This window comes from Thalassospira australica, from assembly GCF_000763295.1.
Lineage (GTDB): Bacteria > Pseudomonadota > Alphaproteobacteria > Rhodospirillales > Thalassospiraceae > Thalassospira > Thalassospira australica.
Genome location: NZ_JRJE01000031.1, coordinates 401852 through 517194, shown reverse-complemented (window position 1 = coordinate 517194; position 115343 = coordinate 401852). Strand labels below are relative to the sequence as shown.

The window sequence follows — 115343 nt, the reverse complement described above, 5'->3', positions numbered from 1 at the left end:
GGGATATCGCCGAACAATCCAAGGACATCGTCAAATCCCTGATCAAAAAGCATGACATCAAATGCGATTGGAAGCCTGGCATCCTGCATGCGGATCATCGTGCGCGGTTTGTCCCCGAAACCCATGAATACACAGAAAAACTGCAATCGGAATACGGTTACAGCGATATCCGAAATGTTGATCGCGCCGAAATGCGAGAGATGCTCGGATCCGAGTTCTACCACGGTGGGTCGCTTGATATGGGGGCCGGGCATATTCATCCGTTGAACTTTGCCTTGGGCGTGGCGGATGCTGCCCGTGATGCCGGGGCACGGATTTTTGAAAATTCTGTTGTCACATCCTATGAAAACCATGCTGGCAAGGTCACGGTAAAAACCAGTGATGGTGCGGTTGTTAGCGCTAACAAGCTTATCCTTGGCTGCAATGGCTATCTTGATGGGCTTGAAGACCGTGTGGCAAAGCGTGTCATGCCGATCAACAATTTCATCATTGCCACCGAGCCACTTGGCGATGATCTGGCGCGCGAATTGATCCGGGATGATGTCGCGGTCGCGGACTCAAAGTTTGTGATCAACTATTACCGTCTAAGTGCGGATAAACGCATGTTGTTTGGCGGTGGGGAAACCTATGGCTATAATTTCCCCAAGGACATCAAATCATTCGTGTTCCCGCATATGCTTGAAGTTTATCCGCAGCTTAAAGATGTGAATATTGACTATGGCTGGGGCGGGACGCTTGCGATCACAATGAACCGGATGCCGTTTTTCAGAAAGATAGAAGACAACGTCTATACCGCCACCGGCTATTCCGGGCATGGCGTTGCCATGGCGACCCTGGCCGGGCAGATCATGGCTGATGCGGTGGCAGGCACCATGGAACGGTTTGATGTGATGGCCAACGTCAAGACCCCGGTGTTCCCGGGGGGCAAGATGCTGCGTTTCCCGATGTTGGTAGCTGCGATGCTGTGGTACTCAATCCGCGACAAGCTTTAAGACCGTCCGGTTTGTTTGCTGATCCCGGCTGAAATCGAAACCCGCGTCAGGTGCCTGTGTTTTCGTGCGCCTGTTCCTGTTCCTGTTCCTGTTCCGTCTCGCCGCGATGATCTGGCGTGGCCGTCATGGTCAGGCCCTGGTCAAAGGCGCCGCGTGCCGTCAGGCTGGCCTTGGTTTTTTGCCAGCTGACGGGGTTCAGGGTAAGTGTTGTGGCGTCGCTAAAGGACACCTCATAGCCGCGATTAAGGGCGGCCTGAATGGTTGTTTTGACGCAAAAATCGCCATCCAGACCAACAATGATCAGCTTGCCGACTTTTTGACGGTCCAGAACGCGATCAAGTTCGGGTTCGCTGAAGGCGTCTGCGCGTGATTTGACGATGTCGTGGTCGATGTCGCCATTGATCCGCATGTCAAGATCAAGGCCACCGGATGTCGGATTTCCGCGCCCTTCATTCAACAGGTTGACAAGAAACTTGATATACCAGCCCCGAAAGGTCTGACGGATGGATATGACGGGCGATCCATTGGCATTGGCGGTTTTCACCAAGCCATTAATCGCGTTAATCAGCTTGTCGACCATTTCTGGTGCATAGGCGTTCTTGCCCGTCGCAGTGGTGAAATCTTCTTGCAGGTCAATGATCAGAAGCGCGCTGTTGGGGCGTTCGGCAAGATTGATCTTTTCGCCCTGACTTGGTGTCAAATGACGTCGATGACCATAAATCGTATAGGCCACGACAGCCATCAGCAACAAGGCAACAAGAATGATCACTGACCACATGTAGGGGCACTCCGTTTCGTTGTTCTTGATTTTACGATCGTGTTTTTACGCAAACGGGACATGTCCCTTGGGCCAGGCTGCGGTTCAGAAAACCCTGATGGATTGCATGTCAGGGGCAAAATCGCCGTAGCTTGTTGGGTGTCGTGAATAGTATTTGGTGTTTTGGTCGCCCCCAAGTTCCCCATAACCCAATGAAATCGCAATCGGTTCAGATTGTCAATGCGACTACCATCAGGACAGGGCGCGGGGCGTTATGGCTGTTCTTGATAACGTTCGGAAGTCAGCTTGGTTCCCAACTGGAAACCGGATCGTAACGTTCCCCCTTTGACAGGATCACGCCGTTATGGGCGGCAATGCCGATCTCAAAGCTTGAAGCGATGCGAAGTGCGCGTTCCATGAAATGCTTTGCCGCCGGTTCGTCGCAATATTCCGAAAGAGTCTGGGCAAAAAGTTGCAGCCAGCGATCAAAATGATGGCGGGTGATTTCAAGCGGCAGGTGTTTTTGCATCGGGCGGCCATCATAATTGCCGGTCGCAAGGGCAACCGATGACCAGAATATTACCATGCGATCAAGATGGTGGTCCCAGTTTTCGATCTTTTCATCAAACACCGGTCCGAGCAGGTCGTCTTCACGCACCTTGGCATAAAAGCCATGCACAATGTTCTTGATCATGTCAGTGTCAATGCCGGTATCTTCCTTGATACGGCGCGTGGCGATTTCGCGGCGTTCCTTGATTTCGGCAAGGGTCGGCTGTTTTTCAGACATGGGTTTTGGCCTGTTGTACTGCGCTTGGATCAGAAACTATTTTAATCGACAAAGCAATTGTCGCACATGACATATGTCACTTTTGGCGATGGCGCAAACCGGTCAGGCAAAACGATCCTTCAGCTCATAATATCCATAGGCAGCTGAACGTGCGACACGGCGCAAAGCAGGCAGCGGGAATTTATCCATCGGCGTGCTAAGAACCGATCCCAGATCCTGCGCATCGCGAATGCCAAGCATACGTTCCGCCAGAAGCTTTCCGCCCTGGCTTGCCATGGCAATGCCGCTGCCATGCCAGGCAAGTGCCGTCCAGACATCATGATGACCGGGAACGCGCCCGATATAGGGACGCCAGCTTTGTGACAGGCAGACAAGTCCGTTCCAGTGATGGGTAAGTTCAACATCACGCCATGCCGGGAACATGCGGTTGAAATGACCCAAAAGGGTGCGTTTGCCTTCTGCAAAGGCCTTTGGGGTTGCGGTAATGCCGCCGCGCCCGCCAAACAGGAACCGATTGTCGGGAAGTTTGCGGAAATAATGGAGCAAGATGCGACTGTCAAAAGCCATAAGGTCGCTGGTCCAGCCCTGTTGAGCCAATTCATCATCCGTCATCGGGCGTGTGATAACAATGCCGGAGAAAACCGGCATCAAGCGTCCGCCAAGCCAGTCGGGCAGATTTTCCGAGCTATAGCCATTGGTAGCAATCACGATTTTCCCTGCCGTGATTTGGGTGTCACCAGAATGCAGGCGATATCCTTCGCCGTTTTCGACAAATCGGTCGATTTTTGCCTGTTCGAATATCCGAACACCGGCTCGCGTACATTGTTCATGCAGGCCAGCCAGATACTTCATCGGGTTCAGGCCAAAACCCGCTTTGGTGTGAAGTCCGCCAAAGGTGTCCGCCGCATGGAGGCCGCGTTCCTTAAGGGCATCCTTGTCCAAAAATTCGGTCTTGATGGTGGTGAAATGTGCCAGTTCGTCGGCCTCCTGCTGAAGGGCAGCAAGCCGGTTTGGTTTGTGGGCCAAGACAAGTTCGCCATCCGAATGACGGTCGGCGTCAATGTTCCAGTCGTGCAAACGTTGACCGACCAGATCGATGGCATCAAGCTGAATGCGGGCGAACTGTTTGACAGCGTCGTCACCGAACTTTTTGGCAAGAACGCTGTAATCCTTGCCGGTGCCCCCCAGGCAACAAAAGCCGCCATTGCGCCCCGATGCGCCCCAACCACTGCGTCCGGCATCAAATACCGCGACGTCAGCACCACTCTTTGCCAGCTCCAATGCTGCAGACAGCCCGCAATATCCCCCGCCGATAATCGCAACATCGGCTTTCAGGGTTCCGCTCACCGGTAGCCTATCACATGCAGGCAGGGGGGATGCGCTTTCAACCCAGTAACTGTCGGGCAGGCTGTCGGTTTGATAGGCGGCAGGCTGATAGATGCGCTTTAACATGACAGGTCTCTTTGGGCGAATGGGAGGACAGTCGGCAGGGCAGCTTGGGGGCGGGAAACAAAATACCCGGCAATGATATTTCATGCCGGGTCTTTCGTTAAGCGATTATAATCAAAGATATTCCGCCTGCGGTTACATTTTGCCGATTTTCTTGGCGGTCTCATCAAAGGCAGCGCGCGCACGTTTGACAAGCTCGTCGATTTCGTCATGGGTAATGCAAAGAGGCGGGGACAGAACCATGCGATCCCCACAGGCGCGCATGATCACACCATTGGCCACACAGGCATCACGGCACATGGTGCCGACCGTGCCCGGCTTGTCGAACATCTTGCGAGTTTTCTTGTCATCTACAAGCGGCATGCCGGCAATCAGGCCGACCGTTTCAACCGCTCCGACCAACGGGTGATCTTCAAGGGTTTTAAGCGCCTTGGCAAAATAAGGACCGATATCGTCCTTGACGCGGTCGACCATCTTTTCTTCACGCAGGATGCGAATGTTTTCAAGGGCCACTGCTGCGGCTGCCGGGTGACCGGAATAGGTAAAGCCATGGGTGAATTCACCGCATTCATTGATCAGAACATCCGCCACCCGGTCGCCAACCATGACGGCCGAGATCGGCAAATAGCCCGAAGACATGCCCTTGGCCATCGGCATCAGGTCGGGCTTGATGTCAAAGGTGTCACAGCCAAACCATTCGCCGGTCCGGCCAAAGCCACAAATGACTTCATCGGCAATCAGAAGAATGTCGTATTTTTTGCAGATGCGCTGAATTTCCGGCCAGTAGGTTGACGGCGGAATGATCACACCACCGGCCCCCTGGATTGGCTCGCCAATAAAGGCACCAACGCGGTCTGCACCAAGTTCTTCGATCTTTTCTTCAAGCTTGCGCGCCGCAATCAGTCCAAATTCCTCGGGGGTGTGATCGCCGCCTTCGCCGTACCAATAGGGTTGGTCAATATGTACGATGTCACGTACCAGCGCACCGCCCTGCGAATGCATGCCAGACATCCCGCCAAGCGATGCACCGGCAACGGTGGAGCCGTGATAGGCGTTCTTGCGGCTGATGATGTGGGTGCGTTCAGGTTTGCCCTTAAGGTTCCAGTACTGATGCACCATCCGGACAACCGTGTCGTTCGCTTCTGACCCGGAGTTGGCGTAAAAAACGTGGTTCAGGCCTTCGGGGGTGATTTCCGCAAGAACTTTTGAAAGCTCAATCGCGGGCGAATTCGCACATTGGAAGAAGTTGTTGTAATAGGGCAGTTCAAGCATCTGCTTGTAGGCTGCTTCGGCAAGTTCCTTGCGGCCATAACCGATGTTTACGCACCACAGACCCGCCATGCCATCGAGATAGCGATTGCCGTTGGAATCTTCGATAAAGACACCATCAGCACGTGTGATAACCCGGGTGCCACGGTTGTTCAGATCCGCCGTATCGGTAAACGGGTGAATGTGGTGGGCTTGGTCAATGTCCTGCCAATAGGCGGTTTTGTCGAAATTATTCATAACGTCTCCTGACAGCTATGCTGGTCTGCTTTGTGCGATATGTTGAACATCTGCGGCCAGTGTTCGTTTTTTCGAACACCATTGCAAGAGGATTTTTCGACAAATTTTTCTGCGGTTCAGAGGTGTTTTTCGTTATCCAGTCTTTCCTGCAGCCTGTTCCTTGATGTGGAGTGAATTTAATCGACTGTTTTTTCTGCACTGCAGGATTTGCACGATATATCGAACGAAGGGGCTTGACCGGGACATTCCGGCACGGCACCATGCGTTCAGGGATAACCCCCTTAATACAAGGCTTTTCCGGGAGTATAAGACGATGAACAAGTCGTTCGTCGAAGACAGTAGGGCAGAAGCCCAACGATTCTTTGAAGAAAACCCTGATGTCGAACTTGTCGAACTGTTGATCCCAGATATCAATGGCGTGTTTCGTGGCAAGCGAATCAGCAAACAGAAATTCCTCAAAAGCTTTCAGGAAGGCATCAATCTGCCGGGATCCGTATGTCTTGTAGACATCACGGGTGATAACCCGGAAGGAACAGGGCTCCTTTGGTCGAGCGGTGACCAGGACAATCTGGCAAAACCGATCCCGGGAACCTTGTGCCGTGTGCCCTACGGCGAACTGCCGCTCGCACAGGTGATGATGAGCCTGTATAACCTTGATGGTTCAAGGTTTTTTGCCGATCCGCGTAATGTGCTTCAGGGTGTTGTGGATCGTATGGCAGCCGATGGGTTCTATCCAACGGTCGCTCTTGAACTTGAATTCTATCTTGCCGATCAGAACGAACAAACAGCAGAACCGCTGCCACCCCAACCGCTTGGCGGGGGAATCGCATCTGATGGCGTGCAGGTTTATGGCCTGCAGCAGATTGAGGACTTTGAAAAGGTTCTTCATGACGCAGTTGCCGAACTTAACCGTCAGGGCATTCCGGCCGATACCATCGTTGCCGAAGCGGGTCCGGGTCAGTTCGAAATCAATCTTGGTCATGTAACCGACCCGATGTTGGCGGCAGATCATGCCATGCAGCTCAAGCGCGTGGTTAAAGGGATTGCCTGGGATCACGGGGTCACCGCGACCTTCATGGCAAAGCCCTATTCCGATCAGGCGGGTAATGGCCTGCATGTTCATGTGTCCCTGCGTGACAAGGATGGCAACAACGTGCTGTCACCGGTTGGTGACGAGGAAGTCTCAGACAATCTGCGCTTTGCGATTGGCGGTCTGCAGGAAAGCATGTTTGAAAGCATGGCGATCTTTGCACCGAACCCCAATTCGTTCCGCCGGTTCCAGAACAAGGCCTATGCGCCGATGTCACCCAACTGGGGTTTGAACAACCGGACCGTGGCCCTGCGTATTCCGGCGGGTAGCCCCAAGGCCGCACGCGTGGAACACCGTGTTTCGGGTGCCGATGCCAACCCGTATCTGGTGCTGGCCTGTGTACTTGCAGGCATGCATCACGGCATGAAAAACAAACTTGACCCGGGTGAGCCGACCACTGGCAACGGTTATGAGCAGCATGGCGGCAAGATCGTCCCGCGCAGCATGATTTCAGCCCTCGACCGGTTTGTCGAAGGTGACATCGTCAAGGAATATCTCGGCGAACGGTTTGTCGATGTGTTCGATGTCTGCCGGCGTGCGGAATATGATGAATTCTTCTCCGAGGTCACCCAGCTTGAATATCGCTGGTATCTCGACGCTGTGTGATCGCACAAAACCATAAAAAACCTTCGATGGGGAACTACGGGAATGTCGCAAAAGGTAGGAGATCGTCTGAAAGCGGTGCGCAACATGTATGGGTTGTCGCAGCGCGAACTGGCGCGTCGTGCCGGTGTTACAAACAGTACGATTTCGACAATTGAACAGAACCGGGTCAGCCCGTCTGTGGACAGCCTCGCCAAGGTGTTGGCAGGCATTCCCATGAGCCTGATCGATTTCTTCACCATCGACCTCGATAACGGTGAAGAAATCTTCTTTAAAAAAGAAGAGCTTGTCGAACTTGCCGACGGGACGATGTCGATGCGTCTTGTTGGCGCCTCGCGCAAGGATCGTAACCTGCGCGTGCTGCATGAAACCTATCCTGCGGGCGGGGATACCGGTGACAACCTGATTGTCCAGAAGGGCGAGGAAGCCGGTGTTGTCGTCCGTGGAAAGCTTGAGGTAACAGTTGGGGAACGGGTCAAGGTTCTTGGCCCCGGTGATGCCTATTACTTTAATGCGGAAATTCCCCATCGTTTTCGCAATGTCGGAGACGGTGAGTGCGAAGTCGTCAGTGCCGCAACGCCACCGTCATATTGATGACAGATCATGCAGTCATCATGCCTGCATGCACCCTTCAAACTTAAACAAGAACCAAACGCGCCATCCGTCAGGAGACTTGCGATGACCAATCCGATGAATTTTGAACAACTGACCGCACAGGCTGCGGCCCTTGATATCCGCAACAAGGCGTTCATCAACGGGGCCTATGTCGATGCCGCATCCGGCAAGACATTTGATTGCATCAGCCCGCGTGACGGATCGGTTCTGACCAAGGTTGCCGAATGCGATGTCGAAGACGTCAACCGTGCGGTCGCATCGGCACGTGCAGTGTTTGAAAAAGGAAGCTGGTCGGAAGCCGCGCCTGCAAAACGCAAGGCGATCATGCTGCATTTCGCGGATCTTCTTGAAAAGAATGCGAGCGAACTGGCACTGCTTGAAAGCCTTGATATGGGCAAGCCGATCACGCTTGCTGCGCGTGATGACATTCCGCTGTCTTACAAGTGCATCCGTTGGTACGCCGAGGCGATTGACAAGATTTATGATGAAATAGCGCCGTCTGGCACCAGTGAAATCGGCATGATCACCCGCGAGCCGCTTGGCGTTGTTGCCGCTGTGGTGCCGTGGAACTTCCCGCTGATGATGGCTGTCTGGAAACTTGGACCGGCCTTGGCGATGGGCAATTCGATCATCCTGAAACCGGCCGAGCAGTCCCCGTTGACCGCCTTGCGTGTTGCGGAAATCGCGGTCGAGGCCGGCATCCCCGAAGGCGTTCTGAACGTTGTTCCGGGCTTTGGCCCGACGGCCGGCAAGGCGCTTGGCATGCATGATGATGTTGATTGCGTGACCTTTACCGGGTCGGGTGAAGTCGGCAAGCTGTTCTTGCAGTATTCCGGGCTTTCAAACATGAAGCGCGTCTGGCTGGAATGCGGGGGCAAAAGCCCGAACATCGTTCTGGCCGATTGCCCGGATATGGATGCGGCCGCCGCCGCAGCAGCGGGTGGTATTTTCTATAATCAGGGTGAGGTCTGCACAGCTGGTTCGCGCCTGATTGTCGAAGAAAGCATCAAGGATGAATTCATCGAAAAGGTCATCGCTGCGGGTGCGAAAATGCAGCCGGGCGATCCGCTTGATCCGAAAAGCCAAATGGGCGCGATCGTCGATGAAAACCAGATGAATCGGGTTCTGGGCTATATCGAAAAAGGGTCCAGCGAAGGCGGCGTTTTGCGGACCGGTGGCAAGCGGGTTCGCAGCGAATCTGGCGGCTATTATGTCGAGCCGACCGTCTTTGATGGCATCAAGAACGACATGACGATTGCCAGGGAAGAAATCTTTGGCCCGGTTCTGTCGGTTATTTCGGTCAAGGATTGGAAAGAAGCGGTTCAAACGGCAAATGACACGCCATACGGTTTGGCGGCTGCTGTCTGGACGCGCGATATCAACAAAGCGCACATGACGGCAAAGAAATTGCGTTCTGGCCTTGTTTGGGTGAACTGCTGGGACGGTGGATCGATCACCATGCCGTTTGGTGGGTACAAGCAGTCCGGCACCGGGCGTGACCGTTCCTTGCATGCACTTGACAAGTATTGTGAGATCAAGTCGACGTGGATTGCACTGGGTAACGCCTGAAAAATAGCTTCCCGTTGACCGCTGTTGTGCAGAAGGTCCGGGATGGTTTGGGAAATGGAAGTGAGAAGGATCAAGATATGAGCAGTACTGGGGTCATTGATACCAAGGGCGGCGATAACGCCTTTACGGCAAAATCCGTGCATCAGAACACCAGCGAACCGATGTATTCCGGGGCGCTGTCTTTCATGCGGCGTCGCTATTCCCGTGACCTGAACGGGATTGATGTCGCGGTGACGGGTATTCCCTATGATCTGGCGACATCAAGCCGTCCGGGTACGCGTCTTGGCCCGCAAGGGGTGCGTCGGGCATCGACCAATTTGGCATGGGCGCCGCATTTCCCGTCCGGGCGTGATATCTTTGCCGAACTGGCCGTGATTGATTATGGCGACATGGTCATTGATCCGGGCCATCCGGAAAAACTTCCGGAAATGATCGAAGACCACGCACGTGACATCGTGCAGACAGGTACCAAGATGCTCACAATCGGTGGCGATCACTTTATCACCTATCCGGTGCTAAAGGCGCATGCCGAAAAATACGGTGATGGTATTTCTCTGATCCAGTTCGATGCCCATTCAGATACCTGGGAAGATGATGGTGATCGTATTGATCACGGCACCATGTTCTGGCATGCCGCCCAAAAGGGAATTGTGAACCCGTCAAAATCCATTCAGGTCGGTATTCGCACTCATAATGAATCGACGCATGGGTTCAATATCCTCTATGGCCCGGATGTTCAGGCGATGTCGATTGACGCCATTGTCGAAAAGATCAAGGCGACTGTGGGCGACAATCCGGCCTATATCACCTTTGACATTGACGGGCTTGATCCGTGCTATGCGCCGGGCACCGGCACACCGGTTCTGGGCGGTTTGACCAGCCATCAGGCGGTCTCGATCCTGCGCCGGCTGGCAGGCCACGTGAACCTGATCGGCAGTGACGTGGTCGAAGTTTCCCCGCCTTATGATGTTTCAGACATCACATCGCTTGCCGGTGCGACCATGGCGTGGGAAATGCTGAATATTCATGCTGTTAACCGCGCAAAGTGATCCGCGACTTCAGCACGAAATAGAACAGGGCCGGTATCATTTAACGATACCGGCCCTTGTTTTTTCATTTTCCTGTGCTCTGATAGGGGCCAGAAAAAGAAACGCAGACAGGAGACCAAGGAAATGAAACCAATCGCACTTTCGCGCCTGACCATTTGCGGCATTGATGAGCTGCCCACCCATCGCAGCCATGGTGTCACCCATGTCCTGTCCGTTCTTGATCCCGAACGTGAAGATCCCGGTATTTTTGGAAGTTATACTCCCCACGAACGCACGGTCTTGCGGTTCCATGACGTAATCGAAGACAAGGAAGGCCGTCCGGCCCCGACCAGGGCCGATGTTGAAGCAATCCTTGCATATGGCGATGCCCTGAAAGATACGATGGCAGGCCGTCGTGATGGTCATTTGCTGGTGCATTGTCACATGGGTGTATCGCGCTCGACTGCGGCGATGATTACCTTGATGGCGCAATGCGAACCTGATCGCGATGAAGACAGCATTTTCACCACTATTCGTGAAATGCGCCCGATTGCATGGCCGAATTCGGTCATGATCGGGTTTGCCGATGACCTTCTTGGCCGTCAGGGGCGCCTGACCGCGGCCCTGCAACGCCATTATGCCATTCAACTGGAACGTGATGCGATGTTTGAACGCTGGATGACAGAACTTGAGCGCATGCGCGAGGTTGATTTTGGTCGGGCGCTAGGCGCGCAAAAAGTGTGATGATACGGGCGATCATTAATAGGTCCTGACCCTAAGCGGGTTTTGGTTTGCACGGGAAATTGAATCGATTTAAAAGACGGTGGGTCCCACAGGCCATATATAACTGATCCGCCTTTGTTGCGGATATTCCGAACGGAGAAACGTCATGACAGCCAAAGCTGTTTGTCTTGGGGAACTGCTGATTGATTTTGTTCCGACGGTGACCGGCACCGGTCTTGCCGATGCGCCGGCCTTTGCCAAGGCCGCAGGCGGCGCACCGGGGAATGCGGCTGTGGGACTGCAACGTCTGGGGATCGAAACCGGCTTTATCGGCAAGCTTGGTGATGATGCCTTTGGTCATTTTCTGGTTGATACCCTTAAGGCCGACAATGTCGATACATCGGGCATTGTGCTTACCAAAGAAGCGCTGACCGGGCTTGCCTTCGTGTCGCTGCGTGCGGACGGGGAACGTGAATTTTCATTCTATCGCAGCCCGTCGGCCGACATGCTGTTAAGCCCCGCAGACCTTGATCAGGACATGCTGAAATCAACCGATCTATTCCATTACGGAACCCTTTGCATGATCGATGATGATCCGCGTGCCGCAACGCTTGAGGCGATAAAGATTGCGCGTGAAAACGGCGCGATCATTTCATGTGATCCGAACCTGCGCTTGCCGCTGTGGCCGAGCGCGGAAAAGGCCCGTGAAATCCTGCGTCTCGCGATCAGTCAGGCCGATGTCGTCAAGATGTCGGACGAGGAAATCACCTTTGTCTCGGGTAAGGATGACCTTGAAGAAGGCATCAAGGATCTTTGGTGTGACCAATGGCGTGCGATGATCGTGACCTATGGTCCCAAGGGATCACGTTATATCACACCGGACTTTGATGGGTTTGTTCCGTCCTTTGAAATCACCGCTGTTGATGCAACTGGGGCAGGGGATGGCTGCACGGCAGGCTTCCTGTCGCGCTTGCTAAAAGACCCGGATATTCTGGGGGCCGAGGATAAGCTTAAAGCCGCATGTCGCTTTGCCAATGCGGTGGGCGCGATCACGGCGACCAAGCGCGGCGCAATCAATGCACTGCCGACCGAGCACGAAGTCGAAGCCTTTCTTTCGGCACATTAAGTTGCGAATAACAAGGATGTTGCGGCATCAGGACCACAAGGCCGCAACATTCTGCAAACTGTCCCACATATGGTTTGAAACGCGTGTTAGCCTGTTGGCAATAGCACCGTATTGTTGTGAATGAATTTGAATGGGCCGAGGGTGGTATGGCAGCTGACAAGATGACGGCAAGCTGGGAAAAGCTTGATCAACTGGGCGTGGACGTTTCCGAAAAACTCATTCTGCGGCAGGCCTTTGCCGATGATCCCGCACGGTTTGAACGCTATAGTGCGGCGCTTAATGATCTGTTTGTTGATTATTCCAAAAACCTGATCACCGATGATGTCATGGCGGCATTGGTTGATCTGGCTAAGGCGGCCAATGTCGAAAGTTGGCGCGACCGGATGTTTGCCGGTGATAAAATCAATGTCACCGAAAACCGTGCGGTGTTGCATACAGCCCTTCGCAATCTCGACGGTGGCCCGGTCGAGGTCGACGGCAAAGACGTCATGCCCGCCGTCAAGGATGTGTTGGCGCGTCTCAAAGCATTCGCAAAACGGGTTCATTCCGGCGAATGGAAAGGCCATACCGGCAAGAAAATCACCGATGTCGTCAATATCGGTATTGGCGGGTCTGACCTTGGCCCGGTGATGGTCAATGAGGCGCTGCGTCCCTATCATATTGATGGCATTCGCTGCCATTTCGTGTCCAATGTTGATGGCGCGCATATTGTCGATACGCTGAAATTCCTTGATGCTGAAACCACACTTTTCATCATCGCATCCAAGACCTTTACCACCGACGAGACACTGACCAATGCCTATTCGGCACGTGACTGGCTTGTCGGGATGCTTAAGGACGAGGCGGCTGTTGCCAAGCACTTCGTCGCCGTTTCAACTGCCCTTGATAAGGTCGCGGCCTTTGGCATTGATACCGACAATGCGTTTGGTTTCTGGGACTGGGTCGGCGGGCGTTACAGCCTGTGGTCAGCAATTGGATTGCCGATCATTCTGGCGGTGGGTTATGACAAGTTCGAAGAATTGCTGCGCGGTGCGCAGTCGATGGACAACCATTTCAAAACCGCACCGATTGAAACCAACATTCCGATGATCCTTGGTCTGATCGGGGTGTGGTATCGCAATGTGCTGGGCGCATCAAGCCAGGCTATCCTGCCGTATGATCAGCATCTTTCGCGCTTGTCGGCCTATTTGCAGCAGGCCGATATGGAAAGCAACGGCAAATCGGTTACGCGTGATGGCCAACCGATTGCCTATGAAACCGGCCCGATCATCTGGGGGGAGCCTGGCACGAACGGCCAGCATGCCTTTTATCAGCTGATCCATCAGGGCACTGAACTGATCCCGGTTGATTTCATTATGGCGGCCAATGCGCTGCATCCGCTGTCCAATCATCATGACAAGCTGGTTTCAAATTGCTTGGCACAGGCAGAAGCACTGATGCGTGGCAAGACCGAGGCCGAAGTGCGCGAAGAATTGGCTAACAGTGATTTAAGCCCGGCCGAGATCGATGTGCTGGCACCGCAAAAGGTGTTTGATGGCAACAAGCCCAGCACCATGATCCTTTATAAGCAGCTTGATCCCTTTACCTTGGGGCGATTGGTGGCGATGTATGAACATAAAATCTTTGTTCAGGGCATCATCTGGAACGTCAATTCCTATGACCAGTGGGGCGTTGAACTTGGCAAACAGCTTGCCAAGGAACTGCTTCCGATGGTCGAAGGCAAGGAAGATGCCGGGGCACGTGATGCCTCCACTGCCGGTCTGATCAAGCGGTTGCATGCGTTGCGAGGCTAAGGTCGATTAATTTTGGGCATCCGGGGCATCCGGATTACCCGGGGCGATACGCAATCGATAGTGACCCGAAGGGCGGTGTTGGCCATGGCTGATGCCGCCCTTTTCAAATACCAGTTTTCTCTCGGCGCAAAGTTGATCTGCCACCTGATGCACGCGCGGCATCAGGCTTCGCCAGTGCGAGCCAAATGACTTGGCAATTTCGGACGGGCAAATCGTTTTGTCTGCCCCGCGCCGTGTCGCCAGAGTAATCATTCGTTGGCGCAGAACCGCATAGGTCGGCTGGCCTTCATCGTGCGGATCAAACATCATGACCGATGGCCCGGTATGTCGAAGCTTGCGGATTTCTGCCTTGCCGGCGGCACCGCTCAGAGCAATAGCGCACGGTGTCCCAGCAATCCTTCCATTTGCGCCGCCAGTTAAACGAACGCGCACAGATCACGCAGGTTTTCTCTGGCAGGTTTGTTTTGCTGTGGCGATGTCCGTTGGCATTTTTGGGCATTGTGATGCGATCAGTTTTTCAAATTATCCAAGCAGGGTTTCGATCATGGCATGTGCGGCAGTCTGCCCGCTTCGCCATGCGGCCTCGACCCGTGCGCCAAGGCACCAGTCACCAGCCGCGATCACGCGCCCGTTCATGCCGTTAAGGTGGCTTTTGCCAAGGGGCACTTCGGTGCGGGCATGGCGCCAGCGATGCGCTTGCACGGAATGCAGTTCGGGCAGTTTGATGCCGCTGGCATTGCGAAGAGCCGCCAGGAGCTTTTCAATCACCCGGTCCTTGTCTTCCTCCAGGTGCGCACGTGACCATTCCGGGCTGGCGTGCAGAACCCATGGGTCCGGGGTGCGACGATGGAAAATATCGTTGTTTTGGGCTGTGCGCGCAGCCCAGCTGATTTCGGGGCTTGGGTAAAGCATGGCATCAAACCCGGTCGGAAATGGTTTTTCGAATGCCACCATTACCGACCAACACGGGGCCATGACCACGTCGGAAATCGGGGTGTAGCGTGACGAAAGTGGCTGCAAAAGTTGAACCGTTTGAGGGGCAGGGGCGGTGACGATTACACCGTCAAACGGACCAAATGCACCATCCAGATCATCATGAAGCATGAAGCTTCGCTGATTGAGCGGTTCAATCCGGGTAATGCGATGCTGCTTTTGGATGGTAAACGGCAAAACAAGTGGGCGGATCAATTTGTTCATCTGTGGTGCGCCTTGATACCACTGTTCAACAGCCAGGTTCCCGACATGGCGCGCAATCGGCGATAAGCCTGCATCCGCCGTTGCGTCGGCGCGAGTGCCCCGATGCAGATTGGGGGTCCAGTTCCGGGCGGCGTTAAATTCCGTCGCTTCCTGAAGGAAGGCATCAAATCCCGGATCTCGGGCCGTTACATATTGTGCGCCGTGATTGAAATGTCCGAATTCCGTGCGCCGGGAAGCCAGACGACCACCAAGACCGCGACTTTTTTCAAACACGGTGACGTTCATGCCGATGCTGTGCAGGGTGCTGGCAGCCTTGAGCCCCGCCATTCCGGCACCAATCACGGCAATATTGACTTTCGACATCTTTGGCATCGGAGCACTCCTGTTCGCAGACACCCCATGGCGTCGTGGTTCTGTCATTTTGGTACGGGAAATTCACCCGGTTGGAGCAGCGCCTGCCATAAGAAAATTATGAAACTGTCACCACCGGGTCATCAAACCGTTACAGCAAACCAGCAGGCTGCACACTTTGTTGAAGGTTATTCCAAGGGGGAAAACATGCGTTCTTCACTGATGGCGAGTGCTGCTGTTTCATTGCTTCTGAGTGCCTGTGCTGGCACGTCGTCCGATCATGCCATGATGGCGGATGACGTCATCAATGCAGGCGCGCATCCGATCACGATTGTACCGATGGGCGAATATCGCACAGGGATGCTTGACGAAAGTGCCGCAGAAATCCCGGCGTTCGATCCGGTGACAAAACGCATTTTTGTTGTCAATGGCGCGGACAAGGTGATCGATATTCTTGATATGTCAAACCCGTCCGAGCTGACCAAGGTTGGCGTGATCGATCTGTCGAGCTGGGGCAAGGGGGGCAACAGTGTTGCCGTGATGAATGGTGTTGTCGCCGTGGTGGTTGAAAATGCCGACAAACAGTCACCGGGTCAGGCTGTTTTCTTTGATACCGAAGGCACCTTTATCTCGGCTGTCACCGTCGGTGCGCTGCCCGACATGATCAAGTTTTCACCCGATGGCAAATATGTTCTGGTCGCAAACGAGGGCGAACCGAATGATGCCTTCACCATTGATCCGGAAGGAAGCGTTTCGATCATCTCCATGACTGGTGGCGCAGACAACGTGTCGGATGATGATGTTCGCACGGTTGATTTCAATTTCCTGAATGGCGGTAAACTGCCTTATGGCATGCGCACCTCGAACCCGGGGAGCTCAAGCGTCGCACAGGATGTAGAACCGGAATATATCGCTGTCTCCAAGGACAGCAAAACCGCTTATGTCTCGCTGCAGGAAAACAACGCGGTTGCCATCATCGATATCGAAACTGCGACGGTCAAACGCATAGCTGGCCTTGGTTTCAAGGACCATTCGGTTCATGCCTTTGACGCCAGCGACAAGGACGGCAAGATCAATATTCGCACTTGGCCGGTGATGGGCATGTATATGCCCGACACCATTGATGTGATCAATATTGATGGCAAGGAGTGGGTTTTGATCGCCAACGAAGGCGATGCACGTGATTATGACGGCTATAGCGAGGAAACCCGCGTTGGCAAACTGACCCTTGATCCGGTGGCATACCCGACGGCAAGCACCCTGCAGAAGGATGAAAACCTTGGTCGCCTGAAAACCACAACCGCCCAGGGCGATATCGACTTTGATGGCGATGTGGATGTGATTTATAGCTATGGCGCGCGGTCGTTCTCGGTCCTGAACGCGGACGGCGAGATGGTCTTTGACAGCGGTGACGCATTCGAGCAGATCCTTGCAGCAGACTACGCCAATGTTTTCAATTCCTCGGATACGGAAAACTATAGCCGCGACAACCGTTCTGATGACAAGGGCCCGGAACCCGAAGGCATCGCCAGTGGTTATGTCAATGGTACACCTTATGCATTCGTCGGCCTGGAACGTCAGGGTGGCTTCATGGTCTACGACCTGACCAACCCGACCAACCCGCAGTTCGTAACATATCACAGCGATCGTCGTTTCTCGGGCAATCCGGAAAACGATACTGCCGGTGAACTGGCGCCAGAAGGTCTGCAATTTGTTGACGCAAACGACAGCCCGACCGGCAATGCCATGTTGGTGGTGGCGTCCGAAGTATCGGGTAGCACCAAGGTTTATGACCTGAAGTAATCAACATTCCAGACAGATTTCGGATGTGGGAAAAGTCGGGAAATGGCCGGCTTTTTCCATTTTAAGTGCCAGATGGTAAAATGGTTCAAACTGTTGTCGATATAGACTAAACTCCGGCCACGGTCAGGCACATGACCGACGAAAATCAGGGGAGTTCGGGACACTGACGACGCGACGTGAACCACATATTCTGGTCGTTGATGACGATCAGGAAATCCAGAAGCTTTTGAAAAAGTTCCTTTTGCAGCATGGTTTTCGCATTACCACCGTTTCGGACGGTAATGAGATGCACCGTGCCCTGCGCGATTGGAAGATCGATCTGGTTATTCTTGATATCATGTTGCCGGGCGAGGACGGCTTTGCATTGTGCCGCGATGTCCGGCGTACTTCCAAGGTGCCGATTGTCATGCTGACGGCGGTGGGGGAGGACACGGATCGTATTTTGGGCCTTGAACTCGGCGCGGATGACTATCTGACCAAACCGTTCAATCCGCGTGAGTTGCTTGCACGTATTCGTGCCGTGTTTCGCCGGTTTGAAACTGGCGCAGTGGCCCCGGCGGATAACGAAATCACCCCGGCTCACAAAATCATTTTTGGCGAATGGACCCTGGATATTGGGTCACGCGAACTGCGCGACGCAGACAATGTTGCGGTTCATCTTTCGACAGGGGAATTTTCACTGCTTTTGGCATTGGTGAAAAACAACAAGCGCGCCCTGTCACGTGAACAGCTTGTTGACATCGTGCGCGGGCAAAGCTCATTGCCGTTTGACCGCAGCATCGACATCCAAATCAGCCGTTTGCGCCGCAAGATCGAAAAAGACGCCAAAAACCCGAAACTGATCAAAACTGTGCGCGGTATCGGGTATCAGTTCTGCGCTGATACCCAGACGCTTTAGGTCCGCAGATGGCCGATATGTTCGCCGATTTCAGCAATTATCTTCGTCGCTATAAGCCGCGGACGCTGGGTGGGCGTATCTTTATCCTGATGATGTTGGGCGGGCTGATCATTGCGGTTCTTAGTGCGATGGCATCCTATTATGTCATTGAACGGGACGGGCGCATTGGCCGTGCCTATACGCTGGGCTTTACCATTCGCGAACTGGTTCGGATCGCCGAGAACCCGGAGTTCGAAGAAAACATCATCGATATTGCCGCCCGTGACGGGATGGTGATGCGCATTCTGCCGCCAGATGATCTGGGCACCTTGTTGCTGTTTTCGCGCCCGGCTCAGCACATCGCGATGCCAGCACGACTGGCCAATACCGGCTGGCCGATATCGGTCAAAGTACATTTTGAACGTGGTCGGTTAAGTTCGGAACAACGTGCGACTATTGAGGCCACCGAAAACCCCAGTTTGTTTTTTGCGGAATTATCACGTGAAATTGCCCGTCTTGGACTTGAAGCACAGGTCGAAATCCTGATGCCATCGGGTAAACGGATTTTGGTGCAGCATGATGAACTCTGGGCCAGTTATTCTTCGCCATCGCTTGTGTTCTTGATGTTTCTGATTGGCGTGGTTGCGGTTCTTGCGGTGTTTGCGGCACTGGCGGACCTTTTGGCAGGGCCGTTTAAACGTCTGACAGGTGCGATCATCAATTATGGCGATGACGTCAGCAGCCCACCGGTTGAGGAGCGCGGCCCGACCGAGGCCCGGTCCATGGCCGCTGCCTATAACGATCTGCGCGAACGTATTTCCAGAATGCTGGGGGATCGCACCCGGATGCTGGCCGCGATTTCACATGATTTGCGCACACCAAGTACGCGCCTGCGCCTGCGGGCTGAATTCATTGAAAATGATGAATTGCGCGAAACGGTGCTGCGCGATCTTGATGAAATGGACAGTCTTTTGAACGATGCCCTCGATTTTCTGGGCGACTGGATTCAGAAAGAAGAGGAACGCACCGTTGATTTTGTCTCGGTGCTTGAGGCGATTTGTGATGATTACGCCGATCTTGGGCGGCCTGTTGCGTTTAATGGGCCGCAACCGCTGCAATTCAGTTCGGTGCATACGGTGTTTGGCGGCGGGGATGAACCGCATTCCTTCGATAGCAAACGCAGCATCCGGCTATCTTGCCGTCCGGGCACGTTAAAACGCGCCTTTACCAATCTGATTGAAAATGCCCTGAAATACGGCCATCGGGCTAAGGTAGACCTCGAAGCAACGGCCGATACGGTTCTGGTGACCATTCGCGATGATGGACCGGGGATACCGGTTGAACATCAGGACAAGGTCTTCTTGCCATTTTATCGCGTGGAAGGATCACGGGCACGTACCACGGGCGGCAGTGGCTTGGGCCTGTCGATTGTGAAGACCGTAATTGATGCCCACGATGGGCAGATACAGTTGCGCAACATGCCCGGTAAGGGACTTGAAGTGATTATTTCTCTGCCGCGCAAGGTATAAGGGCAGGGCGCAAAGTACCCCGGAAAAAAGAATGGCGGGTGGCCCCCAGAACCACCCGCCAGTCAGATCAGATCCGCAACTCGGTTTCCGGGTCAAACAGACTGATCTGAGACATATCGGCCGAGAACGTCATGCTCTCGCCCGGTGTTGGTGCGCGGTCCGGACGGACACGTGCGACGATTTCCTTACCGGCAATGTCGATCACGGTCATGGTATCCGCACCCGTGGGTTCGATGACTTCGACCTTGCTGTCAAAGTTGACATACTGGCTGCCTTGTTCATCGGAACCGGTACGCTTGTGGGTCAGGGCTTCTGGGCGGATGCCAAAGACAACCTTTTTACCCGCATAGGCCTTGTAGCTTTCCGGTGCCTCAAACAGCGGCAGCACAATCGTGGTGCCCTCACGCGCGATCGAAACCGCCAGATTGCCACCATCGTCAACCAGCGTCGCATCAATGAAGTTCATCGACGGTGACCCGATGAAGCCCGCAACAAACATGTTGTTTGGACGTTCATAGATGTTCTGTGGTGTATCGAACTGCTGCAGGATACCGTCTTTCATGACCGCGATGCGCGATGCCAGGGTCATGGCTTCGATCTGATCGTGGGTCACGTAAACGATGGTCGAACCAAGACGCTGATGCAGCTTCTTGATTTCGGTGCGCATGTCGACACGCAATTTCGCATCAAGGTTTGAAAGCGGTTCATCAAACAAGAAGATGTCCGGATCACGCACAAGCGCACGGCCCATGGCAACGCGCTGACGTTGACCACCCGAAAGCTGGGATGGTTTACGATCCAGAAGCGGTTCGATCTGAAGCAGTTTGGCGACATCGGCAACCGCCTTGTCGCGTTCCTGATTGGAGACACCACGGATTTCAAGACCAAAGGTGATGTTCTTGCGGACCGTCATGTTGGGATAAAGCGCATAGGACTGGAACACCATGGCGATGTTACGGTCCTTGGGATGCACGTCATTGATGACGCGATCGCCAATGCGGATTTCCCCGTCGGTCGAACTTTCCAAACCTGCAATCAGGTTAAGAAGGGTGGATTTGCCGCAACCTGACGGGCCAACAAGGACGAGAAACTCGCCATCATCAATTGCCAGATTGATTTCCTTGAGAACTTCAACAGGGCCAAATGCCTTGCGAACTTTATCGAGGGTGAGTGATGCCATTTACTTATCCCTTCACCGAACCGGCTGTCAGGCCGCGGACGAAGTATTTGCCTGCCAGGACATAAACCAGCAACGTCGGAAGACCGGTCAGCAAGGCTGCTGCCATATCCACGTTGTACTGTTTCACGCCGGTCGTGGTGTTGACGATATTGTTGAGTGCGACGGTCATGGGGGCGTTGGCGCCAGAAGCGAACGACGCGCCGAACAGGAAGTCATTCCAGATCTGGGTGAACTGCCAGATGACCGACACCACGATGATCGGGGTCGAGATCGGCAGGATGATGCGCCAGAAAATGGTGAAGAATCCTGCACCGTCGATGGTGGCTGCCTTGACCAGTTCATCCGGGATCGAAACGTAGTAGTTCCGGAAGAACAGGGTGGTGAAGCACAGGCCATAAACGACGTGGACCATAACAAGGCCTGCGGTCGAGCTGGCAAGACCAAGCTTGCCAAGAACCTGTGACATCGGCAGCAGAACGACCTGGAACGGAATGAAGCAACCAAACAGCAGCAGGGCAAAGACGATGTTCGCCCCCTTAAAACGCCATTTGGTCAGCGCATAACCGTTGATCGCACCAAGGAAGGTCGAAATCAGAACAGCGGGAACCGCCATTTTGACCGAGTTCCAGAAATAGATTTTGATCCCGGTACATTCCACACCAACGCAGGCTTCGTTCCATGCATAGTTCCATGCATCGAATGTCACCACACGTGGCAGCGAAATAAGCGACCCTTCACGGATTTCGTCCAAAGACTTCAACGAGGTCGAAATCATGACGATCAGCGGGAAAAGATAATAGGCCGCAAACAGGATCAGGACGAGGTAAAGCAACCCGCGCAGAACCGTATGTTTCCAGCCTGCGTCGTGGCTGTAGGTCTGAATATCAGCCATTTTTCTTGCCTCCGCGCAGTTCGGAATAAAGGTACGGCACAATGATTGCCATGACGGTCGCCAGCATCATCATCGCACTGGCAGCACCCACACCAAGCTGGTTACGCTGGAATGCCATCGTGTACATGAAGGTTGCCGGAAGATCCGATGAGTACCCCGGACCGCCGCCAGTAAGGGCGATAACAAGGTCAAAGCTTTTGACGGCCAAGTGGGCCAGAACGACAATCGCACTCAGGAAGACCGGGCGAATTGACGGAATGATAATGCCGAAATAGATACGGGGCAGGCTGGCACCGTCCATATAGGCTGCGCGAATGATGTCTTGATCAACGCCGCGCAATGCCGCAAGGAACATCGCCATCACAAAACCAGATGCCTGCCAGACAGCTGCGATTACAACCGTGTAGATCGCCATATCCGAATTGACCAGCCAGTCGAATTCAAAGCTCGTCCAGCCAAGGTCATGCATCATGCTTTCAAGGCCAAGGCCCGGATTAAGAAGCCATTTCCAAACAGTACCGGTCACAATGAAGGACAGGGCCATCGGATAAAGAAAGATCGTACGAAGCGCACCTTCGGCGCGAATACGCTGATCTAGAAGAACTGCCAAAAGGCACCCGATAACCAGGCAGGTCACAATAAACAGACCACCAAAGATCAGCAGGTTTTCAATGGCAACATGCCAGCGTTCCATCTGCCACAGGCGTTCATATTGTCGCAGGCCTGCCCAATCCCAAACAGGAAGCATGCGCGACTTTGAAAACGCCATATAGCCGGTCCACAGGATGAACCCGTAGACGAAAAACAGGGACGCAGCAAAGGACGGTGCAACAACGATCTTGGAAAGATGACGCTGGATGCCGGCCGTCAGGTTGCTTTCGGTGCTTTGAGAAGCCCCCATACCCTTTGCCTCAAAAGTTAAAGTAGTGGAAGTCAGGCCCCGGAATGTTCCGGGGCCTGCGCGTAATTCAGCCAGTCAAACTGTACTGATCAATCGAGATTAGTCTTTCGCCAGTTCAATGGCTTCGACCAGACGCGACACAGCTTCGTCAGACGACATGTCCGAGTTGAAGTGTGCGGTCACGACGTCAACGATCGCACCCGAAAGGTGACCGCGGAGCGCCATGCCATGTGCCATGGACGGAAGGAACCCACCCGCAGCCTGAGCAGCATTGAGGTCAGCTTCGGATTTCTTGGCGCAATCGTCGAAGTTATCAAGCGAAACGCCAGAACGTGCCGGGATCGAACCTTTGAGAAGGTTGAAGGTTTCCTGGAACTTCTCGCCAACGATAAGTTCGGCAAGCAGTTTCTGGCCTTCGACCTTGTCGTCACCCGAAACGTTGAACATTGCAAAGCTGTCAACGTTAAACAGATAGCCGTTTTCCGACGGGGTTGCGGCACAAATGAAGTCTTTGCCCGGAACTTTGCCCGCAGCAAGGAATTCGCCTTTGGCCCAGTCACCCATGATCTGCATGGCAGCTTCGCCATTCATAACCATTGCGGTTGCAAGGTTCCAGTCACGACCCGGGAAGTCGGCATCAACATAACCGCGGATTTTACGCATCTGGTCAAACACCGCTTTCATGGTGTCGGAATTCAGCGCGTCTTCGTCGAGGTCGATCAGGGCTTTCTGGAAGAATTCCGGACCGCCAAGACCAAGAACGACCGTTTCGAACACGGTTGCGTCCTGCCACGGCTGACCACCATGAGCAACCGGCGTGATGCCAGCAGCTTTGAGTTTGTCAGCAAGGGCGTTGAACTCGTCCCAGGTTTTCGGTGCTTCGGTGGCACCAACTTTTTCCAGAAGGGTCGGGTTTGCCCAGATCCAGTCAACGCGGTGAACGTTTACCGGAACTGCAACATAGTCGCCTTCATATTTCATGACATCCTGGATGGCGCCCGGGATAACGTCATCCCAACCTTCAGCAGCCGCAACGTCATTCAGATCAGCAAGGGCACCCTGTTCGGCCCATTCCTGAATGGCCGGACCTTTAAGCTGAACAGCAGCCGGTGCATCACCAGACAGAACGCGCGAACGCAGAACGGTCATGGCCGCATCGCCAGCACCACCAGCAACCGGGCTATCGACCCAGGTACCGCCGTTGGCTTCAAAATCTTCTTTAAGGGATGCGACAGCTTTTGCTTCGCCGCCCGACGTCCACCAGTGCAGAACTTCGGCAGTCGGTTCGGCATGTGCAAAGCTTGCAGTCGCAAGAGCAGATAACGCCACACCTGTGGCGAGGATGGTTTTGCGCAAGTACATTTAGGTTTCCTCCCTGGCTTTAAACCATTTACAGCGACAACATGCTGCGAGAGGAGGCTCAATGCATCCACAAAACTGTAACAGGGCGTTTCCAGAATGCGAACTGAAACAAAGTGTTACAAAAATAGTTATATAGACCACAAGTATATTGCAAAGCAGCAAAAACAATTAGAGCGCTTGTGTGCATTACAGATATGATCATTTGGCACAAATGAGCTCCAGCCAACAGAGATTGATGCGTTCTGGTGCGGTAATTTCTTTTGGGACCGGGACGGAGGCATCATGGCAGATGTTCGGGAACGGCAAAAATTACGCATCGCAACATCAGGCAGGCATAAAATTCAACTTTGTAATGCAGCCGAAATATGGACCATCGGCAACCAATCAAGCGTTATCGCAAAGCTATTGCGGACTATCTGTGAATAAATGGAATAGATGATGTGCAAAGTTTGGTGATTGAGGGTGCGAAGACATTTGGGCATATTGCAATGCGAAAGTACTACAGTGAATGCGCCAGACAGTTGGTGACTGAAACTTTTAAATGGTTTCCAAGGCGGCATTCATTTTTTGTAACCTAAAGGAGGTTCAACATGTTCCTGTCCAGTATTCTCGTTGCTGTTCGCCGTTGGGCCTATGCTCGCACCGTTGCGAACGAACTTTACGGTCTTGATAAGCGCGACCTTGATGATGTCGGGATTTCCCATTGGCAGATCAAAGACGTTGCACGTAAAGCCGCACACGACGCGATTGCATAACGCCAATGCGATTTAGGCGCCCGTTTATCGGGAACGCCAATGCTAAAGCCGGACACACGTCCGGCTTTTTGTGTTTCAGGGGCAAAAGCCTGATGGCAGGCCTGCGGGCACCGGGAAGGTACGATTAAGGCCGTATGTATATTGTGGCCTCTTGGCTATCGGGCTCAGAACAAGCTTGTCTGTGTCGGTTTGGCATTATCGCCTGAACCAAGGTTTCCGCCCTCAAGTTTGGTAAGAAATGCTTCTGCCTGTGAGATCAGGTCACGTTTGGTCTCATCTTTCATGCGAGCCCAGTTGCGATAAGGCATGCCAAGGCGCGGGTTTTTACCAAGTGTGTCGGCGTTGCGATCAAGAAAATGCCAGTAAAGCGCATTAAACGGACAGGCATCCGGGCCAGTGTTTTTGCGTGGGTTGAATTGGCATTCCTGACAATAATCAGACATACGGTCGATATATTTGCCACTGGCCGCATAGGGTTTGGATGCCATTTTGCCACCATCGGCATAAAGTGCCATCCCGAAGGTGTTGGGAAGCTCAACCCATTCAAACGCATCGATATAGACAGCCAGATACCATTCGCAGACTTCCCGCGGATCCAGGCCCGCCAACAGGGCGAAGTTGCCAATGACCATCAGGCGTTGGATATGATGGGCATAGGCATTGTCCAATGTTTCGCCTATTGCCTGTTTCAGGCAATTCATAGGAACGTTTGCATCCCAAAAGAACGCCGGTAAAGAACGTTTGGCATCGAAATGATTGCCATCGCCATAATCCGGACCAAGATACCAATAAAGGCCCCGGACGTATTCCCGCCAGCCAAGGATTTGGCGAATAAATCCTTCAACAGCATTCAATGGCGACTTGCCATCATAATATGCCTGTTCAGCGGCACGGCAGACCTCATCTGGTAACAGCAGGCCGATATTGATGTAGGGGCTGATCAGCGCGTGATAGACCGTTGCGCTTTTGACCGTCATGGCATCCTGATAGTCACCAAAGCTGGGCAGGCGATGCGCGATGAAATGATCAAGTGCAATCAAAGCCTCCTTTCGGGTGACAGCCCAGCCAAATGAGGCGATATCACCAACCGCACCCGGAAAAGCTTCGTTGGCCTGATCAAGAAGTTCCTGGGTAATCTGGTCCGGTGCAAAGGTTTTGGGTGTTGGCAGGCTTACGTCATCGGGAAGGCGTTTGCGATTATCGTGATCAAAATTCCATTGCCCGCCGACAGGTTTGCCATCGGGTTCCATCAGAATGCCGGTAGTCCTGCGCAGCCCACGATAGAAATATTCCATCCGCAATTCCTTGCGGTTTTGGGCAAATTCCGTAAACGCATCAAGCTCGGAAAAGAAACGGTCATCGGGACGCAAATCGACGTCGATACCAAGGTTTTCAGGCCACTTTTCGATTTCACGCAATACCCGCCATTCACCGGGGGCGGTGATCACCACCTGTTTGATGCCATATGATGCAATGGCGGATTTAAGCGCCTCGGTGAAGGATGTGGTCGGGCGATTTTCAAAGTCGTAATATTCGACCTGAAATCCCTGATCGCGCAGATCTGCCGCAAAATGGCGCATGGCGGACAGGATCAGAACGATCTTTTGACGGTGATGTGGGACGTATTGCAATTCATAGCGTGGCTCGGCCATGACGATAAGATCACGGTCAGGGTCTGCGTCCGTCAGACTGGAAAGCCCATGGGAAAGTTGATCACCAAGAATGAAACGAATGGTCTGATATCGGGGCTTCATGTTTTGCTTCAATTATTTGCATGACAGTTACGACTCGTACGCTCCAGATACCCCAAAAGATCGCCGGCAAAACGAATTCCACCTGAAGCGATTTTCATTCTCAGTCAGATTTGTGCGAATGATTTTTAGTCAATCAGTGTAAGTGGCTATTTTCTGAAAAATCCTCTAAATTGTTGATAATGGTAATCAAAGACGCGTTTTTCCCTTGAAACGGGCAGGGCGGATTCCCACTATCTGCTTAGCCCAACCATCAGGAGAGCCATGATGAAAGGTGATCCCAAGATCATCACATACCTTAATCGCATTTTGACCAACCAGTTGACCGCGATTAACCAGTATTTCCTGCATGCCAGAATGCTGCGGGACTGGGGTGTCGAAGAAATGGGCGAGTATGAGTACAAGCTCTCGATCAAGGAAATGAAACGCGCCGACGACACGATCGAGCGCATCCTGTTCCTTGAAGGCCTTCCAAACCTTCAGAACCTCAACAAACTGATGATCGGCGAAAATGTCGAAGAAATCATCAGCTGTGACATGAAGTTTGAATTGGCGTCTCTGCCGCTGTTGCGCGAAGCGATCACGGCCTGTGAAAAGGCCGAAGATTTTGTCACCCGCGATTTGCTCGTGAAATTCCTTGAAGATCAGGAAGAGCATGTCGATTGGCTTGAGACCGAAGAATGGCAGCTCGAAAACATCGGGATTGCAAACTTTATTCAGAGCCGTTCAGGCGACGGCGATTAATCAGATCAGGAGCATTACACCATGAAGGGTAGTAAAAAGGTCATCGCCGCGCTGAATAAGCAGCTTACAGCGGAACTCTCGGCGGCGGATCAGTATAACACGCACGCCGAAATGTACGCCGATTGGGGCCTGCATTCGCTTTATGAGCGCATGCACCACGAAAAGGACGAGGAACTCGAACACGCAAAGCGTCTGATCGAGCGTATCCTGTTCCTTGAAGGTGTGCCCGATACCGCCTCGCGCGAGCCGATCAAGATCGGCAAAACCGTGCCCGAGATGATGAAAAATGATCTCGAACACGAATATCACGTTATCAACCTTCTGAAAAAGGCGATCAAAATCGCCGAGGCAGAAGACGATTTCCAGACCCGCCAGATGCTGGTCGGTCTGCTTGATGACAGTGAAGAAGATCATGCTTACTGGATCGAACAACAGATCCGCCTGATCGAAATGATGGGTCTGCCGAACTATATCCAGTTCCGCGCTGCCGGTGAACCAAACCCGCACGGCTAAACGCGACCCTCAATTAAATCAAAAGCCCCGGATTGATGTCCGGGGCTTTTTTGTTTGGCGCAAACCAAGGAATATCGTCGCTTTGCGAAAGCGGCGTTTAATTCGCTTGACCTTCCAGTTGCTGAAACCTCTATGGTCGCCCATATTCAATAGGCAACCTGCTTTGAGGTAACGTGATATGGACAGCCGGACCGAACAATTTGACGCCCCGTCAGGCGGTGCTATTGGCACAAGCGGCGCACTTGCGGCGAATGACGATGATGTCAGTTTCCAGATCGAAGGCATGTCTTGTGCAAACTGTGCCGGGCGCGTCGAAAAGGCACTTTCCGCACTTGATGGCGTGTCCGATGCATCGGTGAATTTTGCCCTGAACTCGGCAAATGTACATTTTGACAGCAGCAAGACCGATACCGCGACCATCGCAAAGGCCGTGAATGATGCAGGATATAGCGTCGTGGAAGAACAGCTATCATTTGATGTCGATGGCATGTCGTGCGCGAATTGCGCGCTGCGGGTTGAAAAGGCGCTTGCGGCCTTGCCGGGGGTTTCCACAGCCAGTGTGAATTTCGCCCTGGAACGCGCCGATGTATTGGCCTTTTCAGATGCCGTTAACGATGCCCGCGTGATCAAGGCCGTCGAAGATGCCGGGTATCACGCAACATCGCGCAACGGGGCGTCGTCCGACGCGGCAGAAGATGACGGTGTTGACGTTAAAGATAAAAAGAAAACAGATAAATCCCTGATCCTGCTGGCAGTTTCTGCATTGCTGACAGCGCCACTGGTTTTGCAGATGGTGTGGATGAACCTTGGGGTGTCCTATCACCTGCCGGCCTGGATCGAATTGGTGCTGGCGACACCGGTGCAATTTTATATCGGTGCGCGGTTTTACAAGGGCGCGTTTGCGGCACTTCGTCATCGCAGTGCCAATATGGATGTGCTGGTCGCCCTTGGGACGTCAGCGGCCTATTTCTTAAGTGTTTATAACATGCTTACGGCCAATGACGGGCAGGCCCCTCTTTATTTCGAGGCCTCAGCCGCGATTGTGACATTGATCCTTGCTGGCAAGATCATGGAAGACCGTGCCAAGCGTGGTGCATCTGCCGCCATCCGCGAATTGATGGCGCTCCGCCCACGTCGGGCACGTAAACTGGTCGAAGGTAAAGGCGAACAGGATGTCGCGGTCGAAAGCCTGTCGGTCGGCGATATTGTTCGTGTCTTGCCAGGTGAACGTCTGCCCGTGGATGGCACTGTGCGTGCTGGCGACAGCGAACTCGATGAAAGCCTGATCACCGGCGAAACGCGTCCGGTTGCCCGTCAACCCGGCGATAATGTTGTCGGGGGTGCCGTCAATGGCACTGGACGTCTTGATATTGAAGTCGGGGCAGTTGGCGATGACACGACGCTTTCACGCATCATTCGTCTGGTCGAGCGGGCCCAGACGGGCAAGGCCCCGGTTCAGAAGCTTGTCGACCGTGTTTCTGCGGTGTTTGTGCCGGTTGTCGTCGGTATCGCGCTGCTGACGTTGGCTGCGTGGCTGTTTACCGGCTTTGGCGCAGAGGCCTCCATCGTTGCTGCTGTATCCGTTCTGGTGATTGCCTGCCCCTGTGCGCTTGGACTTGCAACACCAACTGCCCTTGTCGCGGGGACTGGTAGTGCCGCACGTAATGGTATTTTGATCCGCAATTTCGAGGCACTTGAGCAGGCCCACAATGTCGACACCATCATTTTTGACAAGACCGGAACCCTCACAGAAGGCACACCGGCAGTCCATGATGTATGTCCGGTTGATGGTGTGGACCGCAATGAATTGCTTAGCCTGACGGCAGGTGTTCAGGCCGCAAGCGAGCATCCCCTGGCACGTGCCGTTGTGTCGTTTGCTCGCGACGCGGGGCTGAATATTCCCGAAATTGACAACTTCAAAGGCAAAACCGGTGCAGGTGTCATGGCACAGGTTGACGGCCGCAAGGTCGCGATTGGCAGCGAATCCCTGCTGACAGATCAAGGAATTGATCATCCGGCCGAAGATGTTGCCAAAGCCATCCAAAAACATGAAAGCGAGGGTCGGACGGTTATCCTGATCGCCATTGATGGTGTCTTTGCCGGTTACATGACGCTTGAGGATCGTATTCGCGAAGGTGCGAAACAGGCGATTGCGGACCTCAAGGCGCGCGGTATTTCATCCATCATGCTTTCGGGCGACAGTCAGGACGTTGCAAGCCACGTCGCCCGCGAACTTGGGCTTGAACGCGGCGAGGGACGTATTCGCCCGCAAGACAAGGCACGTGAAGTCGAAAAACTGCGCAAGCAGGGACGACGCGTCGCAATGGTTGGTGATGGCATCAATGATGCACCGGCACTGGCTGCTGCGGATGTGGGGATTGCCATGGGCGGTGGGACCGATGTTGCGATGGAAACTGCCGGAATTACGCTGATGCGCTCTGACCCGGCACTTGTATCTGCAGCGATTGATATTTCCATCGCGACCCGGCGCAAGATCGCCCAGAACCTGTTTTGGGCTTTTGCCTATAACGTGGTGGGTGTCCCGTTGGCTGCATTTGGTATCCTTAGTCCGGCAATAGCCGGGGCGGCCATGGCGCTTAGCTCCGTGTCGGTTGTTGGTAACTCGCTGACGTTGCGGCGCTGGACAGCGAAGGGGCAGAAATAACGCCATGAATATTTCTGATGCTGCAAAAGAATGCAGTCTGCCTACCAAGACCATCCGTTATTACGAGGAAATCGGTCTTGTTTCGCCGGGCAGACTTGCCAACGGGTACCGCGACTACGATGAGGATGATTTGCACAAGTTGCGCTTTTTGCAACGTGCCCGTGGACTTGGTTTCTCGGTCGAGGATTGCCGTGTGTTGCTGTCTCTTTACGAGGACCGCAACCGCGCATCTTCAGACGTAAAAAAGATCGCCAAGTCCCATCTGGTCGAAATTGAACGCAAGATTTCAGAACTTCAAAGCCTTCGGGACACGCTGTCTGAACTTGTGCAGTCCTGCCACGGTGATGATCGCCCGAACTGTCCGATCATCAACGATCTGGCACGCTAGCGTCGTCACCAAGACCGATAGATACATCAGTAAGAGAGAGAATAGTGAAGAACAAAGGTGTGATAGCGCTTGGTGCGCTTGTTGGTGCTGCGATCCTGTATGGCATCGTCTTCTACTTCGGTCCTGAAACAACGCCGGACCAAAAGGCAGAGCTGCGCCCGGATGACTTGCAGCTGGTTGCGATGGGCAAGAAGGTTTATGACGCCAATTGTGCCTCCTGCCACGGCGTGAAACTTGAAGGAGAGGCGAACTGGCGCGAACGTGGCCCCGATGGGTTGCTTCCCGCACCACCCCATGATGAGACCGGTCATACATGGCATCACCCCGATGCTGTGTTGTTTGCATTGACCAAATATGGGCCATCAGTCATGGCCGGGGGTGACTATCAGTCGGCAATGCCGGGCTTTGAAGATGTTCTAAGTGACGAGGAAATCCTTGCCAGTCTGTCCTACATCAAAAGCCGATGGTCTGATGAGGTCAGGCAGCGGCACGACCAGATCAATCAGTCGGCCAAGCAGTAAGGACCGTATTGCAAGGGCATAAAGATAAAAAAGACCCGTATCGGAAACGCCGATGCGGGTCTTTGTGCAAGAGTAGCCAGGCAACAGTTCAGGTGCGTGGCAATGTGATGCGCACGGTTGTGCCCTTGCCGAGGTCACTTTCGATGCTAAGCCGTCCACCATGCAGCTCCACAAGCAATTTTGCCAACGGCAGGCCAAGGCCGGTGCCAACACTTTCCTTGACCCCGGATGGATGAAGCTGTGAGAAGCGCGCAAGGGCACGTGGAATGTCATTTGGGCTCATGCCCACACCGTTATCTTCCACGGCAAATGTGATTTCATTATCGCTAACAGATAGCCCAAGACTGATCTTTCCGTGATCCGGGGTAAACTTGGCCGCGTTACTGAGGATATTGATCAATATCTGCTTGAGTTTGAGTTTGTCACACAGCATCAAAACCGGCTGGTCTGGCAAATCCAGGGTCAGGATGTGATCCCGGCGCGAGATATCCCCTCCGACAAGCCGGGCGACATCATGCATCATTGCCCCAAGTTCGGCATTCTCAAGCTGCAACGTCATGGAACCGGCCGAAAGCTTGGATACATCCAGAACGTTGTTGACCAGTTCCAGCAGGTGCTTGCCGGCTTCATAAACATCCCGACCACAATCGCGATAGCCGTCAGACAAATCCCCCAGAACGCCTTGGGCGATCAGTTCGGAATTGCCAATGATCGCATTGAGCGGCGTACGCAATTCATGGCCCATATTGGCGATGAAGTCTGATTTGGACGCATTGGCGTCTGACTGGCTGCGGTTTTGCTCCATCAGCGTACGTTCCGCCTGATTCTGGCGGTCATTTTCAAGCAACGTCATCAAGACGGCCGTGCGTGTTTCATTGTTCTGGAAATATTCAAGCGGGGCAATCGACAGATCACAGACATGGTTTTCCTTGGCAGCGCCCACCAGAATGATATCTCCGCGCCAGGTGCGGCCAGACGAGAACACATCTTCGATATCGTTCATCAGACCCTTGGAGATGAAACCAGCCTTGCGCCCGATCATGCGATCCCGGGAAACCCCAATCATCTGCGAGATGGCGTCGTTACATTGCATGACAATGCCATTGCGATCACAGATGACAGCGGCATAGGGCAGGGCATTAAGTACGACTTCGTCGGCCAATGGCGTGCCGGTCGTACGAATCTGTGTGTTGTTGGTCATCTCAGTCCCTGGTCCCATGATATGCCGGTCGCCCGTTAGAAGCGTGCGCACTCCAGCCCCTTCAGCGAGATGTCAGGAACTTTGTTGCTGATGATGTCGGCAATTGCTTTTGCCGAGCCGCAACTCATTGTCCACCCCAACGTCCCATGCCCCGAATTGACGTATAGATTATCATACTTTGTGCCCCCAATAATAGGGGCGGAATCGGGGGTTACAGGCCGCAAACCCGACCAGAATTCAATTTTAGACCGTTCACCAGAATTCGGGAATAATTCTAAGGCTTTATTGACGATTAACTGTTGTCGGCGGGGTGACATCCGCAGGTTATATCCGTCAAGTTCTGCGGTTCCTGCAACCCTAAGCTGTTCTCCAAGTCGCGAGTACACCATTTTGACGCTGTCATCGATCAGTGCGGTGGTTGGCGCGCCTGTTTGGCCGGTTGTATCGATGCTGATGGAGTAGCCCTTGCACGGATAAATCGGCAGTTTAATACCAAGGGGCTTGAGCAAGAGCGGACTGTAACTTCCAAGGCAGGCCAAAAAGGCATCGGCACGAATGTCGCCCTTGTCGGTCTGGACGAATTCAATCTTGCCTTGGTTGTGGGTTATGCCTGTGATCCGGGTATTGAATTTAAACGACGCACCCTTGGCGCTGCAATGCGTTGCCAGATTCTGTGTGAACTTGCGGGCATCGCCGCTTTCATCATCCGGGGTATAGCTGCCACCAATGATTGGCACGTTGCTGTCACGCAGGGCAGGTTCGATTGCAAGGCACTCATCTGTGCTGACGGTTTTTCGGTCCAGCCCAAATTCGCGCATCTGATGGGTTGCCTTCTCCACGGCTTCCATGTCCTGATCTGAGCGACAAATGTGCAGGATGCCGCGCTCGCTATGGTCATAGTCGATGTCAAGGTCTTCGCGCAGCGTTCGCAAACAATCACGGCTATAAAGTGCAAGGCGAAGCGCCTTTTCAAGATTGATCCGGGCGCGCGCATCAGTGCAATTGCGCAAGAACCTTAGGCCCCATGCAAAAAGCTGTGGATCAAACCGCATGCGCACCAAAAGCGGCGCTTCTTCGCGGCCCAGCCATTTCAGGATTTGTTTGGGGGTCGCGGCATTGGCCCATGGGGTGGCATGGCACGCGGAAATCTGGCCGCCATTGGCAAAGCTTGTTTCTTGCGCGCTGGCATGCTGACGGTCGATGACCGTGACCTCATGGCCATTTTGCAAAAGATACCAGGCCGCCGTTGTCCCGATGACACCGGCGCCCATGACGACAACATGCATGCGGGCAAAGCCTTGTTGCGGAAAGTATGGGCGTACGCGCCAGAAAAGTAAGACAATTAACCCACTATCTGACTTGCGAATTTGCCTGCAATATAGTGGGGTGAATTTTAAATGGCTACAGCCGACTGATGCTGTTTTAAATGCTGCTACACTACAGTTTGATATGGATGGCAATCTGACCGGCCAAGATAAGGATGACGGGGTGAAATGTTTGAAATCCTGACAACTGATCAAATGTACCAAGCTGATCGCAAAGCGATTCAAGGTGGTATCCCCGGAGATATCCTGATGGAGAATGCCGGGCGCGCTGTATTTGAGGAAATCGTGCGCCATTGGTCGCCGCGATCCGTCTCTGTTTTGTGTGGTCCGGGCAACAATGGCGGGGACGGCTTTGTCATTGCCAAACTTCTGCGCGATGAAGGATGGTCAGTACGTTTGGGACTGTTGGGCGACAGTGACGCGCTCAAGGGGGATGCCGCACACCATGCTGCACGTTGGGAAGGGGCAACTGAACGGTTATCCCCGGCCCTTGTTGTTGGGGCCGATCTGGTTGTGGATTGCATTTTCGGGGCTGGCCTTGCGCGCGACATCACCGGCGAACTGGCCGAACTTGTAACAACAATAAACTCAAGCCCGTGTGGCGTGGTTTCGGTCGATGTGCCATCAGGGGTTGATGGTAATACCGGCATGGTTCTGGGATGCGGGGTCAAGGCCGACCTGACGGTGACCTTTTGTCGGGCCAAACCGGGGCATTATCTTTTGCCAGGTCGGCTGATGTGTGGCGAACTGGTTATTCGCGATATTGGCATTTCTGATCAAACCGTTGCGGACATCTGCCCGGCCTGCTGGCGCAATGACCCGATCTTGTGGCGCGCAGGCATCCATTGGCCGGGGCTGGATGGGCATAAATATCATCGCGGCCATCTTTTGGCCTTTGGCGGAAGTAGCATGACCGGGGCAACACGGTTGGTCGCACGTGCTGCGCGCCGGTCCGGTGTTGGGCTTCTGACCATTGTCGCAGAGCCGGGCGCACTTCCGATATATGGTGCTGATGCGCCGGGAAATATGACCGCCCCGATGAGCGCGCTGGACACACTTGTTAACGATTGCCGTCACAATGCCTTTGTGGTTGGGCCGGGATTTGGCGTTGGCGATGATACCCGCGCGCTGGTTCTGAAGCTTTTGCATTTATGTCGGGCTACCGTTCTGGATGCGGATGCGCTGACAAGTTTTGCCGAAGATCCATCAACACTGTGTTTTGCGGTTCAGGGGCCGACGGTCCTTACGCCGCACGAAGGTGAGTTCGCCCGACTGTTTCCCGACATCAAGGGCGATAAGCTCAGCCGGGCACGCGCCGCAGCCAAAAGATGCAGCGCCACTGTTCTGATCAAAGGGGCCGATACTGTCATTGCTGCCCCGGATGGGCGGGCCGTGATCAGTGCCGTGGATGTGCCTTGGCTGGCGACCGCCGGCTCAGGTGATGTGCTTGCAGGGATTATTGGCGGGTTGATGGCGCAAGGCATGGATATGTTTGATGCCGCCTGCATGGGCGTCTGGCTGCATGGGCGAAGCGGTGCTGATATCGGCCCCGGCCTGATTGCCGAGGATATCCCCGAACATTTACCCGCTGTTTTGCGTGAACTGTGGCTGGCGTCGCGCAAAAAGGGTGCGTGATCTGTTGGAAAGTGGATCAGCAATCGAAAGAAAAATGTCTGACAGCAGTCATTTTCGATGATGGTGAACGATCTTCATGGCCTGTCCACGGTCGAAAAAAATCATCAAAATGATGTCGGGCAGATAAAAATTGCTGTTTTGGGAACAGTAAGGCGCTTGCTGCGTTCGTTTTCAGATCGACAGAAACCCTTGGGCTGATCGGTATTTTGGCCATGTTTGCCCGTTATTTTCGACAAGATTACGATTGTCGAAAAGGCGATGCTTGCATGAGGGGATCGAAGTTTGTATTAAGGCGCACTCATTCCGGTCCAACCGGAGTGATATGCTTGCTTGTGTGCGGGCGTGGCGGAACTGGTAGACGCGCTGGATTTAGGTTCCAGTGGAGCAATCCGTGGGGGTTCGAGTCCCTTCGCCCGTACCACTTGCAGGCCGATTATATAGATCGGGTTTTATATTCGTTTAGTCATTTTGACTTTCTGACGTCCGGACTGCGTCGCGTAACGGACATTATTCGAACCAAGCAAAAGAGTTATCTATGCAGGTTACTGAAACCAAAAACGAAGGCCTGGCGCGCGAGTTCAAAGTCGTCGTGCCCGCCGCACAAATCGAAGAAAAAGTTGTCGCCAAGCTGGACGAAATCAAGGATCAGGTTCGCCTTCCGGGCTTCCGTCCTGGTAAAATCCCGGCGAAACTTCTGCGTCAGCGTTATGGCCAGGCAGTCATGGGTGAAATCCTTGAAGCGGCTGTAAACGAAAACACCGGCAAGGTTCTGGCAGACAATGAACTGCGCCCGGCCGTTCAGCCGAAAATCGAAGTCACCAAATTCGATGAAGGCGGGGACCTTGAGTTCGACATCGCTGTTGAAGTTATTCCGGCGATCGAAGCCATGGACTTCAAAAAGCTGAAGCTGACCCGTGAAGTTGTTGAACTTGACGACAGCAAGGTTAATGAAACCCTTGAGCGCATCGCAAGCGCACAGGGCACGACCGAGCCGCTCAAGCGTAAGCGCAAGTCCAAAGCCGGTGACGTTGTTGTCATTGACTTCCTTGGCAAAATTGATGGCGAAGCATTCGAAGGCGGTAAAGCCGAAGATTACGAACTGGAACTCGGTTCCGGTTCCTTCATCGAAGGTTTCGAAGATCAGCTTACCGGCGTGAATGCTGGTGACGAACTTGTTGTTAAAGTTAAGTTCCCGGATGAATACGGTGCAGCAGAACTCGCAGGCAAAGATGCCGAGTTCGACGTTACCGTTAAGGAAATCAAGGAAAAGAAAGCCGCTGAGCTTGATGATGAACTGGCCAAGAAACTTGGTCAGGACAGCCTTGATGCCCTGAAAGAAGCAATTCGCACCGACTATGGCCGTGAATACGAATCGGTTGCGCGCCAGAAAATGAAGCGCCAGCTTCTTGATGCGCTTGCTGAAAACCACAGCTTCGATCTGCCGGTATCGCTGGTGGATAACGAACTTGAAGGCATCATTGGTCAGATCAAACAGGCCCGTGAAGCTGGTCAGGAAGACGAAGAAACCAAAGGCAAGTCCGAAGAAGAACTGACCGAAGAGTTCCGCGAAATCGCAGAACGTCGCGTTCTTCTGGGTCTTCTGCTTGCTGAAGTCGGCCGTGAAAACGACATTCAGGTCACGCAGGAAGACGTCAACAAGGCGCTGGTTACCGAAGCCCAGAAATATCCGGGGCAGGAACAGCAGGTTATTGAATTCTATAAAAATAACCCGCAGGCCTTGCAGGGACTTCAAGGCCCTGTATATGAAGACAAGGTCGTTGATTACATCGTCGAACTCGCAAAGGTGGAAGACAAAACCGTAACGGTTGAAGAACTTCTGAAGCCGGAAGAGGAAGACGAAGCTCCGAAGAAGAAATCGGCTGCCAAAAAGGCACCGGCGAAAAAGGACGCAGAGAAAAAGGCTCCGGCTAAAAAAGCCCCGGCCAAGAAAGCTGCAGCCAAAAAGCCGGCCGCTAAAAAAGCTGCTGACAAATCCGAAGAGAAGTAATCCGGCCGGAAACGGTTTAGGATCATGCAGGGAGATTGCAGTTGATGATTGAAGAACAGATGAATTCGCTTGTGCCGATGGTGGTCGAACAGACCAGTCGTGGCGAGCGTGCCTATGACATCTTTTCGCGTTTGCTCAAGGAACGCATCGTTTTCATCAACGGCCAGGTCCATGACGGCATGTCGTCACTGATCTGTGCGCAGTTGCTGCATCTCGAATCGGAAAATCCGGACAAGGATATCTCGCTTTACATCAACTCTCCGGGCGGTGTTGTGACCTCGGGTCTCGCCATCTATGACACCATGCAGTACATCCGTTGTGATGTATCGACGGTGTGCATGGGGCAGGCGGCATCCATGGGCTCGCTGCTTTTGATGGCCGGTGCAAAGGGCAAGCGTTACTGCCTGCCAAATGCACGTGTCATGATCCACCAGCCGTCCGGCGGCTTTCAGGGTCAGGCATCGGACATCGAAATTCATGCCCGCGAAATTCTGGCTCTGCGTCAGCGTCTTAACGAGATCTATGTCGAACATACCGGCCGGGATCTCAAGACCATCGAAGACGCAATGGAACGTGACAACTTCCTGACACCCGATCAGGCCAAGGAATTTGGTTTGATCGACGAAGTGGTAACGTCACGTCCGAAGCCGGAAACTGATGAAAAGAAAGACTGATCACTTAGGTGGGATTAGTGAAAACGCCCCGGTGAACTGCCGGGGCGTTTTTTTATGTCTTGCCTCATGGCAGTTTTAAGTCATAGACAAGTGTATGTGCTGGCTTTGGCATATTTGTTTGGAACTTGCTGCCTACCCGAACGTTTAGGTGATTAAGGCAAGGGGTTTCGCAACCACGGTGGCGAACCCATATCAAACTTGAGGCCATTAAAGCCGAAAAGCGCAGATTAAACGTTGAGATCGGTATCGTTTACCGGCTAACATGGCGATAAAAGATAACGTCAAACGTAATTGGGGTTTGTATGAGCAAATCGAATAGCGGGGACTCCAAGAACACTCTGTACTGTTCTTTCTGTGGAAAGAGCCAGCACGAGGTTCGCAAGCTCATCGCCGGTCCAACCGTGTTCATCTGTGATGAATGCGTAGAGCTTTGCATGGACATCATCCGCGAAGAGCATAAAACCCATCTCGTCAAATCGGCAGACGGGGTGCCTTCTCCGCAAGAGATTTGCAAGGTCCTTGATGATTATGTCATCGGTCAGGGCCATGCGAAAAAAGTTCTCTCTGTAGCGGTTCACAACCATTACAAACGCCTGCATCATTCCAGCAAGAATGAAGACATCGAGCTGGCAAAATCAAACATCATGCTGGTCGGGCCAACCGGTTGCGGTAAGACGCTTCTGGCTCAGACTTTGGCCCGCATTCTTGATGTGCCGTTCACCATGGCAGATGCCACCACACTGACCGAAGCCGGTTATGTGGGCGAAGATGTTGAAAACATCATTCTGAAACTGCTGCAGGCGGCAGACTATAATGTCGAGCGTGCACAGCGCGGCATCGTCTATATTGACGAAGTCGACAAGATTTCGCGCAAGTCCGACAACCCGTCGATCACACGTGATGTGTCGGGTGAGGGCGTCCAGCAGGCATTGCTCAAGATCATGGAGGGCACTGTTGCCTCGGTTCCGCCTCAGGGCGGGCGTAAACATCCGCAACAGGAATTCCTACAGGTCGATACCACCAACATCCTCTTTATCGTTGGCGGTGCGTTCGCGGGCCTCGACAAAGTGATTTCCCAGCGTGGCCGCGGCAGCGCAATCGGCTTTGGTGCCGATGTGCGCGGTCCTGAAGACCGCCAGACGGGCGATGTTTTGCGCGAAGTCGAACCGGAAGACCTTCTGAAATTCGGTCTTATTCCGGAATTCATTGGGCGTCTGCCGGTTCTGGCAACGCTTGAGGACCTCGACAATGATGCGTTGGTTCAGATCCTGACCGAACCGAAAAACGCACTGATCAAGCAGTATCAGCGTCTGTTCGATATGGAAGATGTCAAACTCACCTTCCAGCCGGATGCGCTTAAGGCAATTGCCGACAAAGCGATTGAACGCAAGACCGGTGCACGTGGTTTGCGTTCGATCATGGAAGGCATTCTGCTTGAAACCATGTTCGATCTTCCGACCATGGAAAGCGTCGAGGAAATTGTGATCAATGCTGACGTTGTTGAAGGAAAGGCAAAACCGTTGCTGATCCATGCCGAACGTCGTGAAGGTGTTGAAAACACTGCCTGAACCTAATTCCCGCACCGGCATCCATTGCGGTGCGGGAAATTCAGATTATCTATCCAATGTTCGCGTTGCTGGCGGGGCCTATGGAAGGACCGCAGTAACGTTTTTGGCTCAGAGTAGGGAATAGAACATAATGGTCGAATTGGCGCGTGGCGAAATATACCCGGTGCTGCCGTTGCGTGACATTGTCGTGTTCCCGCACATGATTGTTCCGCTGTTTGTCGGACGTGAAAAATCGGTGCGTGCACTTGAAGATGTGATGCGCGAAGACAAGCAGATCCTGCTTGTTACTCAAAAAGACGCGGGTCTTGATGATCCTGCTGTCGAAGATCTCTATGAAATTGGTACTGTTGCAACTGTTTTGCAGCTTCTCAAGCTACCGGACGGAACTGTTAAGGTATTGGTCGAAGGCGGGAAACGTGCCGAAATTACCGGTTATGTTGATAATCCCGAATTCTTCCAGGCCTATGGTGCGGTTCGCGAAGATTCCGACGAAGACGATAACGAGCTCGAAGCGCTTGCGCGTTCGGTCGTGACCCAGTTCGAACAGTACATCAAGCTAAACAAGAAAATTCCGCCAGAAGTTCTGGTTTCGGTCAATCAGATCGAAGAGCCGGCGAAGCTTGCCGATACGGTGGCGTCTCACCTGTCGCTCAAGATTTCCGAAAAGCAGGAATTGCTGGAAACCAAACTTGTCGGTGACCGTCTGGAACGTATTTTCGGTTTCATGGAATCCGAAATCGGCGTGTTGCAGGTTGAAAAGAAGATCCGCAACCGTGTCAAACGCCAGATGGAGAAAACCCAGCGCGAGTATTATCTGAATGAGCAGCTTAAAGCCATTCAGAAGGAACTCGGCGAGGGCGAAGACGGCAAGGATGAGGCGTCAGAGCTTGAAGAGAAGCTGAACAAGGCCCGAATGCCCAAAGAGGCAAAGGAAAAGGCCCAGGCAGAACTCAAGAAACTGCGCAATATGAGCCCGATGTCGGCAGAAGCCACCGTGGTGCGCAACTATCTTGACTGGATGGTGTCTATTCCGTGGAACAAGCGTTCGCGTGTATCGCACGACCTGAAAAAGGCCAAGAAGGTTCTTGATAAAGAACATTACGGTCTGGAGAAGGTCAAGGAACGCATCCTTGAATATCTTGCTGTTCAGGCACGTACCAAAAAGGTCAAAGGCCCGATCCTGTGCCTTGTTGGCCCTCCGGGTGTTGGTAAGACATCCCTTGGTAAATCGATGGCCAATGCCACCGGGCGTAGCTTCGTGCGTATGTCGCTTGGCGGCGTTCGTGACGAATCTGAAGTTCGTGGTCACCGTCGAACCTATATCGGCTCCATGCCGGGCAAGATTGTCCAGGGCATGAAAAAGGCCAAGCATTCCAACCCGCTTTTCCTTCTCGACGAGATTGAAAAAATGGGTTCGGATTTCCGTGGTGATCCTGCCTCAGCCCTGCTTGAGGTGCTGGACCCGGAACAGAATTCGACCTTTAACGATCACTATCTTGAAGTAGATTACGATCTTTCGGATGTGATGTTTGTGACGACGGCGAATTCACTTCGTATGCAGCAACCGCTGCTGGACCGTATGGAAATCATCCGGATTTCCGGTTACACCGAAGATGAAAAAGTCGAGATCGCCAAACGTCACCTCATTCCCAAGCAGGTCAAGGACAACGGCCTGAAGAAAGGGGAATGGAGCATCTCGGACGACGCGCTTCGTGATCTGGTTCGCTACTACACCCGTGAAGCAGGTGTGCGTAACCTTGAACGTGAACTGGCCAAGCTGGCGCGTAAGGCAACCAAACGCATCATGCTTGAAAACGTCAAGACCGTGCGCGTTACGCCGCGAACCCTTGGCAAATATGCTGGTGTTCGCAAGTTCCGCTATGGCGAGACTGAGGGCGAAGATCAGGTCGGTGTTGTTACCGGTCTTGCCTACACCGAATTTGGTGGTGATCTGTTGCAGATTGAATCTGTGACGGTTCCGGGCAAGGGCAACATGAAAACCACCGGTAAACTCGGTGAAGTCATGACGGAATCAATTCAGGCAGCGACATCATTTGTTCGTTCGCGTGCGGTTGATTTCGGGATCAAGCCGACCCTGTTCCAGAAACGTGACATTCACGTGCACGTACCCGAAGGTGCCACCCCGAAAGACGGTCCGTCCGCCGGTGTTGGCATGGTGACCTCAGTCGTTTCTGTCCTGACCGGGAACCCGGTGCGCAAGGACGTTGCGATGACGGGCGAGGTTACGCTGCGTGGTCGCGTGCTTGCGATTGGTGGTCTGAAAGAAAAACTTCTGGCGGCATTGCGCGGCGGCGTGAAGACCGTTCTGATCCCGCAGGAAAACGAAAAGGATCTCGAAGAGATTCCTGACAACGTTAAGCGCGGTATGGAAATCATTCCGGTATCTCACGTTGATGAGGTTCTCAGCCATGCGCTTGCCAATCCCCTTGTCCCGATTGAATGGGAAGAAGAAGTGGATGATGTCAGCGTTAAGTCCAAGGACGGTGAAGAATCGGATATTGGCGGTGTGACTACGCACTAGAGTAGGGCACAACGGCAGAAATCAAGGGGAGCGGCATGGTCGCTCCCCTTTTTCTGTGGATAACTTTGCCCAAGAATCGGCACAGGAACATGTCGGGATTGCTGTAAAGGGCAAAAAATCGAAAAAAACGTCAAAAACCGCAGAAAACTGCGTCTCTCGCATTGACGAGATGTTTGCTACCTGCTTACACTGCCCATGCAACAGGTTTGGGGCAAACCAAATTTCCTCATAACTCCGAACGTCCAAACAAGGGGGCCAGGAAGTGAATAAAAACGATCTCGTTGGAAGTGTAGCTGCTAAAGCTGATCTGTCCAAAGCTGACGCTGCAAAAGCGGTTGACGCTGTTTTCGATTCCATCACCGATTCTCTTAAATCCGGCGACGAAGTTCGTCTGGTTGGTTTCGGTACCTTCGCTGTCGCTGCTCGCGCTGCTTCAAAAGGTCGCAACCCGCGCACCGGTGAAGAAATCGACATTCCGGCATCGAAACAGCCGAAGTTCAAGGCTGGTAAAGGCCTGAAGGATGCCGTCAACTAAGTTTGACGACCTTCTTTGAAAAAATGCCGGTGACAAGCGTCACCGGCATTGCTTTTTGGGGAAAGCGTGCTATGTTCCGCTCCGCTTTGGAGTATACCACGTCCAAGGCAACGGGTGATTAGCTCAGCTGGTTAGAGCATCTCGTTTACACCGAGAGGGTCGGGAGTTCGAATCTCTCATCACCCACCAATTTCGCGATAATAGTCATTGTTCTCAATGGCTTAGCGACAGAAGAAGGCTCCTGAAATGGTTACATGTGTACCATCTCTGGGGCTTTTTTTATGTCCTTACGTACAAACGTTGTAAGAATCGGTTCCCGTTACTATTATCGTCAGAGAATACCAGCCGATTTAAGGGTTTATGGTGGCCCTGAAGCTATCAAGATGGCCTTGGGTACTGCTAACCCCTTAGAGGCTCGTGAGAGGGCTTTAGAGGCTGCTTTGGCTGTTGCTAGTTTTTTCAGGAACTTGAGAATGTCAAAATCAGAAGACGACAACGAAATCATCACAATGACAAAAGCTCAGTTTCTGAATTTTAAATCAGAAATAAGACAAATGTACATGGAGGAAGTGGGGAATACAGTAAAGCAGGCAAAAAAATCTAGAGAAAAAGACAAAATCATTCAGGAAGAACGAAATACATTCACAAGAATGTTGGGTAATAATTCTTATCAAAATTCTCAAGAAAATTTGAATATTAATAAAATATTTTCCGATTTCATGGTGGAAAAAGAAAAAACTATTGCCCCAAAATATTACAATTTCCACATGTTAGTTTTGGATATTTTTCTAAAAATATGTGGGGATAAATCTGTTTCTGAATACAAAAGAAAAGATATGGTTAATTTTAGGGGCGCGATAATAAGTTTACCGATTCGTCCCGACCGTTATCTCAAAAATTATGAAACTGATAATCCCGTTGAAGTTTTGAAAAAACTGAAAGGGAATGAAAGTTTAATATCAAAAGAAACTTATAATGGAAAATATCATGCCGTTATGAGTTCATTTTTCAATTACTGTGTTGAACAGGAATATCTCAAGGTTAATCCCTTCAAAAATGGAAAATTCTCATTCTCAAATCAGGAACAGATCCAAAAACTGGAGGATGAAAGACAACCCTATTCAACTGATGAATTGAACGCCATTTTTCAGTCTGAAAAGTTTGTTAACAGACATCGGGACAAAACATTTTTTTGTCCGCTTATCGCCTTATTTTCAGGTATGAGACTAGGCGAAATAGCCCAGTTAAGACCCAAGGATATTATTGAGCATAATGGTATGCTTAACTTCAATTTGTTTCACTCAAAAACAAAAATCAAAACGATATCTGGATATCGGATTGTTCCAATCCATCATGAGTTAATCAAACTTGGTTTGTTGGATTATATAGAAGAACAGAAAAAGCGTCATAAAACGGATGATAAGTTCATTTTTGACATTCGATATAATGAAAAAATGAAAGAGTTTGATGGAAGATTTTGGGGGCGGTTTTTAAAGCCATTTAAGGATAATGGGACTGTAAGGGGACAAGTAGTGTTTCACTCGTTCCGTTCCAATTTCAGGGATGGTTTGGAGAGCCTTGGTGCCAAAGACAGCACCATTGACCAAATCATAGGCCATAGTTCGTCTAAGCAAAAATTAACCAGAAGATACTCAGATAAAAAACTGAAACAGATACAATCTGACTTGGTTCAGAAAGTCAGTTTTTCAGGGTTGGACTTGTCCCATTTATATAAATAAGGGAATGATATGAGAACGAGTTTTCTGTTCCTCATTTCATTACAATTTAATAGAACTTGTGGAGATTATATTCTCTTTGGGTTGATTGGGGTGGTTATGAAATCTCGTTGGACGAAAGATGATTTCAAGCAAGTCACTGTTTTAACATTAGGAAACGGTATTTGGCTTAGTGCAATAAGTTGGCTAGTGCTTGGTTATTGGCTTGAATATTTTAGTTTTTTTGCATGTGTATCCATATCGATAGTATTCTCTTGGATTGTTGCAATATGGAGAACGGCAAAGAATATCTTGAGGAGAGAAGAAGACCCATTCTACGAAATGAAAAGAATTGAAGACGAATGGAAAGGGAGACAATAATATTATTGACTAATTCAGAATATTATAATATAAAAAAAGAGTTAAAATAATCTTTGGGAGATTCTCTAACTCTAATTTCTAAAACTAAATGCGGAAAACATTTAAAACAACAAATATGATAATATATTAATTTAGAAATAAGTCAAGTTAAAAAATGTCTCCCAACAAAAAAAGTTGAAGGGACATTTTTTATGACAAATTTAGATTTTAAAACCTACTTAAATACCAAGACTCAACTTGTTTCTGACAATATAAAATCAACATCAAAAAACAAAGCATCTTGGGTAGAACCCACTGGATATGCAGAAGACAGAAAATATGTGTCTTTAAATCCTGGTCATTGCAAGAAAGTGAGATTCCTCACAATAGATTGCGACCATGATAGATATGACGAATTTCCAGGCTCGTTCCCAAAGCCCTTGTGTACAGTCATAAATCGTAAAAATGAAAGACATCATCATGTCTTTGAATTGGCAACACCTGTGCTGACTGATGTTACTGCTCGATGGAAACCAAAAGTGTTATTGGCTGTGGTTGAACAAGGCTTCATACAGCAGCTTGATGGAGATGATGGGTACACAAATACATTGACCAAGAACCCTTGGAACAAAGAGGCTTGGTCAACAATTTGGTGGCCTGATTTCAAGCCCATTGAGCTTAAAGATTGCACAGTTTGGTATGATGAAGAAGAAACAAAACCAGCTAATGACAATGCCAAATTTGTTTCCATCAAAAGCGTCGGACACGGCCGACGTGTAAACTTATTCAATCATGTCAGGCATTTGGCATATCAAAATTATTTCAGGTCATGGAATGGAGAGGATTCAGCCGTCTATAGTGCTGCATATGCATTAAATGCAACATTCCACAGGCCGTTACCTGATTGTGATATTAGATCCACCTGCAAATCTATTATTAAATTTATGAATGAGAGATACATAGGCGGAACAGGAACGCCCTATGAAAGAAAGACCCCAAAAGTTTCAGATAAGTTGGAAATCCTTAAAGATGCTATCAAAGACGTACAGTCCCAAGGTGAACTATACAACGCTACTTACCTAGCGGAAATGACGGGTTTTCCAACAAGAACAGTTTCAAGGTTGCTCAAAAAAATCTGATGCAACTTGTTATTTGTCAACATGTTGCAAACAATTGGCCACTTTTCTGACATCAGGTATTACCCTGTTAGGAAACCTAATAATTAAACTTGATGGGCCACCTGATTTAATGGTCAGGGTATCTAATAGGTTTGGTAGGCCACGGGGTGCTACCTCACGATTTTAATATTAAAATATTTTTATATATAATCAGGATACCTATTCTCATCCTTTAAACAGAATCCCAAAAGTCTCAATACCCTACTGCAATGTTGGCATTATGTTGTCACCTAATATACTTGAGCGGGAAACCGTATTTAAATCTGATAGTCCTGTCATCTTTGTGCCAAACCAATCTTTGATTTGGAGAGTACCCTTTCCTGGGAGAGGGTACGATGTGATGCTCTGGGAGAGGGGAATTATTAGGGAAACTTTTTTATATAAATGAGTAAAGTTATCAACAGCAATTCCATTCACCTGACTCTTGGATGGTCTGTTCATTTCATTACTATTGATAACTTTACAGATAACTTGATTATTATTTTAGTTTATTGTATCATTACTTGACATTTTCCTAATTTATTCTTAGTATTAGTTATCCATTTATTTAGCCAGTCATGTCTCATGTCCTGCGGACACTCAACAACTGGCAAAGGGGCTTTGCCCCTGTTGAACCCCATTTGGATAACCAAAAATAATAAGAAGAAGGAAACCCAATAATGAAAAACAAAACAATTCGTTTCCGCATATCAGACGAGCAGTACGGCGAAATCCTTAAATCTGCATCCAACAGTGACAAAAACCTCTCGGACTGGATAAGGGAATCCCTGAAAATTTCTTCTGATAAAAACTTGGTTGAAAAGAAACTTTTATGGATTGCTGAAGTTCAGAAACTCACAAGGGAAATTTCCAAAATTGGAAATAATATTAATCAGATATCGAAGTTTGCAAACAGCCAAAGGCAGTTTCAGGAGATTGAGAGTTTTATGGATGTAATGGATGATATTAGGGAGAAGGTTCACGAATTGAGATGATAATTAAGTCTACCAGAGTTCAAACAAAATCGGGAGTTTCTAACCTTTCAAACCATTTGCTTAACAAGCTGGAAGAGAATGAGAAAATCATTCTTTTGGAGGGTTTTAAGTCAGATTTTGATGATTTCCACAAAGAAGCAGTTTTAGACGGTAGTAAGTTTGCTTTTAGGCACTTCTCAATCAATCCAGGCACCAACTGGACTTATGAGCAGCAACTGGCAACAGTTGATAAAATCAAGTCAGAATATGGTGCGGAGGATAGGCCGCATTTGCTCGTCAGTCATAGCAAGAGGCTATCTGATGGCGCTCAGAATGAGCACTTGCACCTTGTCCTTCCAGAAAGATTTAATGGCAAAACTCTAAGCTCAAGCTGGAATTTTGCAAGAAACGAAAAGATATGTCGTGAGTGTGAATTTGAGTTTGGACATCAAATCATCACAGGAAAACACAACAAATCTGCATCTCATTTCGTGTCTGACGAGAAGTTGAAAAACATTCTCCTAAAGAACTCACAGAAACAGATGCCCAAGGCTGCGTTTAGCTCGATACAGCACCAAAAATCGAAGCGAGAAGGGTTAAGCCTTCCAGCAATCAAAAATCTTATTAAAGAACTTTATAGCGAAAGTGATGGATGGAAGGCTTTCAATGCTGCTTTGTTCGAGAATGGTTTTGTTGTCAAAAAGGGCAGAAAAACAGCCATTGTTGAGATGGATGGACATTTTATTGGTTCATTGAACCGTTTGGTAGGAATGAGCAAAAAAGATTTTTTATATAAAATAAAGGGAGAAAAAATTGAGAAAGGTATTTCAGAAAAACACAGTCGAAAAACCCAAAAGGAAAGTGTCAGAAGTGTTGTTTCTATTGGGGAGAAAAACCAAGGGGAACACGGACGAAATTCTCGAACTTCTGAACCAAGAGGGAGAGTCGAAAATAGACCAAGTGATAGAAATTCTGGCGGAAATCGTAGTGAACCAGAAGAAGCAAGAGGCAATGCTGTTGAAAATTTTAAACTCGAAGCAGGTCTAAAAAATCCTGATAGGTCTGCAAAAATTGATAATATTCTTAATGAAATTAAAAGCTTGAATAATCAACGTTCTAAAAATGTAGAACCTGATTTAAAACAAATTGAACCAAGTTTTAAAATATCTTCATCGACCAGAAGGGCATTGCTTAATGGAATTAGGAGTGCTCGAAAATCTGCCTCTGGAATGACTTCAGGGGCTTCTGGCGACATAGGTACTCCAATTACATCAGAGGACAATCTCAGGCAAATAAGAGCTGCGCCGAAGCCTTTTTAAGTCAGTGTGATATAATCGTCTTCCTGTGTGATTGTGCCATTTTCTTCTAAGAATTCTAAATACTTGTTTAGTATAATTATTGGAGGCTGAAATCTTGAGTATTCTTCTCGTATGATATCTAGAGCTGTATCCGATATATGTACGAGAAAATCTCTACATATATATTGAGATAAGAACCTATAAACTTTCTCTTTATGAATCTTACAGCCAAATCCATTCAGGATTATCATGTTGTATATTAATGATGATTGCCAATGTTCGTACCCAACTTTGAAAAAATAATCGCTGTGTATGTTTTTGTTGAATAGTTTAGAATAACCTTTTTCAATGCATACTCGTTGAAAATAATTAAATCCATAGAACTTTCCATATACTCTTCTAGTAAGTGTTTCTGTGTTTTCTTTTGTGAATCCAATATGTATTTTTAGTTTAATGTCATTTGCGTTTTTTATGGATTCTTCTAGATTTTTCTTTTCAAATTCATCATCAATTTTTCTGATGAATTCAGGTATTTTTGAGTTGTGAATCCAAGCTCTTGGAGCAGCATGTAATATATATGAGGTGATGGTGTTAATATTCGACCCAAGAGGAGCGTTTGATATATCAATCTCTAACGTGCTTACGTTCTTTGACGTTAAGTATTGTCTTTTTTCATCCTCAACAGCATGAGTGTAGAAGAACTCCACCATTAAAGGATTAGTGTCCTTCCTGCCAATTGCATCTATCCTAAATTTCCCAAAATTTACCTCTAGTGCCACACTGTCGAAGTTGACAATTTTTTCTGATATATTTTTTGTATGACCTTTGTAATTTATTGCAAGTTTTGGTGTTTTTATTACTTTCTTTCGGAAAAATATATTCTTCGCAAATAGATGTAAAACTGACTCATTTTCAATGCCGCAATCTTTTCGGCCATCATGAGAAAAATGGTGCTGTCTGATTTTGCCTTTTTTGGCAAGTAATGCCGAACCACATTGAGGACAGATACAGTTGCAGCCTTTCCCAGATGGGACTTCACTTATATGCATAATTTGGGAATTTGATGGGGCTTTCCCGAATACCAACTTAAGCTCAGTTGTTGCCATTTTTCCAACGCTCTTCAGATTTCTGAGTTTTTAAGTCCGCTTGTTCGAAGTGGTTAACAGGCATCATAGTCATGGCGCAATTCGTTGACAAATGCGGTTGTTGTGTGTCCTAACTGTGTGTACCAGTTCATAACTGGTAGTTGGTGGTTTTCGTTTAAAAACATACACTTGTAAACTTTTTGGACGAGCCTTCGAATCTCTCATCACCCACCATGAAAAAGGCAGCCCTAAAGGCTGCCTTTTTGCATTTCTGGTTTTGACGAATCACTTCGTTGTACTCGCACCGCAAGAAACGCGATCACCAGAAATGCAAACAGATCAAATCCAGGCGTGAAACGGCCCGAAATAGTGGGTTTTGGTTGATCCTTGGTCGAAGATAAATAGCCTTGAAATAGAAGTTTCATTTTTATGCAAAGTGGGCATTGCTTTTTCAGAAAAGCATGGTAAGTTCCGCCCGCTTCCGCAGAACAGCGCGGTTTGGCATCGGGTGATTAGCTCAGCTGGTTAGAGCATCTCGTTTACACCGAGAGGGTCGGGAGTTCGAATCTCTCATCACCCACCACGATAAAGGCAGCCCTAAAGGCTGCCTTTTTCTTTGCCTGAATTTTCCTTGCCAATTGTTGATCATGACAAGCGCGCTGCGTTGCGGGATGTCCCCTGTGAATGAACAGCAACGGGCCGCGCTATGCAAAGCTATAAGCGCCTTGGCGCGCTTTATGGCAAAATGCTGCGTGCGCGGGCAAAGACACCCTGGCGGGCAGAAAATGGCTTCTGATGAGCGTCATGCTTGGGGCGTGCATTTTCCGGTTCTGTTGCGGCGCGGGTTGCGTGGGATAACAGCCTGTAAAAGTTGACGCTTGTTAAGCAGGCAGGCACTGTTGATGCCATCCTCATAAGAATCGGAACCCTAACGATGAAAACTCATCCGGCCAGGCTGTTATCAGATCCATCAAGTATAGTATGGAGCGCAATCTATTGCATAGCTTTGTCGGCTGGGCAGCGGTCCGTGCGATGGGGACGACATTGTCTGGTTGTTCTGGTTTTGCCGATGCTGCTTGCAAGCTGTTATCTGCCAGAAGCCTTCACGATTGATTTGTCGATGGAACGAAACGGCGACTATCGACTGAGCTATCGCGGATTATTGGTGCAGCCGAACCTTACTCAGGGGCTTTTAGACAACAGTGTTGGCCCCGAGGAGGAGCAAGAAAGAGTCGAAAAGGTTCTGGCTGATCTCAAACGCGATTCGTCGGTGCGTCAGCTCACCTATGCCGGGCGTGGTGTTTTTAATCTTGTCTATGAAAAACGCGGTAACATCATGCGTGAGAAAAGCTTTGTCTTTGTCCGTCGCCAGTCGCGCATATTGGAAATGTTCTTTCATAAGGACCGAAACATCGTTGAGATCCGGGGCGGTTTTGTGCCGGACCAGTATCAGGACCGTCTGACGGCTTTGGGCTACCAGATGACGGGCAATATCGAAGTCCGCACAACAGCCGGCGTGCGCAGCCATAACGCTGCAGAATTTCGCGAAATTAGCGGCCAAAACCGTCTGCGCTGGGAAATCAAGTCGATCACAGACCCAGTGCCCAATGTGATCCTGGGGTAGGGCAGGGTAAGGCTTGCTGCTTGGAACGATAAAAGGGACAGCAAGATGCTGTCCCTTTGGTGTGTATAATATGCCCTGAGGTTTGCAGCCTAATAGACCATCTCGTCTTCGCCGCCACCCTCTGTGATAACGATCTGGCCCTGAGCGGCCAATTCCTTGGCCAGCTGCACGATCATCATCTGTGATTCTTCCACATCCGACAGGCGCACAGGACCCAGTGCATCCATGTCTTCCTTCATCATCTTGCCGGCACGTTCGGACATGTTCTTGAAGAACAGGTCGCGCATCTGATCGGTTGAACCTTTCAGTGCCAGTGCAAGCTTGTCTTTCTCGACCTGACGCAGAAGCGTCTGAACACCGTTGTTGTCGAGGCGGGCCAGATCTTCGAAGGTGAACATAAGCGCCTTGATCTTCTCGGCCGAATCACGGTTGCGTTCTTCAAGCGCAGTAAGGAAACGATCCTGACTTTGTCGATCCAGGCTGTTGAAGATATCCGCCATAAGTTCGTGGTTGTCGCCGCGCGATCCGCGCGCAAGGTTGGACATGAACTCGGTGCGGAGTGTTTTTTCAATGTTATCGAGAACTTCTTTTTGTACCGCTTCCATGCGCAGCATACGCATGATGACTTCCATCGAGAAGTTTTCCGGCAAAAGCGACAGAACAGACGCAGAATGCCCGGGTTTGAGCTTTGAAAGCACAACACCAACGGTTTGCGGGTATTCGTTCTTCAAGTAGTTGGCCAGAACCGCTTCGTTCACGTTGTTGAGCTTGTCCCACATGGTGCGGCCTGCCGGGCCGCGGATCTCTTCCATGATGCCGTTAACACGGTCTTCGGACAGAACCTTCGACAGCAGGCGTTCGGTGGTGTCAAACGACCCCACAAGCGAACCTGTCGAGGAAAGCTGATCGGCAAACTCGACAAACAGGCGTTCCACGATGTTGGAGTTGATCGTGCCAAGGCTCGACATGGTTTGGGAAATCTCTTTGATTTCCTCATCATCCATCATGCTGAACATCTTGGTTGCGTGCTCTTCCCCAAGAGCAAGCATGAGAATCGCTGCCTTTTCAGGTCCGGCCAGTGATCTGTATTCTTCTTTAACGCGCCCCACGGCTGGTCTTCTCCGTCGTAATGACTCTGCTCGGTGTTGGAACCTGAATCCCCGAACCTGCCTCTATCGCACCGTAAAATAGGGGGTATTTGTCAACAATTCTATAAAAGCCGACGCCCCATTGCAAAGCCCCAGACGTATAAACCACCCAAAATGTACAGATTTGATTAATGCGATGCAATTTCAGGGCAAAATTGCCATGCCAAGGGTGATGTTTGCGGGCGCAATTGTCGAATGGGTTGAAAACGTTGCTAGCTGCTTGACTTGGTTTGGGGGGTGGTCTAACAAAGGCGCGCCGATTGATGGTCATTTTGCGGGCGTAGCTCAGTTGGTTAGAGCGCCGGCCTGTCACGCCGGAGGCCGCGAGTTCAAGTCTCGTCGCTCGCGCCATGACCCATCATCTGTTGTCTTTTATTGGGCGGTTTGTCTTTTCCGCGATCGCCATTTCTTATGTCGCTTTTGCTGCTTCGTACGTTTTGGTCTTGATCATCTCGACGTCCAGCCCGATATCGGACGATAGTAAACGGTAGAAAAGTTTAGAAAGTTTCCGGTCTTAGAGCATGTTAAAACCTGCTTCGGGGCTGGAACTTGTGCGGTGCATACGTTATGGTGCGCCGTAATGGACCAGGTGGGGACCTGGTCGGGTCACAAGGCCTGTTCTTGAGAGGTCAGAGAGATGCAAGAGCTTCTTTCGGAATATCTTCCGATCCTGGTGTTCATCGGGATCGCCGTCGGTCTTTCGGCGGTAATCATCATCGCGTCACTGGTTCTTGCCAAGCAGGCACCGGATGTTGAAAAGCTGTCCGCATACGAGTGCGGCTTTGCGCCGTTTGAAGATGCGCGTATCAAATTCGACGTCCGGTTCTATCTGGTCGCAATCTTGTTCATTATTTTCGATCTCGAAGTCGCCTTCCTGTTCCCGTGGGCTGTTACCCTCGGTGATATCGGGACGTTTGGCTTTGTCTCGATGGTGATCTTCCTGGCTGTTCTGACGGTCGGATTTATCTACGAATGGAAGAAGGGAGCTTTGGAATGGGAGTGAGCACCAACACAGGCGCACCCCTGGCACCCGGTACGGATCAGGATGCAATGCTCAAGGGCGTGTTTGACGAGATGAACGACAAGGGCTTTGTCCTTGCCAATCTCGATAAGCTCGCAAGCTGGGCAAGCACCGGTTCCCTGTGGCCGATGACGTTCGGCCTGGCCTGCTGTGCTGTTGAGATGATGCATTCTGCTGCGTCGCGGTATGACCTTGATCGTTATGGTCTGGTGTTCCGTCCAAGCCCGCGTCAGTCAGACGTGATGATCGTTGCTGGTACGCTGACCAATAAAATGGCCCCGGCACTGCGTAAGGTCTATGACCAGATGGCAGAGCCGCGCTGGGTTATTTCGATGGGGTCGTGCGCCAATGGCGGCGGTTACTATCACTATTCCTATTCGGTGGTGCGCGGTTGTGATCGCGTTGTTCCTGTGGACGTATATGTTCCCGGGTGTCCGCCGACAGCCGAAGCGCTGATTTACGGCGTGATGCAGTTGCAAAAGAAAATTCGCCGTACCGGTGTTCTGACACGCTGATCCGTAATAGGGGGCTTGCATGAGCGACTTGCTCAGCGATAACAGCGCCGCATTGAATGATCTTAAAGATCTTGTGGCGTCCCAGCTTGCCAACGAACTTCTCGAAAGCGAGATTCGTTACGGCGAGTTGACCATCGTCGCCAAGCGCGATGATATCCTTAAAGTTCTGACTTTCCTTCGGGATGATACCGGCTGCTTGTTCAAGCAGCTTATCGATGTTTGTGGTGCAGATTATCCGGAACGTGCAGAACGTTTCGATGTGGTCTACCACCTGCTGTCACTGAAGCATAACCTGCGCATTCGTGTGAAGGTCCGAACCGACGAAGAAACTCCGGTACCAAGCTGTGTTTCGCTTTTCAGCGCCGCCGACTGGTTCGAGCGCGAAGCGTGGGACATGTATGGCATCTTCTTTGCCGGGCATCCCGATCCTCGCCGTATTCTGACCGATTATGGTTTCGAAGGTCATCCGTTGCGCAAGGACTTCCCGCTGACCGGGTATGTTGAAGTGCGCTACGACGATGAACAAAAGCGTGTTGTCTATGAACCGGTCAAACTGGTTCAGGATTTCCGTAATTTCGATTTCGAAAGCCCATGGGAAGGCATCCAGCATGTTCTTCCGGGTGATGAAAAGGCGGAGGGCAACGCCTGATGTCCGAACAAAAAATCAAAAACATGACCATGAACTTCGGCCCGCAGCACCCTGCGGCGCACGGTGTTCTGCGTTTGGTTCTGGAAATGGACGGCGAAGTCGTCGAACGTTCTGACCCGCATATCGGTCTTTTGCATCGTGGTACGGAAAAGCTGATTGAATATAAGACCTATATTCAGGCCACCCCGTATTTCGACCGTCTCGACTATGTCGCACCGATGAACCAGGAACATGCATATTGCCTGGCCATCGAAAAGCTGATGGGGATCGAAGTTCCCAAGCGTGCGCAGTATATCCGCGTCCTGTATGCGGAAATCGGTCGTATTTTGAACCACATTCTGAACCTGACCGCGTTCGCACTGGACGTTGGTGCGATGACCCCGCTTCTTTGGGGCTTTGAAGAACGCGAAAAGCTCATGGAATTCTATGAGCGTGCCTGTGGCGCGCGTCTTCACGCCAACTATTTCCGTCCGGGCGGCGTTGCGGCCGATCTTCCGGCTGGTCTTCTTGATGATATTGATGCCTGGGCTGACCAGTACGAAGTCTTCATGAAGGACTTTGACCGTGTTCTGACCGGCAACCGTATCTTCAAACAGCGTACGGTTGATATCGGGACTGTGACGGCGGAAGAGGCCCTTGACTGGGGCTTCACCGGACCGAACATTCGTGCATCGGGTTTTGCATGGGATCTGCGTAAATCGCAGCCTTATGACTCATACGAAGATTTCGACTTCGACATTCCTGTCGGCAAGAACGGCGATTGCTATGATCGCTTCCTGGTCCGCTTTGAAGAAATGTGGCAGTCGCTGAAAATCATCAAGCAGGCCATCAAGAATATGCCCGATGGTCCTGTTATTGTTGAAAACAACAAAGTGGCACCGCCGTCGCGCGCCGATATGAAGCGTTCGATGGAAGCCCTTATTCACCACTTCAAACTCTTTACCGAAGGTTTCCACGTTCCGGCAGGCGAATGCTACGCCGCGGTTGAGGCACCGAAGGGCGAGTTTGGTGTGTATCTTGTTTCGGATGGCTCGAACCGTCCGTATCGCTGCAAAATCCGCGCCCCGGGGTTCCCGCACCTTCAAGGCCTCGACTTTATGTCCAAAGGTCACATGTTGGCCGACGTCGTTGCCAATATCGGGTCGCTAGATATCGTGTTCGGTGAGATTGACCGATGAGCCATGTAAGAAGACCAGCTCCAAAAGAGCTACAGCCAACCAGCTTTGCTTTCACACCGGAAAATCTGGAGAAAGCAAACAAGATCATCGCCAAGTATCCGGAAGGCCGCCAACAAAGCGCAGTCATGCCGTTGCTTGATCTGGCACAGCGTCAGACCGAAGGGAACTGGGTTCCGACTGTCGCAATGGATTACATTGCCGACATGCTCGAAATGCCCGCCATTCGTGTCTATGAGGTCGCGACTTTCTACACGATGTATAACCTTGCCCCGGTGGGTAAGAACTTCATCCAGGTCTGCACCACAACGCCGTGCTGGCTTCGTGGGTCCGGCGACGTTGTCGATACCTGTAAAAAGGAACTCGGCATTGACGTTGGTGAAACCACTGAAGACGGTCAATTCACCATGATCGAAGTTGAATGCCTTGGTGCGTGCGTTAACGCACCGATGATGCAGATCAACGATGATTATTACGAAGACCTGACGGCAGACACGACCAAGGCCATCCTCGATGCCCTGAAAAAGGGTGAAAAGCCAAAAGCGGGTCCGCAAAGCGGCCGCAAAGGCTGCGAACCGATTGATGGTCCGAAGGTTCTGAAGGCTTTCTGTGGCTGCGGTGCAGCCCCGCAGGATGCTGATGCAAGCGAAGGGGACGCCTGATATGCTGCAGGATAAGGATCGTATTTTTACCAACCTGTATGGTTTCCAGGATTTCGGCCTTAAGGGCGCGCAATCCCGTGGCAACTGGGATGGTACCAAGGCATTGATCGAAAAAGGCCGTGACTGGATCATCGATGAGATGAAATCATCCGGTATGCGTGGTCGCGGGGGCGCAGGTTTCCCGACGGGCCTTAAATGGTCGTTCATGCCCAAGGAATCCGATGGTCGTCCGAGCTACCTTGTCGTCAACGCGGACGAGGGCGAACCGGGCACCTGTAAAGACCGCGAAATCATGCGCAATGATCCGCACACCCTGATTGAAGGGTGTCTTCTGGCCAGTTTCGCCATGAATGCGCATGCGGCCTATATCTATATTCGTGGCGAGTTCTATCACGAAGCATCCAACCTGCAGATTGCCATTGATCAGGCATATGAAGCCGGTCTGGTTGGCAAGAATGCCTGCGGGTCTGGTTGGGACTTTGACATTTACCTGCACCTTGGTGCCGGGGCTTATATCTGCGGCGAAGAAACCGCACTGATCGAAAGCCTTGAAGGTAAAAAAGGTCAACCGCGCCTCAAGCCGCCGTTCCCGGCGAATGCAGGCCTTTATGGTTGCCCGACCACGGTGAATAACGTCGAATCAATTGCTGCGGTTCCGACCATTCTGCGTCGTGGCGGCTCGTGGTTCTCAAGCTTTGGCCGTGAAAACAACCATGGAACCAAGCTGTTTGCCATTTCCGGTCACGTTGAAAAGCCGTGCACCGTTGAAGAAGCCATGAGCATTCCGCTTAAGGAACTGATCGAAAAGCATTGCGGCGGCGTTCGTGGCGGTTGGGATAACCTCCTTGCGGTTATCCCGGGCGGGTCTTCGGTTCCGCTGATGCCAAAAGACGTCTGCGATGACGTGCTGATGGATTTCGATGGTCTGCGTGAAGTGGGCTCGGGTCTTGGAACTGCGGCTGTGATCGTCATGGACAAGTCAACCGACATTGTCTACGCGATTGCGCGCCTGTCGGAATTCTACAAGCATGAAAGCTGTGGTCAGTGCACGCCGTGCCGTGAAGGTACCGGTTGGATGATGCGCATGATGACGCGCATGGTTCGCGGCGAAGCCACGCTTGATGAAATTGATCTGTTGTGGGACGTGACCAAACAGGTCGAAGGCCACACCATTTGTGCGCTTGGCGATGCTGCTGCATGGCCAATTCAGGGTCTTATCCGTCACTTCCGTCCCGAAATGGAACGTCGGATCAAGGAATATCGCGCACGGATCGCGGCCTGAGAGAGGCCTGTTGAGAGGGATTGAGACATGCCGAAACTAACAGTTGACGGTATTGAAGTTGAAGTAGAAGCAGGGGCAACAGTCCTTCAGGCTTGTGAAGAGGCTGGCAAGGAAATCCCGCGTTTCTGCTATCACGAACGCCTGTCAATCGCCGGCAACTGCCGTATGTGTCTGGTGGAAATGGAACGTGCGCCGAAACCGGTCGCATCCTGTGCCATGCCTGCGGCAGATGGAATGGTGATCAAAACCGATTCCGATCTGGTCAAAAAAGCACGCAACGGCGTGATGGAATTCCTGCTGATTAACCATCCGCTGGATTGCCCGATTTGTGACCAGGGTGGGGAATGTGACCTTCAGGACCAGGCCATGGCTTATGGTTTTGATGCATCACGTTACGCTGAGAAAAAACGCGCAGTGAAGGACAAGGAACTGGGCCCGATCGTCAAAACGATCATGACCCGTTGCATCCACTGCACCCGCTGCGTTCGCTTCTCCGAAGAAGTCGCCGGTGTCGGCACCATGGGTGCCGTTTACCGTGGCGAAGACACCGAGGTCGGACCTTATATCGAAGCATCGATCAACTCCGAACTGTCAGGCAACCTGGTTGACCTGTGCCCGGTGGGCGCTCTGACGTCGAAGCCCTATGCGTTTACCGCACGTCCGTGGGAGCTTAAGAAAACCGATAGCGTCGATGTCATGGATGCGGTTGGTTCGAACATTCGTATCGATGCCCGTACCGGTGAAGTCATGCGCGTTCTGCCGCGCACGCACGAAGACATCAATGAAGAATGGATTTCGGATAAAACCCGTTATGCCATCGATGGCCTGAAACGTCAGCGCCTTGACCGTCCGTATGTTCGCGTAAATGGCAAGCTCCAGCCTGCAAGCTGGGACGAAGCATTTGCCGCGATCAAGGCAAAGGTTGCCGGGCTTGATGGCAAAAAAATTGCCGCCATTGCCGGTGACACGGTCGATTGTGAATCCATGACCGCGCTCAAGGATCTGATGGGCAAGCTTGGTTCTGCGAACCTTGATTGCCGTCAGGACGGATCAAAAATTGGCGGGCCGCGTGCTTCCTATATCTTCAACAGCACGATTGCCGGTATTGACGAGGCAGATGCCTGCCTGATCGTCGGTGCCAATGTCCGTGCCGAAGCGCCGATCATTAACTCCCGCCTGCGTAAGCGCTGGCGTTCGACCGCTGGTGATTTCAAAGTTGGCATCATCGGCGAGAAATGGGACCCGACCTACAAGAACGATTATCTTGGTGCCGGCCCGGACACGCTTTCTGAAATTCTTGAAGGCAAGAACGACTTCGCCAAGGTGCTTGAAGCAGCCGAAAAACCGATGATCATCGTCGGCATGGGTGCGCTCAACCGCGAAGATGGCGATGCTGTTCTGGCAGCGACCCGCGCCATTGCTGAGAAATACGGCATGGTTGCTGGTGAATGGAACGGTTTCAACGTTCTGCATACTGCCGCATCACGTGTTGGCGGCCTTGATCTTGGCTTTGTACCGGGTGAGGGCGGTTTGGCGACCAACGACATTCTTGATGGTGCTGCCAAAGGCGATGTCGAGGTTGTCTATCTGCTTGGGGCTGACGAAATCGACACCAGCAAACTGGAAAAGGCATTTGTCATTTACCAGGGTGCGATGGGGGATGCCGGTGCACAGGCAGCCGACGTGATCCTGCCAGGTGCGGCCTATACCGAAAAGAACGGCACGTATGTCAACACCGAAGGCCGTGCACAGCAGGGCTGGCGGGCGATCTTCCCGCTTGGTGACGCACGTGAGGATTGGGCGATTGTTCGTGCACTTTCCGGTGCCCTCGATATGACCCTGCCATACAACAACATCGACGCTGTTCGCGCCCGCATGGTGGAACTCAGCCCGACCTTTACGTCGCTGAATGTTCCAACCAAGGCCGAATGGTCCGATTTTGGTAAAGCAGGTGACATGAAGCCGGAAGGCTTTGTTTCGCCGGTTCGCAATTTCTATATGACCGACCCGATCAGCCGTGCATCGGTGACGATGGCCAAATGTACTGAGGCCTTTGTCAAGGATGCGGCTGCCGAGAAGGTTGCCTGAGTAAGGGGAGCGACGATCTGATCGTCGCTCATCCCGCAAGGGGGTGTCCCAATTTTGGGACGAAACGCAAAAGATACGGTTTGACCGATGGAACTTCTTTGGGACGGATATATTGAACCGCTGGTCTGGATCGTTGCCAAGATTTTGGCGATTGTCCTTCCGCTGCTGGGCGCTGTCGCCTATCTGACCTATGCGGAGCGTAAGGTTATCGGTGCGATCCAGCTCCGTAAGGGCCCGAACGTTGTGGGGCCGTTTGGCCTTTTGCAGCCGCTTGCTGATGGTTTGAAACTGTTTCTGAAAGAAACAATCATTCCGAGCAGTGCGAACAAGGGCGTGTTCATTATCGCTCCGATGCTGACATTCATCCTGGCCATCATTGCCTGGGCGGTTATTCCGTTCGACGAAGGCATGGTTTTGGCGGATCTGAACGTTGGTATTCTTTATATCTTCGCGATTTCATCGCTGGGTGTGTACGGCATCGTGATGGCCGGTTGGGCGTCGAACTCCAAATACGCTTTCCTTGGTGCGCTACGTTCCGGCGCCCAGATGGTTTCGTATGAGATTTCGATTGGCCTGATCATCATTTCGGTTCTGCTGACGACCGGTTCGCTGAATCTTAGCGATATTGTCCGTGGACAGATTGGCGGTATCTGGGAGTGGAACTTCGTTTATCACTTCCCGATGTTCATCGTCTTCATCGTATCCATTCTGGCAGAAACCAACCGCGCCCCGTTTGACCTTCCCGAAGCGGAAGCAGAACTGGTTTCGGGTTACAACGTCGATTATTCGGCAATGACCTTTGCGCTGTTCTTCCTTGGTGAATACGCGAACATGATCCTGATGAGTGGCCTGTGCGCCATTCTGTTCCTGGGGGGCTGGAGCGCGCCGTTGCCGTTCCTTGACTTCATCCCGGGCGCGATCTGGTTCATCGTCAAGATCTGTTTCGTTCTGTTCATCTTCCTTTGGGTTCGTGCAACATTCCCGCGTTACCGCTATGACCAACTGATGCGTCTGGGCTGGAAAATCTTCCTGCCGCTGTCATTTGCATGGGTCATGCTGGTTGCCACGTTCCTGGTTGTTTTTGACAAGGTCCCGGCCTGATCGCCGCGCATCGGAAAGAGAGAGGTAAACGATGTCATTTATAGATCGGACGGCCCGGAGCTTCCTGCTCGCGGAACTCGTTTCGGGAATGGCGCTCACCTTGAAGTATATGTTCAAGCCCAAGGTGACGATCAACTATCCCTACGAAAAAGGCCCGCTGAGCCCGCGTTTCCGTGGTGAACATGCGCTGCGCCGCTATCCGAACGGGGAAGAACGCTGCATTGCTTGCAAGCTTTGCGAAGCGATCTGCCCGGCGCAGGCCATTACCATCGAGGTAGAGCCGCGCGATGATGGTTCACGTCGTACCACGCGTTACGACATTGATATGACGAAATGCATTTACTGTGGTTTCTGCGAAGAAGCCTGCCCGGTGGATGCAATCGTCGAAGGTCCGAACTTCGAGTTCGCAACCGAAAACCGCGAGGAGCTGTTCTATGACAAGGACAAGCTGCTCGAAAATGGCGAGCGTTGGGAAGCCGAGCTTGCTGCACGATTGGAGGCAGACGCACCTTATCGGTAAGTGTCGCGTCTGATCGTTAGAAAGAGAGTTCATGGACCGTTGTCAGCCATTGGGGCAACAACGGTTCGCCAAGGGGGTACCTTATGGTCGTACAGGCTTTGGCTTTTTACCTGTTTGCTACCGTCGCGGTTTTGTCCGCGACTGCGGTTGTGACCGTTCGCAACCCGGTGCATTCGGTACTGTTGCTGATCTTGACATTCTTTAACGCAGCGGGACTTTTCGTCCTGCTGGGTGCCGAGTTTCTCGCCATGCTGCTTGTCGTCGTTTATGTCGGCGCGGTTGCAGTCCTGTTCCTGTTCGTTGTCATGATGCTCGACATTAACTTTGTCGAGATGCGTCAGGGCTTCTTGAACTACCTGCCGATCGGGGTTTTGATCGCGGTTGTTCTGTTTGTTGAACTGGCACTGGTTGGCGCAGGTTGGACCCTTACCGACGAGGCGGTCGCGGTTCTCGCGCAGCCGACACCGGCGGGGCTGACCAACGTCGAGGCACTCGGTCAACTGATTTACACCGATTACGTATACATCTTCCAGGCAGCTGGTCTGGTTCTGCTTGTTGCGATGATCGGGGCAATTGTCCTGACACTGCGTCACCGTGAAGGTGTTCGCCGTCAAAAAATCTCCGAGCAGGTCAAGCGCACGCGCTCTGATACGCTTGAAGTCAAAAAAGTTCCGGTCGGAAGGGGGATCTGATGGAAATCGGTCTTGCACATTATCTGACCGTCGCGGCGATCCTTTTCACACTCGGGATCTTCGGCATCTTCATGAACCGCAAGAACGTCATCATCATCATGATGTCGATCGAGCTGATGCTGCTGGCGGTCAATATCAATCTGGTCGCGTTTTCGTCGTTCCTCGGCGACCTCGTCGGACAGGTCTTTACCATCTTCGTCCTGACAGTTGCTGCTGCTGAAGCAGCCATCGGTCTGGCGATCCTGGTCGTCTATTTCCGTAACCGCGGCACCATCGCGGTTGAAGACATCAACATGATGAAGGGGTAAGGCAGATATGTATCCGTTGATTGTATTCCTGCCCCTGATCGCGGCAGTCATTGCCGGGACCATTACGCTGGTCGGCGCCATGTCGACTGCCAAAGAGGCCCCGCATGACGCGCATGGTCATCACCATCATGGTGCGTCTTCGGCTGATCGCGTGGCACAGCTTGTAACTGTTGCCGGTGTTGTGATTGCCTTTATCATTTCGATCTTTGCCTTTGTCGATGTTGCTCTTGGTGGCAACCCGGTTGTGATCGAACTGTTTACCTGGATTTCTTCGGGCAACTTCGATGCATCCTGGGCATTGCGTATTGATACGCTGACCTGCGTGATGCTGATTGTTGTCACCGGTGTGTCCTCGATGGTTCACATCTATTCCATCGGCTATATGTCGCATGACCCGGACAAGCCGCGCTTCATGGCGTATCTCAGCCTGTTCACCTTTGCGATGCTGATGCTGATTACCGCTGACAACCTGATCCAGCTGTTCTTTGGTTGGGAAGGCGTTGGTCTGGCGTCCTATCTGTTGATTGGTTTCTGGTACTCCAAACCGTCCGCATCGGCTGCTGCCATCAAGGCGTTCCTTGTGAACCGTGTTGGTGACTTTGGCTTTGCGCTGGGTATCTTTGCGGTCTATGTGCTGTTTGACAGCGTTCAGTTCGACGTCATCTTTGGCGACGCCGAAGAAGTCGCTGGTACGACGCTGATGTTCCTTGGCTATGAATTCTCGGCTTTGGAAATTACCTGCTTCCTGCTGTTCATCGGCGCGATGGGTAAATCGGCACAGCTTGGTCTGCACACCTGGCTTCCCGACGCAATGGAAGGCCCGACCCCGGTTTCCGCCCTTATTCACGCGGCAACCATGGTGACGGCCGGTGTGTTCATGGTCGCGCGCCTGTCGCCGATCTTTGAATATGCCGAAACCACGCTGATGATCGTGACCATTGTCGGGGCCTCGACGGCATTCTTTGCCGCGACCATCGGCTGTGTTCAGAACGACATCAAACGCGTGATCGCCTATTCAACCTGTTCGCAGCTGGGCTATATGTTCTTTGCCTGCGGCGTGTCGGCCTATTCGGCGGGCGTCTTCCACCTGATGACGCACGGTTTCTTCAAGGCGCTTCTGTTCCTTGGTGCCGGTTCGGTCATTCATGCGATGTCTGATGAACAGGACATGCGCAAGATGGGCGGTATTGCCAAAATGGTCCCGCTGACCTTTGCGGTCATGTTGATTGGTACGCTGGCGATTACCGGTGTTCCGGGCTTTGCGGGTTACTATTCCAAGGACCTTATCCTTGAAAGTGCATATGCGGCCCATACCGGTGTTGGCATGTACGCTTTCTGGGCGGGTATCCTGGCGGCTTTGATGACCTCGTTCTATAGCTGGCGTTTGATCTTCCTGACCTTCTTTGGCGCACCGCGCGCGGATGAACGGACCATGGCACACGTGCATGAAAGCCCGGCTGTCATGACGGGGCCGTTACTGTTCCTGACGGTTGGTGCCGTCTTTGCAGGCTGGTTCGCCAAGGACTGGTTCGGTGGTGGCAATTATGAAGAAATGCTGTCGTTCTGGAATGGCGCGCTCTTCATGGCCGAAGGTCATCAGGCTCTTGAACATGCACATCATGTTCCGGGCTGGGTGAAATGGGCACCGTTCTTTGCCATGATCACCGGTCTGTCGCTTGCGATTGTCATGTACAAACTGGTTCCGACGCTTCCGCGCACTTTGGCGAATACCTTCAATGGTCTGTATCGCTTCGTGCTGAACAAATGGTACTTCGACGAACTCTATGACAAGATTTTCGTGAAGCCGGCCTTCGCACTTGGCTATGGTTTCTGGAAATCAGGGGATGGTGCCATCATTGATGGGTGCGGTCCGGATGGTGTTGCTGCGGTTTGCCGTAACATCGCACGTCGCGTCAGCGCCATTCAGAGTGGTTTCGTTTATCACTATGCATTTGCGATGCTGATTGGCATTGCGGCGCTGGTCTCCTACACAATTTGGAAGATGGGTTAACGGGCGATGAGTGATTGGCCAATTCTTTCGATCGTCACTTTCCTGCCGCTGGTCGGTGCAGCACTGCTGCTCTTGATCAACGGTGAAGAGGCGACTGTTGCCCGCAATTCCCGTTGGGTTGCGCTTTGGACCTCGGGGTTCACGTTCCTCGTATCCCTGATGCTGTGGGTAAACTTCGATGCAACGACCGCAGACTTCCAGTTCGTCGAACAGGCGGACTGGATGCCGGGTCTGAACATTTCCTATCACATGGGCGTGGACGGTATTTCCGTTCTGTTCGTCCTGCTGGCAACCTTCCTGACGCCGATTTGTATCCTGTCGGCATGGGAAGCGATCCAAAAGCGCGTGAAGGAATACATGATCGCCTTCCTCGTTCTGGAAACGATGATGGTCGGTATGTTCAGCGCGCTTGACGGTCTGCTGTTCTATCTGTTCTTCGAAGGCGTTCTGATCCCGATGTTCATCATCATCGGTGTCTGGGGCGGTCAGCGTCGCGTTTACGCGGCCTTCAAGCTGTTCCTCTATACGCTTCTTGGTTCGGTCCTGATGCTGGTGGCACTGCTTGCGATGTATTTCGAAGCGGGCACCACCGATATCCCGACCCTGATGGAATACGGCTTTGACTATAATATGCAGCTATGGCTGTGGCTGGCCTTCTTTGCATCGTTTGCCGTCAAGGTACCGATGTGGCCGGTCCATACCTGGTTGCCCGATGCCCACGTTGAGGCACCAACAGCTGGCTCTGTGATCCTGGCTGGCGTGCTGTTGAAAATGGGTGGTTATGGTTTCCTGCGTTTCTCGCTGCCGATGATGCCGCTGGCGTCTGAAACCTTCGCACCGCTTGTCTTCACGCTGTCGATTGTTGCAATCATCTATACGTCCCTGGTCGCGCTTGCCCAGCAGGACATGAAAAAGCTGATTGCCTATTCTTCGGTTGCGCATATGGGGATTGTTACCATCGGTGCTTTCACCTTCAATCAGCATGGTATCGAAGGTTCGATCTTCCAGATGCTCAGCCACGGTGTGGTTTCCGGTGCACTCTTCCTGTGTGTCGGTGTGGTTTATGACCGCATCCATACCCGCGAAATCGACGCTTATGGCGGACTGGTTCATCGCATGCCGGGGTATGCGCTGATCTTCATGTTCTTTACCATGGCATCGGTTGGTCTGCCGGGCACAGGCGGGTTCATTGGCGAAATCCTGACTTTGTTGGGCGCGTTTGAAGCCAACACCTGGGTCGCATTCTTTGCTGCGACCGGTCTGATCCTTGGTGCGGCCTATGCGCTTTATCTTTATCGCCGGATTGTTTTCGGGGCACTCACCAAAGAGAACCTCAAAACCATTCTCGATATGAGCCCGCGTGAATGGATTATCTTTGCTCCGTTGGTGATCATCGTTCTGTGGATGGGGGTTTATCCGGTCTCCTTCCTCGACATCATGCATGTCTCGGTTGAAAACCTCGTCAATCAGGTCGAAACGGCCCAGGCTGCAGCGGCAAATGCCGCCCAGCTGGCTGCGAATTGAGGGGAATGAACATGGGAGTTTCTATGCTCAACCTCGGGGCCGCGTTGCCCGAAATGTTTATGGCAGTTTCTGCCTTGGCGTTGTTGATGCTTGGGGTTTTCGCAGGCAAGGACAAATCGTTCCGTATGGTTTCCTGGCTGGCTGTTGCCGCACAGGTCGTTGCCATCGTCCTTGTGGTGATGGGGGATGGCGGTTCGGCCTTCTTTGGCCAGTTCAGTGCGGATCCCTTTGCCAAGTTCTGCAAGGTTCTGATCCTGATTGGTTCAGCAACCGGCATCATCATGACCATGAACTTCGCCGAGCGTGAAAACATGGCACGCTTTGAGTTCCCGATCCTGATCTCGCTTGCCACGCTTGGCATGATGGCGATGGTTTCGGCGAATGATATGCTGTCGCTGTATCTTGGTCTCGAACTGCAGTCGCTTGCACTTTATGTTGTTGCTGCGATCCGCCGCGACACGGTGCGTTCGACGGAATCGGGCCTGAAATACTTCATCCTCGGTTCGATTGCCTCGGGCATTCTGCTGTATGGCATGTCGATGGTTTACGGCTTTACCGGCACCACGAACTTCACCGTTCTGGGTGATACCCTTGTCGGTGGTGAACTGCCGCTGGGCGCGCTGGTTGGTTTGGCATTCATCTTTGCCGGTCTGTGCTTCAAGGTTTCCGCCGTTCCGTTCCACATGTGGACCCCGGACGTCTATGAAGGTGCGCCGACCCCGGTGACCTCCTTCTTTGCCGTTGCACCGAAGATTGCCGGTCTTGCTTTGTTCATCCGCGTTGCCGTCGGCCCGTTCGGTGGTGCTGTTGAAGACTGGCAGCAGATCATTGTCCTGATCTCCATCCTGTCGATGGCGGTTGGGTCCTTTGCCGCACTCCGTCAGGAAAACATCAAACGTCTGATGGCCTATTCATCCATCGGTCACGTTGGCTTCGCGCTTGTCGGTTTGGCCGCAGGCACACAAGACGGTGTGACGGGTGTTCTGGTTTATCTTGGCATTTACCTTGTCATGAACCTCGGCACCTTTGCGGTTATCCTTTGCATGCGTCGTAATGATCGCATGAACGAGGAAATCACCGACCTTGCCGGTTTGGCCAAAACCAAACCGCTGATGGCTGCAATCACTGCGATCTTCATGTTCTCGATGGCTGGTATCCCGCCGCTGGCTGGCTTCTTTGGCAAGTTCTATGTCTTTAAGGCCGCCGTTGATGCCGGGCTTGTGACGCTTGCAGTTATTGGTTTGGTGACCTCGGTCGTCAGTGCCTATTACTATCTGCGGATCATCAAGGTCATGTACTTTGACGAACCGGTCGAAGGGTTCGATCGCAATGGCACAGAGATGAATGTCATCATGGCTGTTGCCACGATCATCATTTTGGCCTTCGTCTTCTTCCCGAACCCGCTGATGGATAGCGCAGCTGTTGCTGCGGCCTCTCTGTTTGGGATGTAAGAATGGCATTGCAAACGATCCGTCTTCCCGAAGGCTTTTACCTTCATGAACTGGAAGCGGTCGACAGCACGAATGAAGAGGCCAAACGCCTCGCTGACAAGGGCGCCCAAAGTGGCGCCCTTGTTTTAGCCCGGACCCAAACTGCCGGTCGTGGTCGCCGTGGCCGTGCCTGGTCATCACCCATCGGCAATATGTTTTCATCTTTGCTGTTGCGTCCGACCTGTTCACTGGCAGAAGCCGCCCGGCTGACATTCCTGATTGCTGTCGCCCTGGCAGAAGCCGTTGAAACCGTCACTGGCGGGCAGGTGCGTCCGGATTGCAAATGGCCCAATGATCTTATGGTCAATGGCCGCAAAATTTCCGGTATCTTGCTTGAAAGTGCATCGAACAAGGGATCCGAAACGGATTATCTTGTGATTGGGGCAGGGGTGAATGTTGCCTTTTTCCCCGACGATGCCGAACGCCCGACAACTTCGCTTGCTGCACTTGGTGCACCGGTAGCGGTTGATGATTTGGTGGCATGCTATGTTGCGCGGGTCGCACACTGGTTGCCGATTTGGGAAAAAGACGGCTTTGCCCCCATCCGGGATGCGTGGTTAATGCGCGGATATGGGCTTGGAAAGCCGATTGTCGCCCGTTTGACGGACCGCGAACTTGAAGGAACGTTTGTCGGGCTTGATGATGATGGCTCACTTATCCTAAGAGAAAACAGCGGTTTCGAACACCGCATTGGGGCAGGTGAGGTTTTCTTTGCCACCTGATCTAATGATAACTTTGCTTTGAAGCGGAGGCCTGTAAGCATCATGTTGCTTGCGATTGACGCCGGGAACACCAACATTGTCTTTGCTGTATTTGATGGCGATACCATCAAGGGGCAATGGCGCTGTTCAACAACCACCGAACGCACCGCCGACGAGCTGGGCGTATGGTTGCATCACCTGTTTACATTGTCTGATGTTCCGGTTGATGCGATCACCGGTGCAATCATTGCGACGGTGGTGCCGGCTGCTGAATTCAGCTTGAAGACCTTGTGCCGCACTTATTTCAACGTAGAACCAATGGTGGTCGGGGATCCTGCGGTTGATCTTGATATGCAAATCATCATGGACCGTCCCAGCGAAGTGGGTGCAGACCGACTAGTCAACGCAATCGCGGCCCATGAATTGTTTGGTGGTCCGCTGGTGGTTCTAGATTTCGGGACTGCAACGACCTTTGACGTTGTTGATGGCAATGGTGATTATCTTGGTGGTGTGATTGCACCGGGTGTGAACCTGTCGATCAAGGCATTGCACATGGCCGCAGCGCAGCTTCCGATGGTGGCGATTGAAGCCCCGCGCAATGTGATTGGTAAAAGCACGGTCGAAGCGATGCAGTCCGGGGTCTATTGGGGCTATGTTTCAATGATAGAGGGGTTGCTTGCCCGTATTCGTGCGCAGCAAAATCTTGACCATATAAAGGTTGTCGCAACAGGGGGGCTGGCGCCGCTCTTTACCAAGGCGGTCAATGAAATCGAACACCTTCATGGCGATCTGACCATGCTTGGATTGTTGATGATTTACCGCCGCAACAACCATAAGACGGCTTAACAGGCCTGATAAAAATCTTACGTCGGGCAGGGGAAACATTTACCCCGTGCCTGGTCAACGTGCCGAAGATAAAGGATGTCCTCAGTGGATTTGTATTTGCCAAAAGACGACGTGCTGTTCGTGCCACTCGGTGGTTCCGGCGAAATTGGCATGAACCTGAACCTTTATGGCTATAACGATCAGTGGTTGATGGTCGATATGGGTGTTTCCTTTGGTGAAGAAGGATTGCCCGGTGTCGATGTTGTCATGCCTGATCCGGCGTTCATCGAGGAACGCAAAGACAAGCTGCTTGGGCTTGTTCTGACCCATGCACACGAAGATCACCTTGGCGCCGTGCCATATCTTTGGCCGCGCCTGAAATGCCCGATTTATGCAACGCCGTTTGCCGCCGAATTTCTAAAGGCCAAACTGGCCGAAACGGATTTCGCCGATCAGGTGCCAATCCATGTGATTGAGCTTGGCGGTCGGTTTGAACTTGGCTGCTTTGACATCGAATTCATCACCATGACGCATTCGATCCTGGAACCGAATGCCCTTGCCATTCGAACCCCCAAGGGGCTGATTGTTCATACCGGTGACTGGAAATTTGATCCGGAACCGCAGATCGGCGAAGCCTCGGACGTCAAGAAGCTTGAAGCGCTTGGCGATGAAGGTGTGATGGCGCTGGTTTGTGATTCGACCAATGTGTTTTCCGAAGGCAAAACCGGATCAGAAGGTGATGTCGCCAAAAACCTTTCGACCCTGTTTGCCGAACATCCGCAAGGGCGCATTGCAGTTGCCTGTTTTGCCACCAATGTTGCGCGTGTGCAGTCGGTGATCGAGGCCGCTCATGAAAACGGGCGCTGTGTCGGGCTCGCCGGTCGGTCGCTGAACCGCGTGACAGAAGCCGCCCGCGAAGTTGGCTATCTTAAAGGCTATCCCAATCTTCTGAGCGACGAAGACGCGATGGAAGTTCCCAAGGATCAGGTGCTTTTGCTTTGCACAGGATCACAAGGGGAACCACGCGCAGCCCTTTCGCGGATCGCCAAGGGGGATCACCCGAAGGTGGAACTCGATCCGGGGGATACGGTTGTATTCTCTGCGCGTGAAATACCGGGCAATGAAAAATCGATCGGCTATATCCAGAACCTTTTGATCCGTCGTGGGATCAAGGTGATCACCGCGCGTGACGAACCGGTTCATGTTTCCGGTCATCCGGGGCGCGAAGACCTGACGCGCATGTATCAGCTGACCCGACCGAAAATTCTGGTGCCGGTACACGGCGAAACCCGCCATTTGTGCGAACAGGCGGCATTGGGTGCGGAATGCCAGATTCCCGAACAGGTCATTCCCCATGATGGCACGGTCATCCGGCTTTCGCCGGGGGAGGCACATGTCATTGGCGTTGCTGATGCCGGCATTCTTGCCCTTGACGGGGGGCGGTTGCTCAAACGTGATTCTGATACTTTCCGCAACCGTAATCGCATCGTCTGGAACGGCGTGATGTTTGTCACCGTGGTGCTCAACCAGTTTGGTGAAATGGTCAATGATCCGATGATCACGGCCCCAAGTCTGTTTGACGAACCGGGCGAAGAAACCCGTCTTGATCATTTCGCCGCCGAGATTGGCAACCGTATTGATCAATTGAACGATGAAGAAGTTCTTGATGACTCTGCCGTGATTTTGGCCGTGCGACAGGCCCTTCGGCGTCCTGTGCGTCAGCGCCTTGGCAAGCGTCCCTTGATCGAAGTGCATCTGGTCCGCGTAAGCGAACAGGGGTAAATGCCTACCGCGCCATTCGACGAAATGGGGCATTGTCAGTTGGCTGACCTCTGGCCTATTTTGTCGGTGATCGGGCAGATCACATACGCAGGAGTAAGATCATGATTGGACGGCTAAACCACGTCGCGATTGCGGTGCCGGACCTCGAAGCCGGGATTGCGCAATACCGTGATGTTCTGGGAGCCAAGGTTTCCGAACCGCAAGACGAACCCGATCACGGTGTCACGGTCGTTTTTGTTGAATTGCCCAACACAAAGATCGAACTTCTTTATCCGTTGGGGGAAAACTCCCCGATTCAGGGGTTCCTTGATAAGAATACGTCGGGGGGGATTCATCACGTTTGCTATGAAGTGGATGATATTCTTGCCGCACGCGACAAACTTCAGGCAAGCGGTGCGCGTGTTCTTGGCGATGGCGAACCTAAAATCGGGGCCCATGGCAAACCTGTGCTGTTCTTGCATCCCAAGGATTTCAACGGGACACTGGTTGAACTCGAACAGGTTTGATTTTGCCGAGATCAGCTTCACAGCGCCTGGACTTGCCAAACAGACTGGGCGTTTTTATCTTCCGTCACGCTGATCAATTACATTCCAACAGTTAAGAGACATACATGAACTGGTTTTCCGGAATACTCGTTTACATCGTTATCTGGTGGCTGGTTTTGTTTATGGTTCTGCCGGTCGGTGTGAAACGCGTCGAGAATGTCGAGGCCGGCCATGACAGTGGTGCACCCGAAAAACCGTATATGTGGAAAAAGATGCTGGCAACCAGTGGTATTTCCGCAATTCTGTGGGGTGTAGCGTGGTTTGTAATTACAAGCGGCATGATCGAAGTACGTCCGCCGCAATAAGTTTGTCAAAAGCTGCTTAAACATAAAACCCCGCACGAAATGCTGCGGGGTTTTGTCGTTTTCAGGGGCGTATAAAAAGGGCGGGTCAGGAATTTGGACAAAAAAAAGCAAGATCACAAGGATCTTGCTAAGAAGCTATTTTTATAGCTGTTTTCCCGTAATCTTTTTATACTTCCTCCTCAAGACCTGGGCACTTGGCACAGGTTTTAATTCGACGTCGCGCCAGCTTCTTGTATGCTTATTGGCAAGAAAGCCTCCCGCAATTTTATGAGCGGCTGCGATACGCCGTCCGCAACGATCTTACGCCGTTAGCGGATGACTAAAAAGCCACATGTTTCAGTTTTATGCAAGATGTTTTGACCAAACGTCACAAATGAATCAATGCTGCACCGCACATAGATAGGGTGAGCCTAAAATATGCATAGTTTTTCGTTGGTTAAATCTATTTTAAGCCGGGTATCTAGTATGAAAATCAGACTATTGGCTGTTTTTTCCGCGTTTCTGGTCGCATCCGCATTTCCGCCGGTGGCAAGCGCACAGGACGAATCCCCGTTTCCATCTACTCAGGACGGGGGCCAGCAATCCGGACAAAACACACAAGGTCCAGATACATCCGAAACTGCCACGCCGAACATCACCGTTTCACGATCAGCCTGCAAGGCGTTGGTAAAACACGTTCCTGATGACGATGTGGCTTATACGCCAGGTGTTGATGTGCGCGGCAACAAGGTGGTGGGGGCTGATCTGAATGGCGGCAGTAACATTTTGAAATCGCTGCCCAAGGAAATCGAATTTCCGGTCACCATCGATTTCTTTGAATATGCAGGCATTTCCGTGCCCGATGGGGTCAGTGGGGATCAAAGCATTGGCAAAATCACCTATCGCAATGGGCGTGTTTATTTCAATGACCAGCAACTTGGCGATGAAGCCTATAGCGCGGAATTGATTGAAGCCTGCCGCAAGGCGGGCTTCAGGTAAGCGTGCTCGGGCTTGTCAGGAAATCCATCGCAGTTTTGCCATCATTGAACCCTAACCACTGTCAGATGACATAACGCAAGTTCCGGCTTGCGTTTCGGGCTGCTCTGTCGCATTTTCCGGGCAAGGTAAATGAAACGTCCAAATATTCAGATTTGATCATCACGAGGCATTGATGCGTCTTTCCCAGTTCTTCCTGCCGACCTTGAAGGAAACCCCGTCGGAAGCACAGATTGCTTCCCATCGTCTGATGCTGCGTGCCGGTATGGTGCGCCAGCTCACCGCAGGGATCTATTCTTGGCTGCCACTTGGTCACCGTGTTCTTAAAAAGATCGAACAGATCGTTCGTGAAGAACAGGACAGGATCGGCTTTAACGAGCTTCTGATGCCAACCATTCAACCTGCCGAGCTGTGGCAGGAAAGTGGGCGTTATGATGATTATGGTCTTGAGATGCTGCGCATCACGGACCGTCATGATCGCAAGATGCTGTTTGGCCCGACCAACGAAGAAGCCATCACCGATATCTTCCGCAAGGATGTGCGCTCCTACAAACAGTTGCCGCAGTTGCTTTATCATATTCAGTGGAAGTTTCGTGACGAAATCCGCCCGCGTTTTGGCGTGATGCGCGGTCGCGAATTTTATATGAAAGACGCTTATTCGTTCGACATTGATTACGAAAGCGCGCGTCACACCTATAACAAGATTTTCCTGGCCTATTGCCGGACTTTCACCCGTTTGGGTGTCAAGGCTATCCCGATGGTGGCCGATACCGGCCCGATTGGCGGCGACCTTAGCCATGAGTTCATTGTTTTGGCCGAAACCGGCGAAAGCGAAGTCTTCTGCGACAAGAAGTGGCTTGAAAAGGATCTGACCGGCAAGGGTGTTGATCTGAATGATCGCACCGGTCTTGAAAACTGGGTGCAGAGTACGTTGGAAGACTACGCTGCGACCGAAGAAATGCATGACGCCAGCAACGACACCGTCACCGCGCTTGGTGATGATTTGGTCACCACCCGTGGCATCGAAGTCGGGCATATCTTCCACTTTGGTGCCAAATATTCCGAACCGATGGGCGCGACCGTCCTTGGCCCGGATGGCACCGAAGTTCCGGTACAGATGGGGTCCTATGGCATTGGTGTGTCACGCCTTGTCGGCGCATTGATCGAAGCATCGCACGACGAAAACGGCATCATCTGGCCCGAAGCTGTTGCCCCCTATAAGGTGGGGCTGATCAACCTGCGTACCGGGGATGATGCCTGTGATGCGGCCTGTGAAGATGCCTATAACAAGCTTAACAATGCCGGTATCGAGGTTCTCTATGACGACCGCGATATGCGCGCAGGTGGCAAGTTTGCCGATATGGATCTGATCGGTCTGCCTTGGCAGATCGTTATTGGTCCGAAGGGGCTTAAAAACGGCGTGGTTGAGTTGAAAAACCGTAAAACGGGCGAGAAAACAGAAGTCACGTTTGAAGCTGCGCTTAATCAGCTCGGTGCCTGATAGATAATACGACGCAGGGCAGCCATGGCTGCCCTGTTGCCATTCTCGGTCTTGATAAGACACGCTATCGCCAAGGCCGTTTCCTGACCCGCTTCCACAAGGATCGATTGCCCATGTTCAGTCCGTTCGAGCGTATGGTGGCCTTCCGCTACCTGCGTCCACGTCGGCAGGAAGGCTTTGTTTCCGTCATCGCCATCTTTTCGTTGCTTGGCATTATGCTGGGTGTTGCAACACTGATCATTGTCATGTCGGTGATGAATGGTTTCCGTGCGGAACTTCTTGGTCGAATTCTGGGGCTGAATGGGCATATTTCAGTTTATGCGCAAGGCAACGGCGGGATTGGTGATTACGCCAAGATCGAAGATGAGATTGCCAAGAACGGCAACGTTATGCTGAACGTGCCTGTTGTTGAAGGGCAGGTCATGGCATCAAAAAATGGTCGCGCCTCTGGCGCAATCGTGCGCGGCATGCGCCCGGAAGACGTCAAAAAACGTGAAACCATTGCTGATAACATCATTTTCGGATCGCTTGATGACTTCAAGGGCGACGATACAGTGATCATGGGCGCGCGCCTTGCCATGAAACTTGGCGTCGGGGTTGGCGATACTGTCAATCTGATCTCGCCCAAGGGGAATGTAACGGCATTTGGTTCGGTGCCGCGTGTGCGTGCCTATACAGTCGCCGGGCTGTTTGATATCGGCATGTATGAATATGACAGCGGCTTTATCTTCATGCCGTTATCTGCCGCCCAGGTCTATTTCCGTCTGCCCGAACAGATCACCCATTTTGAAGTGATGCTGAATGATATCTCGTCACTTGATGACACCATGGATGAGCTGCTTGGCGCATTGTCAGAACATCCGCTGCGTCTGGTGAATTGGCAGCAGTCAAATGCCGGGTTCTTCAATGCGCTTCAGGTCGAACGCAATGTCATGTTCCTGATCTTGACCCTGATCATTCTGGTGGCGGCCTTTAACATTATTTCCGGCATGGTGATGCTGGTTAAGGACAAGGGACGCGATATCGCAATCCTGCGCACCATGGGGGCGACCCGTCAGTCGATCATGAAGGTGTTCTTCCTGGCTGGTGCATCCATCGGGGTGCTGGGCACGATCAGTGGCCTGATCATCGGGGTTCTGTTCTGTCTGAATATCGAAAACATCCGACAGTTCATCCAAACACTGACGGGGACTGACCTGTTTAATGCCGAGATTTATTTCCTCTCGCAACTTCCCGCCGACATGGATGTCAGCGAAGTGGTCATGGTTTGCATCATGTCCTTGACCTTGTCGTTCCTTGCCACGGTATATCCTGCGTGGCGGGCATCGCGCCTCGATCCGGTGGAGGCATTGCGTTATGAGTGATGTGATGAAAACCACAGCAGAGCAACGCTCGCGCAATGTCGTGCTGCGTCTCGACAAGATTGACCGCGTCTTTAATCAGGGGCCGGATCAACTTGAAATCCTGAAATCGGTTAACCTTGAAATTCATCAGGGTGAAATCGTTGCTCTTGTCGGTCCATCGGGGGCGGGCAAGTCGACGTTGTTGCAGATTGCCGGATTGCTTGAAAAACCTGATGGCGGTTTGGTGTCGATTGGTGGCAAGCGCAGCACAGATTTGTCTGATCTGGCGCGTACTGAAATGCGCCGCAGCCATATCGGGTTTGTCTATCAGTATCATCATCTTCTGCCGGAATTCTCAGCCATTGAAAATGTCGTGATGCCGCAAATGATCAACGGCTTGAAACGATCAGACGCCGAAGAACGGGCCCTTGAATTGCTGCGCTGCCTTGGTCTGGAAAACCGCGCTGAACATCGCCCGGCACGTTTGTCCGGCGGGGAACAGCAGCGTGTGGCGATTGCCCGTGCGCTTGCCAATGTGCCGGACGTTTTGTTTGCGGATGAACCGACCGGTAACCTTGATCCCCATACCGCAGATACGGTGTTTGGCATGTTGATGACGCTGGTGCGTGAAACCGGTCTGGCATCGCTGATTGCGACCCATAACCCGGAACTCGCCCGCCAGATGGACCGGGTGGTAACGCTGCGCGATGGTCATTTGATCGAACTTGATCCGGCTGATCTTTCCTAAGCGATCAAAATTCTTTAAGCTGGCAATCTGCTGTCTATCACGGCTGCAGATTGCCAGCATTTTTATTATATTTCAGAGGTCTAGCTCCGATGGAAAATGGTTTCGTCCATCTTCGTGTTCACACCAACTATTCGCTTGCCGAAGGTGCCATCACGACCAAGGAGCTGGCCAAACTCTGTGCTGATGACGGCCAGCCTGCCGTTGCCATGACCGATACCGACAATATGTTTGGTGCGCTGGATTTTGCCGGCGTTCTGAGTGGTGCCGGTGTGCAGCCGATTTTGGGTGTGCAGATGGGCATCGAACGGTTTGGCGATAAGCCGGTCGTTGGCAAGATCGCCCGTGAACCGATGCCGGATCGATTGGTGCTGATCGCGCAAAACAAGGAGGGTTACTTCAACCTTCTGAAAATTGTTTCTCGTGCGCACATGACATCCGAAGCCGGGAGCGAACCAAAGGCGCTTTACGACCATATTCGCGAACATGGTGAACATATCATTTGTTTGACCGGTGGTCCGACCGGGCCGCTTGCGCGTTTGTTGGGGGATGAACAGGTTGAAAAGGCCGAAAGCTGCCTGTCCGAGCTCAAGAACATTTTTGGCAACCGCCTTTACATTGAACTGCAGCGCCACGGCGAACCTTTGGAAGAATTGGTTGAGCCAGGCCTGGTCAAGCTTGCCTATGACCATGATGTGCCGTTGGTTGCGACCAATAACTGCTATTTCCCCACGGTTGATATGTATGAAGCGCACGACGTGTTTATCTGTGTCGGGCAGGGGGCGGTTGTTGGTCAGGAAGACCGTTGGAAACTGACACCCGATCACCGTTTCAAGACCGCGGCCGAAATGCGCGAATTGTTCGCCGACATTCCCGAGGCCTGCGATAATACGGTTTTGATAGCCAAACGCTGCTCCTGGCATGTTGAAAAGATCGACCCGATCTTGCCGCCCTTTGATTGTGGCGAAGGCCGTACCGAAGTCGATGAATTGCGTCACATGTCCGAAGAGGGGCTGAAAGCCCGTCTTGAGAAATATGTTTATACTGACGATATGTCTGACGCCGACAGGGAAGAGATCGCCAAACCATACTGGGAACGTCTTGATTATGAGCTTGGCATCATCAATCAGATGGGATTCCCCGGTTACTTCCTGATCGTTGCCGATTTTATCCAGTGGGCCAAGGATCACGAAATTCCCGTTGGGCCAGGCCGTGGTTCCGGTGCGGGCTCGCTTGTGGCTTATGCGCTGTTGATCACGGATCTTGATCCGTTGCGATTCTCGCTGCTGTTCGAACGTTTCCTTAATCCGGAACGTGTGTCCATGCCTGACTTTGACGTCGATTTCTGTCAGGATCGGCGCGGTGAGGTGATCGAATATGTGCAGAAAAAATACGGTCATGACCGCGTCGCACAGATCATTACCTTTGGTAAACTGCAGGCCAAGGCGGCCGTGCGTGACGTCGGGCGTGTGCTGAGCATCCCTTACGGCTATGTCGATAAAATCTGTAAAATGATCCCGGGCGATCCGGCAAAGCCGATCCCGCTGAAAGAAGCCATTGATATGGAACCGGACCTTCGCCGCATCGCGCGCGAAGACCCGGATATTGATCGTTTGCTGTCGATCGCCATGCAGATCGAGGGCCTTTACCGTAACTCATCGACCCACGCGGCGGGGGTTGTGATCGGCGACCGTGACCTTGATGAGCTGGTCCCGATTTATCGTGATCCGCGCTCTGATATGCCGGTGACCCAGTTCAACATGAAATATGTTGAAAATGCCGGTCTGGTGAAGTTTGACTTCCTTGGCTTGAAAACGCTGACGGTGATTATCGAGGCCATCAAGTTGATGCGCCAACGTAAAGACGTCCCGCAAGATTTTGATATCAGTGCAATTCCGCTTGATGACAGGCCTTCGTTCAAATTGCTTTCTGCGGCTGAAACAGTCGGGGTGTTCCAGCTTGAATCCCAAGGTATGCAGGACGTATTGCGCGGCCTGAAGCCTGATACCCTTGAAGATATTATCGCTGTTGTGGCGCTGTATCGTCCTGGGCCGATGGATAATATTCCCCATTACATCGCGCGTAAGCACGGTCAGGAAGAACCTGATTACATGCACCCGATGTTGCAGCCGATCCTCGAAGAAACCTATGGCATCATGATCTATCAGGAACAGGTCATGCAGCTTGCCCAGATCATGGCGGGTTATTCGCTTGGCGGTGCTGACCTGTTGCGCCGCGCCATGGGTAAAAAGATCGCCGAGGAAATGGAAAAGCAGCGTAGCCTGTTTGTTGACGGTTCGGAAAAGAACGGTGTCGACCGGGCGCAGGCATCTGACATTTTTGATCAGGTTGCCAAATTCGCGTCTTACGGTTTTAACAAATCACACGCGGCTGCCTACGCGCTTGTTGCCTATCAAACGGCATATCTCAAGGCGAACTATCCCGTCGAGTTCATGGCTGCCCTCATGACGCTTGATATGCATAACACCGAAAAGCTCGCGGTGTTCAAGCAAGAAGTCGAACGTCTGGAAATTGAAATTCTGCCGCCGTGCGTGAACAACTCGCAAGTGACGTTTTCGGTGGAAAACCATGATGGTGTGGGCAAAATCCGTTATGCGCTGGCGGCAGTTCGAAATGTGGGTGACGCGGCGATGGAAAGTCTGGTCGCCGAACGCGAAGCAAACGGACCGTTTAAAGACATCACAGATTTTGCATCGCGCATTGACAGCCGCGCGGTCAATAAACGTCTGCTTGAAAACCTTGTGCGGGCAGGGGCGCTGGATTGCCTGGCTGGTAACCGTAAGGTCATGTTTGAGAACGTCGACAAGGTGATTGCCGTTGCCCAACGCGAGATGCATGCGCGCAACGACGATCAGATTTCGATGTTTGGTGATAGCAGCGGCTTTGGCAAAGACAAGATCCGTTTGCCCGATGACCGTGATTGGGTGCCGATGGAAAAACTGACCGAGGAATTTTCGGCCATTGGTTTTTATCTCTCGGCCCATCCGCTTGATACGTTTGGCAAAAGCCTCCAGCGCATCGGTATTGCCCCGATCAAGGAATTGCCCGCCCGTATGCGTGCATCGAACAAGGGGGCCATTCGTTTGGCAGGGACGCTGATCAATGCGCGTGAAATGATCTCGAAGAAAAACGGATCAAAGTTCGCCTTTGTCATGTTCTCGGACCCGACCGGCAGTTTCGAAGTCGCCTTTTGGGCAGAAGCATGGGCGGCTTATAAGGAAATCATCAATGCGGGGCGTCCGGTTTTGCTGATCGTCTCTGCGGAGATGCGCGAAGGACAATTGCGCATTCAGGGACAGCGGGTCGAAGACCTTGAACACGCTGTATCCGGCGCTGCAGAAGGGATACGTATTCGACTGAACCGTCCCGACCCGGTTCCTGAAATTTGTCAATTGCTTGAAAAAGCGGGTAAGGGCCGAGGGCTTGTTACCCTGTCGTCTGTGTGTGATGACGGACGTATGGCCGAGATCGAACTTGAAGATAACTACAAGGTCGGGCCGTCTTTGATTGGGGCAATTGGCTCTATTCCCGGTGTGGAATTTGCCGAAGAAATCTGATGATTTCATCTGGTTGCATCGTTCTATCCCGGCGGTGCAGGCAAAACCGCGCATTTGTGCGCATTTTAGGGGTTGCATTCTTTGCGGGACGGGATTAAAACCCGCCCGAACATCGCACGCGAAAGAGCGGCGACTGCCGTCATATGGCAACTCGTCCATCCGGTGTTTCATGCAGTCGGCATGAAATTCCCTTTCGCGGAGGTATTAACCGGAAAAAGGTAGGAATTATCATGGCTTTGCCAACCTTTACCATGCGCCAGCTCATGGAAGCTGGTGTCCACTTTGGTCACCACACCCGCCGTTGGAACCCGAAGATGAAACAGTACATCTTTGGTGCCCGCAACGACATCCACATCCTGAACCTGCAGGAAACCGTCCCGATGCTGCATCGTGCGATGCAGGCTGTTCGTGACGTAACCGCGTCAGGTGGTCGTGTTCTCTTCGTCGGTACCAAGCGTCAGGCTTCCCCGATCATTGCAGACGCTGCAAAGCGTTGCGGTCAGTACTATGTGAACCATCGCTGGCTCGGCGGCATGCTGACCAACTGGAACACTGTTTCCAACTCGATCAAACGCCTCAAAGAACAGGAAGAAATCCTGTCTTCGGGTGCAGAAGGTCTGACCAAAAAAGAAATCCTGAACCTGACCCGTTCGCGCGACAAGCTTGAGCGCGCGCTTGGCGGTATTAAGGACATGGGTGGTCTTCCTGACATCATCGTCGTGGTCGACACCAACAAAGAATCCCTTGCTATTCAGGATGCCAAAAACCTGAACATCCCGGTTGTTGCGATCCTCGACTCGAACTCCGATCCGGCAAACATCCAGTTCCCGGTTCCGGGCAACGATGACGCGATTCGTGCAATTCAGCTGTATTGCGATCTGTTCGTTGGTTCTGTTCTGGACGGCATCCAGGAAGAAATGACTGCTTCAGGCGCAGACCTCGGCGAAGCCGAAGATGTCCCGGCCGAAGCAGCAGCTGCTTCCGAAGCTGCAGAAGAAGCTTCCGCATAAGTTTCATTTTGTACCTGATGAAACGGCGGCTAGCATGCCGCCGTTTTGTTAGGTGTTAACCTGATCGCGTACTTAGGGGCTTTAAAAATGGCTATTACCGCTGCTCTCGTTAAAGAGCTTCGCGAAACCACCGGCGCTGGCATGATGGATTGCAAAAAAGCGCTTTCCGAAACCGATGGTAACCTTGATGCAGCTGTTGACTGGCTGCGTACCAAAGGTCTTGCTGCTGCTGCCAAAAAAGCTGGCCGCGTTGCTGCAGAAGGCCTGGTTTCCGTTTCTGTTGACGGCACCAAAGGTGCAGTTGTCGAGCTGAACGCTGAAACCGACTTCGTTTCGCGTAACGAAGACTTCCAGAAATTTGTTAGCGAAATCGCCAATCAGGCTGTGGCTGCAAACGGCGACCTCGATACCCTCAAAGCTGCTGCTTTCCCGGGTACTTCGCGTAACGTCGAAGAGCAGGTCACCCACATGATCGCCACCATCGGCGAAAACATGACCCTGCGTCGTTCTGCTGGTCTTTCGGTCGAAAAAGGGGCAATCACCTCTTATGTCCATTCGGCAATTGCACCGGATCTTGGTAAGATCGGTGTTCTGGTTGCTCTGGAATCCGAAGCAGATGCTGGCGTTCTCGAAGGCTTGGGTAAACAGATCGCAATGCACATTGCTGCAACCAACCCGGCTTCGGCAACGATTGAAGATCTTGACCCGGAACTGGTCGAACGCGAAAAAACTGTTCTGACCGAACAGGCCAAAGAATCCGGTCGTCCGCCAGAGATCATCGAAAAGATGATCGAAGGTCGTATCCGTAAATATTACGAACAGGTTGTGCTGGTTGAGCAGACCTTCGTGATTGACGGCGAAAACAAAGTCAAAACCGTGATTGAAAACGCTGCCAAAGAAGCTGGCAAGCCGATCACCCTTAAAGGTTTTGTCCGCTTTGAACTCGGTGAAGGCATCGAGAAAGAAGACAAAGACTTTGCTGCCGAAGTTGCTGAGCAGCTGAACAAATAAAACATCTGTTCGGAATGGTGCGTTTGCCATCATTTCGTGTATGATCCAGACCGGCGAGGTCCACAGCGCATATCCGCCCTGTTGCTCGCCGGTCTTTTTATATCTGAATTTTGCATTTTCCGAATTAGGGCAATGCGTTACATCGGCATTTAAGAGGCATTACGATATGGCAGAAAACGGCCAACTGAAATTTCGTCGCGTCCTTTTGAAGCTCTCGGGTGAGGGGCTTTTGGGCAAACAGCAATACGGTATTGATCCTGAGACGGTTGACCGGATTGCCAGCGAAATCAAAGCCGTTCATGACATGGGTGCCGAAGTTTGCATGGTGATTGGCGGGGGAAATATCTTCCGCGGGGTCAAGGGTGCTTCTCAGGGCATGGAACGTGCTACAGCCGACTACATGGGCATGCTCGCGACCATCATGAATGCGCTCGCGGTTCAAAACGCGCTTGAGCGCCACGGTGTTCAGACCCGTGTTCAATCTGCAATCCCGATGTCCTCTGTTTGTGAACCCTATATCCGACGCCGCGCTGTGCGCCACATGGAAAAAGGGCGGGTTGTTATCTTTGCGGCCGGAACGGGCAATCCGTTCTTCACGACCGATACGGCCGCTGCTTTGCGCGCGGTCGAAATGGGCTGCGATGCCCTGCTCAAGGGAACGCAGGTTGATGGTGTTTACACTGCCGACCCGAAAACCGACCCGACGGCAGAGCGTTATGATGCACTGACCTATATGGAAGTTTTGTCCAAAGATTTGCGTGTTATGGACGCATCGGCTATTTCTTTGGCACGCGAAAATGATATTCCGGTTATCGTATTTTCTTTGCATAATCCGGGTGCCTTTGCAGACGTTGTTTCTGCGAAGGGGACGTTTACGATTATTTCGAATGGAGACTGAACGTGTCTGACGTTGCTGGCCTAAAAAAAGACCTGTCCCGCCGTATGGAAGGGGCTGTCGAAGTATTGCACAAGGAATTTACCGGTCTGCGCACCGGGCGCGCCAGTGTAAGCCTTCTTGAGCCGGTCATGGTTGAAGCTTATGGCGTCCCGACCCCGCTTAACCAGGTGGCTTCGGTAAGCGTTCCGGAATCCCGCATGCTCTCGGTTCAGGTTTGGGACAAAACGATGGTTAAGGCCGTCGAGAAAGCCATTCGTGAAGCCGGCCTGGGGTTGAACCCGGCTGCTGACGGCACGCTTGTTCGTGTTCCGATCCCGGCGCTGAATGAAGAACGCCGTGCCGAGCTTTCCAAGGTTGCCGGTAAATACGCCGAACAAGCCAAGGTTTCAGTGCGCAACGTTCGTCGCGACGGTATGGATCAGCTCAAGAAGTGGGAAAAGGATGGTGACATCTCCAAAGACGAGATGCACAACGAAGAAAAAGAAGTGCAAAAGCTGACCGACAAAGTCATCGGCGAGATCGATGAGACGCTTGCGCATAAAGAACAGGAAATCATGCAAGTCTGATTATGGCTGTGCTTTCTTCACAAACCCAACCTTCAGAGACACCATGCGTGCCGCGCCACGTTGCCATCATCATGGATGGCAACGGGCGCTGGGCCCGTGGTCGTGGGCGACCACGTACGATGGGTCATCGTGCCGGTGTGGATGCTGTGCGGCGAACAATTGAAGCTGCCGGCGCACTCGGAATCGAATATCTGACACTTTATGGGTTTTCGACCGAAAACTGGAAGAGACCGGAAAGTGAAGTCAGCGATCTGATGGGGCTTTTGCGCCTGTTTGTTAAGCGCGAACTTTCCACACTTCGCAAGAACGGTGTGAAAATCCGTATTATCGGTGATCGCACCCGTTTTGCAGATGATATTCGCGAACTGCTGACAAAGGCCGAAGAAGAAACGCGAAACAACACGCGTCTCAACCTGACGATTGCGCTGAGTTATGGCGCACGGGCTGAGATCACGCATGCGATGCACGAAATCGCGCTTAAGGTTGCAGCCGGTGAACTGTCACCGTCCGATATTTCCGAAGAACTGATTGAACAGAACTTGTCGACATCAGGAATTCCTGATCCGGATCTTCTCATCCGGACCAGCGGAGAACAGCGGATAAGCAACTTCTTGCTGTGGCAATCTGCCTATACTGAATTTGTCTTTGAAGACGTTCTTTGGCCGGACTTTGATCGCAGCCATTTGGAAAAAGCTATCGATAACTTTGCCGGGCGGGAGCGGCGTTTTGGTGCCGTCATCTGAGACCGAACCTCAAAAAGACACTAATTCCGGACTGATGCCGCGCATCTTATCCGCGATGGTAATGGCCCCTGTGGCTGTTGCTGCGGTTTGGTTCGGCTCCCCTTATTTTGATATCTTGTTGTTTGTATTTTCTGCCGGGATGATGTGGGAATGGTCTCGTATGTCCGCGCCCGGGCATTATACCGCAATTTCCGTGGTGAACGCCGTGGCACTTGGTGTTGCCATGTTGATGTATCAAACCGGGCAGGCAGAATACATCATGATGCCACTGGCTATCAGTGCCATCATTGCAGCCGCACGATCAGGCGCGAATTGGCTCATTGCCGGATTTGGCGTCCTGTACGTCTCGCTTGGGGCACTTGCCGCCCTTTGGCTGCGAACGCATGACGCAGATGGCTTGTTGATCATCATGTGGCTGTTTTTCCTTGTTTGGGCGACAGACACGGGCGGATATGCATTTGGCAAGATCATTGGCGGTCCAAAACTCGCACCGCGTTTCAGTCCCAAGAAAACCTGGGCCGGGTTGCTCGGTGGCATGGCCTGTGCTGGGGTTATCGGTGGATTGGTGACCTATTTCAGTTCAGGTACCGTTGACTGGATAATTATAGCAGTCAGCATGATCCTGGCTGTTGTGGCGCAAATTGGTGATCTTGGTGAATCCGCGCTTAAACGCCGGTTTAAGGTGAAAGACAGCAGCAACCTGATCCCGGGACATGGTGGTTTGCTTGATCGTGCTGACGGGATGTTATCGGTGTTTCCGGTTGCATTTGTTATTATCTGTTTCGCAGGGCTTGCTCTGCGATAAGGCAACCGGTCTTTCGGTTGCTTTCCTCACAGGTGTTTGATGATTTTGAAGAAGTCCGTCAGTGTTTTTGGTGTTACTGGCTCCATCGGGGCGAGTACCGTCGATATATTGAAAGCCCACGCTGACAAATACAGTGTCGAAGCCGTGACTGCGCATCGCAATGTTCACGCGCTTGCCAAGGTCGCACGAGAACTTGGTGCCAAATGCGCGGTGATTGGCGATCCGACCTGTTTCGAAGACCTGCGCGACGCCTTGGAAGGTTCCAATATCGAGGCCTCAGCAGGTGAAAACGCTTTGATCGAGGCGGCCGAACGTCCCTCTGACATCGTTATCGCGGCAATTGTCGGTGCCGCAGGGCTCAAGCCAACTTTGGCTGCTATTCGGCGTGGGGCACGTGTCGGGCTTGCAAACAAGGAAACACTTGTGTGTGCAGGCCCGCTCATGACGGCAGAAGTGCGCAAGCATAATGCGACCCTTATCCCTGTTGATTCTGAACACAGCGCGATCTTTCAGGTTCTTGAAGAACGGGAAGAAGATCGCATCGACCGGATTCTTCTGACAGCGTCTGGCGGGCCGTTCCGTGAATGGCCATTGGCGGATATGCGTTCTGTTACCCGTGCGCAAGCATTGGCACACCCCAATTGGGAAATGGGCGCAAAGATATCCATCGATTCTGCGACCATGATGAACAAGGGCCTTGAACTGATTGAAGCATGGCATCTGTTCCCTGTGGCGGAAGAACAGATTGAAATCGTTGTTCATCCCCAGTCGGTTGTTCACAGTATGGTGGAATATTCAGACGGTTCTGTTCTTGCTCAGCTTGGGTCACCAGACATGCGCACACCAATTGCATATGCGCTGTCCTGGCCTGATCGGATCAGGGTCGATGCACCGCGTCTTGATTTTGCCACGATCGGCAGCTTGAACTTCCAGTCACCGGACACGGAACGTTTTCCGGCCCTGCGTTTGGCGCGACAGGCCTTGCAGGAAGGCGGTACGCTGCCTACTGTTCTGAACGGCGCAAACGAAGTTGCGGTTGCCGCGTTTTTGAAAGACCAGATCGGTTTTCTTGAAATCGCCAATACCGTTGAAAAAATGATGTCAAAGATTGGAAGCGAAAAGCTCACCAGTCTCGATCAGGTGTTTGAATCAGATGCAATGGTTCGTCGGGAAACGATGGACTGCCTGGCATCTGTTTAGGTTAAAATTGCCGGTTTGCCCGGCTTAGGGAATTCTTGATGGAAACCTTGCTTGCTTTTCTTTTTGTGCTGTCTGTTCTCGTATTTGTTCATGAATACGGTCACTACTGGGTCGCGATCAAAAACGGCGTGAAAGTCGAAGCTTTTTCAATCGGTTTCGGACCGGAACTGTTTGGCTGGCAGGATAAGAAAGGCACACGCTGGAAGGTCAGCCTGATCCCGCTCGGCGGCTATGTGAAGATGTTCGGCGATATGAACCCCGCCAGTGCCGGTCATCGTGACGACATCGACGACGAAGAGGCAAAATACGCCTTTCATCACAAAGGTGTAGCAGCACGTGCGGCAATTGTTTTTGCCGGGCCTTTGGCCAATTTCATTTTTGCAATCATTGTTTTCACGTTTCTGTTTGCGGCAGTTGGCCAACAACGTGCGTTGCCGGTTGTCGGCGATGTTCTTGATGACAGTCCGGCATCTGTTGCCGGTTTTGTGACCGATGACCGGGTTGCGGCAATTAATGGCGAATCTGTTGAATGGTTCTCTGATCTTTCCGATATTGTGCGCGCACACCCCGCGCAGGAGATCTCGGTCACTGTTCTGCGGGATGGTCAAACCGTCGATCTTGCCGTAACGCCCGAAGCGCTCGAAGTCGAAGAGGGCGGCGTAAGCAAAACTGTCGGTCGCCTTGGGATTACGGCCGGTGCGTTTGAGACCAGCCGTACGGGCGTCATTGAATCGGTTGGCCGTGCGTTTGAAACAACATACTCGCTGACCACGCAAACCTTTGCGGCACTTGGTGAAATGATCAGCGGTGATCGCGACAGTTCTGAACTTGGCGGCCCGATCCGGATCGCACAAATGTCAGGGCAGGTGGCAGAAGGGGGACTTGCACCGCTTTTGTTCTTTATGGGCTATCTGTCTATCAGCCTTGGGTTGATCAACCTGATGCCGGTTCCGGTTCTGGATGGTGGACACCTTGTGTTCTATGCCATCGAAGCAATTCGCGGTAAGCCATTGGGAGCAAAAGCACAAGAATATGGTTTCCGTATTGGTGCGGGTTTGGTATTCAGCTTAATAATTTTTGCAACCTGGAACGATCTGACGCAATTGGGTGTCTTTAGTTTCCTCAAAGGACTTGCTGGCTAATGGGTGACGGCATCAGGGGGGTTAACTTGCTGCGCAAGGTAAAGGCGGCTGTACTGGTTACAGCCTTGCTTGGCGGAACGGCGCCATTAATTGTTCCGACGGCTGTATATGCTCAAAGTTCCGGTTTGATCCGTGACATCGAAGTTGAAGGCAACAACCGCATCGAAAGTGCGACTGTGAACGCCTATCTGACTGTTGCACCCGGCGATTCTTACGATGTGCAGAAGGTTAACAGCTCTCTCAAGGCGCTTTTCTCGACAGGCTTGTTCGCCGATGTGTCCTTCTCCTTTAATCAAGGGATTTTGAAGGTCAATGTTGTCGAGAACCCGATCATCAACCGGATTGCCTTTGAAGGTAACCAGAAGCTTGATGATGAAGTTCTGGGGGCAGAGTTGCAGTTGCGTCCGCGTGTTGTGTATACGCGCACCAAGGTCCAGGCTGATGTGCAGCGTGTTCTTGAGCTCTATCGTCGAAGTGGTCGTTTTGCCGCAACTGTCGAACCAAAAGTCATTCAGCTTGACCAGAATCGCGTCGATCTGGCCTTTGAAATTGATGAAGGCGATGCGACCGGCATTCGGAAAATCAACTTTGTTGGCAACAAGGCCTTTGATGATGGCGAACTTTCCGACGTTATTCGCACGACCGAAAGCGCCTGGTGGAAGATCCTGACGGCTGACGACAATTATGACCCGGACCGTGTCACCTTTGACCGCGAATTGCTGCGTCGCTTCTATCTTGCTGCGGGGTATGCCGATTTTCAGGTTCTGTCTTCGGTTGCAGAATTGACACCTGATCGCTCGGACTTTTTTGTGACTTACACGGTAAGCGAAGGCGAACGTTACCGGTTTGGTGATATCAATGTGGTTTCCCAGATCGACAAAATTGATCCTGAGACGCTTATGCCGCTCATCGAAATCGAAAGTGGCGAATGGTATAATGCCAATCTTGTCGATGACGCCGTGGATGCGCTTACCGACAGTGTTGGTGATCAGGGATATGCCTTCATCGATATTCGCCCGAAAGTGGAGCGAAACCGCGAAAAAGGTACGATCGACCTGACCTTCACCATTGCCGAAGGGCCAAAGGTCTATGTCGAACGCATCAATGTTGTTGGCAATGTCCGGACATTGGACGAAGTCATTCGACGGGAATTTCGACTGGTTGAGGGCGATGCCTTTAGCAGCTCAAAGATGCAGCGTTCCAAACAACGTATCGAAAACCTGAACTTCTTTAAGTCGGTCGATGTCAAAACACTGCCTGGTGCAACGCCGGATCAGACGGTGATTGAAGTCGATATCGAAGAAAAGTCGACAGGTGAATTTTCAATCGGTGCCGGTTATGGCACGGATGACGGGGCATTTGGTCAGCTTGGTATTCGGGAACGAAACCTGCTTGGTAAAGGGCAGGATTTGCGACTGAACTTCACCATTGGGTCGTCTGACCAGCAAATCGACCTGTCGTTTACGGAACCATACTTCCTTGATCGGGAAATTGCCGCTGGCTTTGATCTGTATCGCCGTGAAGAAGACAATCAGGACGAAAGCTCTTATGACGAAGAGCAGACGGGTGGTCGCCTGCGTACCGGTTTCAAATACAGTGAAGAACTGTCCCATTCTCTGCGCTATACGCTGGAACAGAACAGCTACTCCGATATTGACGAAGACGATGCTTCGCGCCTTCTGCTTGCAGAAGAGAACGAGTTCGTTGAATCCGCGGTTGGTCATACCCTGACCTATGACAAACGCGATAGCAGCATCTCGCCGACAGAAGGCTATTTTGGCCGACTATCCAATGATTTTGCAGGCCTTGGTGGCGATGAGACCTATTTGCGGACACGTGTAGAGGGGGGCTATTACTATCCCCTGGACCGTGAACACGAATGGATCCTTTCGACCCGTGGGGCGACCGGATATATATTCGGGATCGGTGACGATACCCGTATTTCCCAGCGCTTTATGGTCGGTGGTTCAAACCTTCGTGGTTTCGAGGCTGCTGGTATTGGCCCACGTGATATTGCCACTGGGGATGCATTGGGCGGCAAAATGTATTACACCGGCACAGTCCAGATGGACTTTCCGCTTGGATTGCCATCAGAGTTTGCCCTGACGGGGCGTGTGTTCAGTGATTTCGGCTCTTCCGAGGGGGTTGACGGCGCGCGCGCAGGCGAGATCTATGATACAGGCTCCATCCGTAGCTCCGTCGGTGTTGGTGTTGGCTGGGAATCCCCGTTTGGTCCAATCGGTGTCGATATTTCTCAGGCCGTCACGAAAGAAGATCACGACAAAGAGGAAGTGTTCCGACTAAACTTCGGGACCAGATTCTAATGAATATGATCAAATCTCTACGTAAACTGTTTGTCTTGCTTGCAATGGTCGGCGTTTATGCAGTCGCCCCGGTTGCGCATGCACAGGAACCCGACCCGGAAACAGTGGCATCGGTAATGGTTGTGGATGTCGCGGGCATTATGCGCGAAGCATCGGCAATGCAGGATGCAAAAAAGCAAATTCGCGAGCGTCAGGTCGCCTATCAGCAGGAAATCGAGACGCGGGAACAGGGGCTGCGCGAAGAGGAAAAACAACTCGCGCAGCAACGCACTTTGCTGGCCGCAGACGTCTATCAGGGCAAGCAGAAAGAATTTCAGCAGAAAGTGGCTGAGTTCCAAAAGTTTGCCCAGGCGCGTAGCCGCATTCTGGACCAGGCCCTGGCAGAAGCGCAGTCAAAGTTTTCTCAGGCACTGAACGGCATCATCGGTGAGGTTGCAGGCGAACGCAACGCAAGCCTGGTCCTGCACAAGCAGCAGGTTGTGTTGTTTGCAAAATCAATGGATGCGAGTCAGGAAGTCTTTGATCGCGTTAACAAGGAAATCCCGACCATCACGGTTGAATTCAAGGAAGGTTCCTGATGGCGGATGCGCGTTTCTTTAGCCGCAAGGGCCCATTTACCGTAGCAGAAATCGCCAGTCTTACTGGTGCAACCCCGGTAAACGCGCCTGATGAAACGCGGGAATTTATGGATGTATCGCCTTTGCAGAATGCTGATGGCAATATCCTGAGTTTCTTCGACAACCGCAAATATATCGACGCCTTTACCAACAGCAAGGCTGGTGCCTGCTTTGTGCGGCCGGAGTTTGCGGATCGTGCACCGGAAGGTATGGTGTTGTTTACCACCGATGACCCTTACCGTGCATATGCAAAGGCCGCGACAGCGTTCTATCCGTTCGAGACCGGAAACGGACAGATTTCCGATCATGCCGTGATTGACCCGACCGCCACGCTTGCCAAAGGTGTGCAGGTCGATGCGGGTGCCGTGATTGGTGCAAACTGCGAGATTGGCGAAGGCACGATCATCGCATCAAACGCGGTCATCGGAGACGGTGTCGTGATTGGTGCTGGTTGCAAGGTGGGGGCAAATGCCTCTATCAGCCACAGCCTGATTGGCAATCTTTGCCTGATCTATCCGGGGGCGCGCATTGGTCAGGATGGCTTCGGCTTTGCCATGGGGCCACAAGGGCACGCAAAAGTCCCGCAGTTGGGCCGTGTTGTCATTGGCAATGATGTTGAAGTCGGATCAAACAGCACGATCGACCGTGGCGCCGGGCCGGACACCGTGATCGGCAATGGCTGCCGTATCGACAATCTGGTTCAGATCGGACATAACGTTGAACTTGGCATGGGATGCGTCGTTGTCTCGCAAGTCGGGATTTCGGGGTCGACCAAGCTTGGTAATTTTGTCGTGCTTGCAGGGCAAGCGGGCATTACAGGGCACCTCGAAATTGGTGATGGCGCAAAAGTCGCCGCACAATCGGGTGTCATGAAAAATATCGGACCGGGGGAAACCGTGGGCGGCAGCCCGGCGGTTCCGGTTATGGAATATCATAAACAGACGGTGGCCTTGTCGCGTCTGATACGAAAAAAGAAATAAGGGCTACACACATGACCGAACTGGTAAATGTTGATATTCAGCGCATTCTGGAAATGATTCCGCATCGCTATCCGTTTTTGCTGATCGACAAGGTTGTCGATATCAATGTTGGTGAGTCCGCGACGGGCATCAAAAATGTCACCATGAATGAGCCGCAGTTTACCGGGCATTTCCCGCAACAGCCAATCATGCCTGGTGTCCTGATCGTCGAAAGCATGGCGCAAACAGCCGCAATCCTGGTTGTGCAGACGCTTGGCGAAGATGCAGAAGGAAAACTGGTCTATTTCATGAGCATCGACAACGCACGCTTCCGCAAGCCGGTGACGCCGGGCGATGTCATGCATATTCATGTGACCAAAAAACAAAGCCGCGGCCCGGTCTGGAAGTTCGAAAGCCAGGTCAAAGTAGATGACCAGGTAGTTGCCGAGGCCACCATTGCCGCGATGATCCGGGATAACTGATAATGTCAAAAGTACATCCAACCGCCGTCGTCGAAGATGGCGCGCAGATTGGTCAGGATGTCGAAATCGGGCCTTACAGCGTTGTTGGCCCGAATGTTGTCTTGGGTGATGGCGTGAAACTGCACAGCCATGTGGCGGTCGCAGGGCACACCACACTTGGCGATCAGTGCGAGGTCTATCCATTTGCATCCGTTGGTCACGCACCGCAGGACTTAAAGTTCAAGGGTGAAAATAGCCGCCTGATCGTCGGGAAGCGCACCAAAATTCGCGAAGGCGCAACGCTTAATCCCGGCACCGAAGGTGGCGGGATGGAAACAACCATCGGTGACGACTGTCTTTTGATGACAGGCGCACATGTTGGCCATGACTGTCACGTTGGCAACCACTGCATTCTGGTCAATAACGGCACGTTGGCCGGCCACGTTCTTGTCGAGGACTTTGCGATTGTCGGTGGCCTTTCTGCGGTGCATCAGTTCGTACGTATTGGCAAGCATGCGATGATTGGCGGAATGACGGGCGTTGAAAGCGACATTATTCCCTATGGTTCGGTCATCGGTAACCGGGCGTATTTGTCTGGTCTGAACATCATTGGCCTGAAACGTCGTGGGTTTGATCGTGAAACCATCCATTCCCTGCGCAAGGCCTATCGATTGCTGTTTGCCCAGGAGGGCACCCTTGCCGAGCGCGTCGCAGAAGTCGCAACAGACTTCGAGGGTGTTGGACCGGTAATGGAAATCATCGACTTCCTTCAAGCCGAAAGCATGCGATCCGTATGCACGCCGAAATATGACAGCTCTGCAGGATAATCCGCAGCCGAAATTGGGGATTATTGCCGGGGGTGGTGCACTTCCGGCCCGTTTGGCTGTTGCTGCCAAAGGCGCGGGGCGTGATGTCTGCATTGTGAAGCTTGATGGCTATGCAGATGATCCTGCGCTTGATGACTATCCTCATGTGACGGTACGTCTTGGCGCTGCTGCCAAGATACTTGATGCGATGCGTGACCATGCCTGTCAGGACGTCGTGCTGGCAGGCAAAGTCGCGCGTCCCAGTCTGTCGTCAATCCGACCTGATTGGCGTGCGGCTAAGCTTTTGATGAAAGTCGGCACCAAGGCACTTGGCGATGACGGTTTGTTGCAACTTGTTGGCAAGGAACTTGAACGCGAAGGGTTTAGGCTGCTTGGTGCACATGAAATCCTGGGTGATTTGGCTGTCAACGAAGGTGTCTTGGGGGCAATTCAGCCCGACGAACAGGCCCTAAGCGACGCGCGTCACGGGCTTTGGGTTGCGCGAACACTGGGGCAGGCGGATGTCGGACAGGGCTGCGTTGTCCAGCAGGGGCTTGTTTTGGCGCTCGAAGCCATCGAGGGCACAGACGAAATGATCCGCCGGTCGGTAAACTATCGGCGCGAAGGCGTTGGGGGCGTTCTTGTGAAATCCGCCAAGCCCCAGCAGGATAAACGCCTTGATCTGCCTGCAATCGGCATGACAACCATCGAAGAAGCCCACAAGGCTGGTTTGCGCGGCATCGCGTTGCTGGCGGGCGGAACCATGATCATCGATCGTGCGCCGGTGATTGCCCGTGCTGATGCACTGGGCCTGTTTGTTGTTGGTTTGTCGCTGACGGACGGAGAACGCGACAATGACGGATGACGTCGCACCCCTCGGCCCGAAGATCATGCTTGTGGCCGGTGAGGCATCCGGCGATCAACTGGGCGGCCGACTGATGGCGGCACTTAAGGCCAAACAGGATGATATTCGCTTCATCGGTGTCGGTGGCCCGCGTATGGAACGCGAAGGGCTCAAAAGCCTGTTTCCGATGAATGAAATGTCGGTGATGGGCCTGACAGAGGTTCTCCCCCATATTCCGCATCTGCTTAAACGCATTTCCCAAACGGCTGACTTTGCCAAATCCGAACGACCCGATGTCGTCATCACCATTGATGCGCCGGATTTCAGCTTTCGGGTTGGTAAAAAGCTTAAGGGCAAGGGCATCCCGCTGGTGCATTATGTCGCGCCGTCTGTCTGGGCATGGCGCAAAGGCCGGGCAAAGAAAATTGCCGGTTTTCTTGACCATCTTCTGGCCCTGTTGCCGTTTGAGCCGCCTTATTTTGAAAAAGAAGGCCTGCCAACCACCTTTATCGGCCACTCAGCGGTCGAAGAACGCCATGACGGGGATCGGGAACGGTTTCGGGCCGAGCACGATCTGAAAGCCGATCAAAAGCTTCTGGCTGTCCTGCCCGGAAGCCGCAATTCAGAAGTCAAACGCCTCTTGCCGGTATTTCGCAAAGTCATTGACGAACTGGCGATCAAATATCCCGATGCCCGCATTGTCGTGCCAACAGTCAGCAAGGTGGCAGACACTGTTACCGAAGAAATGAAATCATGGCCGCTTGATCCGATTGTCGTTGCAACCGATCAGGAACGCCATGATGCGTTTTCAGCAGCCAACTGCGCGCTTGCGGCTTCCGGTACGGTATCGCTTGAACTGGCAATTGCCGGTGTGCCGCATGTCATTGCCTATCAGGTCAATGCGATTACAGGCTGGATTGCAAAACGACTGATCAGGATTGACACCGTAACCATTGTTAATCTGGTTCTTGGTAAAAAGCTGATCCCGGAATTTTTGCAGGAAAACTGCACAGCCCGGAACATAACACCGGTCCTTGACGCCTTGATGGCCGATGGCCCGCAACGACGGGATCAAATCGCCGGTTTTGATCAAGCCTGCACAATGCTGGGATTTGGCGATACGCCGCCCAGCGAAAAGGCCGCCGCGCAAATCTTGAAAATCATCGCGAAAAAATAACCGGTTACGGGTGGCATCAAAAAGCCATTCCAATTAGGTTCTTCGCATTGCAATTCATAACGGAGACAATGTTATGCGCTATCTGCACACGATGGTACGCGTTGAAAATATTGATGAGTCGATGAAGTTCTATTGCGACCTTCTTGGCATGACAGAGACCCGCCGCATCGAAAGCGAGAAGGGCCGTTTCACGCTGATCTATCTTGCGCCGCCCGCCGATGTTCAAAGTGCAAAGGCCAACAAGGCACCGGAACTTGAGCTTACCTATAATTGGGATCCGGAAAGCTATTCTGGCGGTCGTAACTTTGGTCACCTGGCTTATGAGGTCGATGACATCTATGCGCTTTGCCAAAAGCTGATGGATGCCGGTGTCACCATCAACCGTCCGCCGCGTGACGGTCATATGGCGTTTGTCCGTTCACCAGACGGTATTTCTATCGAATTCCTGCAAAAGGGTGAATCTCTGGCGCCGGCAGAACCGTGGGCCAGCATGGAAAACACCGGCAGCTGGTAAGCAAACCTGTTGTCCGGGGCAGGGGAAGCCTGCCCATCGATACAAAAAAGGCCCGGAAAACTCCGGGCCTTTTTCTTGTCAATAGATCGTAGGCGCTTAACGCTTTTCGACCGGAACAAACGGACGTTCTTCGATGCCGGTAAACAGCTGACGCGGACGACCGATTTTCTGCGACGGATCTTCGATCATCTCTTTCCACTGCGAAATCCAGCCGACGGTACGCGCAACCGCGAACAGCACGGTAAACATGCTGACCGGAATGCCCATCGCCTTGAAGATGATGCCCGAATAGAAGTCGACGTTCGGATAGAGTTTCTTCTCGATGAAGTACTCGTCTTCACGTGCGATACGCTCAAGTTCCTGGGCAACGTCAAGCAGCGGATCCTGAATGTTGAGTTCCTTAAGAACTTCGTGACAGGTTTCCTGCATGACTTTGGCGCGCGGATCGTAGTTTTTGTAAACACGATGGCCAAAGCCCATCAGACGGAACGGATCGTTCTTGTCTTTTGCTTTTGCGACGAATTCCGGAATGTTTTTCACATCGCCGATTTCGTTCAGCATTTTCAGAACGGCTTCGTTCGCGCCACCATGTGCCGGACCCCAAAGGGATGCGATACCAGCAGCAATACATGCAAACGGGTTTGCGCCCGAAGAACCAGCCAGACGAACGGTCGAGGTCGACGCATTCTGTTCGTGGTCAGCATGCAGGATCAGGATGCGATCCATTGCTTTGGCCAGAACCGGATTGACTTCATAGTCTTCGCACGGGTTACCAAACATCATCTGCAGGAAGTTTTCTGCATAGCCAAGCTTGTTGTTCGGATAACGGAACGGCTGACCGATGGAATATTTGTATGCCATCGCTGCAATGGTCGGCATTTTCGCAATAAGGCGATATGCCGAAATCAGGCGCTGCTGCGGGTCATTGATGTCGGTGCTGTCATGATAGAAAGCAGACATTGCACCAATAACACCAACCATGATGGCCATCGGATGCGCGTCACGGCGGAAACCGTTATAGAAATTGCGCATCTGTTCGTGGACCATGGTGTGCATGGTGATATCGTTTTCGAACTGGCTTTTCTCGGTGGCATTGGGCAGCTCACCATAAAGCAGCAGGTGGCAGACTTCGAGGAAGTCGGCGTTTTCTGCAAGTTCGTCAATTGCATAACCGCGGTGACGCAGAATGCCAACGTCGCCATCAATATAGGTCAGTTCGGACTGGCAGGAGCCGGTCGAAGTGAAGCCCGGATCATAGGTGAAATATCCGGTTTCAGAATACAGCTTGCGAATGTCGATGACAGACGGGCCTACACTACCCTCAAGCACCGGCATCTCGAACGACTTGCCAGTGGCATTGTCGGTCAGTGTCACGGTGTGGGAAGTCTTGGAATTAGAAGCCATGACTATTTTTCCTTCCCTGTTTGAACGAACACGGTTTCAAGTTTGGTGCAGCATAATGCTGCGGCGCACCAAGCGCAAACGGGTTATTAGTTTTTCTTTATTCGCTGTTGTTAGGCATCAAAATGGCGAATGCGTTTCAGCGTTTGTGTTTTGCCAAGCACGATCATTACTTCAAATATGCCTGGTGAAGAGTTGGAGCCGGTAAGCACCGCCCGCAAGGGCTGCGCAACTTTGCCAAGTTTCAGATCGAATTTTTCGGCAATGGCACGAACACTTGCGTCAACGTCCTCTTCGGTCCAGCTATCAAGTGCTTCAAGATTGTTGGCCAGTTCCTTGAACAGGCCTTCAGGTGCACCGTCAATCAGGGACTGGGCTTTCTCGTTAAATGACGTAACGCCATCGGTAACGTAGAAGGCCGAAGAGTCGGCGAGCTCAAGAAGAGTCTTGGCTCTTTCTTTAAGGCCTGACATGCCGTTGATCAAGATTTCTTTTTGCGATGCATCAATTGCATCGACGCCAATCTTCTTGGCAATCAGCGGTGCGATCTCGTCAACAAGGCGCTGATCTTCTGCCTGACGCAGATAGATCCCATTCAGGTTGGTCAGCTTTGCAACGTCGAAACGTGCAGCACCTTTGCCGACATCCTTGATGTCGAACCATTCAATGGCCTGCTCGGTCGAAATGATTTCATCGTCGCCATGGCCCCAGCCAAGACGCAGAAGATAATTGTTGATGGCTTCGGGCAAGAAGCCCATTTCGTCGCGATAAGCATCAACACCAAGCGCACCATGACGTTTGGAAAGCTTGGCACCATCCGGACCGTGGATCAGCGGAATATGGGCAAAGGTCGGAACATCCCAACCCATTGCGTCATAAATCACCTTTTGGCGGAACGCATTGGTCAGGTGATCGTCCCCGCGGATAACGTTGGTCACACCCATGTCATGGTCATCAACCACAACCGACAGCATATAGGTCGGCGTCCCGTCACCGCGCAGAATGACATAATCGTCAAGCTGCTCGTTGCCGACACGAACTTCACCCTGAACCTGATCACTGATCACCGCATCGCCTTCTTGCGGTGCTTTCACACGCACAACAGGCTTTACCCCTTCGGGGGCCTCGGACGGATCGCGATCGCGCCAGGTGCCGTCATATTTCATCGGGCGGCCTTCCGCGCGGGCTTTTTCGCGCATGGCCGTCAGTTCGTCTTGCGAGCAATAGCAATAATACGCCTTACCGGCATCAAGGAGCTGTTGGGCGACCTCTGCGTGGCGGTCGCGACGAGAAAACTGGAAAGTCGGTTCTTCGTCTGCGGTCAGGCCAAGCCAGTTCAAGCCGTCAAAGATCGCATCAACGGCCTCGGGCGTTGAACGTTCACGGTCGGTATCCTCGATCCGGAGCAAGAACTTGCCACCGGTATGTTTGGCATAAAGCCAATTATAAAGAGCGGTGCGTGCGCCGCCGATATGTAGAAACCCGGTCGGGGACGGGGCAAAACGGGTAACAACCGTCATTCAATCTATCCGTTATTTGGATGTTGTCGCTTGTCCTGTGGACTTTTGGGGTGCAGGCTATAACACAAATGACACGCTGTTGCACCACAGCGGATGTTAGATAGAAACAATGCGGCAGGCGGGCTATTGGACATTCGTCGTATAATGACGTCTAAAATTAAATCAAAACAATCTATTACGAGTGTTTTTTCACAAATTGATTTTGTTGTTACAAGCCAAAGAAATAAGTGGTTCCTTTCATCGGTTATCTTCTTTGGGTTGGGATGCGGGGTGTATTTTTTGCTTCCTGCGCGAATTGGGCTCAGTCAAATTGGCCTGGTTGTGATTCTTTTATGCTGCGGGTTTTGGATGTCCCGGCGCGTTGCGATCATCGCCTTTGGGTTTCAGTTGGCGGCAAGCATGGCATTTGGTGGTTTGATTGCCGCCCTTCATACAGAGTTGGGACCAACTCACATTCCAACCAAAACGCTTTACAGTACCGAAGTCACGGGCACGGTGATTGGGCTTGAGCCACGCGGCAGTCGTATCCGGGTAACCTTGCAGCCATCCAAAATTGAAGGTCTGCCAGATGACCAAATCGATTGGAAAATACGGCTAAGCTTCCTTGGTGACAGTACTTTGGCCATTGGTGATCAGCTATGGGCCCGGGCAAGGCTTTTTCCGTTGCGACCTCCGTCTGTACCGGGTGACCCGGATTTTGCCCGCAACCTTTACTTCAGTGGTATCGGCGCTTCAGGGTTTGTCTTTGGGCGTCAATTCGAAGTGATTGGAAATGATACATCTATAGATAACAGTTATTTATCGAATGTTGTTGAGGGTGCACGTCAAAATGTATCTGAGGTCATCGGCAGTAATATCGCAGGCCCCGAGGCCGGAATAGCCAAGGCACTGATCATCGGTGAAAGGGGGGCGGTTTTGCCTGTTATTGCTGATAATTTGCGCAAGTCTGGGCTCGCACATCTTCTTGCGATTTCCGGTCTGCATATGGGGCTGCTATGTGGAACCGTGTTCTTTCTGATCCGGTTTGGTTTGGCGGCGGTTCCGCCGATTGCCCTGCGTTACCCGATCAAGAAGTGGGCGGCCATGGCTGCGATGCTTTCTGGTTTGGTGTATCTGGGGCTGTCGGGCGCGACAATTCCGACCCAGCGCGCCTTTGTGATGTTGCTTGTGGTTTGGGTTGCTCTGTTGCTTGATCGACGTGCGATTTCGCTGCGTCTTGTCGGGGTGGCAGCCATTGTTGTCCTGGTGCTGCGGCCAGACGCGGTCTTGGGGGCCAGTTTCCAGTTGTCCTTTGCCGCGGTCGGGGCACTGGTTGCTTTTTACAACGGGCCGGGCCGGACATGGCTCGATCGGCAGGGAATGCTGTCATGGTATGAGCGCGGTGCGCTTTATCTTGTTGGCTTGCTGATCACAAGTCTGATCGTGACCGCAGTGACGGCGCCGATCATCGGGTATCATTTTGGTCGTATTTCGATGTTGGGCATTCTGGCCAATCTGGTCGCGATACCGGTTATGGCCTTTTGGGTGATGCCGTGGATTGTTGTGACCCTTGCACTGACTCCAATCGGACTTGCGTCGCTGCCTTTGGCGGCGATGAAGCCGGGATTAACCATATTGCTTGAAACAGCAGACCTCGTCGCAGCTCAGGACTGGGGGCTTTGGTATGTCACGGGTCTGAACATGTTTACCGTTGCGTCAGCGTTGCTTGTATTGGCCTGGGTGGTTGTGTGGCGCGACAAGCGACTTGTCATTCCGGTGATCCCGATCATTATCGCTGCCATTGGGGTTCAGATCATGCACAGGGCCCCGGAAATCCTGATTTCGGGGGATCGTGAAGGTTGGGCGGTGTATGATTCTGAAACGGAAATCCTTCATGTTTCAGGCGGATTAAGCCGTTTTCAGCAACAGATCTGGATGGGCCGTTTTGGCGTGCGGCCGGAACAACAGGAAGATCGTGTTCAGGTTTGTCAAGGCGACCCATGCCATTTGAATATTACGTCGGGCGACACAACGGCACGGATTGTCTTGGCAAGTCAGATCGGCAATCCGTTTTACGCCTGTCGAAATGCCGATATCGTTGTTAATCAACAAACGGATTTGCCCGCCAATTGCCAAAAGGCGGGGAGGGGCGTTGTCATTGATGATGACGTGCTGTGGTGGCAGGGCGGTGTCGCGGTCACACTGGCCGCAGATGAAACTGACAAACCCCAAATCAAGACCGTGCGTGACAAAACGGGCAATTGGCCCTGGATCATCATTGGCGGGAAAGCCGGGCGTTAGCAACCATCAACGACCATATGGGCACCACGCAAAAACACCCGGGCACGGCGCGCCGGGTGTTTTGACGGTTTGGGTTTGGGCTGGATCGGCGATGGGGCGACTAGTATTGGCGCAGCAGGCCGACCAAACGTCCCTGAATGCGGACACGGTCAGGTGTCAAAGACCGCGTTTCATAGCGTGCATTGGCAGGTTCCAGTAAAACTTCATTGCGGCCGCGTTTCAGACGCTTCAGGGTCGCTTCACTGTCATCGACAAGGGCGACAACGATCGTGCCATCATGGGCCTGTTCGCACCGCTGGATCAGAACGGTGTCGCCATCCAGAATTCCTGCCTCAACCATTGAATCGCCCGATACCTCAAGCGCGTAATGATCACCGCTGCCAAGAAGGTTAGCCGGGACTTGCACCATGGTGCTTTGATCCCGAAGCGCTTCAATCGGCGTACCTGCAGCAATCCGGCCATAAAGCGGCAATCCGATTGACTCGCTGGCTTCCGAAAAGGCCGATGACACGGTTGCCGGGCGGTGCGGTGCCTTTCGTGCGCTGGCAATGGAGGTCACATTATTTGGCGTTTCCGCTGCGTCATCATCACTGTTTTCAGGCAGGCGGACAACTTCAAGTGCGCGCGCACGATGGGCGAGGCGGCGGATAAACCCGCGTTCCTCAAGCCCGGTGATCAGGCGATGAATGCCGGATTTGGATTTAAGGTTCAGGGCCTCTTTCATTTCATCGAAAGACGGCGAAATCCCGTGGTCGCGAAGGTAATTGTCTATATAGACCAGCAACTCATATTGCTTGCGCGTCAGCATGATTTTTCCCGAACCAGTAAAAAGAACAAAAAGGATACATAAGTGTTCTACTTTAGTTCTTTTAGCCGGTCAAGCATGCCGATCTGATTGAACAAAATGATCGAACAATCGGGCTGACTTTTCAAAAAATATGAATAATGGTGCAGAAGGCAAAATGCGGATCAGTCCGCAACAAAGGTGCCCGACTTGCCACCTTCTTTCCGGGTGACGCGCAAATCGGTAATCCTCATACCTTTATCAACCGCCTTGCACATGTCAAAAACCGTGAGGGCTGCAACCGAAGCCGCAGTCAAGGCTTCCATCTCGACACCGGTCTTGCCAGTCGTCTTGCAGGTCGCGGTGATATCAACTGCATCAACGTCACCGGCCAGTTCCAGATCCACCGTAACAGATGTCAGGGGCAGGGGGTGACACAGCGGGATCAGATCGGGGGTCTTTTTTGCCCCCATGATCCCGGCAAGCTGGGCGATGCCAAGAACATCCCCCTTTTTATGGCCGCGCTCCGCGATCAGTTTCGCGGTTTCGGCTGACATCAGAACCCGCGCCTTGGCAATGGCGATGCGCGCGGTTTCCGCCTTGGCCGAAATATCGACCATCACCGCATTGCCACCGGCATCAATATGGGAAAGCTTGTCTGCCATGTGTTTGTGCCAATCAGGCCGCAAGGCCAAGAAGATTGCGGGTGGCGGTTGTGACGTCGTCCTGGCGCATCAGGCTTTCGCCGATCAGGAAGCATTGCGCACCGACCTTTGCCATCCGCGACAGATCATCTGGCGTAAACAGGCCACTTTCTGCCACCAACAGGCGGTCACCACCGACCATGCCGGCCAGTTCTTCGGTCGTGGTCAGGGATATTTCCATGGTCTTGAGGTTACGGTTGTTCACCCCGACCAAGCGTGATTTCAGCTTAAGTGCGCGTTCAAGTTCCGGCGCATTGTGAACTTCGATCAAAACATCCATGCCAAGCGAATGGGCGGCATCTTCAAGGTCGGCCGCCAGTTCATCGTCGAGGGCCGCCATGATCAACAGGATGCAATCCGCGCCAAGTGCGCGGGCCTCGGTCACCTGATAGGGATCGACCATGAAATCCTTGCGAAGGGCCGGAAGGTCGACCGCCGCACGGGCGGCAACAAGGTAGCTGTCATCACCTTGAAAATAGGGAACATCTGTCAGAACCGAAAGGCAGCTTGCGCCCCCCGCCTGATAAGATTTTGCCAGTTCCGGCGGATTGAAATCCGGGCGGATCAGCCCCTTGGACGGAGAGGCCTTTTTGATTTCGGCAATCAGACCATACCGACCCTCAGCAACGCTGGTTTCAAGCGCCTTGATAAAGCCGCGCGGTGCCGACTGTGCTTTGGCTTCTGCTTCCAGCGTGCCGAGTGTCTTGCGGGCCTTGCAGGCCGCGACATGATCCCGTTTGTCATTGCAGATTTTTTCAAGAACGTCGCTCACGCTGCGTTTCCTTCGTTGGTGATGCTTACAAGACCCTGAAGCGTTTCTGCGGCTGCACCGCTATCGATTGCCGCAGATGCCTTGCCAATGCCATCGGCAAGATCGCGGGCAACACCGGTTACGACCAAAGCTGCACCTGCATTCATCAGGACAATATCGCGATAGGGGCTTTTCTTGGCCGACAGAAGATCAAGAATGGCCTTTGCGTTCATATCGGCATCGCCGCCCTTAAGATCATCAAGGCTTGCTGTTTCCAAACCAAAATCACCGGGCGTGATTTCAAAGGTTGTCACGGTGCCGTCTTTGACCTCGGCAACAAAAGTCGGTCCCGTGGTAGATATTTCGTCAAGGCCACTATGACCATGAACAACCCAGGCGTGAACCGACCCAAGCCGGTTGAGAACATGTGCAATCGGTTCGACCCATTGCTTGTCAAAGACACCAAGAACCTGACGTTTGGTCTTTGCCGGGTTGGCAAGTGGACCGAGCAGGTTAAAGATGGTGCGTGTGCCCATTTCAACACGGGTCGGCATGACATGACGCATCGCCGAATGATGACGGGTTGCCATCATGAAGCACAGATTGATGTCGCGAAGCGCCTTTTCCAGAAGCTTCATATCTGCATCAAGATTAACACCAAGCGCCATCAAAACATCCGCCGAACCGGACTTTGACGATGCCGCGCGGTTGCCGTGCTTGGCAACGGTGGCACCCGCAGCCGCCGCAACAATCGCAGCCCCGGTCGAAATATTGTATGTGCCGCTGCCATCACCACCTGTGCCACAGGTATCAACCGCATTTTCCGGTGCAACGATCCCGGTTGCCTTTTCGCGCATCACCCGTGCGGCGCCTGTGATTTCGTCAATGGTTTCACCGCGAAGACGCAACCCCATCAGGAAAGCCCCCATCTGCGATGGCGTTGCCTGACCGGACATCAGCACGTTAAAGGCCGCTTCGGCCATGCTTTCGGTCAGTTTTTCGCCATCTGCGACTTTGGCCAGAATTGGCTTCATATCATGATCAGTCGACATCGGGTTTTCCTTGGTTTGCGATCCGGTGCAGGCTCATGCACCGGTATAGTCGATAAAATTCTTAAGCAGGGCGTGGCCATGTTCCGAGGCAATGCTTTCGGGATGGAACTGCACACCATGAATTTGATGGGTTTTGTGACGCACGCCCATAATCAGACCATCTCCGCTTTGGGCGGTGATTTCAAGACTGTCGGGCAAAGTTTCGCGTTCAATCACCAGCGAATGATACCGGGTGGCTTCAAACGGGCTGGGCAGGCCTGCAAAAACGCTTGCGCCAGCATGTTTCATCGCATCGGTCTTGCCATGCATGCATTCGGGCGCACGGATCACCTTGCCGCCAAAGGCCTGACCGATGGATTGATGGCCAAGGCACACGCCAAGCAATTTGACCTTGCCTGCGGCGGCCTTGATCAGATCAAGGCAGATACCGGCCCGTTCCGGGTCACAAGGGCCCGGTGAAATCACAATGCCTTCGGGATTGAGTGCCATGGCCTCATTTACCGTGATTTCATCGTTACGGCGCACTTCGACCTCGGGGCCGAGTTCGCGCAGATAGTGCCACAGATTGAATGTGAAACTGTCGTAATTGTCGATGAGGAGATACATAAAAAGCGGGCTCACGCACATTAAGATCGGCAGAGAATAAACGCCATTGTCGCTACGTCAAGCAGAAGCAGAACAAGGGGTTTTCGCGATATAAATACCGTTGCCACCTGATCGTCAAAGTTCTTTAACCGGGCGCTAACCAGAACCGTTTTAAAAAGATCAAAAGAACCGCCGACAGGATCGGTGTATAATCACCATATGGGAAGGGGCTGTCTTAGGATAAAAGCAGCCGCTACGAGCACCCAGCCAACGAATACTGGAGACCACAGCGTGGCACGCCGGGCAACCCGGGCAACAACCGCCAAACGTAAAAAGGCGGCACCCAAGAAATCCAACCGTAAAAAGACTGCCCCGAAAAAGAAATCGGGTGGCATTGGTCGCCTGATGTTGGGCGGGGCCTTTGTTGCGGGCACACTTTCGGCCATCATTGCCGTTGGCAGCATGCTTGAACTTGACCGGGCATCTGATGAGCTTGGTCGCGCTGCTGACCAAAAGGCCCCCAATTATGATTTGGCCGAGCCCGAGCCAACCCCGATGTTGCGCAAGGATTACAAGCTGTCGGAAGAAAGCACAATCTCCGAGCGCGGGCGCACGGGTTATCTTGTTGGCGGCACTAACGCAGAGAAAGAGGACAGGGCACCAGTTAAACAGAGGTTATCTGATGTTGCGCCCATGCCGTCACAAGCAAAGCCGTCGCAAAACAGCGATATTTTGCCCGGGGACAGTGGCAGCGATACCGCGACGTCTGTGGTCGGGCCATATGATGGCGATATGCCGTGGCGTAAATTTGCGGCCCTGACACCCGATGCCGGGGATAGGCCCGTCATTGCGATTGTGATTGATGACGCAGGCCTTGATCAACCTCGAACCGCCCGCACGGTTGAACTGCCGGGACAAATCACGATTGCGTATTTGCCCTATGCGCGCGACCTGCAGTCGCAGGTGAACGCAGCGCGCAGCGCAGGTCATGAAGTTATGCTTCATATGCCGATGGAGCCGTCATCAAGTTCAATTGATCCGGGGCCGCATGCGTTATTGGCAAGCTATGACCGCAAGACGATCCTGAATGAAATGAACTGGATGCTTGATCGTTTCGACGGCTATGTCGGGGTGAATAATCACATGGGCAGCAAATTCACCGCGGATTCCGAACGTATGCAGATCGTTATGGAGGTCATGAAGGCACGCGGGTTGATGTTCCTGGATTCCCGCACCAGTGCGCAGTCCGTGGCCTATTCAACCGCGGGCAGTTTTGGTGTTCCGGCACTGACGCGTGATATCTTTATTGATGACGCCGATGACGCAACCAAAATCGCCGAGATGCTTGCCCGTACCGAACGTGTTGCCAAGCAACAGGGCTATGCGATTGCAATTGGGCATCCACGTGATCTGACGCTTGGCGCGCTTGCGAAATGGATTCCCGAAATTCAGGCCAAGGGATTTGCGTTGGTGCCGATTAGCGATGTCCTGCGCCGGTCGATGCAGAGTGTGACGGGGTAGGCGAACCCGCAAACCGCAAAAAATCGTCATTCCCGCGAAGGCGGGAATCTGTTGTGCGGAGCGAGATGGATTCCGGGTCTACGCGTTGCTTCGCACGGAATGACGATTTTCGTATCTGTTATGGTTTGTTGCTATCAGGAAAACCGATGGGCTTCGCGGGCGGCGGCCATAAGGGCGCCGGCCTTGTTCTGGCATTCCTTGTGTTCAAGTTCCGGTTGGCTGTCGACAACGACACCGGCACCGGCCTGAATGTGGATTTTCTCGTCCTTGATGACGGCGGTGCGCAGCGCGATGCAGGTATCCATCGAGCCATCGGCCGAGATATAGCCGATACATCCAGCATAGATGCCGCGTCGAACCGATTCCAGTTCATCAATGATTTCCATGGCGCGGACTTTGGGCGCACCCGAAACGGTGCCGGCCGGGAAGCCGGCCTTGAGCGCATCCATGGCATCGTATTTGGTTTCGTCAATTTGGCCGACGACGTTTGAGACGATGTGCATGACGTGGGAATAATATTCGATCTGTTCGCGGTCGGTGACGCGGACCGTGCCCGGTTTGGACACGCGCCCGACATCATTGCGGCCCAGATCAAGCAGCATCAGATGTTCCGAGCGTTCCTTGGGATCATCGAGCAGGTCTTGCGCCATGACCTTATCGTCTTCGGGTGTTTTGCCGCGCCTGCGCGTTCCGGCAATCGGGCGAATGGTGACTTCGCCGTCGCGGAGCCGCACGAGGATTTCCGGGCTGGCGCCGACGACCTGAAACCCGCCGATATCAAGATAGAACATAAACGGCGACGGGTTGATGCGCCGCAATGCGCGGTAAAAGGCAAAGGGCGGGAGCTGATAGGGCAGCGTATAGCGTTGTGACAGCACCACCTGAAAGATATCACCGGCGCGGATATAATCCTTGGCCTTTTCAACCATGTCGTGGAACCCGGCCTCGGTGACGCTGACCGTTGGATCGGGCAGGGTGTCGGGCACGGATTTGGAGCGACGGTCGATAAACAGGTTGCGCTGGAACTGCTGGACCACGTCATTAAGCCGCGCACAGGCCAGATCGTAGGCCGCATCGGCAGAGATGCCGTTTTCAGGGCGGACCGGCGAGACAACGGTAACGGTGTCTTCGATGGTATCAAAACTTGCCGTGACGGTCGGGCGGATGAAGATGCCGTCGGGGACGTCGAGTTCATCCTTGTTGCTATCGGGCAGCTTTTCCATCAGACGGACGGTGTCATAGCCCATATAGCCAACCAGACCGGCACTCATGGGCGGCAGGTTATCAGGCAGTTCGATATAGCTTTCGGCAATCAGTTTCTTGAGGCTATCAAGCGGGGCGTCGGCCTCGGCGACAAAGGCATCCGCATCGGCCATCGCACGACGATTGAGTTCGGCCTTGTCGCCAAAGCAGCGCCAGATCAGATCGGGCTTGAGACCAAGGAAGGAATAACGTCCGCGAACCGATCCGCCTTCAACAGATTCAAGCAAATAGGTGTTTGGCATGCCTTCGGCGATCTTGAGAAAGGCCGAAACCGGCGTATCAAGGTCGGCCGTCAAGGAGGTCCAAAGAACCTGTGAAATGCCGTTATCGTAATTTTGCTTGAAACTGGTGAAATCCGGTTTGATTTCCATGGCTTGTCCGATGTCGGGGGGCGGTGTGGGAATTGGGCTGCGTAACAGAAAAGGGCGACCGGATTTTCCGGTCGCCCTTGGGTGCGGATCAGTTTGCAGCGGCGGGCATATAAAGCTCGTTGATCACGCTGTTGTTTACGCTGACCGAGATTTCCTCGTTCAGGTGATTGAGATATTGGGCCAGGATGTCCTCGTTCAGGGCTTCCTTGAGTTCATCATTCACCGGTGCGGCATCTGCGGTGTTGATGTCGGCGGCCTGAATTTCATCAAGCTTGACGACGACCACGTCTGCACCGGTTTGAACGGCTTTGGCCTTGCCGTCTTCAAGGGTGAACAGCGCAGCAGCAACAGCCGGGTTGATGTCATCAGCAAGACCCTGTCCGGTACGGCGGGTCATGCCGGTTTCACGAACACTTGCACCGTTTTCAGAAGCCAGCGTTGCGATATCGGCACCGGAATTATTGATGTTGCCAGCCAGTTCTTCGGCCTTTTCCATCATCAGGCGCTGACGTTCTTCGGCGGTCCATGCTGCGACAACGTCTTCACGAACCTCGTCAAACGGGCGAAGTGCAGAAGGGGTCACGTTTTCGATGCGGACAACATAACGGGTGCCGGTTGCAGTTTCTTCTAGGAAGCTTTCCTCGCCGTTTTCGAGTTCGAAGATCTTGGCGTTGATTTCATCTGCGCCATCAACATTCTGACCGGCAAGACCTTCGCCGCGAACAACGCCGTCAAGCTTGTAGGTGCGCGCACCTACATCACGTGCCGCGTCTTCAATCGGGGTGCCAGCACCAAGTTCTTCGTCAAAGCTTGCGGCCAGATCGTAGATGGCGTCTTCGGCTTTGAACTGCTTTAGATCTTCGACGATGATGTCACGCACTTCGTCAAGAGTTTGCGTACTGCCCGGGGTGATCGACGGAACACGAATGATGTGCCAGCCAAGCGCGGTTTCAACCGGCTCGGAGATGCCGCCTTCTTCAAGTGTGAAGGTTGCTTCGCTCAGATCCGGCAAAATGTCATTTGCTGTGAATTCACCGAGTTTGACCATGGCTTCGTCCATGCCGGCGTCTTTGGCAACAGCCATGAAGTCGGCACCTTCCGTCAGTCGGTTGTATGCCTCGCGGGCAGACTGTTCTTCATTTGGGGAAAACAGAATCTGTTCGACAGCACGTTTTTCCGGGGTCTGGAATTCCGCTTCACGCTGAGCATAGGATTCAGCAATTTCGTCTTCGGTGAGCGTGATGGTCGGGATCAGGTCGGCCGCACTTAATGTTGCCAGGGTTACGTCCCGGCTTTCCGGTGCGGTAAACTGTGCGGCATTATCTTCGTGATAGGTGCGAAGTGTTGCATCATCGGCAACCGCGATATCCGCAAATTCTGCCGCATTTAGCGCGAAGAAGGAACCGCTGCGCTGTTCATTGCGATAGGCAACGATCTGACGCGCCATGATGTCGGGAACGCTTGCGGTGCCCGTCAGGCTGCCAACGACCTGCTGGCTCATCATGTCGCCACGTACACCATTGATGAATTCCTGTTCGGTATAGCCCGCCTGATAGAGTGCCTGCATGAAACGATCACGGCTGAACTGGCCGGTGGTCGGGTCCTTGAAGCTGTCAGACGAGAAAATCTGGTCGCGAACTTTTTCATCGCTGATGCCGATACCGATGTTCCTGGCATCTTCACGCAGGACCTTTTGCGATACGAGCGACTGCACCGTATTGTTCAGAAGGCCCATTTGAATGGCCTGCTGCTGGTTGAAGTTCGGACCGAACATGTTTCGCATATTCTGAACGCTGCGCTGGAAAGCGCGGTCCAGTTCGACCGGGGTGATCTTCTGGCTGCCGATTTCGGCAACTTCACGTGACGTGCCAAGATTAAGCATCGACGCGTTCAGGCCCCAGATCACGAAGCTCAGTGCAATCACGCCAAAGATAATCTTGGCAAAGATTGATTTCGAAAATGTGCGAATGCCAGCAAGCATATGATAAGCCTAACAATCCGTGGTTTGACATCGACAAGGTATGTCGATGACGTTTAATTATGGTCGTGCGGGCGATGAACCCGACGAAATTTGCCGGGCATCTTAATGGCGAGAGGTAAGGGCGGCAACAGGCGATTGCATCGAAGATTGCGCCACCTTGGCATTAAATACATCAACCAGCGTTTTCGGGGACTTGGCCCGGGTGGGATGACATGCTAAAACCCGCGTCGAACCTGATCTTGTAACAAACCGTAACGACCGCAACGGGGTGCTTGCGGGTTTTGTTACAAGGACAAAAATCTGAAATTGATCAGCACGAGGTATCCTTCAATGACCCAACGCCGTCCCCTGATTGCCGGAAACTGGAAAATGAACTGTTTGCGTGCAGATGGTCTTGCGCTGGCATCCGGACTTGCGGCAAAGGCTGCTGAAAAAGGGTCCCTTGGTTGTGATGTTCTTGTTTGCCCGCCTGCAACGCTTCTGTCAGAGGCGGTTGGCGTTACCAAGGGCAGTGCTGTTTCGATTGGTGGTCAGGATTGCCATGCGGCAATGTCGGGCGCGCATACCGGTGATCTTGCCGCGACGATGCTTGCTGATATTGGCGCAGAATATGTTCTGGTTGGTCATTCCGAACGTCGCGCCGATCATGGTGAAAGTTCTACCGATATTCGTAAAAAGGCACTGAGCGCACACGATGCGGGCCTTGTTGCGGTGGTTTGCGTTGGCGAAACCGAAGAAGAACGTGATCTTGGTGCGACGCTTCCGGTTGTAAACGGGCAGGTGGCGGTTTCGTTGCCGGACGGGGCAACCGCGAAGAATACAGTCGTGGCATATGAGCCTGTCTGGGCGATTGGTACCGGACGCACCGCAAGCGTTGAGGAAGTGGCAGAAGTACATTCGGCCATTCGTGCCGAGCTTGTTGCACGGTTTGACGATGGCGATCAGTTCCGGATTCTTTATGGCGGTTCGGTCAAGCCATCCAACGCTGCAGAATTGCTGGGGCTTGCCGATGTTGATGGTGCCCTTGTCGGCGGGGCGAGCCTCAAGGTTGAAGATTTCTGGCAAATTATTGAATCCTGCGCTTAACCGACAGTGGTGCAGATTTAATTCAATATGCTCTAGCCAACAGCCATAAAACGCGTTAAATACGCATCAAATTTATGCCCGATCCGGGGCAAACTGCGTTCGGATCGGAAGATTTAGGACAAGAGTTTCGAGACCATGCAAACAGTCATTCTGGTAATCCACCTTCTTCTTGCGCTCGGCCTGATCGCCGTGATTCTCGTGCAGCGCAGCGAGGGCGGTGGGCTTGGTATCGGTGGCAATAGTGGCGGCGGCGGAGGCGGCGGAGGCTTCGGCGTGATGAGTTCACGCGGCGCTGCAAATCTACTGACCCGTACCACAGCGATTCTGGCCGGTGCATTTATGATCACCAGCATCATTCTTGCCCTTCAGTCCAACACCCATACCCAATCAACCTCGATCCTTGATCAGGCGCCGGAGCAAGCACCGGCGGTCACTGAACCGGCCGAGGAAAGCGGGCCCGCGGCCCCGACCCGATAAACAAATTAACCGACGACCCGAGGCGGCAAACTAGCCGCCTCAATTTTTGATTGTTGTATTTCCCGGTTCGTGATGCACTAAATGGCATTGAACCGAGGCTTTGTGCTTTGAGATGAGGCAAAGAAATGACTCGTTATATCTTTATCACCGGTGGCGTTGTTTCTTCGTTGGGCAAAGGCCTGGCGTCCGCTGCTTTGGGTGCTTCGTTACAGGCACGTGGCTTTACAGTTCGTCTGCGCAAGCTTGATCCCTATATCAACGTCGATCCGGGCACCATGAGCCCGTATCAGCATGGCGAATGCTATGTTACCGAAGATGGTGCGGAGACCGACCTTGATCTTGGTCACTATGAACGCTTTACCGGCGTATCATCGCGCCGTTCTGATAACGTCACCACTGGACGTATTTATTCCAACGTGATCGCACGTGAGCGCCGCGGGGATTACCTTGGCGGGACGGTTCAGGTCATTCCGCACATCACCGATGCGATCAAGGAATTCGTGATGTCTGATGCGACCGAGGACTTTGTCCTTGTCGAGATCGGCGGGACGGTTGGCGATATTGAAAGCCTGCCATTCCTTGAAGCGATCCGTCAGATGGGCAATGACCTTGGTGACGGTCGTGCGTTGTTCATGCATTTGACGCTTATTCCGTATATCTCTTCGGCAGGTGAGCTTAAAACCAAGCCGACCCAGCACTCGGTCAAGGAATTGCAGAGTGTCGGTATTCAGCCAGACATTCTTCTGTGCCGTTGCGATCGTGAAATTCCGATCAATGAACGCCGCAAGATCGCGCGTTTCTGTAACGTGCGCGAAGCGGCTGTTATTCCGGCCTATGATGTTGATAACATCTATCAGGTGCCGATCAGCTATCATCAGTATGGTCTCGATAACGAAGTGCTTCATCATTTCGGCCTGCAGGCGCAGGAACCTGATCTGCAGCCGTGGGAAGATATCTGCAACACCATCCGAAATCCGGAAGGTCAAGTAACGATTGGTATTGTCGGCAAATACATCCAGCTGCCCGATGCCTATAAATCCCTGACCGAAGCGCTGACCCATGGCGGTATTGCCAACAAGGTACGTGTCAATCTGGAATGGATTGCATCCGACGCGCTGGAAAAAGAAGACAACGTCAGCGAAATTCTGTCCAAGCTTGATGCGATCATGGTGCCGGGTGGCTTTGGTGAACGTGGCACAGAAGGCAAAATTGCCGCAGCACGCTATGCCCGTGAAAACAAGGTCCCGTATTTCGGTATTTGCTTTGGCATGCAGATGGCGGTTCTTGAAGCCGCGCGTAATCTTGCGGGTATCAAGGATGCGTCCTCGTCCGAATTTGGCCCGACCAAAACACCGCTTGTTGGTCTGATGACCGAATGGGCGAAAGATGGCGGCTCGGTCGAACGTCGTTCGGATGACGATGATCTGGGCGGCACCATGCGGTTGGGCAACTATGAGTGCAAACTTGTTGAAGGCACGCATGCGCGCGAGATCTATGGCAACGAAACCGTCCTTGAGCGTCACCGCCATCGTTATGAGGTGAACGTCAACTTCATGCCGCAGCTTGAAGAGAACGGGCTTAAATTCTCGGGATTGTCGCCGGATGGTCGTTTGCCGGAAATCGTCGAATACCCGGATCATCCGTGGTTTATTGGCGTTCAGTTCCACCCGGAACTGCGGTCGCGTCCGCTTGATCCGCATCCGCTGTTTGTATCCTATATCAAGGCCGCCAAAGAGCGCAGCCGTCTGGTGTAACCAAGCGGCAGTCTGACTGCCTGACAGCATAAGTGATCGACTGAAAGTCATTGCAATGACCGAAATTAAAACCGTCAAGGTCGGGAATATCGACATCGCCAACGACAAGCCTTTTGCTGTTTTGGCGGGGCCGTGCGCGATTGAAAGCCGCCAACACGCTTTGGAAATGTCCCAAGCGCTCAAGGAACTGTCTGAAGGGCTTGGCATCGGGCTTGTTTATAAAAGCTCGTTTGACAAGGCCAACCGGACCAGCACCACGTCAAAGCGCGGCGTTGGCCTGCGTGAGGGGCTTGATATTCTTGCTGAGGTCAAGGAAACCACAGGCCTTCCGATTGTAACGGACGTGCATTTGCCTGATCAGTGTGATGCCGTTGCCGAAGTGGCCGACATTCTTCAGATTCCGGCGTTCCTGTGCCGTCAGGCAGATCTGTTGGAGGCGGCGGGCAAGACCGGACGTGTGGTTAATGTCAAAAAGGGTCAGTTCCTGGCCCCTTGGGACATGGCCAATGTTGCCAACAATCTGGCCGCAACCGGCAATGAAAATATTATGCTCTGTGACCGTGGAACCAGCTTTGGCTATAACACGCTTGTCACGGACTTCCGTGGACTTCCCACCATGGCCCAGCAGGGCTACCCAGTTGTCTTCGATGCCACCCATTCGGTACAGCAGCCCGGAGGGCAGGGCACCACGTCTGGTGGTCAGCGCCAGTTCGCGCCTGTTCTGGCCCGTGCCGCCGTGTCGGTTGGTATCGCAGCACTGTTTATCGAAACCCACGACAACCCGGCGACGGCCATTTCCGATGGCCCGAACCAAATCCCGTTGAACAAATTGCCCGAAGTTCTTTCGGTCCTGATGGAGCTGGACAAAGTGGCAAAAGCCAATCCGGTTCGTCTGGATATGTTCGACGCATGATTATCAGATGCCGCCAGTCAGTGATTGGCGGCATTCTTTTTTACTGTAACCTGCATGCCTGATGTTCAGGTATGGTTCCTACCAGTGAGGAGAACGTTTCTGTCATGACCGCTATTATTGATATTCGCGGCCGCGAAATCCTTGACAGCCGTGGTAACCCGACGGTCGAAGTAGATGTCACCCTGGAAAATGGCGCCTTTGGTCGTGCTGCCGTTCCGTCGGGTGCATCGACCGGTGCGCATGAAGCTGTCGAGCTGCGTGACAAGGAAGAGCGCTACCTTGGCAAGGGTGTGACCAAGGCGGTCGCATCTGTGAATGGTGAAATTTTCGAAGCGCTGGCTGGCATGGATGCCGAAGACCAGTTGGCTGTTGATAACATCATGATTGATCTTGATGGCACCGAAAACAAAGGCCGTCTGGGCGCAAACGCCATTCTTGGTGTGTCGCTTGCAACCGCCAAGGCCGCAGCCGAAGACGCAGGTCTGCCGTTGTACCGTTATGTTGGCGGGTCCTTTGCCCGCACGCTGCCGGTACCGATGATGAACATCATCAACGGCGGTGAACATGCCGATAACCCGATCGATGTGCAGGAATTCATGGTTGTGCCGGTCTCGGCAGAAACCGGTTCGGATGCCATCCGCATGGGTGCAGAAATCTTCCACAACCTGAAAAAGGCACTGTCGGCAGATGGTCTGAACACCAATGTTGGTGACGAAGGTGGCTTTGCCCCGAACATCGCATCAACGGAAGCGGCAATTGGCTATATCATGAAGTCAATCGAAGCTGCTGGTTACCGCCCGGAAGAAGACGTGGTGCTGGCACTTGATGCCGCATCGACCGAATTCTACAAGGATGGCAAATACGTTCTGGCAGGCGAGGGCAAGACCCTTGATTCCAGCGGCATGGTCAAATACTGGGCCGATCTCGTCAGCAAATACCCGATCTTCTCCATCGAAGACGGCATGGCCGAAGATGACTGGGATGGCTGGGCAGAGCTGACTTCTGCCATTGGTGCAAAAACCCAGCTTGTCGGGGATGATCTGTTTGTGACCAACCCGAAACGTCTTGCTGACGGTATCAAAAAGGGCGTTGCCAACTCGATCCTTGTTAAGGTCAACCAGATCGGCACGCTTTCTGAAACCCTTGAAGCTGTCGAGATGGCGCACCGTGCCGGTTACACGGCAGTGATGTCGCACCGTTCGGGCGAAACCGAAGATTCGACCATCGCAGACCTGGCAGTTGCCACCAACTGTGGTCAGATCAAAACCGGTTCGCTGTCGCGTTCGGACCGCATGGCGAAATACAATCAGCTTATCCGTATTGAAGAGCTGCTTGATGCCGGTGCATACTTCCCGGGGCGTTCGATCCTGAAGTAACTGCGCAACAGCATCCACAAACCATTTTGCAGGCCACACCGCGTTAAGGTGTGGCCTGTTTTCGTTTGTGAGGTCGACAGCCGTGTGTTGAGCCGAAGTAGAAAACTTGAATATCAGGATTAGTGCATTGACCGTAAATCTGCGACTTTGCGATGGATGCTTAACCCTATTTTTACTCACTTCTGCGTAGGTTAAAGGGTAATTTACTGGGTTTTCGCCCTTTGATTGATGGCAGTTGCTTGATAATCAAGGGAAATAACGCATGTTGTTTTAATGTTGTCCGCCCGGAATGATTTGTTTCGTCGCCAAAGTCGTGCGTATGCGCAAGGGGCATAAGGTAAATGTCATCAAACTCACCGGTTCTTCGCCGCCTAAAGCAGGCCGTTGCCCCGGTAATTGCATTTACCGTGATGGCGTATTTTATCTTTCATAGTGTCGAAGGCGAGCGCGGCTTGCTGACATACTGGTCCATGCAGGACCGGGTGACTGAAATCGCTACCGTCCTTGATGAAACCACCGAGCGCCGCAAGGCGCTTGAGCAGCATGTATTGTCACTGCGCGCAACCCACCTTGATCCCGACCTGCTGGACGAGCGCGCACGCGCCATGCTCAATGCGGCCCATCCTGATGACCTGATCATTTTTCACCACGATGGCTACAGCGACGTCATTACCGCTTCGATAGATGCCAAATAACGGGCTGGCAACGTCCATCACCTGATTGACGTCAACAGACAGAATCCGGTGTTATCGAATTTCCATTTTATCCTGTGATCGGCCTGTGTAGCTGCAAG

The 115343-nt window shown here is 52.5% G+C and carries 102 protein-coding genes and 4 tRNA genes (1 of these 106 cut by a window edge); 81 read left to right on the top strand and 25 right to left on the bottom strand.

The window, feature by feature from the left end; genetic code table 11:
* Nucleotides 1-992: the 3' portion of an NAD(P)/FAD-dependent oxidoreductase gene (locus JF44_RS0115575; protein WP_033069852.1), read on the top strand. The gene continues 325 nt to the left of window position 1, outside the view; 992 of the gene's 1317 nt are visible here — the last part of the coding sequence; the start codon falls outside the window, past its left edge; it ends in the stop codon at nucleotides 990-992.
* Between the two features lie 46 nt (nucleotides 993-1038).
* Here JF44_RS0115575 and JF44_RS0115570 read toward each other — a convergent pair whose 3' ends face one another.
* From JF44_RS0115570 to JF44_RS0115555, 4 genes are all read right to left on the bottom strand, one after another.
* Nucleotides 1039-1770 carry a cysteine hydrolase family protein gene (locus JF44_RS0115570; protein ID WP_081944463.1) on the bottom strand — a complete coding sequence of 244 codons (732 nt, stop codon included), beginning with the start codon at nucleotides 1768-1770 and terminating at the stop codon, nucleotides 1039-1041.
* A 280-nt stretch (nucleotides 1771-2050) separates the two neighbouring features.
* Nucleotides 2051-2536, bottom strand: coding sequence for a group III truncated hemoglobin (locus JF44_RS0115565; protein WP_033069851.1), 486 nt, complete (start codon nucleotides 2534-2536; stop codon nucleotides 2051-2053).
* Between the two features lie 102 nt (nucleotides 2537-2638).
* Nucleotides 2639-3988 carry an NAD(P)/FAD-dependent oxidoreductase gene (locus JF44_RS0115560; RefSeq protein ID WP_033069850.1) on the bottom strand — a complete coding sequence of 450 codons (1350 nt, stop codon included), beginning with the start codon at nucleotides 3986-3988 and terminating at the stop codon, nucleotides 2639-2641.
* Between the two features lie 132 nt (nucleotides 3989-4120).
* Nucleotides 4121-5491: an aspartate aminotransferase family protein gene (locus JF44_RS0115555; RefSeq protein WP_033069849.1), complete on the bottom strand. Its 1371-nt coding sequence runs from the start codon at nucleotides 5489-5491 to the stop codon at nucleotides 4121-4123.
* A 313-nt stretch (nucleotides 5492-5804) separates the two neighbouring features.
* Between JF44_RS0115555 and JF44_RS0115550 the strand changes: the two genes are divergently transcribed.
* From JF44_RS0115550 to pgi, 7 genes are all read left to right on the top strand, one after another.
* Nucleotides 5805-7187 carry a glutamine synthetase family protein gene (locus JF44_RS0115550; protein WP_033069848.1) on the top strand — a complete coding sequence of 461 codons (1383 nt, stop codon included), beginning with the start codon at nucleotides 5805-5807 and terminating at the stop codon, nucleotides 7185-7187.
* A 42-nt stretch (nucleotides 7188-7229) separates the two neighbouring features.
* On the top strand, nucleotides 7230-7778 hold the full coding sequence (locus JF44_RS0115545; RefSeq protein ID WP_033069847.1) for a cupin domain-containing protein: 549 nt from the start codon (nucleotides 7230-7232) through the stop codon (nucleotides 7776-7778).
* An 84-nt stretch (nucleotides 7779-7862) separates the two neighbouring features.
* The gene (locus JF44_RS0115540) at nucleotides 7863-9368 is read left to right on the top strand and encodes an aldehyde dehydrogenase (protein WP_033069846.1); all 1506 of its coding nucleotides are present in this window, start codon (nucleotides 7863-7865) and stop codon (nucleotides 9366-9368) included.
* 77 nt (nucleotides 9369-9445) lie between these two features.
* Nucleotides 9446-10417, top strand: coding sequence for an agmatinase (gene speB, locus JF44_RS0115535; protein ID WP_052065964.1), 972 nt, complete (start codon nucleotides 9446-9448; stop codon nucleotides 10415-10417).
* Between the two features lie 123 nt (nucleotides 10418-10540).
* Nucleotides 10541-11140 (top strand): tyrosine phosphatase family protein, encoded by a 600-nt coding sequence (locus JF44_RS0115530; RefSeq protein WP_033069845.1) that lies wholly within the window; start codon nucleotides 10541-10543, stop codon nucleotides 11138-11140.
* 145 nt (nucleotides 11141-11285) lie between these two features.
* Nucleotides 11286-12245, top strand: coding sequence for a PfkB family carbohydrate kinase (locus tag JF44_RS0115525; protein ID WP_033069844.1), 960 nt, complete (start codon nucleotides 11286-11288; stop codon nucleotides 12243-12245).
* Between the two features lie 161 nt (nucleotides 12246-12406).
* Nucleotides 12407-14038, top strand: coding sequence for a glucose-6-phosphate isomerase (gene pgi, locus JF44_RS0115520; RefSeq protein ID WP_420340867.1), 1632 nt, complete (start codon nucleotides 12407-12409; stop codon nucleotides 14036-14038).
* 6 nt (nucleotides 14039-14044) lie between these two features.
* On the opposite strand, the gene JF44_RS0115515 is transcribed toward pgi, so the two are convergent.
* Genes JF44_RS0115515 through JF44_RS0115510 form a run of 3 tightly spaced genes read right to left on the bottom strand, consistent with a single transcriptional unit; the run spans nucleotide 14045 to nucleotide 15607 of the window.
* A complete protein-coding gene (locus tag JF44_RS0115515; RefSeq protein ID WP_033069843.1) occupies nucleotides 14045-14347 on the bottom strand; it encodes a DUF3253 domain-containing protein in 303 nt (100 codons plus the stop codon).
* Entirely contained in the window at nucleotides 14337-14537 is a 201-nt protein-coding gene (locus JF44_RS20210) for a DUF2256 domain-containing protein (RefSeq protein ID WP_081944462.1), read from the bottom strand. The genes JF44_RS0115515 and JF44_RS20210 overlap by 11 nt, the downstream gene beginning before the upstream one ends.
* A gap of 23 nt (nucleotides 14538-14560) precedes the next feature.
* The gene (locus JF44_RS0115510; protein WP_033069842.1) at nucleotides 14561-15607 is read right to left on the bottom strand and encodes an NAD(P)/FAD-dependent oxidoreductase; all 1047 of its coding nucleotides are present in this window, start codon (nucleotides 15605-15607) and stop codon (nucleotides 14561-14563) included.
* Between the two features lie 186 nt (nucleotides 15608-15793).
* Between JF44_RS0115510 and JF44_RS0115505 the strand changes: the two genes are divergently transcribed.
* The 3 genes from JF44_RS0115505 (at nucleotide 15794) to JF44_RS0115495 (ending at nucleotide 19795) form a co-directional block, all read left to right on the top strand.
* On the top strand, nucleotides 15794-17389 hold the full coding sequence (locus JF44_RS0115505) for a choice-of-anchor I family protein (protein WP_156111702.1): 1596 nt from the start codon (nucleotides 15794-15796) through the stop codon (nucleotides 17387-17389).
* Between the two features lie 163 nt (nucleotides 17390-17552).
* Complete coding sequence (locus tag JF44_RS0115500) at nucleotides 17553-18287, top strand: response regulator (RefSeq protein WP_033069841.1); 735 nt, start codon at nucleotides 17553-17555, stop codon at nucleotides 18285-18287.
* An 8-nt stretch (nucleotides 18288-18295) separates the two neighbouring features.
* Nucleotides 18296-19795: a sensor histidine kinase gene (locus JF44_RS0115495; protein ID WP_033069840.1), complete on the top strand. Its 1500-nt coding sequence runs from the start codon at nucleotides 18296-18298 to the stop codon at nucleotides 19793-19795.
* A gap of 67 nt (nucleotides 19796-19862) precedes the next feature.
* Here the strand turns inward: JF44_RS0115495 and JF44_RS0115490 are convergent, their stop codons facing one another.
* The 4 genes from JF44_RS0115490 to JF44_RS0115475 form a co-directional block, all read right to left on the bottom strand.
* Nucleotides 19863-20975 (bottom strand): ABC transporter ATP-binding protein, encoded by a 1113-nt coding sequence (locus JF44_RS0115490; RefSeq protein WP_033069839.1) that lies wholly within the window; start codon nucleotides 20973-20975, stop codon nucleotides 19863-19865.
* A gap of 4 nt (nucleotides 20976-20979) precedes the next feature.
* Complete coding sequence (locus JF44_RS0115485; protein ID WP_033069838.1) at nucleotides 20980-21867, bottom strand: carbohydrate ABC transporter permease; 888 nt, start codon at nucleotides 21865-21867, stop codon at nucleotides 20980-20982.
* Nucleotides 21860-22768, bottom strand: a complete 909-nt coding sequence (locus JF44_RS0115480; protein WP_033069837.1) for a carbohydrate ABC transporter permease — start codon at nucleotides 22766-22768, stop codon at nucleotides 21860-21862. Before JF44_RS0115480 ends, JF44_RS0115485 begins: the two co-directional genes overlap by 8 nt.
* 99 nt (nucleotides 22769-22867) lie before the next feature.
* Nucleotides 22868-24130: an ABC transporter substrate-binding protein gene (locus tag JF44_RS0115475; protein ID WP_033069836.1), complete on the bottom strand. Its 1263-nt coding sequence runs from the start codon at nucleotides 24128-24130 to the stop codon at nucleotides 22868-22870.
* Between the two features lie 590 nt (nucleotides 24131-24720).
* On the opposite strand from JF44_RS0115475, the gene JF44_RS20380 reads away from it, so the two are divergent.
* The gene (locus tag JF44_RS20380) at nucleotides 24721-24885 is read left to right on the top strand and encodes a DUF1127 domain-containing protein (RefSeq protein ID WP_156111701.1); all 165 of its coding nucleotides are present in this window, start codon (nucleotides 24721-24723) and stop codon (nucleotides 24883-24885) included.
* Between the two features lie 164 nt (nucleotides 24886-25049).
* On the opposite strand, the gene JF44_RS0115470 is transcribed toward JF44_RS20380, so the two are convergent.
* Nucleotides 25050-26639 (bottom strand): cryptochrome/photolyase family protein, encoded by a 1590-nt coding sequence (locus tag JF44_RS0115470; protein ID WP_033069835.1) that lies wholly within the window; start codon nucleotides 26637-26639, stop codon nucleotides 25050-25052.
* A gap of 264 nt (nucleotides 26640-26903) precedes the next feature.
* Here JF44_RS0115470 and bfr (JF44_RS0115465) point away from each other — a divergent pair, with 264 nt between their 5' ends.
* The 5 genes from bfr (JF44_RS0115465) to JF44_RS0115445 all read left to right on the top strand — a co-directional run bounded on the left by bfr (JF44_RS0115465) (nucleotide 26904) and on the right by JF44_RS0115445 (nucleotide 31467).
* Entirely contained in the window at nucleotides 26904-27380 is a 477-nt protein-coding gene (gene bfr, locus JF44_RS0115465) for a bacterioferritin (protein WP_033070005.1), read from the top strand.
* A gap of 21 nt (nucleotides 27381-27401) precedes the next feature.
* Nucleotides 27402-27893: a bacterioferritin gene (gene bfr / locus JF44_RS0115460; RefSeq protein WP_033069834.1), complete on the top strand. Its 492-nt coding sequence runs from the start codon at nucleotides 27402-27404 to the stop codon at nucleotides 27891-27893.
* A gap of 178 nt (nucleotides 27894-28071) precedes the next feature.
* A complete protein-coding gene (locus tag JF44_RS0115455; RefSeq protein ID WP_081944461.1) occupies nucleotides 28072-30558 on the top strand; it encodes a heavy metal translocating P-type ATPase in 2487 nt (828 codons plus the stop codon).
* Nucleotides 30559-30562: 4 nt separating this feature from the next.
* Nucleotides 30563-30946, top strand: coding sequence for a Cu(I)-responsive transcriptional regulator (gene cueR, locus JF44_RS0115450; protein WP_033069833.1), 384 nt, complete (start codon nucleotides 30563-30565; stop codon nucleotides 30944-30946).
* Nucleotides 30947-30990: 44 nt separating this feature from the next.
* Entirely contained in the window at nucleotides 30991-31467 is a 477-nt protein-coding gene (locus JF44_RS0115445; RefSeq protein ID WP_238318470.1) for a c-type cytochrome, read from the top strand.
* 88 nt (nucleotides 31468-31555) lie between these two features.
* Here JF44_RS0115445 and JF44_RS0115440 read toward each other — a convergent pair whose 3' ends face one another.
* Entirely contained in the window at nucleotides 31556-32668 is a 1113-nt protein-coding gene (locus tag JF44_RS0115440) for a sensor histidine kinase (protein WP_033069832.1), read from the bottom strand.
* Nucleotides 32669-32703: 35 nt separating this feature from the next.
* Complete coding sequence (locus JF44_RS0115435) at nucleotides 32704-33954, bottom strand: D-amino acid dehydrogenase (RefSeq protein WP_033069831.1); 1251 nt, start codon at nucleotides 33952-33954, stop codon at nucleotides 32704-32706.
* A gap of 207 nt (nucleotides 33955-34161) precedes the next feature.
* On the opposite strand from JF44_RS0115435, the gene JF44_RS0115430 reads away from it, so the two are divergent.
* The 13 genes from JF44_RS0115430 (at nucleotide 34162) to JF44_RS0115370 (ending at nucleotide 48480) form a co-directional block, all read left to right on the top strand.
* Nucleotides 34162-35628, top strand: coding sequence for an NAD(P)H-hydrate dehydratase (locus JF44_RS0115430; RefSeq protein ID WP_033069830.1), 1467 nt, complete (start codon nucleotides 34162-34164; stop codon nucleotides 35626-35628).
* Nucleotides 35629-35964: 336 nt separating this feature from the next.
* A tRNA-Leu gene (locus JF44_RS0115425) sits at nucleotides 35965-36049 on the top strand.
* Between the two features lie 114 nt (nucleotides 36050-36163).
* Nucleotides 36164-37636 carry a trigger factor gene (tig, locus tag JF44_RS0115420; RefSeq protein ID WP_033069829.1) on the top strand — a complete coding sequence of 491 codons (1473 nt, stop codon included), beginning with the start codon at nucleotides 36164-36166 and terminating at the stop codon, nucleotides 37634-37636.
* 44 nt (nucleotides 37637-37680) lie between these two features.
* Complete coding sequence (gene clpP / locus JF44_RS0115415; RefSeq protein WP_033069828.1) at nucleotides 37681-38310, top strand: ATP-dependent Clp endopeptidase proteolytic subunit ClpP; 630 nt, start codon at nucleotides 37681-37683, stop codon at nucleotides 38308-38310.
* A 302-nt stretch (nucleotides 38311-38612) separates the two neighbouring features.
* Nucleotides 38613-39878 carry an ATP-dependent Clp protease ATP-binding subunit ClpX gene (gene clpX / locus JF44_RS0115410; RefSeq protein WP_033069827.1) on the top strand — a complete coding sequence of 422 codons (1266 nt, stop codon included), beginning with the start codon at nucleotides 38613-38615 and terminating at the stop codon, nucleotides 39876-39878.
* Between the two features lie 130 nt (nucleotides 39879-40008).
* Nucleotides 40009-42420 carry an endopeptidase La gene (lon, locus tag JF44_RS0115405; RefSeq protein WP_033069826.1) on the top strand — a complete coding sequence of 804 codons (2412 nt, stop codon included), beginning with the start codon at nucleotides 40009-40011 and terminating at the stop codon, nucleotides 42418-42420.
* A 262-nt stretch (nucleotides 42421-42682) separates the two neighbouring features.
* Nucleotides 42683-42955, top strand: coding sequence for an HU family DNA-binding protein (locus tag JF44_RS0115400; protein ID WP_008891813.1), 273 nt, complete (start codon nucleotides 42683-42685; stop codon nucleotides 42953-42955).
* Nucleotides 42956-43067: 112 nt separating this feature from the next.
* A tRNA-Val gene (locus JF44_RS0115395) sits at nucleotides 43068-43144 on the top strand.
* A gap of 92 nt (nucleotides 43145-43236) precedes the next feature.
* Nucleotides 43237-44694, top strand: a complete 1458-nt coding sequence (locus JF44_RS0115390) for a site-specific integrase (RefSeq protein WP_162181415.1) — start codon at nucleotides 43237-43239, stop codon at nucleotides 44692-44694.
* Between the two features lie 9 nt (nucleotides 44695-44703).
* A complete protein-coding gene (locus tag JF44_RS0115385) occupies nucleotides 44704-45051 on the top strand; it encodes a hypothetical protein (protein WP_033069824.1) in 348 nt (115 codons plus the stop codon).
* 191 nt (nucleotides 45052-45242) lie between these two features.
* Entirely contained in the window at nucleotides 45243-46169 is a 927-nt protein-coding gene (locus JF44_RS0115380) for a replication initiation protein (protein ID WP_081944459.1), read from the top strand.
* Nucleotides 46170-46867: 698 nt separating this feature from the next.
* Nucleotides 46868-47182, top strand: coding sequence for a plasmid mobilization relaxosome protein MobC (mobC, locus tag JF44_RS0115375; RefSeq protein ID WP_033069822.1), 315 nt, complete (start codon nucleotides 46868-46870; stop codon nucleotides 47180-47182).
* Nucleotides 47179-48480 (top strand): relaxase/mobilization nuclease domain-containing protein, encoded by a 1302-nt coding sequence (locus JF44_RS0115370; RefSeq protein WP_033069821.1) that lies wholly within the window; start codon nucleotides 47179-47181, stop codon nucleotides 48478-48480. The genes mobC and JF44_RS0115370 overlap by 4 nt, the downstream gene beginning before the upstream one ends.
* On the opposite strand, the gene JF44_RS0115365 is transcribed toward JF44_RS0115370, so the two are convergent.
* Nucleotides 48477-49565 (bottom strand): competence protein CoiA family protein, encoded by a 1089-nt coding sequence (locus JF44_RS0115365; RefSeq protein ID WP_033069820.1) that lies wholly within the window; start codon nucleotides 49563-49565, stop codon nucleotides 48477-48479. The two genes, JF44_RS0115370 and JF44_RS0115365, sit on opposite strands and share 4 nt — an antisense overlap.
* A 485-nt stretch (nucleotides 49566-50050) precedes the next feature.
* Here JF44_RS0115365 and JF44_RS0115360 point away from each other — a divergent pair.
* Together JF44_RS0115360 and JF44_RS0115355 are read left to right on the top strand one after the other, a co-directional pair.
* A tRNA-Val gene (locus tag JF44_RS0115360) sits at nucleotides 50051-50127 on the top strand.
* Between the two features lie 444 nt (nucleotides 50128-50571).
* Nucleotides 50572-51168 carry a hypothetical protein gene (locus tag JF44_RS0115355; protein WP_238318469.1) on the top strand — a complete coding sequence of 199 codons (597 nt, stop codon included), beginning with the start codon at nucleotides 50572-50574 and terminating at the stop codon, nucleotides 51166-51168.
* A gap of 89 nt (nucleotides 51169-51257) precedes the next feature.
* Here JF44_RS0115355 and fliG read toward each other — a convergent pair whose 3' ends face one another.
* The gene (gene fliG / locus JF44_RS0115350; protein WP_033069818.1) at nucleotides 51258-52277 is read right to left on the bottom strand and encodes a flagellar motor switch protein FliG; all 1020 of its coding nucleotides are present in this window, start codon (nucleotides 52275-52277) and stop codon (nucleotides 51258-51260) included.
* Between the two features lie 313 nt (nucleotides 52278-52590).
* Between fliG and JF44_RS0115345 the strand changes: the two genes are divergently transcribed.
* From JF44_RS0115345 to JF44_RS0115145, 41 genes are all read left to right on the top strand, one after another.
* Nucleotides 52591-52667 (top strand) — tRNA-Asp (locus JF44_RS0115345).
* Nucleotides 52668-52953: 286 nt separating this feature from the next.
* Nucleotides 52954-53319 (top strand): NADH-quinone oxidoreductase subunit A, encoded by a 366-nt coding sequence (locus tag JF44_RS0115340; RefSeq protein WP_022732400.1) that lies wholly within the window; start codon nucleotides 52954-52956, stop codon nucleotides 53317-53319.
* Nucleotides 53310-53852 carry a NuoB/complex I 20 kDa subunit family protein gene (locus tag JF44_RS0115335; RefSeq protein WP_033069817.1) on the top strand — a complete coding sequence of 181 codons (543 nt, stop codon included), beginning with the start codon at nucleotides 53310-53312 and terminating at the stop codon, nucleotides 53850-53852. The genes JF44_RS0115340 and JF44_RS0115335 overlap by 10 nt, the downstream gene beginning before the upstream one ends.
* 19 nt (nucleotides 53853-53871) lie before the next feature.
* Nucleotides 53872-54501, top strand: coding sequence for an NADH-quinone oxidoreductase subunit C (locus JF44_RS0115330; protein ID WP_033069816.1), 630 nt, complete (start codon nucleotides 53872-53874; stop codon nucleotides 54499-54501).
* Complete coding sequence (locus tag JF44_RS0115325) at nucleotides 54501-55679, top strand: NADH-quinone oxidoreductase subunit D (RefSeq protein WP_033069815.1); 1179 nt, start codon at nucleotides 54501-54503, stop codon at nucleotides 55677-55679. The genes JF44_RS0115330 and JF44_RS0115325 overlap by 1 nt, the downstream gene beginning before the upstream one ends.
* Nucleotides 55676-56338: an NADH-quinone oxidoreductase subunit NuoE gene (nuoE, locus tag JF44_RS0115320; protein ID WP_033069814.1), complete on the top strand. Its 663-nt coding sequence runs from the start codon at nucleotides 55676-55678 to the stop codon at nucleotides 56336-56338. The genes JF44_RS0115325 and nuoE overlap by 4 nt, the downstream gene beginning before the upstream one ends.
* 1 nt (nucleotide 56339) lies before the next feature.
* Entirely contained in the window at nucleotides 56340-57620 is a 1281-nt protein-coding gene (gene nuoF / locus JF44_RS0115315) for an NADH-quinone oxidoreductase subunit NuoF (RefSeq protein WP_033070002.1), read from the top strand.
* A gap of 27 nt (nucleotides 57621-57647) precedes the next feature.
* Nucleotides 57648-59708, top strand: coding sequence for an NADH-quinone oxidoreductase subunit NuoG (nuoG, locus tag JF44_RS0115310; RefSeq protein WP_033069813.1), 2061 nt, complete (start codon nucleotides 57648-57650; stop codon nucleotides 59706-59708).
* A gap of 87 nt (nucleotides 59709-59795) precedes the next feature.
* Nucleotides 59796-60809, top strand: coding sequence for an NADH-quinone oxidoreductase subunit NuoH (nuoH, locus tag JF44_RS0115305; protein WP_033069812.1), 1014 nt, complete (start codon nucleotides 59796-59798; stop codon nucleotides 60807-60809).
* A gap of 31 nt (nucleotides 60810-60840) precedes the next feature.
* Complete coding sequence (gene nuoI, locus JF44_RS0115300; protein ID WP_033069811.1) at nucleotides 60841-61329, top strand: NADH-quinone oxidoreductase subunit NuoI; 489 nt, start codon at nucleotides 60841-60843, stop codon at nucleotides 61327-61329.
* A gap of 83 nt (nucleotides 61330-61412) precedes the next feature.
* Nucleotides 61413-62021, top strand: coding sequence for an NADH-quinone oxidoreductase subunit J (locus tag JF44_RS0115295; protein WP_033069810.1), 609 nt, complete (start codon nucleotides 61413-61415; stop codon nucleotides 62019-62021).
* A complete protein-coding gene (gene nuoK / locus JF44_RS0115290) occupies nucleotides 62021-62329 on the top strand; it encodes an NADH-quinone oxidoreductase subunit NuoK (RefSeq protein WP_007089416.1) in 309 nt (102 codons plus the stop codon). The genes JF44_RS0115295 and nuoK overlap by 1 nt, the downstream gene beginning before the upstream one ends.
* A gap of 7 nt (nucleotides 62330-62336) precedes the next feature.
* Nucleotides 62337-64340 carry an NADH-quinone oxidoreductase subunit L gene (gene nuoL / locus JF44_RS0115285; RefSeq protein ID WP_033069809.1) on the top strand — a complete coding sequence of 668 codons (2004 nt, stop codon included), beginning with the start codon at nucleotides 62337-62339 and terminating at the stop codon, nucleotides 64338-64340.
* A gap of 6 nt (nucleotides 64341-64346) precedes the next feature.
* On the top strand, nucleotides 64347-65864 hold the full coding sequence (locus tag JF44_RS0115280; RefSeq protein WP_033069808.1) for an NADH-quinone oxidoreductase subunit M: 1518 nt from the start codon (nucleotides 64347-64349) through the stop codon (nucleotides 65862-65864).
* Nucleotides 65865-65875: 11 nt separating this feature from the next.
* Nucleotides 65876-67315 carry an NADH-quinone oxidoreductase subunit NuoN gene (gene nuoN, locus JF44_RS0115275; RefSeq protein ID WP_420340866.1) on the top strand — a complete coding sequence of 480 codons (1440 nt, stop codon included), beginning with the start codon at nucleotides 65876-65878 and terminating at the stop codon, nucleotides 67313-67315.
* A 2-nt stretch (nucleotides 67316-67317) separates the two neighbouring features.
* Nucleotides 67318-68076: a biotin--[acetyl-CoA-carboxylase] ligase gene (locus JF44_RS0115270; RefSeq protein ID WP_033069806.1), complete on the top strand. Its 759-nt coding sequence runs from the start codon at nucleotides 67318-67320 to the stop codon at nucleotides 68074-68076.
* A 42-nt stretch (nucleotides 68077-68118) separates the two neighbouring features.
* Entirely contained in the window at nucleotides 68119-68901 is a 783-nt protein-coding gene (locus JF44_RS0115265) for a type III pantothenate kinase (RefSeq protein ID WP_033069805.1), read from the top strand.
* 84 nt (nucleotides 68902-68985) lie between these two features.
* Nucleotides 68986-70662 (top strand): ribonuclease J, encoded by a 1677-nt coding sequence (locus JF44_RS0115260; protein ID WP_202901518.1) that lies wholly within the window; start codon nucleotides 68986-68988, stop codon nucleotides 70660-70662.
* Nucleotides 70663-70763: 101 nt separating this feature from the next.
* Nucleotides 70764-71168, top strand: a complete 405-nt coding sequence (gene mce, locus JF44_RS0115255) for a methylmalonyl-CoA epimerase (RefSeq protein WP_033069804.1) — start codon at nucleotides 70764-70766, stop codon at nucleotides 71166-71168.
* 104 nt (nucleotides 71169-71272) lie between these two features.
* Complete coding sequence (locus JF44_RS0115250) at nucleotides 71273-71512, top strand: DUF1467 family protein (RefSeq protein WP_033069803.1); 240 nt, start codon at nucleotides 71273-71275, stop codon at nucleotides 71510-71512.
* 465 nt (nucleotides 71513-71977) lie between these two features.
* On the top strand, nucleotides 71978-72490 hold the full coding sequence (locus JF44_RS0115245; RefSeq protein WP_238318467.1) for a hypothetical protein: 513 nt from the start codon (nucleotides 71978-71980) through the stop codon (nucleotides 72488-72490).
* A 172-nt stretch (nucleotides 72491-72662) separates the two neighbouring features.
* On the top strand, nucleotides 72663-73988 hold the full coding sequence (gene proS / locus JF44_RS0115240; protein ID WP_033069801.1) for a proline--tRNA ligase: 1326 nt from the start codon (nucleotides 72663-72665) through the stop codon (nucleotides 73986-73988).
* A 113-nt stretch (nucleotides 73989-74101) separates the two neighbouring features.
* Nucleotides 74102-75352, top strand: a complete 1251-nt coding sequence (locus tag JF44_RS0115235; protein WP_033069800.1) for a lipoprotein-releasing ABC transporter permease subunit — start codon at nucleotides 74102-74104, stop codon at nucleotides 75350-75352.
* Nucleotides 75345-76079 carry an ABC transporter ATP-binding protein gene (locus JF44_RS0115230; protein ID WP_052065962.1) on the top strand — a complete coding sequence of 245 codons (735 nt, stop codon included), beginning with the start codon at nucleotides 75345-75347 and terminating at the stop codon, nucleotides 76077-76079. The genes JF44_RS0115235 and JF44_RS0115230 overlap by 8 nt, the downstream gene beginning before the upstream one ends.
* Nucleotides 76080-76168: 89 nt before the next feature.
* Nucleotides 76169-79654, top strand: coding sequence for a DNA polymerase III subunit alpha (gene dnaE / locus JF44_RS0115225; protein ID WP_033069799.1), 3486 nt, complete (start codon nucleotides 76169-76171; stop codon nucleotides 79652-79654).
* Nucleotides 79655-79884: 230 nt separating this feature from the next.
* On the top strand, nucleotides 79885-80664 hold the full coding sequence (gene rpsB, locus JF44_RS0115220; protein ID WP_033069798.1) for a 30S ribosomal protein S2: 780 nt from the start codon (nucleotides 79885-79887) through the stop codon (nucleotides 80662-80664).
* Nucleotides 80665-80751: 87 nt separating this feature from the next.
* Nucleotides 80752-81675, top strand: coding sequence for a translation elongation factor Ts (tsf, locus tag JF44_RS0115215; protein ID WP_033069797.1), 924 nt, complete (start codon nucleotides 80752-80754; stop codon nucleotides 81673-81675).
* 166 nt (nucleotides 81676-81841) lie between these two features.
* Nucleotides 81842-82573 carry a UMP kinase gene (gene pyrH / locus JF44_RS0115210; RefSeq protein WP_033069796.1) on the top strand — a complete coding sequence of 244 codons (732 nt, stop codon included), beginning with the start codon at nucleotides 81842-81844 and terminating at the stop codon, nucleotides 82571-82573.
* Between the two features lie 2 nt (nucleotides 82574-82575).
* Entirely contained in the window at nucleotides 82576-83139 is a 564-nt protein-coding gene (gene frr / locus JF44_RS0115205) for a ribosome recycling factor (protein ID WP_033069795.1), read from the top strand.
* A 2-nt stretch (nucleotides 83140-83141) separates the two neighbouring features.
* Nucleotides 83142-83882, top strand: a complete 741-nt coding sequence (locus tag JF44_RS0115200) for an isoprenyl transferase (protein WP_033069794.1) — start codon at nucleotides 83142-83144, stop codon at nucleotides 83880-83882.
* A gap of 34 nt (nucleotides 83883-83916) precedes the next feature.
* A complete protein-coding gene (locus tag JF44_RS0115195; protein WP_272945643.1) occupies nucleotides 83917-84687 on the top strand; it encodes a phosphatidate cytidylyltransferase in 771 nt (256 codons plus the stop codon).
* Between the two features lie 39 nt (nucleotides 84688-84726).
* Nucleotides 84727-85887 (top strand): 1-deoxy-D-xylulose-5-phosphate reductoisomerase, encoded by a 1161-nt coding sequence (locus JF44_RS0115190; RefSeq protein ID WP_033069792.1) that lies wholly within the window; start codon nucleotides 84727-84729, stop codon nucleotides 85885-85887.
* 38 nt (nucleotides 85888-85925) lie between these two features.
* A complete protein-coding gene (rseP, locus tag JF44_RS0115185) occupies nucleotides 85926-87029 on the top strand; it encodes an RIP metalloprotease RseP (protein ID WP_033069791.1) in 1104 nt (367 codons plus the stop codon).
* A complete protein-coding gene (bamA, locus tag JF44_RS0115180; protein WP_033069790.1) occupies nucleotides 87029-89353 on the top strand; it encodes an outer membrane protein assembly factor BamA in 2325 nt (774 codons plus the stop codon). The genes rseP and bamA overlap by 1 nt, the downstream gene beginning before the upstream one ends.
* Complete coding sequence (locus JF44_RS0115175; RefSeq protein ID WP_033069789.1) at nucleotides 89353-89931, top strand: OmpH/Skp family outer membrane protein; 579 nt, start codon at nucleotides 89353-89355, stop codon at nucleotides 89929-89931. The genes bamA and JF44_RS0115175 overlap by 1 nt, the downstream gene beginning before the upstream one ends.
* Nucleotides 89931-90950, top strand: coding sequence for a UDP-3-O-(3-hydroxymyristoyl)glucosamine N-acyltransferase (lpxD, locus tag JF44_RS0115170; protein ID WP_033069788.1), 1020 nt, complete (start codon nucleotides 89931-89933; stop codon nucleotides 90948-90950). Before JF44_RS0115175 ends, lpxD begins: the two co-directional genes overlap by 1 nt.
* A gap of 11 nt (nucleotides 90951-90961) precedes the next feature.
* Complete coding sequence (gene fabZ / locus JF44_RS0115165) at nucleotides 90962-91411, top strand: 3-hydroxyacyl-ACP dehydratase FabZ (protein ID WP_033069787.1); 450 nt, start codon at nucleotides 90962-90964, stop codon at nucleotides 91409-91411.
* Nucleotides 91412-91413: 2 nt separating this feature from the next.
* A complete protein-coding gene (gene lpxA / locus JF44_RS0115160; RefSeq protein WP_033069786.1) occupies nucleotides 91414-92217 on the top strand; it encodes an acyl-ACP--UDP-N-acetylglucosamine O-acyltransferase in 804 nt (267 codons plus the stop codon).
* Nucleotides 92198-93061 (top strand): LpxI family protein, encoded by an 864-nt coding sequence (locus tag JF44_RS0115155; protein ID WP_033069785.1) that lies wholly within the window; start codon nucleotides 92198-92200, stop codon nucleotides 93059-93061. Before lpxA ends, JF44_RS0115155 begins: the two co-directional genes overlap by 20 nt.
* Nucleotides 93051-94217 (top strand): lipid-A-disaccharide synthase, encoded by a 1167-nt coding sequence (gene lpxB / locus JF44_RS0115150; RefSeq protein WP_033069784.1) that lies wholly within the window; start codon nucleotides 93051-93053, stop codon nucleotides 94215-94217. Before JF44_RS0115155 ends, lpxB begins: the two co-directional genes overlap by 11 nt.
* Before the next feature lie 73 nt (nucleotides 94218-94290).
* Complete coding sequence (locus tag JF44_RS0115145) at nucleotides 94291-94731, top strand: VOC family protein (RefSeq protein ID WP_033069783.1); 441 nt, start codon at nucleotides 94291-94293, stop codon at nucleotides 94729-94731.
* Between the two features lie 96 nt (nucleotides 94732-94827).
* Here JF44_RS0115145 and JF44_RS0115140 read toward each other — a convergent pair whose 3' ends face one another.
* Entirely contained in the window at nucleotides 94828-96135 is a 1308-nt protein-coding gene (locus tag JF44_RS0115140) for a citrate synthase (RefSeq protein WP_033069782.1), read from the bottom strand.
* Between the two features lie 110 nt (nucleotides 96136-96245).
* Nucleotides 96246-97652: a glutamate--tRNA ligase gene (gltX, locus tag JF44_RS0115135; RefSeq protein ID WP_033069781.1), complete on the bottom strand. Its 1407-nt coding sequence runs from the start codon at nucleotides 97650-97652 to the stop codon at nucleotides 96246-96248.
* A gap of 144 nt (nucleotides 97653-97796) precedes the next feature.
* On the opposite strand from gltX, the gene JF44_RS0115130 reads away from it, so the two are divergent.
* Nucleotides 97797-99932: a ComEC/Rec2 family competence protein gene (locus tag JF44_RS0115130; RefSeq protein WP_052065960.1), complete on the top strand. Its 2136-nt coding sequence runs from the start codon at nucleotides 97797-97799 to the stop codon at nucleotides 99930-99932.
* 100 nt (nucleotides 99933-100032) lie between these two features.
* Here JF44_RS0115130 and lexA read toward each other — a convergent pair whose 3' ends face one another.
* The 5 genes from lexA to JF44_RS0115105 all read right to left on the bottom strand — a co-directional run bounded on the left by lexA (nucleotide 100033) and on the right by JF44_RS0115105 (nucleotide 103829).
* Nucleotides 100033-100740 carry a transcriptional repressor LexA gene (lexA, locus tag JF44_RS0115125; RefSeq protein WP_033069780.1) on the bottom strand — a complete coding sequence of 236 codons (708 nt, stop codon included), beginning with the start codon at nucleotides 100738-100740 and terminating at the stop codon, nucleotides 100033-100035.
* Between the two features lie 161 nt (nucleotides 100741-100901).
* Nucleotides 100902-101381 carry a cyclic pyranopterin monophosphate synthase MoaC gene (gene moaC, locus JF44_RS0115120; protein ID WP_033069779.1) on the bottom strand — a complete coding sequence of 160 codons (480 nt, stop codon included), beginning with the start codon at nucleotides 101379-101381 and terminating at the stop codon, nucleotides 100902-100904.
* A 13-nt stretch (nucleotides 101382-101394) separates the two neighbouring features.
* Nucleotides 101395-102192 (bottom strand): indole-3-glycerol phosphate synthase TrpC, encoded by a 798-nt coding sequence (trpC, locus tag JF44_RS0115115; protein ID WP_033069778.1) that lies wholly within the window; start codon nucleotides 102190-102192, stop codon nucleotides 101395-101397.
* The gene (gene trpD / locus JF44_RS0115110; protein ID WP_033069777.1) at nucleotides 102189-103223 is read right to left on the bottom strand and encodes an anthranilate phosphoribosyltransferase; all 1035 of its coding nucleotides are present in this window, start codon (nucleotides 103221-103223) and stop codon (nucleotides 102189-102191) included. Before trpD ends, trpC begins: the two co-directional genes overlap by 4 nt.
* A 33-nt stretch (nucleotides 103224-103256) precedes the next feature.
* Nucleotides 103257-103829 (bottom strand): anthranilate synthase component II, encoded by a 573-nt coding sequence (locus JF44_RS0115105; RefSeq protein ID WP_033069776.1) that lies wholly within the window; start codon nucleotides 103827-103829, stop codon nucleotides 103257-103259.
* 270 nt (nucleotides 103830-104099) lie between these two features.
* Between JF44_RS0115105 and JF44_RS0115100 the strand changes: the two genes are divergently transcribed.
* Nucleotides 104100-105329 (top strand): divergent polysaccharide deacetylase family protein, encoded by a 1230-nt coding sequence (locus JF44_RS0115100; protein WP_033069775.1) that lies wholly within the window; start codon nucleotides 104100-104102, stop codon nucleotides 105327-105329.
* Between the two features lie 134 nt (nucleotides 105330-105463).
* Here JF44_RS0115100 and trpE read toward each other — a convergent pair whose 3' ends face one another.
* Both trpE and JF44_RS0115090 read right to left on the bottom strand, forming a co-directional pair.
* Complete coding sequence (gene trpE / locus JF44_RS0115095; RefSeq protein ID WP_033069774.1) at nucleotides 105464-106963, bottom strand: anthranilate synthase component I; 1500 nt, start codon at nucleotides 106961-106963, stop codon at nucleotides 105464-105466.
* A gap of 88 nt (nucleotides 106964-107051) precedes the next feature.
* Nucleotides 107052-108944, bottom strand: a complete 1893-nt coding sequence (locus JF44_RS0115090; protein WP_033069773.1) for a SurA N-terminal domain-containing protein — start codon at nucleotides 108942-108944, stop codon at nucleotides 107052-107054.
* Nucleotides 108945-109274: 330 nt separating this feature from the next.
* On the opposite strand from JF44_RS0115090, the gene tpiA reads away from it, so the two are divergent.
* The 6 genes from tpiA to JF44_RS0115060 all read left to right on the top strand — a co-directional run bounded on the left by tpiA (nucleotide 109275) and on the right by JF44_RS0115060 (nucleotide 115245).
* Nucleotides 109275-110030 carry a triose-phosphate isomerase gene (gene tpiA, locus JF44_RS0115085; RefSeq protein WP_033069772.1) on the top strand — a complete coding sequence of 252 codons (756 nt, stop codon included), beginning with the start codon at nucleotides 109275-109277 and terminating at the stop codon, nucleotides 110028-110030.
* A 135-nt stretch (nucleotides 110031-110165) separates the two neighbouring features.
* Nucleotides 110166-110507: a preprotein translocase subunit SecG gene (gene secG, locus JF44_RS0115080; protein WP_033069771.1), complete on the top strand. Its 342-nt coding sequence runs from the start codon at nucleotides 110166-110168 to the stop codon at nucleotides 110505-110507.
* A gap of 125 nt (nucleotides 110508-110632) precedes the next feature.
* Nucleotides 110633-112261 (top strand): CTP synthase, encoded by a 1629-nt coding sequence (locus tag JF44_RS0115075; RefSeq protein WP_033069770.1) that lies wholly within the window; start codon nucleotides 110633-110635, stop codon nucleotides 112259-112261.
* Between the two features lie 55 nt (nucleotides 112262-112316).
* The gene (kdsA, locus tag JF44_RS0115070; RefSeq protein ID WP_033069769.1) at nucleotides 112317-113174 is read left to right on the top strand and encodes a 3-deoxy-8-phosphooctulonate synthase; all 858 of its coding nucleotides are present in this window, start codon (nucleotides 112317-112319) and stop codon (nucleotides 113172-113174) included.
* Between the two features lie 104 nt (nucleotides 113175-113278).
* On the top strand, nucleotides 113279-114550 hold the full coding sequence (gene eno, locus JF44_RS0115065; RefSeq protein WP_033069768.1) for a phosphopyruvate hydratase: 1272 nt from the start codon (nucleotides 113279-113281) through the stop codon (nucleotides 114548-114550).
* 341 nt (nucleotides 114551-114891) lie between these two features.
* Nucleotides 114892-115245, top strand: coding sequence for an FtsB family cell division protein (locus tag JF44_RS0115060; protein ID WP_033069767.1), 354 nt, complete (start codon nucleotides 114892-114894; stop codon nucleotides 115243-115245).
* The last annotated feature ends 98 nt before the right edge of the window (nucleotides 115246-115343 follow it).

Coding starts and splice junctions, on each gene's coding strand:
- JF44_RS0115430 (WP_033069830.1), top strand. CDS start 34,162: ATGTTTGAAATCCTGACAACTGATCAAATGTACCAAGCTGATCGCAAA.
- fabZ (WP_033069787.1), top strand. CDS start 90,962: ATGACCGAACTGGTAAATGTTGATATTCAGCGCATTCTGGAAATGATT.
- JF44_RS0115525 (WP_033069844.1), top strand. CDS start 11,286: ATGACAGCCAAAGCTGTTTGTCTTGGGGAACTGCTGATTGATTTTGTT.
- JF44_RS0115270 (WP_033069806.1), top strand. CDS start 67,318: ATGGCATTGCAAACGATCCGTCTTCCCGAAGGCTTTTACCTTCATGAA.
- nuoK (WP_007089416.1), top strand. CDS start 62,021: ATGGAAATCGGTCTTGCACATTATCTGACCGTCGCGGCGATCCTTTTC.
- JF44_RS0115090 (WP_033069773.1), bottom strand. CDS start 108,944: ATGCTTGCTGGCATTCGCACATTTTCGAAATCAATCTTTGCCAAGATT.
- clpX (WP_033069827.1), top strand. CDS start 38,613: ATGAGCAAATCGAATAGCGGGGACTCCAAGAACACTCTGTACTGTTCT.
- JF44_RS0115565 (WP_033069851.1), bottom strand. CDS start 2,536: ATGTCTGAAAAACAGCCGACCCTTGCCGAAATCAAGGAACGCCGCGAA.
- JF44_RS0115540 (WP_033069846.1), top strand. CDS start 7,863: ATGACCAATCCGATGAATTTTGAACAACTGACCGCACAGGCTGCGGCC.
- lpxD (WP_033069788.1), top strand. CDS start 89,931: ATGGCGGATGCGCGTTTCTTTAGCCGCAAGGGCCCATTTACCGTAGCA.
- JF44_RS0115495 (WP_033069840.1), top strand. CDS start 18,296: ATGGCCGATATGTTCGCCGATTTCAGCAATTATCTTCGTCGCTATAAG.
- gltX (WP_033069781.1), bottom strand. CDS start 97,652: ATGACGGTTGTTACCCGTTTTGCCCCGTCCCCGACCGGGTTTCTACAT.
- JF44_RS0115060 (WP_033069767.1), top strand. CDS start 114,892: ATGTCATCAAACTCACCGGTTCTTCGCCGCCTAAAGCAGGCCGTTGCC.
- JF44_RS0115250 (WP_033069803.1), top strand. CDS start 71,273: ATGAACTGGTTTTCCGGAATACTCGTTTACATCGTTATCTGGTGGCTG.
- JF44_RS0115545 (WP_033069847.1), top strand. CDS start 7,230: ATGTCGCAAAAGGTAGGAGATCGTCTGAAAGCGGTGCGCAACATGTAT.
- JF44_RS0115570 (WP_081944463.1), bottom strand. CDS start 1,770: ATGTGGTCAGTGATCATTCTTGTTGCCTTGTTGCTGATGGCTGTCGTG.
- moaC (WP_033069779.1), bottom strand. CDS start 101,381: ATGGCAGACAAGCTTTCCCATATTGATGCCGGTGGCAATGCGGTGATG.
- JF44_RS0115530 (WP_033069845.1), top strand. CDS start 10,541: ATGAAACCAATCGCACTTTCGCGCCTGACCATTTGCGGCATTGATGAG.
- JF44_RS0115230 (WP_052065962.1), top strand. CDS start 75,345: ATGAGTGATGTGATGAAAACCACAGCAGAGCAACGCTCGCGCAATGTC.
- proS (WP_033069801.1), top strand. CDS start 72,663: ATGCGTCTTTCCCAGTTCTTCCTGCCGACCTTGAAGGAAACCCCGTCG.
- nuoE (WP_033069814.1), top strand. CDS start 55,676: ATGAGCCATGTAAGAAGACCAGCTCCAAAAGAGCTACAGCCAACCAGC.
- JF44_RS0115190 (WP_033069792.1), top strand. CDS start 84,727: ATGATTTTGAAGAAGTCCGTCAGTGTTTTTGGTGTTACTGGCTCCATC.
- pgi (WP_420340867.1), top strand. CDS start 12,407: ATGACGGCAAGCTGGGAAAAGCTTGATCAACTGGGCGTGGACGTTTCC.
- JF44_RS0115480 (WP_033069837.1), bottom strand. CDS start 22,768: ATGGGGGCTTCTCAAAGCACCGAAAGCAACCTGACGGCCGGCATCCAG.
- JF44_RS0115485 (WP_033069838.1), bottom strand. CDS start 21,867: ATGGCTGATATTCAGACCTACAGCCACGACGCAGGCTGGAAACATACG.
- dnaE (WP_033069799.1), top strand. CDS start 76,169: ATGGAAAATGGTTTCGTCCATCTTCGTGTTCACACCAACTATTCGCTT.
- trpD (WP_033069777.1), bottom strand. CDS start 103,223: ATGTCGACTGATCATGATATGAAGCCAATTCTGGCCAAAGTCGCAGAT.
- pyrH (WP_033069796.1), top strand. CDS start 81,842: ATGGCAGAAAACGGCCAACTGAAATTTCGTCGCGTCCTTTTGAAGCTC.
- JF44_RS0115390 (WP_162181415.1), top strand. CDS start 43,237: ATGTCCTTACGTACAAACGTTGTAAGAATCGGTTCCCGTTACTATTAT.
- tig (WP_033069829.1), top strand. CDS start 36,164: ATGCAGGTTACTGAAACCAAAAACGAAGGCCTGGCGCGCGAGTTCAAA.
- nuoG (WP_033069813.1), top strand. CDS start 57,648: ATGCCGAAACTAACAGTTGACGGTATTGAAGTTGAAGTAGAAGCAGGG.
- JF44_RS0115130 (WP_052065960.1), top strand. CDS start 97,797: ATGACGTCTAAAATTAAATCAAAACAATCTATTACGAGTGTTTTTTCA.
- JF44_RS0115295 (WP_033069810.1), top strand. CDS start 61,413: ATGGTCGTACAGGCTTTGGCTTTTTACCTGTTTGCTACCGTCGCGGTT.
- mobC (WP_033069822.1), top strand. CDS start 46,868: ATGAAAAACAAAACAATTCGTTTCCGCATATCAGACGAGCAGTACGGC.
- mce (WP_033069804.1), top strand. CDS start 70,764: ATGATTGGACGGCTAAACCACGTCGCGATTGCGGTGCCGGACCTCGAA.
- JF44_RS0115280 (WP_033069808.1), top strand. CDS start 64,347: ATGAGTGATTGGCCAATTCTTTCGATCGTCACTTTCCTGCCGCTGGTC.
- bfr (WP_033069834.1), top strand. CDS start 27,402: ATGAAGGGTAGTAAAAAGGTCATCGCCGCGCTGAATAAGCAGCTTACA.
- JF44_RS0115515 (WP_033069843.1), bottom strand. CDS start 14,347: ATGATGTTTGATCCGCACGATGAAGGCCAGCCGACCTATGCGGTTCTG.
- JF44_RS0115340 (WP_022732400.1), top strand. CDS start 52,954: ATGCAAGAGCTTCTTTCGGAATATCTTCCGATCCTGGTGTTCATCGGG.
- JF44_RS0115200 (WP_033069794.1), top strand. CDS start 83,142: ATGGCTGTGCTTTCTTCACAAACCCAACCTTCAGAGACACCATGCGTG.
- lexA (WP_033069780.1), bottom strand. CDS start 100,740: ATGCTGACGCGCAAGCAATATGAGTTGCTGGTCTATATAGACAATTAC.
- JF44_RS0115195 (WP_272945643.1), top strand. CDS start 83,917: ATGCCGCGCATCTTATCCGCGATGGTAATGGCCCCTGTGGCTGTTGCT.
- JF44_RS0115105 (WP_033069776.1), bottom strand. CDS start 103,829: ATGTATCTCCTCATCGACAATTACGACAGTTTCACATTCAATCTGTGG.
- JF44_RS0115330 (WP_033069816.1), top strand. CDS start 53,872: ATGAGCGACTTGCTCAGCGATAACAGCGCCGCATTGAATGATCTTAAA.
- JF44_RS0115175 (WP_033069789.1), top strand. CDS start 89,353: ATGAATATGATCAAATCTCTACGTAAACTGTTTGTCTTGCTTGCAATG.
- JF44_RS20380 (WP_156111701.1), top strand. CDS start 24,721: ATGTTCCTGTCCAGTATTCTCGTTGCTGTTCGCCGTTGGGCCTATGCT.
- lon (WP_033069826.1), top strand. CDS start 40,009: ATGGTCGAATTGGCGCGTGGCGAAATATACCCGGTGCTGCCGTTGCGT.
- JF44_RS0115470 (WP_033069835.1), bottom strand. CDS start 26,639: ATGAAGCCCCGATATCAGACCATTCGTTTCATTCTTGGTGATCAACTT.
- JF44_RS0115560 (WP_033069850.1), bottom strand. CDS start 3,988: ATGTTAAAGCGCATCTATCAGCCTGCCGCCTATCAAACCGACAGCCTG.
- JF44_RS0115440 (WP_033069832.1), bottom strand. CDS start 32,668: ATGACCAACAACACACAGATTCGTACGACCGGCACGCCATTGGCCGAC.
- JF44_RS0115235 (WP_033069800.1), top strand. CDS start 74,102: ATGTTCAGTCCGTTCGAGCGTATGGTGGCCTTCCGCTACCTGCGTCCA.
- nuoF (WP_033070002.1), top strand. CDS start 56,340: ATGCTGCAGGATAAGGATCGTATTTTTACCAACCTGTATGGTTTCCAG.
- JF44_RS0115075 (WP_033069770.1), top strand. CDS start 110,633: ATGACTCGTTATATCTTTATCACCGGTGGCGTTGTTTCTTCGTTGGGC.
- JF44_RS0115245 (WP_238318467.1), top strand. CDS start 71,978: ATGAAAATCAGACTATTGGCTGTTTTTTCCGCGTTTCTGGTCGCATCC.
- eno (WP_033069768.1), top strand. CDS start 113,279: ATGACCGCTATTATTGATATTCGCGGCCGCGAAATCCTTGACAGCCGT.
- bamA (WP_033069790.1), top strand. CDS start 87,029: ATGGGTGACGGCATCAGGGGGGTTAACTTGCTGCGCAAGGTAAAGGCG.
- JF44_RS0115335 (WP_033069817.1), top strand. CDS start 53,310: ATGGGAGTGAGCACCAACACAGGCGCACCCCTGGCACCCGGTACGGAT.
- nuoL (WP_033069809.1), top strand. CDS start 62,337: ATGTATCCGTTGATTGTATTCCTGCCCCTGATCGCGGCAGTCATTGCC.
- nuoI (WP_033069811.1), top strand. CDS start 60,841: ATGTCATTTATAGATCGGACGGCCCGGAGCTTCCTGCTCGCGGAACTC.
- rpsB (WP_033069798.1), top strand. CDS start 79,885: ATGGCTTTGCCAACCTTTACCATGCGCCAGCTCATGGAAGCTGGTGTC.
- JF44_RS0115435 (WP_033069831.1), bottom strand. CDS start 33,954: ATGCATGTTGTCGTCATGGGCGCCGGTGTCATCGGGACAACGGCGGCC.
- JF44_RS0115145 (WP_033069783.1), top strand. CDS start 94,291: ATGCGCTATCTGCACACGATGGTACGCGTTGAAAATATTGATGAGTCG.
- JF44_RS0115325 (WP_033069815.1), top strand. CDS start 54,501: ATGTCCGAACAAAAAATCAAAAACATGACCATGAACTTCGGCCCGCAG.
- JF44_RS0115550 (WP_033069848.1), top strand. CDS start 5,805: ATGAACAAGTCGTTCGTCGAAGACAGTAGGGCAGAAGCCCAACGATTC.
- JF44_RS0115365 (WP_033069820.1), bottom strand. CDS start 49,565: ATGGCAACAACTGAGCTTAAGTTGGTATTCGGGAAAGCCCCATCAAAT.
- kdsA (WP_033069769.1), top strand. CDS start 112,317: ATGACCGAAATTAAAACCGTCAAGGTCGGGAATATCGACATCGCCAAC.
- JF44_RS0115490 (WP_033069839.1), bottom strand. CDS start 20,975: ATGGCATCACTCACCCTCGATAAAGTTCGCAAGGCATTTGGCCCTGTT.
- JF44_RS0115380 (WP_081944459.1), top strand. CDS start 45,243: ATGACAAATTTAGATTTTAAAACCTACTTAAATACCAAGACTCAACTT.
- JF44_RS20210 (WP_081944462.1), bottom strand. CDS start 14,537: ATGCCCAAAAATGCCAACGGACATCGCCACAGCAAAACAAACCTGCCA.
- JF44_RS0115555 (WP_033069849.1), bottom strand. CDS start 5,491: ATGAATAATTTCGACAAAACCGCCTATTGGCAGGACATTGACCAAGCC.
- JF44_RS0115505 (WP_156111702.1), top strand. CDS start 15,794: ATGCGTTCTTCACTGATGGCGAGTGCTGCTGTTTCATTGCTTCTGAGT.
- JF44_RS0115370 (WP_033069821.1), top strand. CDS start 47,179: ATGATAATTAAGTCTACCAGAGTTCAAACAAAATCGGGAGTTTCTAAC.
- bfr (WP_033070005.1), top strand. CDS start 26,904: ATGAAAGGTGATCCCAAGATCATCACATACCTTAATCGCATTTTGACC.
- speB (WP_052065964.1), top strand. CDS start 9,446: ATGAGCAGTACTGGGGTCATTGATACCAAGGGCGGCGATAACGCCTTT.
- JF44_RS0115455 (WP_081944461.1), top strand. CDS start 28,072: ATGGACAGCCGGACCGAACAATTTGACGCCCCGTCAGGCGGTGCTATT.
- nuoN (WP_420340866.1), top strand. CDS start 65,876: ATGGGAGTTTCTATGCTCAACCTCGGGGCCGCGTTGCCCGAAATGTTT.
- JF44_RS0115385 (WP_033069824.1), top strand. CDS start 44,704: ATGAGAACGAGTTTTCTGTTCCTCATTTCATTACAATTTAATAGAACT.
- rseP (WP_033069791.1), top strand. CDS start 85,926: ATGGAAACCTTGCTTGCTTTTCTTTTTGTGCTGTCTGTTCTCGTATTT.
- tpiA (WP_033069772.1), top strand. CDS start 109,275: ATGACCCAACGCCGTCCCCTGATTGCCGGAAACTGGAAAATGAACTGT.
- JF44_RS0115155 (WP_033069785.1), top strand. CDS start 92,198: ATGACAGCTCTGCAGGATAATCCGCAGCCGAAATTGGGGATTATTGCC.
- JF44_RS0115265 (WP_033069805.1), top strand. CDS start 68,119: ATGTTGCTTGCGATTGACGCCGGGAACACCAACATTGTCTTTGCTGTA.
- lpxB (WP_033069784.1), top strand. CDS start 93,051: ATGACGGATGACGTCGCACCCCTCGGCCCGAAGATCATGCTTGTGGCC.
- JF44_RS0115140 (WP_033069782.1), bottom strand. CDS start 96,135: ATGGCTTCTAATTCCAAGACTTCCCACACCGTGACACTGACCGACAAT.
- cueR (WP_033069833.1), top strand. CDS start 30,563: ATGAATATTTCTGATGCTGCAAAAGAATGCAGTCTGCCTACCAAGACC.
- tsf (WP_033069797.1), top strand. CDS start 80,752: ATGGCTATTACCGCTGCTCTCGTTAAAGAGCTTCGCGAAACCACCGGC.
- JF44_RS0115510 (WP_033069842.1), bottom strand. CDS start 15,607: ATGCCAAAGATGTCGAAAGTCAATATTGCCGTGATTGGTGCCGGAATG.
- secG (WP_033069771.1), top strand. CDS start 110,166: ATGCAAACAGTCATTCTGGTAATCCACCTTCTTCTTGCGCTCGGCCTG.
- JF44_RS0115475 (WP_033069836.1), bottom strand. CDS start 24,130: ATGTACTTGCGCAAAACCATCCTCGCCACAGGTGTGGCGTTATCTGCT.
- lpxA (WP_033069786.1), top strand. CDS start 91,414: ATGTCAAAAGTACATCCAACCGCCGTCGTCGAAGATGGCGCGCAGATT.
- nuoH (WP_033069812.1), top strand. CDS start 59,796: ATGGAACTTCTTTGGGACGGATATATTGAACCGCTGGTCTGGATCGTT.
- clpP (WP_033069828.1), top strand. CDS start 37,681: ATGATTGAAGAACAGATGAATTCGCTTGTGCCGATGGTGGTCGAACAG.
- trpE (WP_033069774.1), bottom strand. CDS start 106,963: ATGGAAATCAAACCGGATTTCACCAGTTTCAAGCAAAATTACGATAAC.